At 59.5% G+C, this 115,343-nt stretch carries 105 protein-coding genes; 20 read left to right on the top strand and 85 right to left on the bottom strand.

Annotation, left to right across the window (positions count from 1 at the left end; translation table 11 throughout):
• Nucleotides 1–540: 540 nt before the first annotated feature.
• The 12 genes from ASE98_RS25680 to mtnA form a co-directional block, all read right to left on the bottom strand.
• On the bottom strand, nt 541–1,590 hold the full coding sequence (locus tag ASE98_RS25680; RefSeq protein WP_082457505.1) for an LPS O-antigen chain length determinant protein WzzB: 1,050 nt from the start codon (nt 1,588–1,590) through the stop codon (nt 541–543).
• A 214-nt stretch (nt 1,591–1,804) separates the two neighbouring features.
• Nucleotides 1,805–2,050, bottom strand: a complete 246-nt coding sequence (locus ASE98_RS08240) for a lipopolysaccharide assembly protein LapA domain-containing protein (RefSeq protein WP_060540897.1) — start codon at nt 2,048–2,050, stop codon at nt 1,805–1,807.
• Complete coding sequence (ihfB, locus tag ASE98_RS08235; RefSeq protein WP_060540882.1) at nt 2,043–2,366, bottom strand: integration host factor subunit beta; 324 nt, start codon at nt 2,364–2,366, stop codon at nt 2,043–2,045. The genes ASE98_RS08240 and ihfB overlap by 8 nt, the downstream gene beginning before the upstream one ends.
• Nucleotides 2,367–2,517: 151 nt before the next feature.
• Complete coding sequence (locus ASE98_RS08230) at nt 2,518–2,796, bottom strand: hypothetical protein (protein WP_060540881.1); 279 nt, start codon at nt 2,794–2,796, stop codon at nt 2,518–2,520.
• Between the two features lie 200 nt (nt 2,797–2,996).
• Complete coding sequence (rpsA, locus tag ASE98_RS08225; protein ID WP_046031753.1) at nt 2,997–4,688, bottom strand: 30S ribosomal protein S1; 1,692 nt, start codon at nt 4,686–4,688, stop codon at nt 2,997–2,999.
• Nucleotides 4,689–4,807: 119 nt separating this feature from the next.
• Complete coding sequence (cmk, locus tag ASE98_RS08220) at nt 4,808–5,497, bottom strand: (d)CMP kinase (protein ID WP_060540880.1); 690 nt, start codon at nt 5,495–5,497, stop codon at nt 4,808–4,810.
• Nucleotides 5,494–7,701 (bottom strand): bifunctional prephenate dehydrogenase/3-phosphoshikimate 1-carboxyvinyltransferase, encoded by a 2,208-nt coding sequence (locus tag ASE98_RS08215; RefSeq protein ID WP_060540896.1) that lies wholly within the window; start codon nt 7,699–7,701, stop codon nt 5,494–5,496. The genes cmk and ASE98_RS08215 overlap by 4 nt, the downstream gene beginning before the upstream one ends.
• Before the next feature lie 28 nt (nt 7,702–7,729).
• On the bottom strand, nt 7,730–8,842 hold the full coding sequence (gene hisC / locus ASE98_RS08210) for a histidinol-phosphate transaminase (RefSeq protein WP_060540879.1): 1,113 nt from the start codon (nt 8,840–8,842) through the stop codon (nt 7,730–7,732).
• Nucleotides 8,843–8,855: 13 nt separating this feature from the next.
• Entirely contained in the window at nt 8,856–9,950 is a 1,095-nt protein-coding gene (pheA, locus tag ASE98_RS08205) for a prephenate dehydratase (protein ID WP_060540878.1), read from the bottom strand.
• Nucleotides 9,950–11,035, bottom strand: a complete 1,086-nt coding sequence (gene serC / locus ASE98_RS08200) for a 3-phosphoserine/phosphohydroxythreonine transaminase (protein ID WP_060540877.1) — start codon at nt 11,033–11,035, stop codon at nt 9,950–9,952. The genes pheA and serC overlap by 1 nt, the downstream gene beginning before the upstream one ends.
• Before the next feature lie 305 nt (nt 11,036–11,340).
• Nucleotides 11,341–13,995: a DNA gyrase subunit A gene (gyrA, locus tag ASE98_RS08195; protein WP_060540876.1), complete on the bottom strand. Its 2,655-nt coding sequence runs from the start codon at nt 13,993–13,995 to the stop codon at nt 11,341–11,343.
• A 427-nt stretch (nt 13,996–14,422) separates the two neighbouring features.
• The gene (gene mtnA / locus ASE98_RS08190; RefSeq protein ID WP_060540875.1) at nt 14,423–15,499 is read right to left on the bottom strand and encodes an S-methyl-5-thioribose-1-phosphate isomerase; all 1,077 of its coding nucleotides are present in this window, start codon (nt 15,497–15,499) and stop codon (nt 14,423–14,425) included.
• A gap of 108 nt (nt 15,500–15,607) precedes the next feature.
• Between mtnA and ASE98_RS08185 the strand changes: the two genes are divergently transcribed.
• The 5 genes from ASE98_RS08185 (at nt 15,608) to ASE98_RS08165 (ending at nt 20,603) form a co-directional block, all read left to right on the top strand.
• Nucleotides 15,608–16,942 carry a TRZ/ATZ family hydrolase gene (locus ASE98_RS08185; protein ID WP_060540874.1) on the top strand — a complete coding sequence of 445 codons (1,335 nt, stop codon included), beginning with the start codon at nt 15,608–15,610 and terminating at the stop codon, nt 16,940–16,942.
• Nucleotides 16,943–17,000: 58 nt separating this feature from the next.
• Nucleotides 17,001–17,699, top strand: coding sequence for a bifunctional 2-polyprenyl-6-hydroxyphenol methylase/3-demethylubiquinol 3-O-methyltransferase UbiG (ubiG, locus tag ASE98_RS08180; protein WP_008065228.1), 699 nt, complete (start codon nt 17,001–17,003; stop codon nt 17,697–17,699).
• Between the two features lie 4 nt (nt 17,700–17,703).
• A complete protein-coding gene (gene mupP, locus ASE98_RS08175) occupies nt 17,704–18,375 on the top strand; it encodes an N-acetylmuramic acid 6-phosphate phosphatase MupP (protein WP_060540873.1) in 672 nt (223 codons plus the stop codon).
• Between the two features lie 206 nt (nt 18,376–18,581).
• The gene (locus ASE98_RS08170; RefSeq protein WP_060540872.1) at nt 18,582–19,322 is read left to right on the top strand and encodes a YciK family oxidoreductase; all 741 of its coding nucleotides are present in this window, start codon (nt 18,582–18,584) and stop codon (nt 19,320–19,322) included.
• Between the two features lie 354 nt (nt 19,323–19,676).
• Nucleotides 19,677–20,603, top strand: a complete 927-nt coding sequence (locus tag ASE98_RS08165; RefSeq protein WP_060540871.1) for a GGDEF domain-containing protein — start codon at nt 19,677–19,679, stop codon at nt 20,601–20,603.
• A 172-nt stretch (nt 20,604–20,775) separates the two neighbouring features.
• Here the strand turns inward: ASE98_RS08165 and ASE98_RS08160 are convergent, their stop codons facing one another.
• The 7 genes from ASE98_RS08160 to ASE98_RS08130 form a co-directional block, all read right to left on the bottom strand.
• Complete coding sequence (locus ASE98_RS08160; protein ID WP_256352754.1) at nt 20,776–21,537, bottom strand: TenA family transcriptional regulator; 762 nt, start codon at nt 21,535–21,537, stop codon at nt 20,776–20,778.
• Between the two features lie 78 nt (nt 21,538–21,615).
• Nucleotides 21,616–24,075, bottom strand: coding sequence for an EAL domain-containing protein (locus tag ASE98_RS08155; protein ID WP_060540869.1), 2,460 nt, complete (start codon nt 24,073–24,075; stop codon nt 21,616–21,618).
• Between the two features lie 184 nt (nt 24,076–24,259).
• A complete protein-coding gene (locus tag ASE98_RS08150) occupies nt 24,260–26,077 on the bottom strand; it encodes an ABC transporter ATP-binding protein (protein ID WP_060540868.1) in 1,818 nt (605 codons plus the stop codon).
• Nucleotides 26,070–26,672, bottom strand: coding sequence for a DsbA family protein (locus tag ASE98_RS08145; protein ID WP_177336955.1), 603 nt, complete (start codon nt 26,670–26,672; stop codon nt 26,070–26,072). The genes ASE98_RS08150 and ASE98_RS08145 overlap by 8 nt, the downstream gene beginning before the upstream one ends.
• A 36-nt stretch (nt 26,673–26,708) precedes the next feature.
• A complete protein-coding gene (gene trhO / locus ASE98_RS08140) occupies nt 26,709–27,650 on the bottom strand; it encodes an oxygen-dependent tRNA uridine(34) hydroxylase TrhO (protein ID WP_060540866.1) in 942 nt (313 codons plus the stop codon).
• A gap of 285 nt (nt 27,651–27,935) precedes the next feature.
• The gene (locus ASE98_RS08135; RefSeq protein WP_060540865.1) at nt 27,936–28,235 is read right to left on the bottom strand and encodes a BolA family protein; all 300 of its coding nucleotides are present in this window, start codon (nt 28,233–28,235) and stop codon (nt 27,936–27,938) included.
• A gap of 12 nt (nt 28,236–28,247) precedes the next feature.
• Nucleotides 28,248–28,772 (bottom strand): DUF2059 domain-containing protein, encoded by a 525-nt coding sequence (locus ASE98_RS08130; protein WP_060540864.1) that lies wholly within the window; start codon nt 28,770–28,772, stop codon nt 28,248–28,250.
• A gap of 192 nt (nt 28,773–28,964) precedes the next feature.
• Between ASE98_RS08130 and ASE98_RS08125 the strand changes: the two genes are divergently transcribed.
• A complete protein-coding gene (locus ASE98_RS08125) occupies nt 28,965–30,359 on the top strand; it encodes a class II fumarate hydratase (RefSeq protein ID WP_060540863.1) in 1,395 nt (464 codons plus the stop codon).
• A 129-nt stretch (nt 30,360–30,488) separates the two neighbouring features.
• Here the strand turns inward: ASE98_RS08125 and ASE98_RS08120 are convergent, their stop codons facing one another.
• From ASE98_RS08120 to pap, 3 genes are all read right to left on the bottom strand, one after another.
• Nucleotides 30,489–31,451: a DMT family transporter gene (locus tag ASE98_RS08120; protein ID WP_060540862.1), complete on the bottom strand. Its 963-nt coding sequence runs from the start codon at nt 31,449–31,451 to the stop codon at nt 30,489–30,491.
• 258 nt (nt 31,452–31,709) lie between these two features.
• Nucleotides 31,710–32,894: a thiolase family protein gene (locus ASE98_RS08115; RefSeq protein WP_060540861.1), complete on the bottom strand. Its 1,185-nt coding sequence runs from the start codon at nt 32,892–32,894 to the stop codon at nt 31,710–31,712.
• A 102-nt stretch (nt 32,895–32,996) separates the two neighbouring features.
• Nucleotides 32,997–34,505, bottom strand: a complete 1,509-nt coding sequence (gene pap, locus ASE98_RS08110; protein WP_060540860.1) for a polyphosphate:AMP phosphotransferase — start codon at nt 34,503–34,505, stop codon at nt 32,997–32,999.
• 135 nt (nt 34,506–34,640) lie between these two features.
• Here pap and mnmC point away from each other — a divergent pair, with 135 nt between their 5' ends.
• On the top strand, nt 34,641–36,623 hold the full coding sequence (gene mnmC / locus ASE98_RS08105) for a bifunctional tRNA (5-methylaminomethyl-2-thiouridine)(34)-methyltransferase MnmD/FAD-dependent 5-carboxymethylaminomethyl-2-thiouridine(34) oxidoreductase MnmC (RefSeq protein ID WP_060540859.1): 1,983 nt from the start codon (nt 34,641–34,643) through the stop codon (nt 36,621–36,623).
• 4 nt (nt 36,624–36,627) lie between these two features.
• Here the strand turns inward: mnmC and ASE98_RS27150 are convergent, their stop codons facing one another.
• Together ASE98_RS27150 and ASE98_RS27145 are read right to left on the bottom strand one after the other, a co-directional pair.
• Nucleotides 36,628–38,829: an NEL-type E3 ubiquitin ligase domain-containing protein gene (locus ASE98_RS27150; RefSeq protein ID WP_236707788.1), complete on the bottom strand. Its 2,202-nt coding sequence runs from the start codon at nt 38,827–38,829 to the stop codon at nt 36,628–36,630.
• 5 nt (nt 38,830–38,834) lie between these two features.
• Nucleotides 38,835–41,486 carry a dermonecrotic toxin domain-containing protein gene (locus ASE98_RS27145; protein WP_236707787.1) on the bottom strand — a complete coding sequence of 884 codons (2,652 nt, stop codon included), beginning with the start codon at nt 41,484–41,486 and terminating at the stop codon, nt 38,835–38,837.
• Nucleotides 41,487–41,781: 295 nt separating this feature from the next.
• On the opposite strand from ASE98_RS27145, the gene ASE98_RS08095 reads away from it, so the two are divergent.
• From ASE98_RS08095 to ASE98_RS08080, 4 genes are all read left to right on the top strand, one after another.
• On the top strand, nt 41,782–43,554 hold the full coding sequence (locus tag ASE98_RS08095; protein WP_060540858.1) for an N-acetylglutaminylglutamine amidotransferase: 1,773 nt from the start codon (nt 41,782–41,784) through the stop codon (nt 43,552–43,554).
• Nucleotides 43,555–43,557: 3 nt separating this feature from the next.
• Entirely contained in the window at nt 43,558–45,306 is a 1,749-nt protein-coding gene (gene ngg, locus ASE98_RS08090; RefSeq protein ID WP_060540857.1) for an N-acetylglutaminylglutamine synthetase, read from the top strand.
• A 184-nt stretch (nt 45,307–45,490) separates the two neighbouring features.
• Nucleotides 45,491–46,681, top strand: a complete 1,191-nt coding sequence (locus ASE98_RS08085) for an osmoprotectant NAGGN system M42 family peptidase (protein ID WP_060540856.1) — start codon at nt 45,491–45,493, stop codon at nt 46,679–46,681.
• Between the two features lie 114 nt (nt 46,682–46,795).
• The gene (locus ASE98_RS08080) at nt 46,796–47,023 is read left to right on the top strand and encodes a YheU family protein (protein WP_003199186.1); all 228 of its coding nucleotides are present in this window, start codon (nt 46,796–46,798) and stop codon (nt 47,021–47,023) included.
• Nucleotides 47,024–47,028: 5 nt separating this feature from the next.
• Here the strand turns inward: ASE98_RS08080 and csrA are convergent, their stop codons facing one another.
• The 3 genes from csrA to ASE98_RS08065 all read right to left on the bottom strand — a co-directional run bounded on the left by csrA (nt 47,029) and on the right by ASE98_RS08065 (nt 48,565).
• The gene (csrA, locus tag ASE98_RS08075) at nt 47,029–47,214 is read right to left on the bottom strand and encodes a carbon storage regulator CsrA (protein ID WP_060540855.1); all 186 of its coding nucleotides are present in this window, start codon (nt 47,212–47,214) and stop codon (nt 47,029–47,031) included.
• 138 nt (nt 47,215–47,352) lie between these two features.
• Nucleotides 47,353–47,685 carry a YnfA family protein gene (locus ASE98_RS08070; protein WP_060540854.1) on the bottom strand — a complete coding sequence of 111 codons (333 nt, stop codon included), beginning with the start codon at nt 47,683–47,685 and terminating at the stop codon, nt 47,353–47,355.
• A gap of 64 nt (nt 47,686–47,749) precedes the next feature.
• Nucleotides 47,750–48,565 carry an SDR family oxidoreductase gene (locus ASE98_RS08065; protein WP_060540853.1) on the bottom strand — a complete coding sequence of 272 codons (816 nt, stop codon included), beginning with the start codon at nt 48,563–48,565 and terminating at the stop codon, nt 47,750–47,752.
• Nucleotides 48,566–48,865: 300 nt separating this feature from the next.
• On the opposite strand from ASE98_RS08065, the gene ASE98_RS25675 reads away from it, so the two are divergent.
• Entirely contained in the window at nt 48,866–49,024 is a 159-nt protein-coding gene (locus tag ASE98_RS25675; protein ID WP_170948722.1) for a DUF3309 family protein, read from the top strand.
• A gap of 89 nt (nt 49,025–49,113) precedes the next feature.
• Here the strand turns inward: ASE98_RS25675 and ASE98_RS26500 are convergent, their stop codons facing one another.
• The 11 genes from ASE98_RS26500 to ASE98_RS08015 all read right to left on the bottom strand — a co-directional run bounded on the left by ASE98_RS26500 (nt 49,114) and on the right by ASE98_RS08015 (nt 59,336).
• Complete coding sequence (locus ASE98_RS26500; protein ID WP_156465483.1) at nt 49,114–49,413, bottom strand: hypothetical protein; 300 nt, start codon at nt 49,411–49,413, stop codon at nt 49,114–49,116.
• 276 nt (nt 49,414–49,689) lie between these two features.
• The gene (locus ASE98_RS08060; protein WP_060540852.1) at nt 49,690–51,783 is read right to left on the bottom strand and encodes an LTA synthase family protein; all 2,094 of its coding nucleotides are present in this window, start codon (nt 51,781–51,783) and stop codon (nt 49,690–49,692) included.
• Nucleotides 51,784–52,114: 331 nt separating this feature from the next.
• Entirely contained in the window at nt 52,115–52,720 is a 606-nt protein-coding gene (locus ASE98_RS08055) for an START domain-containing protein (protein WP_060540851.1), read from the bottom strand.
• Between the two features lie 96 nt (nt 52,721–52,816).
• Nucleotides 52,817–53,071, bottom strand: a complete 255-nt coding sequence (locus ASE98_RS08050) for a YkgJ family cysteine cluster protein (RefSeq protein WP_060540850.1) — start codon at nt 53,069–53,071, stop codon at nt 52,817–52,819.
• Nucleotides 53,072–53,236: 165 nt separating this feature from the next.
• Nucleotides 53,237–53,719: a hypothetical protein gene (locus tag ASE98_RS08045; protein ID WP_060540849.1), complete on the bottom strand. Its 483-nt coding sequence runs from the start codon at nt 53,717–53,719 to the stop codon at nt 53,237–53,239.
• 84 nt (nt 53,720–53,803) lie between these two features.
• Entirely contained in the window at nt 53,804–55,243 is a 1,440-nt protein-coding gene (locus ASE98_RS08040; protein WP_060540848.1) for an aminotransferase-like domain-containing protein, read from the bottom strand.
• 200 nt (nt 55,244–55,443) lie between these two features.
• A complete protein-coding gene (locus ASE98_RS08035; protein ID WP_060540847.1) occupies nt 55,444–56,256 on the bottom strand; it encodes an OmpA family protein in 813 nt (270 codons plus the stop codon).
• A complete protein-coding gene (locus ASE98_RS08030) occupies nt 56,253–56,609 on the bottom strand; it encodes a DUF4398 domain-containing protein (protein ID WP_082457502.1) in 357 nt (118 codons plus the stop codon). Before ASE98_RS08030 ends, ASE98_RS08035 begins: the two co-directional genes overlap by 4 nt.
• A gap of 9 nt (nt 56,610–56,618) precedes the next feature.
• A complete protein-coding gene (locus tag ASE98_RS08025; RefSeq protein WP_060540845.1) occupies nt 56,619–57,455 on the bottom strand; it encodes a substrate-binding periplasmic protein in 837 nt (278 codons plus the stop codon).
• A 201-nt stretch (nt 57,456–57,656) separates the two neighbouring features.
• Nucleotides 57,657–58,586, bottom strand: a complete 930-nt coding sequence (locus ASE98_RS08020) for an electron transfer flavoprotein subunit alpha/FixB family protein (RefSeq protein ID WP_060540844.1) — start codon at nt 58,584–58,586, stop codon at nt 57,657–57,659.
• Entirely contained in the window at nt 58,587–59,336 is a 750-nt protein-coding gene (locus ASE98_RS08015) for an electron transfer flavoprotein subunit beta/FixA family protein (protein ID WP_060540843.1), read from the bottom strand. It abuts the gene before it with no gap.
• A 105-nt stretch (nt 59,337–59,441) separates the two neighbouring features.
• Here ASE98_RS08015 and ASE98_RS26495 point away from each other — a divergent pair, with 105 nt between their 5' ends.
• Nucleotides 59,442–59,861 (top strand): hypothetical protein, encoded by a 420-nt coding sequence (locus ASE98_RS26495; RefSeq protein WP_156465482.1) that lies wholly within the window; start codon nt 59,442–59,444, stop codon nt 59,859–59,861.
• Between the two features lie 21 nt (nt 59,862–59,882).
• Complete coding sequence (locus ASE98_RS08010; protein WP_060540842.1) at nt 59,883–61,547, top strand: electron transfer flavoprotein-ubiquinone oxidoreductase; 1,665 nt, start codon at nt 59,883–59,885, stop codon at nt 61,545–61,547.
• A 179-nt stretch (nt 61,548–61,726) separates the two neighbouring features.
• Here ASE98_RS08010 and ASE98_RS08005 read toward each other — a convergent pair whose 3' ends face one another.
• The 6 genes from ASE98_RS08005 to ASE98_RS07980 form a co-directional block, all read right to left on the bottom strand.
• Nucleotides 61,727–62,530 carry an IclR family transcriptional regulator gene (locus tag ASE98_RS08005; RefSeq protein ID WP_060540841.1) on the bottom strand — a complete coding sequence of 268 codons (804 nt, stop codon included), beginning with the start codon at nt 62,528–62,530 and terminating at the stop codon, nt 61,727–61,729.
• Nucleotides 62,531–62,590: 60 nt separating this feature from the next.
• Nucleotides 62,591–63,901, bottom strand: coding sequence for an MFS transporter (locus ASE98_RS08000; protein WP_060540840.1), 1,311 nt, complete (start codon nt 63,899–63,901; stop codon nt 62,591–62,593).
• Nucleotides 63,902–64,098: 197 nt separating this feature from the next.
• Nucleotides 64,099–65,247, bottom strand: a complete 1,149-nt coding sequence (gene dgoD, locus ASE98_RS07995; RefSeq protein ID WP_060540839.1) for a galactonate dehydratase — start codon at nt 65,245–65,247, stop codon at nt 64,099–64,101.
• 46 nt (nt 65,248–65,293) lie between these two features.
• Nucleotides 65,294–65,914, bottom strand: a complete 621-nt coding sequence (locus ASE98_RS07990; RefSeq protein ID WP_060540838.1) for a 2-dehydro-3-deoxy-6-phosphogalactonate aldolase — start codon at nt 65,912–65,914, stop codon at nt 65,294–65,296.
• Nucleotides 65,915–65,933: 19 nt separating this feature from the next.
• Nucleotides 65,934–66,935 carry a 2-dehydro-3-deoxygalactonokinase gene (locus tag ASE98_RS07985; RefSeq protein ID WP_060540837.1) on the bottom strand — a complete coding sequence of 334 codons (1,002 nt, stop codon included), beginning with the start codon at nt 66,933–66,935 and terminating at the stop codon, nt 65,934–65,936.
• A 276-nt stretch (nt 66,936–67,211) separates the two neighbouring features.
• Nucleotides 67,212–67,694 carry a GNAT family N-acetyltransferase gene (locus ASE98_RS07980; RefSeq protein ID WP_060540836.1) on the bottom strand — a complete coding sequence of 161 codons (483 nt, stop codon included), beginning with the start codon at nt 67,692–67,694 and terminating at the stop codon, nt 67,212–67,214.
• A gap of 338 nt (nt 67,695–68,032) precedes the next feature.
• On the opposite strand from ASE98_RS07980, the gene ASE98_RS07975 reads away from it, so the two are divergent.
• Complete coding sequence (locus ASE98_RS07975) at nt 68,033–68,359, top strand: hypothetical protein (RefSeq protein WP_060540835.1); 327 nt, start codon at nt 68,033–68,035, stop codon at nt 68,357–68,359.
• A gap of 84 nt (nt 68,360–68,443) precedes the next feature.
• Here ASE98_RS07975 and araH read toward each other — a convergent pair whose 3' ends face one another.
• The 22 genes from araH to ASE98_RS07865 all read right to left on the bottom strand — a co-directional run bounded on the left by araH (nt 68,444) and on the right by ASE98_RS07865 (nt 88,675).
• Nucleotides 68,444–69,412, bottom strand: coding sequence for an L-arabinose ABC transporter permease AraH (araH, locus tag ASE98_RS07970; RefSeq protein ID WP_060540895.1), 969 nt, complete (start codon nt 69,410–69,412; stop codon nt 68,444–68,446).
• Between the two features lie 12 nt (nt 69,413–69,424).
• Entirely contained in the window at nt 69,425–70,969 is a 1,545-nt protein-coding gene (gene araG, locus ASE98_RS07965) for an L-arabinose ABC transporter ATP-binding protein AraG (protein ID WP_060540834.1), read from the bottom strand.
• A 66-nt stretch (nt 70,970–71,035) separates the two neighbouring features.
• A complete protein-coding gene (locus ASE98_RS07960) occupies nt 71,036–72,040 on the bottom strand; it encodes a substrate-binding domain-containing protein (protein ID WP_060540833.1) in 1,005 nt (334 codons plus the stop codon).
• A gap of 122 nt (nt 72,041–72,162) precedes the next feature.
• On the bottom strand, nt 72,163–72,981 hold the full coding sequence (locus tag ASE98_RS07955) for an SDR family oxidoreductase (protein ID WP_060540832.1): 819 nt from the start codon (nt 72,979–72,981) through the stop codon (nt 72,163–72,165).
• A 272-nt stretch (nt 72,982–73,253) separates the two neighbouring features.
• Nucleotides 73,254–74,129, bottom strand: coding sequence for an SMP-30/gluconolactonase/LRE family protein (locus ASE98_RS07950; protein ID WP_060540831.1), 876 nt, complete (start codon nt 74,127–74,129; stop codon nt 73,254–73,256).
• 128 nt (nt 74,130–74,257) lie between these two features.
• Complete coding sequence (locus tag ASE98_RS07945; RefSeq protein WP_060540830.1) at nt 74,258–74,974, bottom strand: FadR/GntR family transcriptional regulator; 717 nt, start codon at nt 74,972–74,974, stop codon at nt 74,258–74,260.
• 190 nt (nt 74,975–75,164) lie between these two features.
• Nucleotides 75,165–75,725 carry a DUF1285 domain-containing protein gene (locus tag ASE98_RS07940; RefSeq protein WP_060540829.1) on the bottom strand — a complete coding sequence of 187 codons (561 nt, stop codon included), beginning with the start codon at nt 75,723–75,725 and terminating at the stop codon, nt 75,165–75,167.
• A gap of 16 nt (nt 75,726–75,741) precedes the next feature.
• Complete coding sequence (locus ASE98_RS07935; RefSeq protein ID WP_060540828.1) at nt 75,742–76,350, bottom strand: DUF4823 domain-containing protein; 609 nt, start codon at nt 76,348–76,350, stop codon at nt 75,742–75,744.
• 249 nt (nt 76,351–76,599) lie between these two features.
• Nucleotides 76,600–77,568, bottom strand: coding sequence for a GTP 3',8-cyclase MoaA (locus ASE98_RS07930; RefSeq protein ID WP_060540827.1), 969 nt, complete (start codon nt 77,566–77,568; stop codon nt 76,600–76,602).
• Between the two features lie 139 nt (nt 77,569–77,707).
• A complete protein-coding gene (locus ASE98_RS07925; RefSeq protein WP_008031613.1) occupies nt 77,708–78,346 on the bottom strand; it encodes a TetR/AcrR family transcriptional regulator in 639 nt (212 codons plus the stop codon).
• A gap of 394 nt (nt 78,347–78,740) precedes the next feature.
• Nucleotides 78,741–79,532 carry a TatD family hydrolase gene (locus ASE98_RS07920; protein WP_060540826.1) on the bottom strand — a complete coding sequence of 264 codons (792 nt, stop codon included), beginning with the start codon at nt 79,530–79,532 and terminating at the stop codon, nt 78,741–78,743.
• A 68-nt stretch (nt 79,533–79,600) separates the two neighbouring features.
• Entirely contained in the window at nt 79,601–80,587 is a 987-nt protein-coding gene (locus tag ASE98_RS07915; protein ID WP_060540825.1) for a DNA polymerase III subunit delta', read from the bottom strand.
• Nucleotides 80,580–81,212: a dTMP kinase gene (tmk, locus tag ASE98_RS07910; protein WP_060540894.1), complete on the bottom strand. Its 633-nt coding sequence runs from the start codon at nt 81,210–81,212 to the stop codon at nt 80,580–80,582. The genes ASE98_RS07915 and tmk overlap by 8 nt, the downstream gene beginning before the upstream one ends.
• Before the next feature lie 19 nt (nt 81,213–81,231).
• The gene (gene mltG / locus ASE98_RS07905) at nt 81,232–82,509 is read right to left on the bottom strand and encodes an endolytic transglycosylase MltG (RefSeq protein WP_060540824.1); all 1,278 of its coding nucleotides are present in this window, start codon (nt 82,507–82,509) and stop codon (nt 81,232–81,234) included.
• Nucleotides 82,510–82,512: 3 nt separating this feature from the next.
• The gene (gene pabC / locus ASE98_RS07900; RefSeq protein ID WP_060540823.1) at nt 82,513–83,328 is read right to left on the bottom strand and encodes an aminodeoxychorismate lyase; all 816 of its coding nucleotides are present in this window, start codon (nt 83,326–83,328) and stop codon (nt 82,513–82,515) included.
• The gene (gene fabF, locus ASE98_RS07895) at nt 83,328–84,572 is read right to left on the bottom strand and encodes a beta-ketoacyl-ACP synthase II (protein WP_060540822.1); all 1,245 of its coding nucleotides are present in this window, start codon (nt 84,570–84,572) and stop codon (nt 83,328–83,330) included. The genes pabC and fabF overlap by 1 nt, the downstream gene beginning before the upstream one ends.
• Before the next feature lie 109 nt (nt 84,573–84,681).
• On the bottom strand, nt 84,682–84,918 hold the full coding sequence (gene acpP, locus ASE98_RS07890; protein ID WP_007987170.1) for an acyl carrier protein: 237 nt from the start codon (nt 84,916–84,918) through the stop codon (nt 84,682–84,684).
• Nucleotides 84,919–85,114: 196 nt separating this feature from the next.
• Entirely contained in the window at nt 85,115–85,855 is a 741-nt protein-coding gene (gene fabG, locus ASE98_RS07885) for a 3-oxoacyl-ACP reductase FabG (protein WP_060540821.1), read from the bottom strand.
• Between the two features lie 16 nt (nt 85,856–85,871).
• Entirely contained in the window at nt 85,872–86,810 is a 939-nt protein-coding gene (gene fabD / locus ASE98_RS07880) for an ACP S-malonyltransferase (RefSeq protein ID WP_060540820.1), read from the bottom strand.
• Between the two features lie 126 nt (nt 86,811–86,936).
• Nucleotides 86,937–87,947, bottom strand: coding sequence for a phosphate acyltransferase PlsX (plsX, locus tag ASE98_RS07875; RefSeq protein ID WP_082457501.1), 1,011 nt, complete (start codon nt 87,945–87,947; stop codon nt 86,937–86,939).
• Nucleotides 87,948–87,951: 4 nt separating this feature from the next.
• Nucleotides 87,952–88,134 (bottom strand): 50S ribosomal protein L32, encoded by a 183-nt coding sequence (rpmF, locus tag ASE98_RS07870; RefSeq protein WP_003179396.1) that lies wholly within the window; start codon nt 88,132–88,134, stop codon nt 87,952–87,954.
• Between the two features lie 13 nt (nt 88,135–88,147).
• Entirely contained in the window at nt 88,148–88,675 is a 528-nt protein-coding gene (locus ASE98_RS07865) for a YceD family protein (protein ID WP_008050439.1), read from the bottom strand.
• Between the two features lie 106 nt (nt 88,676–88,781).
• Here ASE98_RS07865 and ASE98_RS07860 point away from each other — a divergent pair, with 106 nt between their 5' ends.
• Nucleotides 88,782–89,360, top strand: a complete 579-nt coding sequence (locus tag ASE98_RS07860) for a Maf family protein (RefSeq protein ID WP_060540818.1) — start codon at nt 88,782–88,784, stop codon at nt 89,358–89,360.
• Nucleotides 89,361–89,491: 131 nt separating this feature from the next.
• Here the strand turns inward: ASE98_RS07860 and ASE98_RS07855 are convergent, their stop codons facing one another.
• Genes ASE98_RS07855 through rluC form a run of 3 tightly spaced genes read right to left on the bottom strand, consistent with a single transcriptional unit; the run spans nt 89,492 to nt 92,117 of the window.
• Nucleotides 89,492–90,481: a S49 family peptidase gene (locus ASE98_RS07855; protein ID WP_060540817.1), complete on the bottom strand. Its 990-nt coding sequence runs from the start codon at nt 90,479–90,481 to the stop codon at nt 89,492–89,494.
• 24 nt (nt 90,482–90,505) lie between these two features.
• The gene (locus ASE98_RS07850; RefSeq protein ID WP_060540816.1) at nt 90,506–91,168 is read right to left on the bottom strand and encodes an HAD-IA family hydrolase; all 663 of its coding nucleotides are present in this window, start codon (nt 91,166–91,168) and stop codon (nt 90,506–90,508) included.
• Nucleotides 91,155–92,117 carry a 23S rRNA pseudouridine(955/2504/2580) synthase RluC gene (gene rluC / locus ASE98_RS07845; protein WP_060540815.1) on the bottom strand — a complete coding sequence of 321 codons (963 nt, stop codon included), beginning with the start codon at nt 92,115–92,117 and terminating at the stop codon, nt 91,155–91,157. The genes ASE98_RS07850 and rluC overlap by 14 nt, the downstream gene beginning before the upstream one ends.
• A 700-nt stretch (nt 92,118–92,817) precedes the next feature.
• On the opposite strand from rluC, the gene rne reads away from it, so the two are divergent.
• Nucleotides 92,818–96,072, top strand: a complete 3,255-nt coding sequence (gene rne, locus ASE98_RS07840) for a ribonuclease E (protein ID WP_060540814.1) — start codon at nt 92,818–92,820, stop codon at nt 96,070–96,072.
• Nucleotides 96,073–96,188: 116 nt separating this feature from the next.
• Here rne and ASE98_RS07835 read toward each other — a convergent pair whose 3' ends face one another.
• The 12 genes from ASE98_RS07835 to ASE98_RS07780 all read right to left on the bottom strand — a co-directional run bounded on the left by ASE98_RS07835 (nt 96,189) and on the right by ASE98_RS07780 (nt 107,645).
• Nucleotides 96,189–96,779, bottom strand: a complete 591-nt coding sequence (locus ASE98_RS07835; protein WP_060540813.1) for a nucleotidyltransferase family protein — start codon at nt 96,777–96,779, stop codon at nt 96,189–96,191.
• Entirely contained in the window at nt 96,776–97,759 is a 984-nt protein-coding gene (locus ASE98_RS07830) for an XdhC family protein (RefSeq protein ID WP_060540812.1), read from the bottom strand. Before ASE98_RS07830 ends, ASE98_RS07835 begins: the two co-directional genes overlap by 4 nt.
• The gene (locus ASE98_RS07825; RefSeq protein ID WP_060540811.1) at nt 97,759–100,080 is read right to left on the bottom strand and encodes a xanthine dehydrogenase family protein molybdopterin-binding subunit; all 2,322 of its coding nucleotides are present in this window, start codon (nt 100,078–100,080) and stop codon (nt 97,759–97,761) included. The genes ASE98_RS07830 and ASE98_RS07825 overlap by 1 nt, the downstream gene beginning before the upstream one ends.
• Nucleotides 100,077–100,547 (bottom strand): (2Fe-2S)-binding protein, encoded by a 471-nt coding sequence (locus ASE98_RS07820; RefSeq protein ID WP_060540810.1) that lies wholly within the window; start codon nt 100,545–100,547, stop codon nt 100,077–100,079. Before ASE98_RS07820 ends, ASE98_RS07825 begins: the two co-directional genes overlap by 4 nt.
• Before the next feature lie 242 nt (nt 100,548–100,789).
• On the bottom strand, nt 100,790–101,809 hold the full coding sequence (gene murB, locus ASE98_RS07815) for a UDP-N-acetylmuramate dehydrogenase (RefSeq protein ID WP_060540809.1): 1,020 nt from the start codon (nt 101,807–101,809) through the stop codon (nt 100,790–100,792).
• Nucleotides 101,806–102,270, bottom strand: coding sequence for a low molecular weight protein-tyrosine-phosphatase (locus tag ASE98_RS07810; RefSeq protein ID WP_060540808.1), 465 nt, complete (start codon nt 102,268–102,270; stop codon nt 101,806–101,808). The genes murB and ASE98_RS07810 overlap by 4 nt, the downstream gene beginning before the upstream one ends.
• Nucleotides 102,270–103,034, bottom strand: a complete 765-nt coding sequence (gene kdsB / locus ASE98_RS07805; protein ID WP_060540807.1) for a 3-deoxy-manno-octulosonate cytidylyltransferase — start codon at nt 103,032–103,034, stop codon at nt 102,270–102,272. The genes ASE98_RS07810 and kdsB overlap by 1 nt, the downstream gene beginning before the upstream one ends.
• Nucleotides 103,031–103,216, bottom strand: coding sequence for a Trm112 family protein (locus ASE98_RS07800; RefSeq protein WP_003179363.1), 186 nt, complete (start codon nt 103,214–103,216; stop codon nt 103,031–103,033). The genes kdsB and ASE98_RS07800 overlap by 4 nt, the downstream gene beginning before the upstream one ends.
• Before the next feature lie 25 nt (nt 103,217–103,241).
• Nucleotides 103,242–104,252, bottom strand: a complete 1,011-nt coding sequence (gene lpxK, locus ASE98_RS07795) for a tetraacyldisaccharide 4'-kinase (RefSeq protein ID WP_060540806.1) — start codon at nt 104,250–104,252, stop codon at nt 103,242–103,244.
• The gene (locus ASE98_RS07790; RefSeq protein ID WP_060540805.1) at nt 104,252–104,680 is read right to left on the bottom strand and encodes an ExbD/TolR family protein; all 429 of its coding nucleotides are present in this window, start codon (nt 104,678–104,680) and stop codon (nt 104,252–104,254) included. The genes lpxK and ASE98_RS07790 overlap by 1 nt, the downstream gene beginning before the upstream one ends.
• Nucleotides 104,677–105,312, bottom strand: coding sequence for a MotA/TolQ/ExbB proton channel family protein (locus tag ASE98_RS07785; protein WP_060540893.1), 636 nt, complete (start codon nt 105,310–105,312; stop codon nt 104,677–104,679). Before ASE98_RS07785 ends, ASE98_RS07790 begins: the two co-directional genes overlap by 4 nt.
• A 98-nt stretch (nt 105,313–105,410) precedes the next feature.
• Nucleotides 105,411–107,645 carry a DNA internalization-related competence protein ComEC/Rec2 gene (locus ASE98_RS07780; RefSeq protein ID WP_060540804.1) on the bottom strand — a complete coding sequence of 745 codons (2,235 nt, stop codon included), beginning with the start codon at nt 107,643–107,645 and terminating at the stop codon, nt 105,411–105,413.
• Between the two features lie 135 nt (nt 107,646–107,780).
• Between ASE98_RS07780 and ASE98_RS07775 the strand changes: the two genes are divergently transcribed.
• Entirely contained in the window at nt 107,781–108,296 is a 516-nt protein-coding gene (locus ASE98_RS07775) for a DUF2062 domain-containing protein (RefSeq protein ID WP_060540803.1), read from the top strand.
• 530 nt (nt 108,297–108,826) lie between these two features.
• Here the strand turns inward: ASE98_RS07775 and ASE98_RS07770 are convergent.
• The 4 genes from ASE98_RS07770 to ASE98_RS07755 all read right to left on the bottom strand — a co-directional run bounded on the left by ASE98_RS07770 (nt 108,827) and on the right by ASE98_RS07755 (nt 111,995).
• The gene (locus ASE98_RS07770; protein ID WP_060540802.1) at nt 108,827–109,606 is read right to left on the bottom strand and encodes an ABC transporter permease; all 780 of its coding nucleotides are present in this window, start codon (nt 109,604–109,606) and stop codon (nt 108,827–108,829) included.
• Nucleotides 109,603–110,535 (bottom strand): ABC transporter ATP-binding protein, encoded by a 933-nt coding sequence (locus ASE98_RS07765; protein ID WP_060540801.1) that lies wholly within the window; start codon nt 110,533–110,535, stop codon nt 109,603–109,605. The genes ASE98_RS07770 and ASE98_RS07765 overlap by 4 nt, the downstream gene beginning before the upstream one ends.
• A gap of 133 nt (nt 110,536–110,668) precedes the next feature.
• Complete coding sequence (locus tag ASE98_RS07760; RefSeq protein ID WP_060540800.1) at nt 110,669–111,292, bottom strand: glutathione S-transferase family protein; 624 nt, start codon at nt 111,290–111,292, stop codon at nt 110,669–110,671.
• Between the two features lie 43 nt (nt 111,293–111,335).
• Entirely contained in the window at nt 111,336–111,995 is a 660-nt protein-coding gene (locus tag ASE98_RS07755) for a transglutaminase-like domain-containing protein (protein WP_060540799.1), read from the bottom strand.
• Nucleotides 111,996–112,244: 249 nt separating this feature from the next.
• On the opposite strand from ASE98_RS07755, the gene ASE98_RS07750 reads away from it, so the two are divergent.
• Nucleotides 112,245–114,692, top strand: coding sequence for an acyl-CoA dehydrogenase (locus tag ASE98_RS07750; RefSeq protein ID WP_060540798.1), 2,448 nt, complete (start codon nt 112,245–112,247; stop codon nt 114,690–114,692).
• Between the two features lie 83 nt (nt 114,693–114,775).
• Complete coding sequence (locus tag ASE98_RS07745) at nt 114,776–115,183, top strand: PA2817 family protein (protein WP_060540797.1); 408 nt, start codon at nt 114,776–114,778, stop codon at nt 115,181–115,183.
• Nucleotides 115,184–115,343: the final 160 nt, after the last annotated feature.

Below are 115,343 nucleotides of genomic sequence, written 5' to 3'. Positions count from 1 at the left end.
AGAAGGCTAACTTCCTTTCCCCTCCGAAGCTGTATTTTACAAATACATCGCCAATATCCAACCGGTCAACACTGCCCTCACGAGATCGAAAAAAATAGTCTTCAGAAGACTAAAATACTCGATGCAGCCAATAGAAAAACCAGACAATTAAGAACACCTAAATTAACAAAACAGCCAGGGGAGTAATTAATCATCTCTCCCTTTAACAGCGCCGATAAATCGCACCAAAAAAAACACGTGAGCCATGAAATATAATTTACACACATCCGTCTAGAACCCAAAGTAAAAACTCTAATGAAATAGCATATGAATATGACATATGTAGAGTTTACGCCAGAAAGCATGTGACACATACCATCTGGATCTTACCCATCTAACTTTTCGGATACTTAGCTCCAACCAACTGTTAGACACCAATAAAGTTTTCAACAACGAAACATCAGTCCAAAAAAAACATCAATGCACACATTACAAAATCGATATTGAGAGCTTTCAGACTACAAAAGAATCCCAATACCGAGTCCTGTAATAAAAAATTCATTACGACGCGCGAGGAGAAGGTTTGCTCCGTCTCGATTTCAGGATAAAAACTCGTCCCAACGCAATAGCAGTACCCAATAATCCGCCTAAAATAACACCCAATATCACCACAAGAGCTTTTTTAGGTTTAATTGGAGTCGTAGGTTGATCGACGATGCCATCCTGTCGATACACCGTGACGTTATACTCCCCAGTCTCCAAGCCTTTATAAAAATCATACGAATTTTGCATGCTTCTCAACGTTGGAATAAATGGGTCATTCGACTCCCTACTTTCGAGATTTTTCAATTCGGCCTCAAGCACCTTGCTACCACGCAGATAGGCATCATTACCCACCATATTACCGGCCAGCCCAGCCGAGCCTTCACCAGTAAAGACAAGAGATTTTTCCAATCCGCTAGCTCTTGCAACTGCCAAAGCTTCCCGTACCTGGCGGATCGTATCCTCTCGAACTTTTTTGGCTGACTCGCGAATAGAATCTATCTGCAACTGTTGGTTACGAGCTAAAACTGAAGCTTCTTTAGTTGCGCTGCTAATCACTTCACGCTGTGCACGCTGTCCTGCCTGCTCAACATACTGGCTCACCCAATTAGCTACTGTCGCAGGGTCTTTTCCTCGAATTGAAACCACCCAACGCGCGCCTATATCTTTATCCACAGGCGAAATCACGACATCCCTGGAAAATCTCTCGTACTGTTCAACGTTTCGACTAGAGGCAGGCTCAAAATTATTTTCAAAAAAAGTTCGACGCAACGATTCAGACTGAAGATTTCGCAGGAACACTTTGTATACGTCATCAACTGTAAATGGACTTAAAGCAGAACTTCGATCGCGCCCATAATTTAAGTTAGCTATATTCTCAAGAGTCGGTGGAGATATGTAATATTTAGCCTCGTATATCGACGGCGAGAAAAAGGCATACACCCCGGCAACAAAAGTAGCAATTAGTGTTACGGCTAAAATAATTATTTTCTGCCGCCAGAGATCATTGAAAAATTCCAGAAAGTCAAAATCTTCTGGAAAAATAACAGCGTTATTATTGCTTTGCATATTGCTATTTGCCCTTCAGTTAAACCATCGCCATCAATCGCCATCGATCCGTTTTGTATCAGCCCCCAGCCCTCTAATTCACTGACGAGTCGAACAAGCACACTACTAAACACAACAACGTTGACCTCGAAGATATTCGCTAAATGATGTCTCCCCGCCTCGAATAAAATTCGGAGATTCCAAAAACCGGTTCGATATCAGTAGATATTTACTTCTAGCTGGCATTGGTACGACGACGCCTATGATGACGTTGCCATACAACCAACATGCCCATCGCCGGCCCGACAATCAGGCCAAGCAGCAAGGCCCCCAGCAACAACACCGAAATTGGTAATTGGGGAAGTATATAGCCCAGAAACACCAATGCAACAACCTGCTGGTTTTCCAGAATGAATAGCAGGATGAAGGCCACCAGGGCCAACAGCAACAGAGCCAGCAGCAGGCGACTGAATCTACGCACGCCCTTCACCTCGATGTTCTCCTTCAAACTCGTCCTCTTCCTCATTCACCCGATCCCGCAATTCTTTTCCCGGCTTGAAATGTGGAACAAACTTGCCGTCAAGGCTAACCGACTGTCCAGTTTTCGGATTGCGACCGACACGTGGCGCTCTGTAGTGCAAGGAGAAGCTGCCAAAGCCACGAATCTCGATACGATCCCCGGTGGCCAGACACTGGGACATTTGCTCAAGCATGGTCTTGATGGCCAACTCCACATCCTTGGATGAGAGCAGCCCTTGATGGGTGACAATTCGTTCGATCAACTCCGACTTCGTCATATTTTTCCCTTCTTTTTCAAGCAGCTAGATCAGCGCTCCCAAGGTTTTAGCACGCCAGAATGAATTTGAACAGCCCGACTTTTACCTTGCCGACACCTGAACTGGAATGCGCGATTCTAAGGCAGCACTGGACGTATCGGACGTCATGCATTCATCGACAGATCACCAGCATCGTGCGCGTAGAATATCCCGCGGGATTGAATCCAAAGGGGAATTCATCCTCTTCCTTGGCGTCATCGGACCTTGCAACAACCTTGTAGCCTGCCCTAGGGCACTCCTTTGTCGCACGCTTGTAGCACCGCTCCCACTTCGAGCCGAGCCCCGAACAATCGACTTCGATGCCGCTGACACCACGCACGGCGTGAGTCTTGGCATTAGTAGTGCAACCCGCCAGTGTCAGTACAGCCATTACGACAATGAGCTTGTTCATTCACTTCCTTATGCCAGGCAACATGCCCGACGTCACCCTCTTCTGCTACAGACTAGCTGCAAATAAGAGCTTGATCCGCCTAAAGAAAGAGACACCTGTGCGCGCCCTTGGTTTCATCTCCCGCATTGGCCTCCAATCACACCAAATTCCAGACACAAAAAAGGGCGACCGAAGTCGCCCTTTTTACAGAAAATCAGAACTTAGTTCTGTTTTTCCATTTGTGCACGCAACAGGTCGCCCAGAGTGGTAGGACCAGCAGCGACGTCAGCAGCAGGCTTGTCTTTCAAGCTCTGGATTGCTTCTTTCTCGTCTTCAACGTCTTTCGACTTGATCGACAGCTGGATTACACGGCTCTTACGGTCAACGCTGATGATCTTGGCTTCTACTTCTTCGCCTTCTTTCAGAACGTTGCGCGCGTCCTCAACGCGGTCACGGCTGATTTCGGAGGCTTTCAGAGTCGCTTCGATATCGTCGGCCAGAGTGATGATGGCGCCTTTGGCGTCAACTTCTTTCACGATGCCTTTAACGATTGCGCCTTTGTCGTTCTCTTGAACGTACTCGGAGAACGGATCGCTTTCCAGTTGCTTGATACCCAGGGAGATGCGCTCGCGCTCTGGGTCAACCGACAGGATAACGGTGTCCAGCTCGTCGCCCTTCTTGAAGCGGCGAACGGCTTCTTCGCCCACTTCGTTCCAGGAGATGTCGGACAGGTGAACCAGACCGTCGATGCCGCCGTCCAGACCAATGAAGATACCGAAATCGGTGATCGACTTGATGGTGCCGGAGATTTTATCGCCCTTGTTGAACTGGCCAGAGAAGTCTTCCCATGGGTTGGACTTGCACTGCTTGATGCCGAGGGAGATACGACGACGCTCTTCGTCGATGTCCAGAACCATGACTTCCACTTCGTCGCCGACTTGTACGACTTTCGAAGGGTGGATGTTCTTGTTGGTCCAGTCCATTTCGGAAACGTGTACCAGACCTTCAACGCCTTCTTCCAGCTCAGCGAAGCAGCCGTAGTCGGTCAGGTTGGTTACACGAGCGGTAACGCGAGTGCTTTCTGGGTAACGGGCTTTGATAGCAACCCATGGATCTTCGCCCAGTTGCTTCAGGCCCAGGGAAACACGATTGCGTTCGCGATCGTACTTCAGAACCTTGACATCGATCTCGTCGCCAACGTTGACGATTTCGGAAGGATGCTTGATACGCTTCCAGGCCATGTCGGTAATGTGCAGCAGGCCATCGACGCCACCCAGATCGACGAATGCGCCGTAATCGGTGAGGTTCTTGACGATACCTTTGACTTGCTGGCCTTCCTGCAGGGATTCCAGCAGAGCTTCGCGCTCGGCGGAGTTCTCGGCTTCCAGGACGCTACGACGGGAAACGACAACGTTGTTGCGCTTCTGGTCCAGCTTGATGACCTTGAATTCCAGCTCTTTGCCTTCCAGGTGCGTGGTGTCGCGCACTGGACGAACGTCAACCAGGGAACCTGGCAGGAACGCACGGATGCCGTTAACGTCGACAGTGAAGCCGCCTTTAACCTTACCGTTGATAACGCCCTTGACCACTTCCTCAGCTGCGAAGGCTGCTTCCAGAACAATCCAGCATTCAGCGCGCTTGGCTTTTTCACGGGACAGCTTGGTTTCACCGAAGCCGTCTTCAACCGAGTCCAGAGCAACGTGAACTTCGTCACCGACGTTGATGTTCAGTTCGCCAGCGTCGTTGTAGAACTGCTCAAGCGGGATGAGTGCTTCAGACTTCAGGCCAGCGTGAACGGTTACCCAGCGAGCCTGGTAATCGATATCAACGATAACACCGGTGATGATGGAGCCTGCCTGAAGGTTCAGGGTTTTTAGGCTTTCTTCAAAGAGTTCCGCAAAGCTTTCGCTCATTTTAATTCCTGTTGATGAGGGCGAAGAATACGCCCATCTCCACACCCCAGACGGTGTGGGTTAGTTTCAAATAAAAGAAGCGCCGCAGGACTATGACTGGTCCCCCGCGACCCTCTTGGTCACCCGGCGATATCGCGAATGGCGATCTCGCTCATGATGCGTGCAAGCACCTGATCGATGGATAATTCCGTGGAATCCAGCTGTATGGCGTCAGCCGCCGGCTTGAGCGGGGCTACCGCTCGCTGGGTGTCGCGCTCATCGCGCGCACGTATCTCATCTAGCAGACTCGACAGACTAACACCCTCGACCTTGCCCTTCAACTGCAAATATCGACGACGGGCCCGTTCCTCGGCACTGGCCGTCAGGAAAATCTTCAGCGGTGCGCCAGGAAAAACCACGGTGCCCATGTCGCGACCATCGGCCACCAGGCCTGGCGCTTCCTGGAATGCGCGCTGGCGTTGCAGCAGCGCCTCACGCACAGCCGGCAGCGCAGCCACCTGGGAAGCACCGGAGCCGACACTTTCGGTGCGGATGACATCACTGACTTCATCGCCTTCCAGGATGATGCGCTGCAGCTGACCGTCGGTCGCCGCAATGAATTGCACATCCAGATGAGCGGCGAGTTTCTTCAGCAGCTCTTCATTGGTCAGGTCGACACCATGGTTATGCGCAGCGAACGCCAGCAGTCGGTACAAGGCACCGGAATCCAGCAGGTTCCAGCCCAGGCGCTTGGCCAGTATCCCGGCTACCGTGCCCTTGCCCGAGCCGCTTGGCCCATCAATGGTGATGACCGGTGCAATGTTGTTCACGACTCAGCCTCTTGGGCAACACGGATACCAACCTGGGCACACAGCGCCAGGAAGTTGGGGAACGACGTCGCGACGTTGGCGCAATCATGGATGCGAATCGGTGCACTTGCGCGCAGCGAAGCGACGCTGAATGCCATGGCGATGCGGTGGTCGCCGTGACCGTGCACTTCGCCACCGCCAATCTGGCCGCCGTCGATGATGATGCCATCCGGAGTCGGCTCGCACTTGACGCCCAACGCCAGCAGGCCGTCCGCCATGACCTGAATGCGGTCGGATTCTTTCACCCGCAACTCTTCGGCGCCGGTCAGCACGGTACGCCCTTGCGCACAGGCGGCAGCGACGAACAGCACCGGGAACTCATCGATAGCCAGTGGGACCAGCTCTTCAGGAATCTCGATACCTTTGAGTTTAGCTGCACGTACGCGCAGGTCAGCTACTGGCTCGCCACCCACTTCACGCTGGTTTTCCAGAGTGATGTCGGCGCCCATCAGACGCAGAATGTCGATGACACCGGTACGGGTCGGGTTGATGCCGACGTGCTCGAGCACCAGTTCCGAACCTTCGGCGATCGATGCCGCCACCAGGAAGAACGCCGACGACGAGATATCGCCCGGCACTTCAATGTGGGTCGCCGTCAGCTTGTTGCCGGACTCGACCGAAGCGGTTGCGCCATCAATGCTGACCGGGTAGCCGAAACCGCGCAGCATGCGCTCGGTATGGTCACGGGTCGGAGCCGGCTCGGTAACGGTAGTCTTGCCCTCGGCATACAGACCCGCCAGCAGCAGGCAGGACTTCACCTGAGCGCTGGCCATCGGCATGGTGTAGGTCAGGCCCTTGAGCTTGTTGCCACCGCGAATGATCATCGGCGGACGGCCTTCAGCGGCGGTCTCGATCACCGCACCCATTTCCCGCAGCGGGTTGGCCACGCGATTCATCGGGCGCTTGGACAACGACGCGTCACCGGTCAGGGTGCTGTCGAAGTCCTGCGCAGCCAGCAAGCCGGACAGCAGGCGCATGGAAGTACCGGAGTTACCCAGGTAGATCGGGCCCGGCGCAGGCTTGAGGCCATGCAGGCCGACGCCATGGATGGTCACGCGACCATGGTGCGGGCCTTCAATGACCACGCCCATGTCGCGGAACGCCTGGAGGGTCGCCAGGGCATCTTCACCCTCAAGGAAGCCTTCGACCTCGGTGACGCCTTCGGCCAGGGAGCCGAGCATGATCGAGCGGTGGGAAATCGATTTGTCACCTGGTACGCGAATCCGACCGGACAGGCGGCCACCAGGTTGAGCCAGGAAAATCAGATCGTTGGAATTCATAGCGTCCACATAGGCCCTGCGGGCCAGGATTTTACTGAAATGCTCGCGGGCAACCCGGGCGCGAGTGAAAACGCCCAACAATTGGTGCCCATCCCCTGCATCGACCGCGTCGCGCAAGGCGTCGAGGTCGCTGCGAAATGTATCGAGTGTGCGCAGGACAGCTTCGCGGTTGGCGAGAAAGATGTCGTGCCACATCACCGGGTCGCTTCCGGCGATTCTTGTGAAATCACGGAAGCCGCCCGCAGCGTAACGGAAGATCTCAAGGTTTTCATTGCGCTTGGCCAGCGAATCGACCAGCCCGAACGCCAACAGATGCGGCAGGTGGCTGGTCGCCGCCAACACTTCATCATGACGCTCGACCTGCATGTGCTCGACATCGGCGCCCAATTCACGCCACAAACGGTCGACCACGCTCAAGGCGGCAGGTTCGGTCTGATCCAGCGGCGTCAGGATAACTTTATGGCGGCGGAACAACTCGGAATTCGAGGCTTCCACCCCACTCTGCTCGGACCCGGCAATCGGATGCCCCGGCACGAAACGCGGCGGCATGCCACCGAACGCTTCGGCAGCGGCGCGCACCACATTGCCCTTGGCACTACCAACGTCGGTCAGAATCGCCTGCCCCAAATCCATGGCGGCCAAGCGACCAAGGAGCTTTTCCATGGCCAGGATCGGGACGGCCAGTTGAATCACGTCAGCGCCCTGGCATGCAGCAGCCAGATCCTCTTCACAGCGATCCACCACCCCCAACTCGACCGCAAGCTTGCGCGATTGCGGGTCGAGATCGACCCCGACCACTTCACGGCACAGACCGCTTTCGCGCAAACCCTTGGCAAACGAACCGCCGATCAACCCGAGACCGACCACCACCAGGCGACCGATCACAGGTTCAGCAGATTGCAGCGCAGTAACATCAACCACGAGCCAGAACCTTGCTCAGCGCTTCCAGGAAGCGGCTGTTCTCTGCCGGCAGGCCAATGGTGACGCGCAGGTGGTTCGGCATGCCGTAGTTGGCCACCGGACGCACAATCACGCCTTCGCGCAGCAAGCCCTGGAACACCGGCGCCGCGACCTGACCGAGATCGACGCAAATGAAGTTGCCTTTGGACGGGATCCAGCTCAACCCCAGCTCACGAAAACCGGCTTCCAGTTGCTGCATGCCGGACTCGTTCAGCTGGCGGCTTTGCGCCAGATACTCTTGATCCTTCAGCGCCGCACAAGCCGCAGCCAACGCCAGGCTGTTGACGTTGAACGGCTGACGCACGCGGTTCAGCACATCCGCCACGACCGCGGTGGAAAGACCATAGCCGACACGCAGCGCCGCCAGGCCATAGGCCTTGGAAAAGGTGCGCGAAACCAGCAGGTTCGGATAGGCCGCGAGGAAGTCCAGGCCGTCCGGAAGATCGCTGCCTTCGGCGTACTCTATGTAGGCCTCGTCCAGCACTACCAATACGTGCTCCGGCACGTCCTGCAGAAATTCGTCCAGTGCTTCGGTATCGAACCAGGTCCCGGTCGGGTTATTAGGATTGGCGATGAACACTACGCGGGTGTTGGCATCGATGGCGGCGAGCATCGCCGGCAGGTCATGCCCCCATTCCTTGGCCGGAACGACCTTGGCTTGAGCGCCGACCGCCTGAGTGGCGATCGGATACACCGCAAACGCATGCTCGCTGAAGACCGCATTCAGACCCGGCGCCAGGTACGCGCGCGCGACCAGTTCCAGAATGTCGTTGGAGCCGTTGCCCAGGGTCACCTGGTTCAGCTCGACACGGCACTGCTCGGCCAACAGGGACTTGAGCGCGAAACCGTTGCCGTCCGGATAGCGGGTCAGCTCGGCCAACGCGTCACGGATCGCCGCCAGCGCCTTGGGGCTGGCACCCAGCGGGTTTTCGTTGCTCGCCAGCTTGACGATGCTGGCTGGATCGAGATCCAGCTCACGGGCCAGTTCGTCCACGGGCTTGCCCGGAACGTAAGGCGAAAGTTGTTGCACGCCCGGCTGTGCCAGAGCGAGGAAGTTGCCACTCATTTGCTACCGCCCCTTAGAGAACTGCTTTCGGGTAGGAACCCAGCACCTTGAGTGCCACTGCTTCCTGACTGATTTTTTCCAGCACACCCTTGATCAACGGATCGCGGTGGTGACCGACGAAGTCGATGAAGAACACGTAGGTCCATTTACCACTGCGCGAAGGACGGGTTTCGATCCGCGTCAGGTCGATGCCATTGTCGTGGAACGGCACCAGCAACTCGTGAAGCGCGCCCGGCTTGTTGCTCATCGAGACGATGATCGACGTCTTGTCGTCGCCGGTCGGCGGTACTTCCTGATTGCCGATCATCAGGAAACGCGTGGAGTTATCCGGACGATCCTCGATTTTTTCGGCCAATCGCGTCAGCCCATACAGGCTGGCCGCCATATCGCCAGCGATCGCTGCCGAGTTCCACTCGCCCTTGACCCGCTTGGCCGCTTCAGCGTTGCTTGACACCGCCACGCGCTCGACATTCGGGTAATGCGCGTCCAGCCACTTGCGGCACTGGGCCAGGGACTGGGCATGGGAGTAGATACGGCTGATGCTGTCGGTCTTGGTGTTTTCACCGACCAGCAGGTGATGGTGAATGCGCAACTCGACTTCGCCGCAGATCACCATGTCGTGCTCAAGGAAACTGTCGAGGGTGTGGTTGACCGCGCCTTCGGTGGAGTTTTCCACCGGGACCACGCCAAAGTTCACCGCACCGGCCGCCACTTCACGGAACACTTCGTCGATCGCCGCCATCGGCTTGCTGATCACCGCGTGGCCAAAGTGCTTCATGGCCGCCGCCTGGGTGAAGGTGCCTTCAGGGCCGAGATAAGCCACTTTCAGCGGCTGCTCCAGCGCCAGGCAAGAAGACATGATTTCACGGAACAGCCGCGCCATCTCTTCGTTGCCCAGGGGCCCCTGGTTACGCTCCATGACTCGCTTGAGCACCTGAGCTTCACGCTCAGGTCGATAGAACACCGGCACTTCGCCTTCGGCCAGCGAGGCCATCTTTACCCGCGCGACTTCCTGGGCGCAACGCGCACGCTCACTGATCAGCTCCAGGACTTTGGTGTCCAGGGCATCAATGCGAACGCGCAGTGCCTTGAGTTCTTGCTCAGACATTAGCCATGTTCCTTCTCGAACTCTGCCATGTAGCCCACCAGCGCATTGACCGCGTTGAGGTCGACGGCGTTATAGATGGAAGCGCGCATGCCACCCACGGAACGGTGACCCTTGAGGTTCAGCAAGCCACGCTCGTCGGCGCCAGCCAGGAACGGCTTGTCGAGACGGTCATCAGCCAGACGAAACGGTACGTTCATCCACGAGCGGTCCGACTTGTTGATCGGATTACTGTACAGGCCGCTGGCGTCGATGAAGCCGTACAGCGTGCGCTGTTTCACTTCATTGAGCTTGCCGATGGCCTCGACGCCGCCCTGCTCCTTGAGCCATTCGAACACCAGGCCGGACAAGTACCAGGCGAGAGTCGGCGGGGTGTTGTACATCGAGCCGTTGTCGGCCGCGACCTTGTAGTCGAGCATGGTCGGGCACAGGGAGCGAGCGTTACCCAGCAGGTCTTCGCGAACGATGTTAACCACGATGCCGCTCGGGCCGATGTTCTTCTGCGCGCCGGCGTAGATCATGCCAAAGCGCGAAACATCCACCGGACGCGAGAGGATGTCAGAAGACATGTCGGCCACCAGCGGCACATCACCTGTTTCCGGGATCCACTGGAATTCCAGGCCGCCGATGGTTTCGTTCGGCGCGTAGTGCACGTAGGCCGCGTCTTTGGACAACTGCCACTCGTTCTGACCTGGAATGGCGAAATAATCATACGGCTTGGCGGTGGCGGCAACGTTGACGCGACCATAGCGCGAAGCTTCTTCAATGGCTTTCTGCGACCAGATACCGGTGTCGATATAGTCGGCAGTACCGCTTTCCGGCAACAGGTTCAGCGGGATCTGAGCGAATTGCTGACTAGCGCCGCCTTGCAGGAACAGCACTTTATAGTTCGACGGGATATTCAGCAGATCACGCAGGTCCTGCTCGGCCTTGGTGGCGATGGACACGAACTCATCACTTCGATGGCTCATTTCCATGACCGACAGGCCCTTGCCGTGCCAGTCGAGAAGTTCACCCTGGGCGCGCTGCAGGACAGCTTCAGGAAGCGCCGCAGGACCGGCACAGAAGTTATAGGCTCTCTTGCTCACATCCAATCTCGCTCTGATTTGGTGGTATCACGCATTACATCATCAGCCGACACGAATCGAATGCGGGAGCGGACTTGCCTGTGGCGAGGGGGCTTGCCCCCGTTGGGGTGCGAAGCGCCCCGGGAAACCAGTCACCGCAGCCTCGCATGAGACGACAGTGATCGGCTTACGATTGCTGCGCAATCGAACGGGGGCAAACCCCCTCGCCACAAAAGCCCGGCACCCACAAGGGATCATAGGCGTCGACATTTCATACCGGACAAACAACAAGGGGGCGAATTTTCATCCGCCCCCTGCTTTCCTGCTTATTCCTGCGGTTCTTCGTCAGCAGCGGCGTCGAGTTGCTGGTCCTGGGCAACATCGTCGATCACGACCTCACCGCCGAACACTGCACCCTCTTCACCTTCAAGCTCTTCACCCTCGACTTCCGACGGCTCCTGGACCCGCTCCAGACCGACCAGCGTCTCGTCGTTGGCCAGTTTGATCAGGGTCACGCCCTGGGTATTACGACCCAGACTCGACACTTCGTCGACACGGGTACGCACCAGGGTGCCCTGGTCGGAAATCAGCATGATCTCCTCGCCATCGAGCACCTGGACAGCGCCGACCAGACGGCCGTTACGCTCGTTGCTGACCATGGCGATAACGCCCTGGCCGCCACGCTTGTACTCAGGGAACTCGGTGATCGCCGTACGCTTGCCGTAACCACGGGCCGAAGCCGTGAGGATCTGGCTGCCTTCTTCCGGAATCAGCATCGAAATCAGCTTCTGCCCTTCCGGCAGACGCATGCCGCGAACACCGCGGGCGGTACGGCCCATGGCACGGACGTCGGATTCCTTGAAGCGCGTTACCTTGCCGCCGTCGGAGAACAGCATGACTTCACGCTCGCCATCGGTGATGGCAGCAGAAATCAGCACGTCGCCTTCGTCCAGCTCCAGCGCGATCAGACCGACGCTGCGTTGACGACTGAAGGATTCCAGCGGGGTCTTCTTGACGGTGCCGTTGGCGGTGGCCATGAAGATGAAATGACCTTCGGTGTATTCCTCGACCGGCAGCATGGTGGTGATGTATTCACCGTCATCCAGCGGCAGCAGGTTGACCAGCGGACGACCACGGGCAGCGCGGGACGCTTCAGGGATTTCATAGGTTTTGAGCCAGTACACCTTGCCCTTGCTGGAGAACAGCAGCAGCGTGGTGTGGCTGTTGGCTACCAGCAGGTGAGCGATGTAGTCCTCGTCCTTGACGCCGGTCGCCGACTTGCCTTTACCGCCACGACGCTGGGCCTGGTACGCAGCCAATGGCTGGGTCTTGGCGTAGCCACCGTGGGAAATGGTCACGACGCGCTCTTCTTCCGGGATCATGTCACCCAGGGTCAGGTCGAGACGGGCATCAAGGATTTCGGTGCGGCGCACGTCGCCGTATTCGGCGCGGATCACTTCCAGCTCTTCGCGGATCACTTCCATCAGGCGCGTGGCGCTGTTGAGGATGCGAATCAGCTCGCCGATCTGGTTGAGGATCTCTTGATACTCGGCCAGCAGCTTTTCGTGTTCCAGGCCGGTCAGGCGGTGCAGACGCAATTCCAGAATGGCTTGCGCCTGCTCCGGCGACAGGAAGTACTTGCCTTCGCGCAGGCCGTACTGCGGATCGAGGTTTTCCGGACGGCACGAATCGGCGCCGGCGCGCTCCACCATCGCCACCACGGCCGAGGATTCCCAAGGGGTGCTGACCAGCGCTTCCTTGGCTTCCGAAGGGGTTGGCGATGCCTTGATCAGGGCGATGACCGGGTCGATGTTCGACAGGGCTACTGCTTGACCTTCAAGAATGTGACCACGCTCGCGCGCCTTGCGCAGTTCGAACACGGTACGACGGGTAACCACTTCGCGACGGTGACGCACGAAGGCTTCCAGCAGGTCCTTGAGGTTCAGGATGCGTGGACGGCCATCGATCAGCGCAACGATGTTGATACCGAATACCGCTTGCAGCTGGGTCTGGGCGTAGAGGTTGTTGAGGATGACCTCAGGCACTTCGCCGCGACGCAGCTCGATCACGACGCGCATACCGTCCTTGTCGGACTCGTCACGCAATTCGGTGATGCCTTCGAGTTTCTTCTCTTTCACCAGCTCGGCGATCTTTTCGATCAGACGCGCCTTGTTGAGCTGGTAAGGGAGCTCGGTGATGACGATCTGCTGGCGACCACCGACCTTGTCGATGTCTTCGATCATCGAGCGGGCGCGCATGTAAATGCGTCCGCGACCGGTGCGGTAGGCTTCGATGATGCCGGCGCGACCGTTGATGATCGCAGCGGTCGGGAAGTCCGGACCGGGAATGTATTGCATCAGCTCGTCGACAGTCAGCTCAGGGTTGTCGATGAGTGCCAGGCAACCATCGATGACTTCACCGAGGTTGTGTGGCGGGATGTTGGTCGCCATGCCCACGGCGATACCGCTGGAGCCGTTGACCAGCAGGTTGGGAATACGGGTCGGCATGACCGCCGGGATCATTTCGGTGCCGTCGTAGTTCGGCACCCAGTCCACGGTTTCTTTATGCAGGTCGGCCAGCAGTTCGTGCGCCAGCTTGGTCATGCGCACTTCGGTGTATCGCATGGCTGCGGCGTTGTCGCCGTCCACGGAACCGAAGTTGCCCTGACCGTCTACCAGCAGGTAGCGCAGGGAAAATGGCTGCGCCATCCGAACGATGGTGTCGTACACCGCGGTATCACCGTGCGGGTGATACTTACCGATCACGTCGCCGACAACACGGGCAGATTTCTTGTACGGCTTGTTGAAGTCGTTGCCCAGCTCGCTCATCGCGAACAGCACGCGCCGGTGCACGGGCTTCAAGCCATCGCGCGCATCCGGCAGTGCCCGCCCGACGATTACGCTCATCGCGTAGTCGAGATAGGACTGCTTCAGCTCGTCTTCGATATTGACCGGGAGGATTTCTTTGGCCAGTTCGCCCATGAGAAGCCTGATTCCTTTTTCTGGTGAAACTTCGTCACATCCATATGGGACGAACGAAGCTCGCCGATGCAGGCTAAGTGCCATGCACCGACTTACGACAAATCAACGAGTTATGCCAAGGATCTGCGCAGTAAAGGTTGCCCCATAGGACAACCCTGGAAACCGCCGGATGTTATCACAAGAGCCGCCACGCACCTATCCCCCAGATGCGCATGGAGCATAGTAAGTTGACCGGTGACAGGCTTGACGGGGATCAGAGGGGCTTAGAGCTGCTGCGAATGCCGAATTCGGAGCAGAATTACGGATGTTTATTGACTTTCAGCCCCTGATAGCCAGCAGCCTGGCTCCCACATTTGATCCGCGGTGACCACAAACCCTGTGGGAGCCAGCCTGCTGGCGATGGCGTCCTTTCGAACGCCACGGCCAATCAATGCAGACGCTTGCGGCACATCAACTGCGCCATCTTCGCCGTATCCGGACGCTCGACTATGCCTTTCTCCGTAACGATGGCATCGATCAAGTCCGCCGGAGTCACGTCAAATACCGGATTGAACGCATCGACATCAGCACCGACACGCTTGCCGCCGACTTCCAGCAGCTCGCGCCCGTCTCGCTCTTCGATCGGAATGTCGTCACCGCTGGCCAGGTTCATGTCGATGGTCGAACTTGGTGCCACCACCATGAAACGCACACCATGGTGCATGGCATTGACGGCCAGCTGATAGGTGCCGATCTTGTTGGCCACATCGCCATTGGCGGTTATCCGGTCAGCGCCGACGATGACCCAGGTGATGCCCTTGGTCTTCATGATGTGCGCTGCGGCGGAGTCGGCATTGAGGGTCACGGGAATGCCTTCGTTAGCCAATTCCCACGCCGTCAATCGCGAACCTTGCAGCCAGGGACGGGTTTCGTCGGCATAAACGCGCTCGACCATGCCCTCGATGAACGCACCGCGTATCACTCCGAGTGCCGTGCCGAAACCACCGGTGGCCAGCGCGCCGGTATTGCAATGGGTCAGGAATGCCTGGGCATTGCCCTGATGCTTGCGGATCAAGTCCACGCCCAACTGCGCCATGGTCAGGTTGGCTTCGCGATCACTTTCGTGAATGGCGACGGCCTCCGCCTCAAGCGCCGCCAGCGGATCTGCATCCTCCTTCAGGCGATCCAGGCGGTCGCGCATGCGACTCAAGGCCCAGAAAAGGTTCACAGCCGTTGGACGGGAGTCGGCCAGCAATGCGTAATCCTCTTCCCACGCAGCCTGCCAGTCACCGCCCTCGGCAATCCGCGCGCGAGCCGACAGCACCATGGCATACGCGGCACTGATGCCAATGGCCGGCGCACCGCGCACCACCATCGAGCGAATGGCCTCGGCCACACCGGCTGCGTCGGTGTAGGCAATCCAGGTTTCCTCGAAAGGCAAAATACGCTGATCCAGCAGATAAAGAGCGCCGTCACGCCAATCGATGGCCTTCACTTTCTCTGCAGCCAACAGTCGATCGCGCATCCCTCACCCCGTACTCAGTAACAAAAGCCGCCGATTATAGCGATCCCCCCGCGAAGACGCTCGGGTATACTTCGCCATCCTTTACAAAAGCACTGGAACCAACCCTCGATGCCGAACACTGCCGCTGCGCTCGACTTGTTATTGCTGCCGACCTGGCTGGTACCCGTCGAACCCGCTGGTGTCGTCCTCAAGGAACATGGCGTAGGCATCCGTGATGGGCGCGTTGTGTTTATCGGACCACGTTCCGCTGCACTGAAGCTCAATGCAACCGAAATCCGCGAACTTCCCGATATGTTGCTCAGCCCCGGCCTGATCAATGCCCACGGGCATGCCGCGATGACGCTGTTCCGTGGCCTGGCCGATGACCTGCCGCTGATGACCTGGCTGGAGAACCACATCTGGCCGGCGGAAGCCAAATGGGTCGACGAGGCATTTGTGCGTGATGGCACGGACCTGGCCATCGCCGAACAGATAAAAGGTGGCATCACCTGCTTCTCTGACATGTACTTTTTCCCGAAAGTTGCCAGCGAACGCGTGCATAACAGCGGCATCCGCGCGCAAATCGCCATTCCGATCCTCGATTTCCCGATACCGGGAGCCAGCACGGCGGACGACGCCATTCGTCAGGGCGTCGAGCTGTTCGGCGATCTCAAGCACCACGAACGCATCAAAGTGACTTTCGGGCCTCACGCACCGTACACCGTAGGGGATGAGAACCTGGAAAAAATCCGGGTAATTGCCGAGGAACTGGATGCGTCGATCCACATGCACGTGCATGAAACCGCCTTTGAGGTGCAACAGTCAGTCGAACAGCGCGGCGAGCGCCCATTGGCCCGACTTGCCCGCCTCGGTTTGCTGGGGCCGCGCTTTCAGGCGGTTCACATGACCCAGATCAGCGAGGAAGACCTGACGCTGCTGGTCGAAAGCAACACCAATGTGATTCATTGCCCGGAGTCGAACCTGAAGCTGGCCAGTGGTTTCTGCCCGGTCGAACGTTTGTGGCAAGCCGGGGTAAACGTGGCTGTCGGCACCGACGGCGCGGCCAGCAACAACGATCTGGACCTGCTCGGCGAAACCCGCACCGCCGCCTTGCTGGCCAAAGCTGTCGCCGGCTCCGCCACTGCGCTGGATGCCCACCGCGCCTTGCGCATGGCCACCCTCAACGGCGCCCGCGCACTGGGCATGGAAGCCGAGGTCGGCTCGCTGGAGATCGGTAAAGCTGCCGACATGGTGGCATTCGACCTTTCCGGCCTGGCCCAGCAACCAGTCTATGACCCGGTTTCGCAGCTTATATATGCCTCTGGCCGGGACTGCGTGAAACACCTTTGGGTCGCTGGCAAGCAATTGCTCGACGACCGTCGCCTGACGCGGCTTGATGAAGAACAGCTCTGCGCCACCGCCAAGAGCTGGGGCCAGCGCATCAGCGGTCGTACCGAATCGTAAGCACCCGACCTCAACATCGGGGCAACAGGATTTTTCAAGTTTTTCGAGGATTTAAACCATGAGCAACGTCGACTACGCCGAAATCGCCAAATTCGAGGCCCTGGCTCATCGCTGGTGGGACCGTGAAAGCGAATTCAAACCACTGCACGACATCAACCCGCTGCGGGTGAACTGGATTGACGAGCGGGTCAACCTGGCCGGCAAGAAAGTTCTCGACGTCGGTTGCGGTGGCGGCATTCTCAGCGAAGCCATGGCCCAGCGCGGCGCAACGGTAACCGGCATCGACATGGGCGAAGCACCCCTGGCGGTCGCGCAACTGCATCAGCTGGAGTCGGGCGTCAACGTCGAGTACAGGCAGATCACCGCCGAAGCCCTGGCCGAAGAAATGCCCGAGCAGTTCGACGTGGTCACCTGCCTGGAAATGCTCGAGCACGTACCGGACCCGTCCTCGGTCATTCGTGCCTGCTTCCGCATGGTCAAGCCCGGCGGCCAGGTGTTCTTCTCCACCATCAACCGCAACCCGAAAGCGTATCTGTTCGCCATTGTCGGCGCCGAATACATCATGAAGCTGCTGCCACGCGGCACCCACGACTTCAAGAAATTCATTCGTCCTTCCGAGCTCGGCGCCTGGAGTCGCATGGCCGGCCTGACTGTCAAGGACATCATCGGCCTGACTTACAACCCGCTGACCAAGCACTACAAACTGGCATCCGACGTGGACGTCAATTACATGATCCAGACCCTGCGCGAGGAGTAAGCCGATGCGAATCAGAGCAGTTCTTTTCGACATGGACGGCACCCTGCTCGACACCGCGCCGGACTTCATTGCGATCTGTCAGGCGATGCGTTCCGACCGCGGCTTGCCGCCGATCAACGACAAGCACATCCGCGACGAGATTTCGGGCGGCGCCAGGGCAATGGTCGCGGCGACCTTCTCCATGGACCCGGAATCGCCGGGGTTCGAGGAACTGCGCCTGGAGTTTCTGGAGCGCTACCTCGTCGGTTGTGCCGTCCACAGCAAGTTGTTCGACGGCATGGGGGAATTGCTCGCCGACATCGAGAAGGCCAATCTGATCTGGGGCGTGGTCACCAACAAGCCGCTGCGTTTCGCCGAACCAATCATGCAGCAGCTGGGATTGGCCGAGCGCTCGGCGCTGCTGATCTGTCCGGATCATGTGAAGAACAGCAAACCGGATCCGGAGCCGCTGATCCTGGCCTGCAAGATGCTCGACCTGGACCCGGCCAGCGTGCTGTTCGTCGGCGATGACCTGCGCGATATCGAGTCGGGGCGTGATGCGGGTACCAGGACCGCCGCCGTGACCTTCGGCTATATACACCCGGACGATAACCCGCGGCATTGGGGCGCGGATGTGGTGGTCGATCATCCGCTCGAGTTGCGCAAGGTGCTTGATAGCGCGCTTTGTGGTTGCTGAGCGTACTGATTGCAGGGTGCTTTTTGGCGAGGGGGCTTGCCCCCCGCTGGACTACGCAGTAGTCCCAGTTTTTTGGGGCCGCTTCGCAGCCCAACGGGGGCAAGCCCCCTCGCCACAGCAAGCCCCCTCGCCGCAAGCCACCTTGCCACAGGAACTTCCTCGCCATGAGCGCGTTGCCTGCCTACTGAATTGTTGTGAGGTTTTTTATGTTTGATTACTCCGCTCACCCCGAATTGCTCAAGGACCGGGTCATCCTGGTCACGGGCGCTGGTCGCGGCATTGGCGCGGCCGCTGCGAAAACCTATGCAGCCCACGGCGCTACAGTGCTGTTGCTGGGCAAGACCGAAGCCAACCTGACCCAGATCTACGACGAAATCGAAGCCGCCGGCCATCCACAACCGGCGGTCATTCCGTTTAACCTCGAAACCGCCCTGCCCCATCAATACGATGAGCTGGCAGCGATGATCGAAAGTGAATTCGGACATCTCGACGGCTTGCTGCACAACGCATCGATCATCGGCCCGCGCACGCCGATCGAACAGCTCTCCGGCGAAAACTTCATGCGAGTCATGCAAGTCAACGTCAACGCCATGTTCATGCTCACCAGCACCCTGCTGCCGTTGTTGAAGCTGTCTCAGGATGCTTCGGTGGTGTTCACTTCCAGCAGCGTCGGTCGCAAGGGGCGTGCGTACTGGGGCGCTTATGGCGTCTCCAAATTCGCCACTGAAGGTCTGATGCAGACCCTGGCTGACGAAGTCGATACCGTGGCGCCAGTGCGTTCCAACAGCATCAACCCGGGAGCCACCCGCACCAGCATGCGTGCCCAGGCTTACCCAGGGGAAAACCCGCTGAACAACCCGACGCCCGAAGAGATCATGCCCGTGTACCTGTACCTGATGGGACCAGACAGCACAGGCATCAACGGCCAGGCTTTCAACGCACAGTAGATATGCGTATTGCGTTGAGTGTCGCGCCGGCCTGCCCTCGCGACACTCAACGCAAGTTCAATCAAGTACTCCCCCTGCCAGCCCAATCGTCAAAGTTAATAACTCTTTAATAGATTGATTAATAACGACTTTTATTAAACTGAACTGAATGACACGCCTTTCGCTCTAAAATTGCTCAACATGCAACGTGAAAGCAGGTGGGCGTCGTTTACGTCGATAGTTACTCATGTTCGACAAAGCAGATTAAACTTGTACGAAATGTCCTACGGGACTGATGGACCAGTACGACGCGCAGCCCATAGCCGCTCTCACCCAGCTTGTAAGACTGTCTTACCGCTTAGGGGCGCACGCCTTATGAAAACACCTTCCCAGACCAATGCAATTGACTTCGATAGCGCCAAATTGCAACGCCTGGGCTTTGGTCAGCAATCTCCCCTTCTGGAAAGGCCCCTCAGCCTTGCGCAGTTGCGTCAACAATTGAGCATGCAACTGCAAACCAGTCTCGAGCCGCAACGCATTCTCGGAATTTTCTATCGGGAAATTCAGCGAATGGTGCCCCTCGACGCTCTGAGTTATCAGCACAATAGCTGCGACCTGCGCCTGGAGTTCGGCGAGCGCGGCCACCACTCGGTCAGCTACAGCTTGAGCCATGAGGGCGAGCATCTGGGCGAGCTGGTCTTTCGTCGCAATCGGCGTTTCGATGAGCAGGAACAGGGAAACCTTGAGTCCTTGCTGGCGGCGTTGCTGTATCCGATGCGCAATGCCTTGCTCTACCGTACCGCCACCCAAAGTGCCTTGCGCGATCCACTGACGGACATTGGCAACCGCATCGCCATGGATCAGACGCTGCTACGGGAAACCGAGCTTTCACGGCGCCACCTGCAACCGCTCTCACTGTTGATGCTCGATATCGATCACTTCAAGAGAATCAACGACAGCTATGGCCACGGCGTTGGCGATGACATGCTCAAGGCGGTTGCTGCCTCGATCAAGCACCAGTTGCGTAACGTGGACATGGTGTTCCGCTACGGCGGCGAGGAGTTTCTGATTCTTCTGTCCAACACCACCCGGGAGTCAGCGGCCATGGTCGGCGAACGCCTGCGGTTTGCCATTGAGGCCGAGCATTATCTGGCCGAAGGCAACTCGATCGAACTGACCGTCAGCCTCGGCTGCTCGACCCTGCAGCCCGGTGAGTCTGCCGACAGCCTGCTGCGAAGAGCCGATAGCGCGCTGTATGTGGCAAAGCGCGAGGGGCGCAACCGGTTGGCGATGGCTGGGTGATCGATTAGTCCAGCAAATAATCAATGTGTGGCGAGGGGGCTTGCCCCCGTTGGACTACGCAGTAGCCCCCAGGAACAGTGTTTTGGGGCCGCTTCGCGGCCCGACGGGGGCAAGCCCCCTCGCCACACATGCCCCCTCGCCACAGTTTCTCCTACATCAACCAGCCATTGAATCAGCCTTCGGCCAGTGCCATGCGCTCACGAGCGAGCGGCGTTCGCTCCGAGTGCTCCAACTGCATGCAACGCTCAAGAAACAGGTACATGTAGTCGTAGCTCTTGCACACGGCCTGACGCAATTGCGCCTGCAGGGATTTGCTCGGGTTCATGCCAGCTAACGTACAGATGATTTCCAGCGCCTCCCAGGGATGGGCATCATCGTACTGGGCATGCATTTTCAGCCATTTCATCGCGCGCTTGCGATCTTCCTCAGGGAAGGAAGCCGCATAGACGCCGTTGGAACAGACCACCGCCGACCACTCACCGGTGGCCCCTTCGATGGCATAGTTGGTGGCGGCAATGGCAACGATCAGCGAATCGGCCGAACTGGTATGCCAGCACCAATGGCTCAGGGCGTGAAGCTCCGGGGCCACCTGTTGCGCCTGCAGTTCTTCCAGACTGACACCGTGGGCACGACTCCAGTGCACCCAGTAATCGGCGTGATTCAATTCGACGCGAATGTTGCGCATCAGCCAGCGCCGCGCCATGTCCTCACCGGGATGACGGGCAAAGCGGGTCTTGGTCAGGTTTTGTGCCATATACAACGCGAACTGTTCTACCACCGGCCAGCCACCGATCAGGTACTGGCGCATGGTCCTCGCACTGAGCTTGTTGTCTCGCATGCGCTGATACAGTTCGTGTTCGACTACCCGGCGTTTGCTCTCGCTGCAATCCTGTATCAGGCGCTGGGCCCAGGCGGGATAACTTGCAGCTTCCATGAGGGGTCCGGTTCTGTTGAATGTGTCGATCACTGTCGAGCTCCTTTTGATTGTGATTGTTCAGATCGACAAGAGACTTCAACGGAACGTGCCAGGGGCCTTGAACAACAAAGGCTGGGGCCTGGCAGGACGACTTAGCAAGCTATCGCAGGTAAACCGATGCGGGCGTTCAATGACATACCCTTGAGCATAATCCACCCCGATTTCCAGCAATGCCTGCTCGATTTGAGGCGTTTCGACAAACTCTGCAATCGTACGCTTACCCATGACATGACCGATGTGATTGATCACTTCGACCATGGCGCGGTTAATCGGGTCGTCCAGCATATCCTTTACGAAACTCCCGTCGATCTTCAGGAAGTCTACAGGCAAATGTTTCAGGTACGCGAACGAGGACATTCCGGCACAAAAGTCGTCGAGCGAAAAATGGCAGCCTAAGCTTTTGAGTTCATTAATAAATCTGATAGCGCTGCCAAGATTTGAAATTGCACTGGTTTCAGTAATTTCAAAACAAATCATTTCAGGGGGAATCGAGTACGTAACAAACCGTTCACGGAGGAAGTCCAGAAAAGCCTCATCACCAATGGTCGTGCCTGACAGATTGATCGCACACATGGCCAGCGCCGCCGCGCTCTGCTCGGCCTGACACTGGGCAATGATCTTGAACACGTTCTCTACCACCCAACGGTCAAGGGAACTCATCAGACCATAGCGCTCGGCCGCTGGAATGAAACTGTCGGGCAGGATCATGCGCCCGGCTTCATCATGCAGGCGCAGCAGGATTTCGATATGTCCACTGCCGTGTTCGGTATGGCCCAAGGGTGCGATTTCCTGGGCGTACAGGCAGAACCGGTCCTCTTCCAGCGCAATGTGCAAGCGCTGTACCCAGGCCATTTCGCCAAAACGCAGGGACAACTCCGAATCGTCCGGGTAATAGACCTGAACGCGGTTACGCCCCTTTTCCTTGGCCATATAGCAGGCCATGTCGGCAGCACGCAGTGAAGCTTCGAGCGTTGTCGGGATCTGCGTAACATGCACCAGCCCGACACTGACGGTGGTGACGAATGGACGCCCCTTCCACACGAAATGCAGGTTCTGCACAGTCTGGCGCAGGCTCTCGGCAATCTTTTCCGCGGCCTCTGGCGCACAGTTTTCCAGGAGGATACCAAACTCGTCGCCGCCCAACCGGGCCAGGGTATCGCCTTCACGCAGACCCGATTGCAACAGCGCGCAGATATGTCGCAGCAACTCATCACCCGCCGCGTGACCGCAGGTATCGTTGACCAGCTTGAATTGATCCAGATCCAGGAACATCAGCGAATGGCGTCCGGCGTGCCGTGTCAGGTTGTGCAGCGCCTGCTCCAGGCGGTACTCGAATTCGCGACGGTTGGCGAGCCCGGTCAAGGCGTCGTGGGTCGCCTGCCAGGACAGATTGGCGATGTACTGCCGCTCCTGAGTCATGTCGTGCAGCACCAGCACAGTGCCGCTGACTTTACCCGCGTTAAGGATCGGCGCCCCCACCAGGGTAACCGCCACCGTGCTGCCGTCCAGGCGCTGGATCAGCCGGGAATGGTCACTGCCACCGCTCAACTGACCGCTCAAGATATGTTCGATCAGGGTAAAGCCATCCGTCTGGGCATTTTCGTCCAGCAGATTGAACAGCGCCGCCAGCGGCAACCCTGTGGCTTGCTCGGCTTTCCAGTGGGTCAACGCTTCGGCGGCCGGGTTCATGTAGGCGATAGCGCCTGAAACATCCGTGGTGATCACCCCATCGCCAATCGACTGCAAAGTGATTTGTGCGCGGTCTTTCTCCAACTGCAGGGCATCGGCGAAAGCATGGCGTTGCTTGAGCAGTTTACGGGTGCGCAACAAGGCCAATACGATCAGGCCCAGCGCTGTGGCCAGGTTCGTGACCAGCAGCAGACGCAGAATCATCCGCGAGCCTTCGCCCAGGGCGTCACTGAAGGCTTTCTCCGCTGGAGTCACGCCATCGTTAATAACGAAAATCTGCTCCTTCCAGCGCCGGATATCAGCCTCGGATGCCTGATCGGCGCTGATGCCGAGATGCATTTGCTGTGCAACTTCTTCGAGCCGGACCAGATAGGTATCACCGACCATCCACCGCTCGATAGCTTTTTCCAGATAACTGAAATGACGAAAATTGAGGTAAAGCCAGATCACGCTGGAGACGTCGTCCGGGTGGTTGCCACCCTTGAGGATTGCCAGTCGCGCAACCTCGATGTCCGGGGGTTGCTGGTCCAGCGCCAAGCGCAACTCATGACCACTCTGGGGCACCGCGATGGCGTTCTGATATTTGCGGAAAATTGCCTCATCGCGACTGTCAGCGTAGAGGTTGAGGTAATAGATGGCGTCTTTCTGTCCCTTGGACCACAGGCTTTCACCAGCAACGTAGCCACGGACCGCCGACAGCACATAAAGGCTGACCCCACCCAGCAGGGCCTGAAATAGCACAACGGCAATGAATGGCCAGACGATGCCCAACAACCGTGGCGTTCCGAGAGTCCGCGTTTGATTCATGAGGTCCCTTGTCTTAGCACTGCTCAATCGCCATCCGGACGATAATTGCTATCGCTAGACTAGGTGGCGAATCCATTCCCGGCAAGCTTCAGCTCTTGCCCGGACGATTCGCCATGGTGGTGAACTTCGGGTGCGCAACGGCTTGCTGTATTCAAACGGAGATCGATAAACCCTGCCGGCTGCGCTACAACTGCTGCAAATGCCCATACAGCTTTGCGTACAAGCCACCATCGGCAATCAGCTGCTGGTGGTCGCCATCTTCGGCGATTTGACCGCCATCAAACACCAGTACCCGGTCCGCCTGTTTTACCGCAGAAAGTCGATGGGCAATGATCAGCGTGGTGCGATTGCTCAGGAAACGCGCCAGGGCCTGGTGCAGGTTGTACTCGGTGGCGGCGTCCAGCGCGGAGGTGGCCTCGTCGAGGATCACCACTTTAGGCTCGGCCAGCACCATCCGCGCGATGGCCAGGCGTTGCCGCTGACCGCCGGACAAACGGACGCCGGAGCGCCCGACGATGCTGTCCAGGCCATTGGGCAATTGTCGGACTGTAATGTGCAGTTGTGCGATTTCCAGTGCCTGCCAGCAGGCTTCGTCACTGCGCTCGCGGCCCATGGTCAGGTTGGCGCGGATGGTGTCGTTGAACAGAGCCGGATGCTGCAGGACCACGGCGACATTTTCCCGCACGGTTTCCAGGCCGATCTCTTGTTGAGTCGAACCGCCGAAGCGAATGGTACCGGCCAATGGCGTGTACAAACCCAACAGCAGCTGCACCAGGGTGCTCTTGCCGCCGCCACTCGCGCCGACGATCGCGACCTTTTCACCGGGGGCAATGGACAGGTTCATCTGGTTCAGGACCAGTTCCTCACCGTAGCCGAAGCTCAACCCCTGGACCTCGATCCCGACGGTTTCGCGACCGTGAAACGGGTCGACTCCGCCCGGGTATTCGGGCTCGTCGGCACGGGACAGCAGCTCATTGATCCGTGACAGCGCTCCGCCGGCGGCATAGTAGGCGTATTGCAGGTTCAGCAATTGTTCCACCGGACCGATCATGAACCACAGGTAGCTGAACACGGCGAGCATCTGGCCGATGGACAGGTCGGAGAACAATACGGTGAGCATGGCGGCAGCACGAAAAATATCGATGCCGAACTGGAACAGCAAGCCGCTGGCCCGGTTCGACGCATCGGTCTTCCACTGCGAATTGACCGCATAATCGCGCACATCCCGGGCGCGCTGCCCCAGGCGACCAAGGAAGAACCCCTGGCGGTTGCCGGCACGTACTTCCTGAATCGCATCGAGGGTTTCGGTCAAGGCCTGCGTGAAGCGCGAGGTGCTGTCGTTCTCGAGCTTCTTAAGGTGTTTGACGCGCTTGCCCAACTGCACCGTGGCGTAGATCACCAGCGGGTTGAACAGCAGAATCAGCAGCGCCAGCTTCCAGTGCATCCACATCAGGATGCCGGAGGTACCGACCAGGGTCAGCATGGCCACGAGGAAACGACTGAGGGTTTCGCCGATGAATTTGTCCAGGGTATCCAGATCGGTGACCAGATGGGTCGTGACCGTGCCGCTGCCCAGGCTTTCGTATTCGCCCAGCGAGATACGCTTGAGCCGTTCGATCAGGCGTATGCGGATACGATAGACGATGTCCTTGGCCAGCCCAGCGAACAATTTCGCCTGCACCACGTTGAACAACAAGGCGCTGCAACGCAGGATCAAGGTCACCAGCAGCATCAGGCCGATGTAGCCCGCCGCTTTCTGCCAGGCGTCGGGCAAGGCGTGGTTCATGACCTTCAACGCCGCGTCACCGTGGCCCAGCAACACCTCGTCTACCAGCAACGGCAGGAGCAACGGAATCGGCACGCTGCACAAGGTTGCCAGCACGGCCACGCCGTTGGCGATCCACAGGGATTTCTTGTGATGCAGGGCCAGGCGGCGGATTTCCGCCCAGCTCAGGCGGTCGACACGTTTTGCTGCAGGGCTATCGTCGGGCAAATCAGGCACAGGCAGCACGCTCCAGCCAGCGGCCGAGCAGCGGGGACAGCTCACTGAGCGGTTGATAGCCATTGGTCAACAATGCCAACTGACCGTTACGCTCAGCCAGCAGGGTTGGGAAACCGGCTATGCCCAAGTCCTGCACCCAGCTGAAATCCGCATTGGTTGCAGCGTGCATATCGGCACGATCGAAGGCTGCAGCAAATTCGATCCGAGGTACGCCGGCCTGCTCGGCCAACTCCACCAGCACACTGGCACGGGTGACGTCGCGACCTTCGGCATAAAACGCCTGCTGAATCAGCCCCAACAGTGTCCACGCGCAATCCGGCGCCAGGCCGCGCGCCGTCACCAGCGCCCGGCAGGCAGGTTCGGTGTCGTAGACAAAGCCGTCAGGCAACGCACCTTCGAATTTGAACGGTTGGCCGGTGGCTTCGGTGACCGCCTGCCAATGTTCAAGGATATAACGCCGGGTGCCTGGCTCCAGCGCTGCGCCGTTGCCGGTACGCAGCCCGCCCACGATCAGGTGGACGTCAACGCCAGCAGCTTGCGCCTGCTCCACCAGTGCGTTGGCTACCGGGGCAAAGCCCCAGCACCAGGAACACATCGGGTCCATCACATAGAGCAGGCGCGCGGACATGGTTCAGGCCTCGGAGGTTACTTGCTTGTAGTTGTAGCCGATCGGGTGAGGCTGGTTACGAGCCTTGGCCAGTTCGATCTGCTTTTGCCGGTCGATGGCACCGCGACGGGTCTTTTCACTCAGCTTATCCCAGCAATGCGGGCAACTGATGCCGGCCACGTAATGCTCGGACGCACGGTCTTCCACGCTGACCGGTGTACGGCAGGCATGGCACTGATCGTAGTCACCTTCGCTCAAGTCGTGGCGCACGGTCACGCGGTTATCGAACACGAAGCAGTCGCCCTGCCACTTGGTCTGTTCCTGCGGTACCTCTTCGAGGTACTTCAGAATGCCGCCCTTGAGGTGGTAGACCTCATCGAAGCCCTCGCTGAGCATAAAGCTCGACGCCTTCTCGCAGCGGATACCACCGGTGCAGAACATCGCGACCTTCTTGTGTACGGCCGGGTCGAAGTTGGCTTTGATGTAGTCGGGAAACTCGCGAAAACTGGTGGTTTTCGGGTCGATGGCGCCTTCGAAGGTACCAATCGAGACTTCGTAATCGTTACGGGTATCGATCAACAGAACTTCAGGGTCGCTGATCAGCGCATTCCAGTCCTGCGGATCGACGTAGGTGCCGACCTTTTTGTTCGGGTCCACGCCTTCGACGCCGAGGGTGACGATCTCTTTCTTGAGCTTGACCTTGGTGCGATAGAACGGCTGCTCGTCGCAATACGATTCTTTGTGGTCGATGTCGTCCATGCGCGGGTCGTTCTTGAGCCAGGCCATGAGCCCGTCGATACCTTCGCGGCTGCCCGACACCGTGCCGTTGATGCCTTCTTCGGCAATCAGCAGGGTGCCCTTGATGCCGTTGTCGACCATTGCTTGCAGCAGCGGCTCGCGCAGGGCGACGTAATCTTGCAGGGTGACGAACTTATACAGTGCCGCCACGACAATCTGTTGTGTCATGGGTAAATCTCCAGGTGGCTACCCTCGCAAAGGGTGAACCGGATATGAAAAAAAACGCGCCGGGTTAGCGGCGCGCTGCTTAGTCTAACAAAAATACTGAGGCATTTGGACTGTGGCGAGGGGGCTTGCCCCCGTTGGGCCGCGGAGCGGCCCCCCACCATCAGTTCAGACCAATCGAGATATCCGGATTTACGACTGCTGCGCAGCCGAACGGGGGCAAGCCCCCCTCACCACAACAGCCCTGCAATCATCAGCCCTCAGCCCTCAGACCTCCAGCCCTTGACATCAATGCTTGCTGCCACCGGCACAGGTCGGCGACGCCGGAGCCGCATCGATCTGTGCCCATTCCTCCGGCGTGTAGGTATGCAGCGCCAACGCATGGAACTCGTCCATCAGCTCGCCAAGCGTGCCGTAGACTTTCTGGTGGCGCTTGACCCGGCTCAGGCCTTCGAACTGCGCGCTGACAACCACAGCCTTGAAGTGGGACGAAAGCCCACGACTGTGCATGTGGCTCTCATCCAGCACTTGCAGATGCTCGGGCTGCAGCAGGCCCAGCGTCGATTCGATGCGTTGTTGCATGGTCATACCGAACTCCGCTTAAGGCTTTTTCTTGGCTGGCGCGGCTGCGTCTTTTGGCGTCAGCTCAGTGGTCATGTCCGCCAGCAGCTTGTTGACCACAGGCACCGCGCTTTCCAGCTTGGCCTGGGTCATCTGGGCCGATTGCTGGGTCAGTTGCGGCATTTTCTCCAGGACTTTCTTGCCCAGTGGCGACTTGTAGAAGGCAACCAGATCCTTGAGTTCGGATTCACTGAAGTTGCTGGTGTAGAGCTTGACCATGTCCGGTTTCAGCTTGTTCCAGCCAATGGCCTGGTCCAGAGCGGCGTTGGCCTTGGCCTGGTAGGTTTCCAGTACGGCTTTTTTCGATTCAGGGGCTTTGGTCTGTGCGAAACGCTGAGCAAACATCTGCTGAACTTGCATGTACACCGGAGTGCCCAGTTTGTCAGCGTGCGCCATGGTCAGAAAAGCCTCGGCACTGGCGTTGTGGCTGGCGGTATCGGCAAAAACCTGGCCGCTGGCGCAAACCAGTGCAACCGCGGTACAGATGGCACGTAGACGAGTCATCGAGTTTCCTTTTCTAGCAGGCGAGGTAAAACCCCAAGGGCGTCCATTCTGCGCCTAAAAAAGTGTGTCGCTCAACCCCAAGCCTTGTCGCGCCTGAATTAGAGGGGTTGAATGGATCAAATCGACATTGATGGAACCCCGGCCGTCCAGCACGGCCTAAACTGCGCAATCGGACCTACAGGAGTGAGCAAGATGAGCCGTATCGAAACCGACAGCCTTGGCCAGGTGGAAGTCCCCGATGAAGCCTATTGGGGCGCTCAGACACAACGCTCGCTGATAAATTTTGCCATCGGCACCGAACGTATGCCGCTGGCGGTACTGCATGCCCTGGCACTGATCAAGAAAGCCGCGGCACGGGTCAATGATCGCAATGGGGATGTGCCGGCCGATATTGCCCGGCTGATCGAACAGGCCGCCGACGAAGTGCTCGCCGGCGAGCACGACGACCAGTTCCCGCTGGTGGTCTGGCAAACCGGCAGCGGCACCCAGAGCAACATGAACGTCAACGAAGTGATCGCCGGTCGCGCCAATGAACTGGCGGGCAACCCCCGCGGCGGCAAGTCTCCGGTACACCCCAACGATCACGTCAATCGCTCCCAGAGTTCCAACGACTGCTTCCCCACGGCCATGCACATCGCCGCAGCCCAGGCCGTGCAGCAGCATCTGTTACCGGCAATCAGCGAACTGTCCGGTGGTCTGGCGGAGCTATCCGCCCGTCATATGAAACTGGTCAAGACCGGTCGCACCCACATGATGGACGCGACCCCCATCAGCTTTGGCCAGGAAGTATCGGCATTCATCGCGCAACTGGATTACGCCGAACGGGCGATCCGCAGCGCATTACCCGCTGTGTGTGAACTGGCCCAGGGTGGCACTGCGGTCGGCACCGGGCTGAATTCGCCCCACGGCTTCGGCGAAGCCATCGCCGCCGAACTGGCAGCCCTTTCCGGTTTGCCGTTCGTTACCGCGCCGAACAAGTTTGCCGCCCTGGCCGGGCATGAGCCGCTGACCACGCTGTCCGGCGCGCTGAAAACCCTCGCCGTGACCCTGATGAAAATCGCCAACGACCTGCGCCTGCTCGGTTCCGGCCCGCGCGCAGGTTTCGCCGAGGTTCGACTGCCGGCCAACGAGCCGGGCAGCTCGATCATGCCGGGCAAGGTCAACCCGACCCAGTGTGAAGCGCTGTCGATGCTGGCCTGCCAGGTGATGGGCAACGACGTTGCCATCGGCTTTGCCGCCAGTCAGGGTCACCTGCAACTGAACGTGTTCAAACCGGTGATCATCCATAACCTGCTGCAGTCGATCCGTCTGTTGGGCGATGGCTGCAGCAACTTTCAGCAGCATTGCATCGCCGGCCTGGAACCGGATGCAGAGAAAATGGCTGAGCACCTGGAGCGTGGCTTGATGCTGGTGACTGCCCTCAACCCGCACATTGGCTATGACAAATCAGCGGAAATTGCCAAGAAGGCCTACAGCGAAGGGTTGACCTTGCGTGAAGCGGCACTGCAGCTGGGGTATCTGACCGATGAACAGTTCGATGCCTGGGTAAGGCCGGAGAATATGCTCGAGGCTGGGGCCAAGGGCTGAGTCTTGTAGCGCCTGCTAGTCCGTCTTCGCGAGCAAGCCCGCTCACACAGGGTCTTGTGTCGTTCACAAAAACTGTGATCAACACAACCTTGTGGGAGCTGGCTTGCCAGCGATGAACGATAACGCGGTCTACCGTCCCACCGCCATGCGCACACGCCGCGCCTTGAGCCCGGCAATCAACGACGGCCCCAACGCCACCAGCGCCGACCCCAGCACCACCAGCACCGCGCCGCCATACCCCAGACCATTGATCGCCTCGGCGTGCACATAGTCCGGCCATAACCACGCAGCCATCGCGACGGCCGCGAAGGTCACCAACGGCGTGATCGCCAATGTCGCACTCACCCGTGAAGCTTCCCAGTGGGCCAACGCCTCGGCGAACGCACCATAGGCGATCAGGGTGTTCATGCAGCACGCCAGCAACAGCCAGCCTTGCAGCGGGCTCAGTTGCAGCGCTTCGAGCGGATGCACCCAGGGCGTCAGCAACAGCGCGCAAAACAGGTAGATCACCATCATCACCTGCAATGAATTCCACACCGACAGCAACTGCTTCTGCCCCAGGGCATAAAAGGTCCAGACGGTGGACGCCAGCAGCACCAGCAGGACGCCGGCGGTGTAATCAGTCAGCGAACTCAACAGCTCGCTCAAGCGTTGGTTGAAGAACAGCACGAAGCCAATCAGCAACACCAGCAAGCCAATGCCCTGCCCCAGGCTGAACCTCTCCTTGAACACAAACAGGCTGGCGATCAGCAGCATGATCGGCCCCATCTGCACCACCAGTTGTGCCGTGCCGGGGCTGAGCAGGTTCAGGCCCATCAAATACAACACGTAGTTACCGACCAGGCCGAGCACCGCCATCAGCACCAGCCAGCCACCGCGCGGGCCAAGGGCTTTGCGGCTAGGCAGGCGCCTGGTCGCCGCCAGATAGATGAACAGGCAACCACCGGAGACCAGCAGGCGAAACCAGGTCACGGTCACCGGGTCCATCACCAGCAGCACTTGCTTGAGCTTGATCGGCAGGATTCCCCACAGCAGGGCGGTCAACAAGGCCAGGAACAGACCGTACACCCAGCGACCCGAAGAAATGTGCATGCGAACCCCAAAAGCCCAAGTGGCAAGAGTGGTCATTCTAAGGGCAGAGGCGTTTGGCACACAGGGACAGTTGGGTGCTCGCCGCGAATGAAACTGTGCGGGTCGTAAAGTAAAAGACCGCGGCGCCTGCCTTCGCGAGCAAGCCCGCTCCCACAGTGAATCTGCCGCGCGCACAAAATCTGCGTACGGCCACAAATTCCCTGTAGGAGCTGGCCTGCCAGCGATGGCTATCTAACTGACAACGAGGAACATCCAGGCTTAACGCACCGCCTCAAACAACCCGGTAGCCCCCATCCCGCCACCTACACACATTGTGACGATGCCGTAACGCAGATTACGTCGCTGCAACTCGCGAACCAGGTGCCCGACCTGGCGCGAACCGGTCATGCCGAATGGATGGCCGATGGAAATCGAACCGCCATTGACGTTGTACCGGTCATTGTCGATCTCCAGCCGGTTACGGCTGTACAGGCACTGCGAAGCGAATGCTTCGTTGAGTTCCCACAGATCGATGTCGGCAACCTGCAAGCCTTTGGCCTTGAGCAGTTTCGGCACCGAAAACACCGGGCCAATACCCATCTCGTCCGGTTCGCATCCAGCCACGGTAAACCCACGGAAGAACGCTTTGGGCTTGAGCCCCAGTTCCAGGGCTTTTTCCAGGCTCATCACCAGCGTCATGGAAGCGCCGTCCGACAGTTGTGAAGAGTTGCCGGCCGTCACCGACCCATCTTCGGCGAACACCGGTTTCAACCCGGCCAGACTCTCCAGGGTAGTGTCAGGACGGTTGCAGTCATCACGATCGACAATGCCCTCAAGGATCTGCACCTGGCCGCTGGCCTTGTCTTCGACGCGGTACTTCACCGCCATCGGCACGATCTCATCATCGAACAGCCCGGCGGCCTGCGCCCGGGCCGTGCGTTGCTGGCTCTGCAGGGCGTACAAGTCCTGCTCCTGGCGACTGACGTCATAGCGTCGGGCGACGACTTCAGCGGTCTGCCCCATCGGGAAGTAGATGCCCGGCACCTGTTCCTTGAGCAGCGGATTGATCAGGTTGTCGGTGTTGACGCTTTTCATGGTCAGGCTGATGGACTCGACGCCGCCAGCGACGATGATGTCGCTGCAACCCGAGGCGATCTGGTTGGCGGCGATGGCGATCGCCTGCAAGCCCGACGAGCAGAAGCGGTTGAGGGTCATGCCGGCAGTGCCGATGCCCAGGCGCGACAGCACCGCGACATTGCGACCGATGTTGAAGCCCTGGGCACCTTCGTTGGAACCGGCGCCGACGATGCAGTCCTCGACAATCGCCGGGTCGATACCGGAGCGCACCAGCAAGGCGTCTACACAATGCGCCGCCATGTCGTCCGGGCGGGTCATGTTGAATTTGCCGCGAAAGGATTTGGCCAGCCCGGTCCGCACGCTGTCGACGATCACCACTTCACGCATGGCATACCTCATTGTTGTTGTCGGTTGAGAGTGGACCGAGCATAAGTCCAGCCCTTCACCGACTGCGACAATCATTCACCCCGCGTATGCGTAACCATCGGCTCACTTGCGGCCTTTGTGCTTGTCGGATTTTTCGAAGGCCTCTTCCAGCGCCTGGTTGATGGTGTGCAGAACCTTGACCCGCGCCCAGCGCTTGTCATTTGCCTCGATCAGCGTCCACGGCGAGATTTCCGTGCTGGTGCGATCGACCATGTCACCGACCGCTGCGCGGTAGTCGTCCCATTTGTCGCGGTTGCGCCAGTCGTCTTCGGTGATCTTGAAGCGCTTGAAGGGAATTTCCTCGCGTTCCTGAAAACGTTCCAGTTGGGTCTGTTTGTCGATGGCCAGCCAGAACTTCACGACGATTACCCCGGCCTCCTCCAGCTGTTCTTCGAAATCGTTGATTTCACTGTAGGCACGCAACCAGTCCGCCGCGCTGCAAAAACCTTCGATACGTTCCACCAGCACCCGGCCATACCAGGAGCGGTCGAACACGGTGAACTTGCTCCGCGCCGGAATGTGCCGCCAGAAACGCCACAGATACGGCTGCGCGCGCTCTTCTTCAGTGGGCGCGGCGATCGGCACGATACTGTACTGACGTGGGTCCAGTGCCGCCGCCACCCGGCGAATCGCCCCACCCTTGCCTGCGGCGTCGTTGCCTTCGAACACGGCCATCAGCGCGTGGCGGCGCATGCGCTTGTCACGCATCAACCTGGAAAGCCGCGCCTGCTCGGTGATCAACTGTTGCTCGTAATCCTGCTTTTCCAGGCGCAGGGTCAGGTCCAGGCTGTCGAGCAGGTTCACTTGATCGACACTGGGAACTACCGGGGCGGCGCTGACTTTCTCCGGGTGAACCCGGGGCCGTTTCAGTGCTTGCTGCAGGCCCTCGAGCAGTATCCTGCCCACCGCCAGGCTTCGATAGTGCGCATCCATCCCGGCGATCACATGCCAGGGTGCGTAGTCACGGCTGGTACGGCGCAAGACACGCTCGCCGTATTTCACGAACTTGTCGTAAGTTTGCGATTGTTGCCAGTCCAGCGGGCTGATGCGCCAGCTGTGCAACGGGTCGTCGGCCAAGGCCTTGAGACGCGCCTTCATTTGCTTCTTCGAGAGGTGGAACCAGAATTTGAAGATCAGCGCGCCTTCGTCACACAACATCTTCTCCAGGCGCTCGGCGGCGTTGATGGCCTGATCGAGCCGCGGGTCCTTGAACTCGCCATGCACCCGCCCCTGCAACATCTGGCTGTACCAGTTGCCGAAGAAAATCCCCATGCGGCCCTTGGCCGGCAACATCCGCCAGTAGCGCCAGGCCGCTGGTCGCGCCAGTTCTTCATCGGTTTGCTGATCGAAGGTGCGGACCTCGATCAAGCGTGGGTCCATCCACTCATTGAGCAACTTGATCGTCTCACCCTTGCCGGCGCCTTCGATACCATTGATCAAAATGATCACCGGAAACCGCCGCTGCTGCTGCAACTCGAACTGCGCTTCGAGCAGCGCTTCGCGCAGCGCCGGTACTTCAGCGTCATAGGTTTCTTTGTCGATGGCGTGATCGATTTCGGCAGACTCAAACATGGGTAACTCCCTTCCAGATGTGAGCAAGACTAGCGGAGATAAAGAGTCACGGTTGAGCAAAAAGGTCAAAAGATCGCGACCTTGGGCAGCACGCCGATCAGCTAGAATGGCGCTCTTGCCGTTGCCGAGCCTGTCATGAAACCTGTACTGCCCCACGCCCAGCTCGACTGGGACGACCAAGGTCGCCCGTATTCGCGAGTGTTCGACGATGTCTATTTCTCCGATAAGTCGGGGCTGGACGAAACACGCTACGTGTTCATCGAGCAGAATCGCCTGGCGGAACGCTTCGCCGCCCTGACGCAGGGCGGGCGCCTGGTCATCGGCGAAACGGGTTTCGGCACGGGGCTGAATTTCCTGTGTGCCTGGCAGGTTTTCGAGCAACACGCAGCGCCCGGTGCGCGACTGCACTTTGTCAGCGTCGAGAAATACCCGCTGAGCCCCGCCGACCTGCAACGCGCCCTGGCGCTGTGGCCGGAACTCAAGGTGTTTGCCGATCAATTGCTCGCGCAGTACGTAGCGATCCATCAGGGCTTTCAGCGTCTGACCCTGGCCAACGGCCGCGTCACCCTGACCCTGCTGATCGGCGATGCCCTTGAACAACTGCCGCAACTGGACGCACGAATCGACGCCTGGTTCCTCGACGGCTTCGCCCCGGCGAAAAACCCGGACATGTGGACCGCCGAACTGTTTGCCGAACTGGCACGTCTCGCCGCCCCAGGCTCGACCATCAGCACCTTTACCAGCACCGGTTGGGTACGCCGCTTGCTCAACGCTGCCGGTTTCAAGATGAAACGCACGCCGGGTATCGGCCACAAATGGGAAATCCTGCGCGGCGAGTTCCTCGGTTGGCCGCTGGATGTAGCGTCACCGGCACAGGCCAAACCCTGGTTCGCCCGCCCCGCCCCCTTGGCCGGTGAGCGCCGAGCACTGGTGATAGGTGGTGGCCTGGCCGGATGCGCCAGCGCCGCCAGTTTCGCCGCGCGGGGCTGGCAGGTCAGTCTGCTGGAGCGTCACGACGCCCTCGCCCGGGAAGCGTCGGGCAATCCGCAGGGTGTTTTGTATCTCAAGCTGTCCGCCCACGGCACGGCCTTGTCGCAATTGATCGTCAGCGGCTTCGGCTACACCCGTCGTCTGCTGGAGTCCCTGCAACGCGGGGTCGACTGGGACGCTTGCGGTGTTTTGCAACTGGCTTTCAATGCCAAGGAAGCCGAGCGTCAGGCGCAATTGGCGGCGGCGTTTCCCGACGATCTGCTGCAGGTGCTCGATCGGGAACACGCCGAAATCCGCGCCGGCGTCCATTTGCAATCGGGAGGGCTGTTCTATCCCGAAGGCGGTTGGGTGCATCCCCCCGCGTTGTGCCAATGGCAAGCCGCACACCCGAACATCCAGCTATTGACCCACCACGATGTACTCGAGTTGCGCCAGACAAACGGAAAATGGCAGGCCTGGGAGGGAGACAGGCTCCTCGCCGAGGCCCCGGTGGTGGTGCTGGCCGGTGCCGCCGAGATCAAGCGGTTTTCCTTCAGTCGCGATCTGCCACTCAAACGCATTCGCGGACAGATCACCCGCTTGTCCCAGACCTCTGCCAGCCAGAGCCTGAGCACCGTAGTCTGCGCCGAGGGCTATGTCGCCCCGGCACGGCTGGGCGAACACACCTTGGGTGCAAGTTTTGATTTCAACAATGACGACCTGACACCGACTGCCGCCGAACACGAAGGCAATCTGAAGATGCTCGAGGAAATTTCCCTCGACCTGCTCCAACGCCTTGGTGCCGCGAACCTGCAACCCGAAGCGCTCGAAGGCCGTGCAGCGTTTCGCTGTACCAGCCCCGATTACCTGCCGATTGTCGGTCCGTTGGCAGACAGCTCGGAATTTGCAGACGTCTATAAAGCCCTGAGCAAGGATGCCCGGCAAACCCCGGACACCCCTTGCCCGTGGCTCAATGGCCTGTACGTCAACAGCGGTCACGGCTCGCGAGGGTTGATTACCGCGCCATTATCCGGCGAACTGCTGGCTGCGTGGCTTGATGATGAGCCTCTGCCACTGCCAAGGGCCGTGGCAGAGGCCTGTCACCCCAACCGTTTTGCCTTGCGACGCTTGATCCGCGGCAAGTCCTGAAGGCTCAATCCAGGGCGAAGCAGGTCTTCAAGTCCTCGGCCTTGATAGCCTCCCGGGTCAATTTTTGCAGCAACTGTGATTCAGCTTTTTGCATCTCTGCCATGATGCCGTCGACCTTCTTGCGATAATTTTCTCCAAGCGTTTCCTGATTTTCGAAGGCCGTTTGCACACGGGGGTGGAAGGGTGTGGCGGCATCGGTGAATTGCCTGGGGTGGTGTTCACGCAAAAAGTCGCTCCAGAACGGGCGCTTGCTCAGGAACTCCACCAGCCCTGGCGCGAGCTCCGCGCTGACGACCCGGTTATACGCCGCATCGAGTTTCGCCGGGGTGACACCGGCAAGCGATGCATACCTCATATGTTTGGGCTGACCGATCAGGTCGAGCCTTTCGGCCAGACCGGTAAGATAAGCCAGCTCCACCTCAACCGGATCAAGCTTGGGATCGGCCGTGAACTCCTCCTTGGCTATTTTGGAGAGATAGTCCTGGCGAAACAGGCGTCTACCCAGTTGCAACAAGCGAGCCGCCCTGTCGTGAGCGTTGACGGCCTGGCGAACCACCTTGTCGACTTCGACGGCCACTTCAAGTTTACTGAAAATGATGGCCGCCGAATCGGAGCAGTTGGCCCTCATGGCCATCGGCAGCAATTGCTCGCGTAGAGCCGAATCGGCCTGAGCGGCGTCGATCACAGTCCATACCCGGCGAGTCATGTCTTCGCGTACATGGCGGGTATCCGCCGTGCCTGCGACCTGTGCCAGCAGTCGAAAGAACTCACCGGCAGCGGGTTCATTTTTCAGCGCGAGCCACGTGCGGTTACGACTGGCATAAAGTTCTTCGGTCGATTTTGGTATCCACAAGTCTCTGGCCCTTTGTTCATTGATCATTGCCTCATCATTAGCGATGAACCCCATCCCCTGGCCCGTGGCGTCTCTATGGGTGGTCAGACTCGCTCGACTTGCGGTGGACAATGGGTTCAGACGAAGGTTGATGGCCTGGGCGACTCGATCCGGGAGTTGAAACACCCACTGCGGCAGTTCCCGAATCTCGTTGCCACGCAAGTCCACCATGTCCAGATTGGGCAGACTACCTATCCCCAAGAGAAACTCCGTGGCATAGGTATCGTTCAGGTACAGCGCCTGCAAATTGAACATTTTACCAACATCGAGCGTGGCCCCCAGACGGTTGCCGGTAAGCCTCAAGGTACGCAGCTCGCGCATATCGGCCAGCTTGCGCAGCGTGTGCTCGGTCAGTGCCACCTGATTGCCATCCAGACTCAAGTGCTGCAGCGCCGGCATGTGCGAGAGCGCTTCGGGCAATCGCGTGAGCTTGTTGCGGTCCAGATCCAGTCGGGTCAGGTTTTTGAAAGGCTTGAGGAAGTACGCCAGTTCATCGCCCGCTTGCATATCCTTGATGGAAAGGATGCGCACATGGGCGACATCCTGCTCGGTCAGTGTCGGCAGTTGCCCTACCGGTTCGCCCTCAAGCTTGAGCGTGGTCAGCGCCGGGTCTTGCGGCCAGCGCGGCGGCGTTACACGGCGCCAGCAATTTTCGATGGCATTGGCCACATGGCGTCGGCCGACCCGAATATCATTGAGCTGCCCCGGCAATTTGGCCATTTGCACCTCATCGTCGCGCCACGCGTACAGCCCCTTGAGGAAGGCCTTGAGCTGCTGCTTGAGCTCCTTGAGCCGGGTTACCCGTGACGTCATATCGCTGCCCGCCTCATCGAGAAAGGCGGACACCTGGGCATCAGTGAACGTGGGGTATAGTTTTCTGACTTTGCGAACCAGTGCTCTTGCGTAAGAACCCGCAGCGGGCGGATCCGCCTGGGTACACCCGGTAAGGTGTTGCGCGACCTCACTGCGCTCATTGCGCAGCAGCTTGCCGGTACGCTGAGGGTCACGAGCGGCGGCCGCAAACAATCGTGAGCGCAGCGTGTGGATATCCACGGTGTCGACGCCCGTGAAGGACATGCGCGTGCGCTGGCTTTGCGGCAATGCATGGTAGATCGACTCAACCAGGTGCCTGGAAGTTTTGCTGTGCGACGAAGCACCATCGATTGAGGTGACCTGGTAGCCGCCGGAGGTTTTGACGATGATCTTGCGCTGTGACGCCCCTTCTTTGCCCACGCTGTCCAGCAGCGTGCCACTTTCCGAGTCCTGGCGTACTTCCAGGCGCAAATCGTCATCCCAGCCCTGCAACTGATCCATCAATCTCAGGGCCAGATTGTCAGTGTCGGCATTTGCCAATTGTGGCTGGTGCAATCCGGCAAGTGCTCGATCCTGCCTGATTGCGAACTGGGTCTCCCGGGCCTGTTGCGCCAGGTCCAACCCGATCCTGCGTTCTTTGAGAAAGGTGCGATCTCGGGCAGAGGCATTATCGAGCAACTCCTGACTGACCCGGTTGGGAAGGTCAGGGAACTGTTCGCGTAGCGTAGCGACGTGGCGGTGCCGTCATGGGCGCTATAGAGCCAATCGAGCAATGGCTGGCGATCACTTTTGAGGTGCGCAGCGATTTTCCCGGCCAACAGTTGCGATTTCGTGGCGGTCTGCGCTGAGCCGATCAGCGCTTCGACGTCATTCTCGTGCAGGTCACTGATGACCCTATCGAGCAACCGACCCGAGTCAAGTTCCGCCTGGGTAACCTCCAGGCAGTTAACCTTATCAACCGCTGACGCGGTTTGCGGAAAGCGTGAGACATTCCCTTTCGCCTCTCCTTCTCCTTCTCCTTCTCCTTCTCCTTCTCCTTCTCCTTCTCCTTCTCCGAGCACTTCAATGAAGCGCTCCGCTGGCCAGCCAGGCAACCTTGGCAAGGTCTGCAATTGCTCCTGCACATAGTCCGTGTTCGCGGTCTCGCCCTGCTCCATGGCACTGATTACCGCGTTGACTCTGCGGTTCAGCCTGAAACGCTCGACGCAATCATTGAACCGCTGCGGCAGATTGAGGTTGCTTTCGTGCAAACGGTGCAAGCTGGCGGGTGACATTCCAGTGATGTCGGCAATCGCCGTCAGATCGTCACCCAGATCGCTCAGGCGCGGAGCCGTACGTCGCAGCGCGTAAGCGCCGTCAGGCCATTCATGGGCATGCTCGTAGGCATGCCGCCAGCCGCCTTCCACGGTTCTTTCGATGGCTGGCTGGAATCTGTCCGAGTGCCCGGGATGGTTGATCTGCCATGACTGCTGCGCAGCATTGCGGGAAACGCGGTAGCTGGCCCCATCCAGGCTGATCGATGTGAGCTCGCCATCGCGGTAGATGCCCTGCGAATCCGCCTGCAAGTCCGCGGCCTGCGTCGAGGCTTGCCGATAGGGCTCAAGGTCCGGCTTCCAAAGCCTCGCTTTACCATCAGCGCGGGTCACTGCCTCGAAGCCGTCGAAGAATGCCGCCTGTTCTTTCACGCCTTTGCTGATGGCTGCCGAAACGATCTTGCCGCCTGCCGCAAAGGCAGCCATTTGCGCGAGGCTTTCCACCACATTGAGCAGATGCGACAGCGCTTGATGATGCTCGCCGTGCGACCAGTCCTGCACACCTTCATAGACTTCACTGACGATTTCGACCACCGCCGCCGTCAACATCACCTGACCAATCACCGGCACAAAAAACGCGGCGGCATTGAGCAGTAACAGGCCTGCATCCAGCAATGCCTGGATATTTTTTTCCCGTTGCTGCTCATCGACATCCGCCGTCGGTACGGCAAGGTTGCGCGCGTCCTTCTGGGTTTTGCTGAGAAACGCACTGAACAAAAAGTCTGCCACGTCAGTATCGACAGGCATGGCGACGAGCGTGCCTAACTTGCGATCTTTGTTGAAATGAGTGAAGAAATCGCTCTTGTCCGGACCAGGAAGGTAATGCTCGACAAAGTGTTTTTTGTAACTCTTGCTTTGCAAGTGGAGCTCGAGATAGTCCTTGAAATCCTTCAGAGAGGGGTACTCATACAAGGGGCGCCGGGGTTCGTTCGGCATATACACAACACACTTGGCCAAGGGGGCGGTATCGATCGACGCCCTGCTGAATATCAGCGCGCTACAAATGCAGCAGTCGTGAACCGTCAAGCCTTGCCAGATCACCGCAGCGCCATCAAAGCGCGCCTCTGTGCATTGCGCCGCCGGGAGATTCTGTTCGATCACACTCAACAGCATGGTGTACGCATCTTTGCTGATGTGCTTTTTCAGGTAGGCGATATGAACAGCAACTTGCATGTCCAGCAGCTTCAGTTGCCGGATATCGCTGGTGGACGCGCGAACATCGACGGGGGCATCTGCGACAGGTTTGGCCGGCAGTTTCAGAACGTCATTGATGTGAGTCTGGTAGCGGGTACCGAGATCAAGCTCACGGCAAAGCGTGGCGAAATTGCCCGGGGTGATTTGCGAGCCTGACTGGGGCTGATTGTTGATTTTTATCAACGACTGCGTGGGGATGCCTCCAGTCCTGGTTTCCGCGGATGTGAAGTTCTCCATTGCAGCCTGAAGCAGACTGCGGGATGTGGTGGTGGTCCCTTCCAGGAAACCGATAGGAGCCAGCCCTGTCGAGTTAAACTTCGATTTGATGATCTCCAGGGTGTCACGCTCGACGTCGACCTCGGTGCTCCACTTTTCCTTGAGCTTACTCGTCAGTTCCTGCTTGCAGAACTCATCCAGCGGTTTGAGTCTTGCGAGTACTTGCGTGGCCTTGGTGTAGCAAGGCTGACTCTGTTCCAGCGCGGTCTTCAGGCCCTGCACCACGCTCAGGTCGGCCGCGATCAGCCATTGGGGAATGGATTGCTGTAGAGCTTGGGCTTTGTCCAGGTCAGCCGTATGGAGCAGTAAAGCCTCAAGGCGTTGTTCGGAAGTGACTGTAACGACAGCGGGTGCCGTGATTGCGGTAGGCAGCATGTGCAATGTCCTTATTGCGTCCAGAATCTGTCAGCCTAATGCTTGCGAACGCCGAAGAATAATTCGAATACCGGGTCCGATTCGCGCGCATCCAAGCAACTATTCCCATGCATCGCAGCATTATTTACCGCCACTTCAACACTCGTTTGAGCATTGCCTGCCATTCGTCCGTCACACCTGCTTATAACCGATCGATATAAAACTCCGAGCAATCAGCCGGGTCAGTTTCTGAGTGCCCGCCGTTTTGGCGTGGCAGCGATTGACCCTCCCCAACGGAAAAACCGGTAAGGAATTTATGTGCGGATTAGCTGGCGAGTTACGTTTTGATCATCAACCTGCCGACCTCGCGGCAGTTGAACGAATCACCCATCACCTGGCCCCTCGTGGCCCCGACGCCTGGGGCTTTCACAGCCAGGGACCGATCGCCCTGGGCCACCGGCGCCTGAAAATCATGGACCTGTCGGACGGCTCGGCGCAGCCGATGATCGACAACCAACTGGGCTTGTCCCTGGCCTTCAACGGGGCGATCTACAACTTCCCGGAACTGCGCGCCGAGCTTGAAGCGCTCGGTTATGCCTTCTATTCCGGTGGTGACACCGAAGTGTTGCTAAAGGGTTATCACGCCTGGGGCGAAGCGTTGCTGCCCAGACTCAATGGCATGTTTGCCTTTGCCATCTGGGAGCGCGATGCCCAGCGCCTGTTCATCGCCCGCGACCGGCTCGGCGTCAAGCCGCTGTACCTGTCACGCACCGGCCAGCGCTTGCGCTTTGCCTCGGCGCTGCCGGCGCTGCTCAAGGGCGGCGATATCAACCCGATCCTTGATCCGGTGGCCCTCAATCATTATCTGAATTTCCACGCGGTGGTTCCGGCACCACGCACCCTGCTGGCAGGTATCGAAAAGCTGCCGCCAGCCACCTGGATGCGCATTGAAGCCGACGGCCGCACCGAACAGAAAACCTGGTGGACCCTGCCCTACGGCCCACATGCCGACGAGATGAATCTGACCCTCGAAGACTGGCGCGACCGCGTGCTCGACAGCACCCGCAACGCGGTAGCCATCCGCCAACGGGCGGCGGTGGATGTCGGCGTACTGTTGTCGGGCGGCGTCGACTCCAGCTTGCTCGTGGGCCTGTTGCGCGAAGTCGGCGTGGACAACCTGTCGACCTTTTCCATCGGCTTCCAGGATGCCGGTGGCGAGCGCGGTGACGAGTTCCAGTATTCGGACCTGATCGCCAGACATTACGGCACCCGGCATCACCAACTGCGCATCGACGAAAAGGAAATCATCGAGCAATTGCCTGCGGCGTTCCGCGCCATGAGCGAACCGATGGTCAGCCATGACTGCATCGCCTTCTACCTGTTGTCCCGGGAAGTGGCCAAACACTGCAAGGTGGTGCAAAGCGGCCAAGGTGCGGACGAGCTATTCGCCGGTTACCACTGGTATCCCCAGGTGGACGGTGCCAGCGATCCGTACACGGCGTACCGCGAAGCGTTTTTCGACCGCAGTTACGACGAATACGCCGCCACCGTGCAGCCGAAATGGCTGATGGCCAATGACGCCGCTGGCGACTTCGTCAAAGAGCATTTCGCCCAACCCGGTGCCGACGCTGCGGTAGACAAGGCCTTGCGTCTGGACAGCACGGTGATGCTGGTGGATGACCCGGTCAAACGCGTCGACAACATGACCATGGCCTGGGGACTGGAAGCGCGCACGCCGTTTCTCGATTACCGGCTGGTGGAGTTGTCGGCGCGGGTGCCGGGCAAATTCAAGCTGCCGGACGGTGGCAAGCAAGTTCTGAAGGAAGCCGCTCGCCTGGTGATTCCGAGTGAAGTCATCGACCGCAAAAAAGGTTACTTCCCGGTGCCGGGTCTCAAGCATCTGCAAGGCGACACCCTGGATTGGGTACGTGAACTCCTGCTCGATCCGAGCCAGGATCGCGGCCTGTTCAAGCCGGCCATGCTCGACCGTCTGCTGACCGATCCGCAAGGTCAATTGACGCCGTTGCGTGGCTCGAAGCTGTGGCAACTGGCGGCCCTCAATCTGTGGCTCAGTGAACAAGGAATCTGATCAATGAAACCTCACGCCACGGCTATCAACCAACGCCTGTTGCGCGGCCAGACACCCTCCTACGAGCGCCTGCAGGCGCGCCTGGCCGAAGACGGCAGTGAACTCGGCGCGGCGCCGATTGCCGTGCATTGCGGTTGGGGCCGGCTGCTGATTGGCCATACCTTCGCAGACGCGGCGAGCCTGGCCCTGGAACTGCTCAACGAACAGCCCGGCGAACGCGACATTGCCTTGTATGTCGCCGCGCCGCAGCAAGTGCTGGGGCTGGAGCCGGCCCAACTGTTCCTCGACCCGTCCGACACCTTGCGCCTGTGGTTCACTGATTACCGTCAGGCGACCCGGGTGTTTCGCGGGTTCCGCATTCGCCGTGCACAAAGCGAAGCAGACTGGCAGGCGGTCAATCATCTATACCAGGCGCGCGGCATGCTACCTATCGATGCCACCCTGCTCACCCCGCGACACGCGGGCGGCCCGGTGTACTGGCTGGCCGAAGACGAAGACAGCGGCGCGGTCATCGGCAGCGTCATGGGGCTCAATCATCACAAAGCGTTCAACGATCCGGAAAACGGCAGTAGCCTGTGGTGCCTGGCGGTCGACCCGCAGTGTGCTCGGCCGGGTGTCGGTGAAGTGCTGGTGCGGCATTTGATCGAGCATTTCATGAGTCGCGGCCTGGCCTATCTAGACCTCTCCGTACTGCACGACAACCGCCAGGCGAAAAGCCTGTACGCCAAGCTTGGTTTTCGCAACCTGTCGACCTTCGCCATCAAGCGCAAGAACGGCATCAACCAGCCACTGTTTCTGGGGCCGGGCCCTGAAGCGGAGTTCAATCCCTATGCGCGGATCATCGTCGAGGAAGCCCATCGGCGCGGTATCGATGTGCAGGTCGATGACGCCGAAGCCGGAATGTTTACCCTCAGCCATGGCGGGCGCCGGGTGCGCTGCCGCGAATCCCTCAGCGATCTGACCAGCGCCATCAGCATGAGCCTGTGCCAGGACAAGAGCCTGACCCACAAGGTGCTCAAGGCCGCGGGCCTGAACCTGCCAAGCCAGCAACTGGCAGGTAACGCCGACGATAACCTGGCGTTCCTTGACGAGCACCAGCGCGTGGTCGTCAAGCCGCTGGATGGCGAACAGGGACAAGGGGTGGCGGTGGATCTGCAAACCATCGAGGAGGTCCAGCAAGCCATCGACGTTGCCCAAGGGTTCGACAGCCATGTGCTGCTGGAAAGCTTCCACGAAGGCCTCGACCTGCGGATTGTGGTGATCGGCTTTGAAGTGGTCGCCGCAGCGATTCGTCGACCGGCCGAAGTGATCGGCGATGGCCAACACACCATCGGCGCCCTGATTGAAGCCCAGAGCCGGCGGCGCCAGGCGGCTACCGGCGGCGAAAGCACAATCGCGCTGGATCATGAAACCCAGCGCACCTTGCATGCGGCCGGGTACGACTACAGCAGCATCCTGGCGGCCGGTGAGCATCTGTTCGTAAGGCGTACAGCCAATCTGCATACCGGGGGGATTCTTGAGGACGTGACGGCGATCCTCCATCCGGCCCTGGCGGACGCGGCGATACGCGCAGCGCGGGCGCTGGACATTCCCATGGTGGGTCTCGACCTGCTGGTGCCAGCCGCCGATCAGCCGGAGTATGTGTTTATCGAAGCCAACGAGCGCGCCGGGCTGGCCAACCACGAACCGCAGCCGACGGCGGAGCGGTTTGTGGATTTGTTGTTTCCCCATAGCCAGCCGGCGGTTTTGTAGCTGTGTGGTGTCCGGATTGGCCCCTTCGCAGGCAAGCCCGCTCCCACAGTGATCGGCGCCGCGCACAAATTTTGTGTCCACCGCTGAAACCTGTGAGGGCGGGCTTGCCCGCGAAGGGCCAGTCCGGACGACAAAGATTCACCTCATCGAAACCATCGGTGGCCTCAACTCATCAGGAGTTTCCATGACCCATAATATTCCCGAACCCGATCTTGCCTACCTGCAAAAAGTCCTGCTGGAAATGCTCGCCATCCCCAGCCCGACCGGGTTCACCGACACCATCGTGCGCTACGTCGCCGAACGCCTGGAAGAGCTGGGCATTCCTTTTGAAATGACCCGTCGCGGCACCATCCGCGCCACGCTCAAGGGCAAGAAAAACAGCCCCGATCGCGCCGTTTCCGCCCACCTCGACACCATCGGCGCGGCGGTACGCGCGGTCAAGGACAACGGGCGCCTGACACTCGCCCCGGTCGGTTGCTGGTCGAGCCGCTTTGCCGAGGGCAGTCGCGTCAGTCTGTTTACCGATAATGGCGTGATCCGTGGCAGCGTGTTGCCGCTGATGGCTTCCGGGCATGCGTTCAATACCGCCGTCGATGAAATGCCGATCAGTTGGGATCACATCGAGCTGCGCCTGGACGCCTATTGCGCCACCCGCGCCGATTGCGATTCCCTGGGCATCAGTGTCGGCGATTTCGTCGCCTTTGATCCTTTGCCGGAGTTCACCGAAAGCGGTCATATCAGCGCCCGTCACCTGGACGACAAAGCCGGTGTGGCAGCGCTGCTGGCGGCGCTCAAGGCCATCGTCGACAGCGGTGAAGAGCTGATGATCGACTGTCACCCACTGTTCACCATCACCGAGGAAACCGGCAGTGGCGCAGCGGCTGCGCTGCCTTGGGACGTCAGCGAGTTCGTCGGCATCGACATCGCGCCGGTCGCGCCCGGCCAACACTCCAGTGAACACGCGGTGAGCGTTGCCATGCAGGATTCCGGCGGCCCCTATGACTATCACTTGTCGCGGCACCTGCTGCGCCTGGCCAGTGACAACGAATTGCCCGCGCGTCGCGACCTGTTCCGCTATTACTTCAGCGATGCGCACTCGGCAGTCACCGCCGGCCATGACATACGCACCGCCCTGCTCGCCTTCGGCTGCGACGCCACCCATGGCTACGAGCGCACCCACATCGACAGTCTCGCAGCCCTGAGCCGCCTGCTCGGCGCCTACATTCTCAGCCCGCCGGTGTTCGCCAGCGATGCACAACCGGCCAAGGGATCACTGGATCGGTTCAGTCATCAGCTCGAACATGACACGCAGATGGAAAGCGACACGCGGGTGCCGCCCGTGGACAGCCTGGTAGGGCAGCGGTCAGATAACTGAATGACCCAACCGCTGACTGAATAAACACAACACCTGTGCAGGTGCTTGGGGAATCTTGGGTAGCCGTCATGGGGCTTTCGCCGTAGCATCGCGCGATTGTTTAGCGAGGTGCCTATGCTGATCCCCCACGACCAACTTGAAGTCGACACCCTGACCCGCCTGATCGAGGACTTCGTGACCCGTGACGGCACCGACAATGGTGATGACACACCACTGGAAACCCGCGTGCTACGCGTGCGCCAGGCGTTGACCAAAGGCCAGGCACTGATTGTTTTCGACCCGGAAAGCGAGCAGTGCCAGCTGATGCTCAAGCATGATGTGCCCAAGCACCTGTTCGACTGACAATCTCAGCCCTCCTTGGTTTTCGCCAGCTTGGCCTGGATGCGATCGTAAATCTCGGAGCGGTGCACACTGACGTCTCGAGGCGCTTCGACGCCAAAACGGATGCTATTGCCGTTTACAGCGAGAACGCGCAAGGAAATGTTGTCACCGATGGAAATCACTTCGCCTACAACGCGGGTGAGTACGAGCATTGTCTGTGTCCTTCAGGGGTTACCGGCCCTTGAAGATGCCCCGTGTGCGGCGTCCCTACAATGCAACGGCAGCAAATCAGTCCTTCCCTACAACGATGACTCGCCCCTCTGAAGGAAAGATCTGACACGAAGGTTGAGTCAGGACGCAGAGAACCGCGGTCCGAACAGGATGATGCCTGCCCCGATCACACACAGCGCCATGCCGAGCCAGTCCGAACCCAGCGGACGAATGCGTTCGACCAGCGCCAGCCAGCCGATCGAAGCGATGATGTAGATGCCACCGTAAGCGGCATAGGCCCGACCGGCATAGGTCGCCTCGACACGAGTCAGCAACAGCGCGAACAAGGTCAGGCTGAACAGCGCCGGCAGCACCCACCACACACTTTTACCCTGACGCAGCCACATCCAGAAGGCGAAGCAACCGGCAATTTCGAACAGCGCCGCGAGAAAGAACCACAGATAGTTGAGCATGCAAGCGCCTCGCGAGGATGACCGATGACGGCCACCCTAACGACAGCGCTGCCGGCGGGCAAGATCAGCTCGCGGTCTGCTTGGCCTTGGCGCGCATTTTGTCGGCCATGACGGTCATTTCGTTGTACAGCAATTGCGGGTTTTTCTGCTTGATCGCCCAGGCCATGCGTCCCTGTTCGTGCGGCAGGATCATGAACTCGCCGGCGGCTACCTGCTGATAGATGTAGTCGGCAATATCGGCAGCGCTGATGGGTGAACTTTCCAGCAATTTGCCGACTTGAGCCTTCATGGCCGGCGTCGGGCCGCGGAAGGAATCCAGCAGATTTGTCTGGAAGAACGATGGGCAAACCACATGCACGCCTATTTCCTGATGTGCCAGCTCGATCAGCAGGCTTTCCGACAGCGCCACCACACCGGCCTTGGCCACGTTGTAGTTACTCATTGCCGGCCCCTGCATCAGAGCGGCCATCGACGCGATGTTAATGATCTTGCCCTGGCTTTTTTCCAACAGTGGCAAGAACGCCTTGCACCCCTTGACCACGCCCATCAGGTTGATCGCGATCTGCCAGTCCCAGTCCTCCAGGGACAGTTCGCTGAAGAACCCGCCCGAGGCCACGCCGGCATTGTTGACGATGACATCGATACCGCCGAGCTTGATTTCACAGGCCTGGGCGAACGCTGTCAGCTGGCTGTAATCACGTACATCACAGCGCTGGACAAAGCCGTCGCCGCCGGCTTCGCGAACCAGTTTCAGCGTCTCCTGCAAACCGGGTTCGCTGACATCCGACAAGGCCAGCTGCCAGCCTTCACGTGCCCAGCGCAGCGCGATTTCGCGCCCCAGGCCCGAGCCCGCACCAGTGATCATCATGCGATTTTGCATAGCAAACAGCCTTGTTGTTCCGGGGAAGATGTGTCGAGTGTAGCGAAGGATATTGCCGGACCCACGCTCCATCAGATTGCTGAATGGCCCAGGCAAACTGCGCGATAGCCACAGCCCCCCTGAATGGGAAAGAGCGCCGTTCAAATTGCCAAAAGGAAATAATGTGTTTTTCGAAAAACAGTAAAAAAACATGGAATTTTCTTGGCTTCGCACCAGTCGGAATTTTTAGGCAGCGCGAATTTTATTCATTCCTGCTGACAGTAAAAGGCGAAAACTTTCCCGAACACTTTCAACAAGGAAATAGACATGGGCACAATTCTTCTGATCATTCTGATCCTGTTACTGATCGGCGGTTTACCGGTCTTTCCGCACTCCAGAAGTTGGGGTTATGGCCCGTCCGGTATTATCGGCGTGGTATTGGTGGTGATACTGATCCTGTTACTGCTCGGCAAGATATGAAGATGTAAAAGACCCACTCAAGCGCGCAAGACTCAATGCCAGTCAGATAACCTGACTGGCATTTTTTTTGAAGTTTTTTGTCACTGGGATCATTTCAGGCATCTTTGCCGGCTTGCCAGAAGTGGCTCGCTGGTTATGCGCCGACACCACTGCCAACTGTCAGGATATTGCGCCGGATCGTATTCATCGCTCCAGCACTCCATTGGCGGGTCGGAGCGCTCTGCTTGTTGCACCTGGTCATAGACCTTGCCTGATTCATGGGCAGGCGCCGGACACCAGGGAGGCTGCACCGGTGATACTTCCGACATGGAGGAAACCAACAGGACGATATTTGCGCCCAGCGCCACCACGAGCCATAGCGCACGCCCCATCCCGACAGACTTATTCATGACGCAAGCCTCACTCATCCTTGCTACGCGGCCCGCTCTAACGTCACTCTTGCAAACGCTGAATCAGGCACCCGGCTGCGTCATAAAACGCACTTTGCACAAAGCTGTCTACTGTCAAACCTGACAGGTAGGTCCCTCGATTACGCCCTTGAGCACCCGCGACGCATAAAAAAAATCCGATGCCTGTGGCATCGGATTCTGTTTTTTGCTGCCCGGGATCCGCAGCGAGGCTTGAAGGGCAGGTATCAGCCCATTTGCTCCTCGCTGCCGGAACGCTTAGTCGGGCGTGCCGTCAACCACACCGGCGGTGTTGTCCAGCAAGCTCTTGGTCGCCGTTTGCAGGAACGCTTCGAGTTTGAGTTTCAACTCGGCTGTGCGCGCAGGATCGGCAATGACCTCGGTGCGCGGCGTGGCGCCCAACTCGTACTGATACAACTTGGGTGCCATGTCCTTGTCCTTGGGCAGCACAAGAATCTGGTCCGCCGTGAGAATGGCCGTGGTCTGCTCGCTGCCGGACGGTTTGATCACACCGAAACCGACATCGCCTTCAGGCAGGTTGAGCAGGTCGCGGCCCCAGCATTGATGACGAACTTCACCACCAATGCGCCCCATGATGGTCGGCACGATGTCGATCTGGGTGCCCACGGTATGATCACGTTGACCGAACTTTTCCTGAACGCCCGGGGCGATCAACAGCATCGGCACGTTGAAGCGGCCCAGGTCCATTTCGGTGATCTGGCGCTCGTTGCCAAAACCGTGGTCACCGACGATGACGAACAGGGTTTCCTTGAAGTACGGTTCCTTGCGCGCCTTCTCGAAGAACTGGCCCAGCGCCCAGTCGGAGTAGCGCATGGCGGTAAGGTGTTCATTCAGGCTGCCACGATCGGTCACGCGCTCGACCGGCAATGGCGTCGGCAAGGCGTATGGCGTGTGGTTGGACAGGGTTTGCAGCAAGGCATAGAACGGCTTGCCACCTTCACGCTTCTTCAGCTCCACCAGGCCACGGTCAAACATGTCCTGGTCGGACACACCCCAGGTAGGATCGGAGAACACCGGGTTGACGAAATCGTTACGCCCGATGAAGTTGGTCATGCCCTGGTTGCTGAAGAAACCCGACTGGTTGTCCCAGGCGAAATCGCCGTTATAGACATACACATCGTCGAAATCACGGGCGCTGAGCAACTGAGGCAGGCCGGACAGCTTGTGGCTGCCTTCCGGGGTCTGCATCAGGTATTCGAAGCCCGGCAGGTTCGGGAAGCAGGCCATGGTCGCGAACATACCCTGGTGGGTATGGGTACCGTTGGAGAAGAAGCGGTCGAACAGCAGGCCTTCCTTGGACAACTGGTCGAGGTACGGCGTGATGTTGCCCGGCCCGCCGAGTGCGCCCACCGAGTGACCGGCCATGCTTTCCATCAGGATCACGACGACGTTCTTGATCGGCAGGGTCTTGTCGGCCGGCGGCGTGTAGTCACGGCGAACTGCTGCGGTCTGGGCATCCACCAGCTTGTCGTCCGGCATCACCAGCAGGTCGCGCACCACTTGCTGGGCTTGCGGCTGCGGCAGGGTGGCCTTCCAGATATTGTCGCGATCTTCGGACATCCGGCTCTTGGCCGCGGCAACCAGCGACAGTGTGCCGTTGAGGCCCAACTGGTTGGCGAAGTTCGAATCGGTGGTGTAGACATCACCCCAGCGCAGTGGCGGGCCTTGACGCAGGGTGCCACGGGCGGCGACCACGCAGATCAGCAGGCAAACCACGAACACGCCGATGCGCGCATACCACGGGGCAACCTGGCGTGTGCTGATGCTGCCGCCACTGAACGGGCCGCGGGGACGGGTCGCACGGTCGGCACCCTTGAATGCCATGCTCAGCAGCCAGGTGCCTACGACCCAGGCCAGCAGATAGCGGACCACCGGGAAACCGTACCAGAGCATGCTCATCACGGTTTTCGGATCTTCCTTGACGTACTGGAAGACCAGGCCGTTGAGGCGCTGGTGGAACTCGCGGTAGAAGTCCATCTCCATCAGGCCCAGGAACAGCGCGATGCTGGAGACGACCGTCAGCCAGAAGCGGAAAAAACCGCGCGCTGCCATGGCCCGGACGCTGAACAGCGACAACAGCAACGGGATACTGAGGTAGACCACCAGACGCAGGTCGAAACGCAAGCCGTTGGCGAACGCTTCGAAAAAGGTCGAGGCCGGTGTGTCGAGGATCATTTCGCGGTTGTAGACCAGCAGCGCGACGCGCAGCAGGCTGAACATGACCATCATGACCAGGGCACACAACAGCGTGTAGGCCAGATGTGATTTGACGGTCGGTTGCAGCAGGCGATTAGAAGCTCGCTGCTGATTCAGGGCGTCCGGGATTGCCATGTCGTTTTAGGACCCATTGGAAGTTGAAGTTTCAAAAATACAGCTGCGCCTTACCCTCTTTTGGCCATTACCTGGCTGCGGGGTTTGCGCGGAGCACAAATGTTGCACGATCAACGGCAGCATTGCCATTGATTACTCCCTCCCCTGCCGTTCTTTCATCCAGGTCACTGGAATGCACGGCAGATTGCAGGAGCGCGGGGAATTGTCCTGGAGGGCTGGTGAAAATTCTGTGCAACGAATAATTCGGAAACAAAATAAAAGCGCAGTCCTGTATGCAAAACGCCCCGAAACATTCGGGGCATCCGCTCAAGCCTGTTCAAAAAACCCGCCGTTACTTCTCGGCGCGTTCCTTGAGGGCTTTCAAGGTATTGAATGGCGCATCCACCACGAACTTGTTGGCCACCATCGACGGCACGCTGCCGCCAGGCTCGGTGTGCACCTGATAGGTCACTTCAATCTGATCGCCCTTGGGTACGAACTTCCAGAAACCTTCGACCTTGGCCACGCGGACAAACCCTTTTTCCTCAGGCTGGTACTTGGGTACACCTTCGAGCTTGCGGGTCAGGCTGCCGTCGGCGCCTTCGACGGTGGTGATGTGCATCACCGAATCGCGGGGAGTGACGGGCCACGGGGTATTGAACTGGGTGTAGGTCCAGCTCTGATCACCTTCGTGCTTGAGCAGCTTCTGGGTTTTACATTCGTGAATCCAGGCGCAGGCTCCCGACACATCCTCTTGCAACGCGCGCAGCTTGGCCATGGTGGTCTTCATCAACGTCACGCCCTGGTAGGCCTTGTAATCGGACCCGGCCACTTCACTCAGGGAGATCTTGATGCCGTCTTCGTTCTTGGCGACTTTCCAGTCTTCGGCCTGGGCGACCGAGGTGGCCAGCACAGCCGTCAAGCCACACAACAGAGCAATACGATGCAGCGAACCCATAGTGTTATTCCTTATTGTTGAAGTTCCGTTCGTTGGGCTTGCACCGGCGAACACCTTCAGGTGTTTCGCAGGTGATCGCAGGTGCAAGCCCACACATCACGCCGCCGTCATTTGCTCCCACCAGCCAATCAGCCTGATGGCTTCTTCACTGCTGCTCCCACAGACCTCGGGGTCGGCGTCGAACGCCGAACACACCGTCGGCCGTTCCGGCTGGCCAAAAATATTGCACAGGTTTTCGGCCGACAACTGCAGGCAGCGCTCTCCAGCCGCCTTGCCGTTGGGCATGCCGGGAATCGGTGAACTGATGGAAGGGGCAATGCAACAGGCGCCACAGCCCTCACGGCATTTCATGACGACAAGCTCCTCGCGACGAGCAATGTGTTAATAGACGTGACACAGAGTACCCGCTAAAACAGTTGTTTTAAATTACCCGCTGGCGGGTTTTTCAGCACAAAGGTGTGTGACCGGCCAGTCTCCGACAAAGCGTCTACCTTGCGGGTCGCGAATCGGGATGGATTACTGTTTGAATTCGAAATCCAGCGCCGCGCCCTCAACGTCCCGGCGTTCTTCATTGCGCAATTGCAGCTGCATTTCGTTGCTGAGCAATCGTCCATTGAGCTGGAAAGGACTGTCGCTGCTCTTGTCACCGAACATCGGTGGCAACAAGGGTTCGCGCTTGGGCAATGGCACGGTGCCGACCGGCGTCAACTCGTCGACCATGCCCTTGGGCAGGCGCAGATCCAGGTGGGCTGACGGGATCTCGGTTTTCACGACCTCACTGGCCGGTTTCGATTTGGCGGCAATGGGCGGGCGCTTTTTCACCGGCGCAGGTGTTTTTTTCACCTCGGTGGCTTTTTGCCCCGACGGATCTTTTTTCGGCACGGCCTGGGGACTGCCGCTGGCAGGTTTTTCCTGCGCAGAAGCGGCAATGACGGTTGCCGACTGGACACTGACAAACAGGCAGGCCAATAGCCAGGCGACAGGAAAAAACTGTTTCATGGACCCAACGGTACAAACGGCAGAGACGTATATGCTCACCCTTTGCCGACAACAAGACAAGCGCGGGAAACATCCCCATACCCATTACAACCCGGCTGCCACCTCCTGGCAGAGCTGCGTGGCCAGCATGCCCAGGGTCATCAATGCACGTTCGGCTTCACGGTTCCATGGAATGCCACAATTGAGCCGGATACAGTGATTGAACTGTTCGGTATTACTGAAAATCAGCCCCGGCGCAATGCTGATGCCCTGCTGCAATGCGCGCACGTGCAGTTCCTGAGTATTGACCCGCCCGGGCAAACTGACCCACAGAATGAAACCGCCAGTGGGCCGGGTCATCTGCGTGCCTTCCGGGAAGTGCTGCTGCACCGCCAGCTGGAAGGCGCTGAGATTTTTCCGGTATTCCTGGCGAATAAAGCGCAAATGCCTGTCGTACCCGCCATTTTCCAGATAGGCCGCGATGCCCATCTGGGTCACGCTGCACGCAGAATGAGTACTGAAGGTCTGCAGGCGCTGGATTTCCTGTTGGTATTTGCCGGCAATCATCCAGCCGATCCGTACCCCTGGCGACAGGGTTTTGGAGAAGCTGGAGCAATAAATCACCCGATCCAGCCGGTCATAGGCCTTGAGCGACTTGGTACGCCCCTGTTCGAACATCAGCTCGCCGTAAATATCGTCCTCGACGATCTGGATGTCGAAATCCGACGCCAGGCGCAGCAACTGTTTCTGCCGCTCCTCGGGCATGGTACCGCCCAAGGGATTACTCAGGCGCGTGGTCAGCACCAACGCCTTGATCGACCATTGGTTAGCGGCCAGCTGCAAGGCTTCCAGACTCATGCCGGTGGCAGGATCGCTGGGGATCTCGATGACCTTCAGGCCCAGCAGATCGGCCAGTTGCAGCAAGCCGTAATAGGTCGGTGATTCGGCTGCGATCAGATCGCCCGGTCGGGTCAGAACGCGCAATGACATTTGCAGGGCATCGACACAGCCGTGGGTAATCACCACCTCCGACGGGTCGACCACCACACCGGCGTCGCGCATGCGGATCGCCACTTGCCGACGCAAAGGCTCGAAACCCGGGCTGAACATGTAGCTGAACGCCCGCGGGCTATGGAAGCGCGTGACTTTGGCCAATTGCTGATGCAAGGCGCGCACCGGCAGATAATCGACACTCGGCACTGCCGCGCCCAAAGGGAAGACACCCTCGCGACGGGATTCGACCAGTACTTGTTGAATAATGCTGCTGCGGGTCACCAGCCCCGGGCGCTCGACCCGGGCGATGTCGGGCGTCGGCGCGGTCAGGGCCGGCGTCTGGTGTACGTAGTAACCCGACTGCGGCCGGGCACGGATCAGCCCCTGGTCCTCAAGGTTGGCATACGCCTGCAATACCGTGGCATGGCTGACATTCAGCTGCGAACTCATCTTGCGCACCGAAGGCACGCGCTCGCCCGGCTGATAGACCCCACGGCGGATGTCTTCGGCCAGTTGCTGAGCAATACGTTGGTAGAGCAAAAGATTGGTCATGACGCAGCACTCGGTTTCACGGGCATTTTATTCTTGTATAAACAATACCGGAACAGTTTAGAAGTGTACTGGGACAGTTACCACAATAGTCGACCATACAGTGCAGTGTCAGCAAGATCTGTACTGTTTTGCGAAACATTTACCAGGCACAAAAAAACCCGGCGCTGCATGACAGGCCGGGTTTTCCAGTGACGCAACTCTTAGCGAGCAGCGCCTAGCTGGCCTTGTTCGTCGGAAAACACAATTTCCACCCGACGGTTCTGTGCACGGCCCCTTTCAGTGGCATTGGCATCCACCGGGTATTCATCGCCATAACCTTCAACCTGGATTCGCTTGTCATCAATACCCAGATCCATCAACACGTCCGCCACCGATTGCGCCCGGGCCTTGGACAACTTGAGGTTCTCCTGCTTGCCCCCGGTGCTGTCGGTATAGCCTTCGATGCGCACTACACGCTTGGGATTGAGCTGCAGGAACTGCACGATCTTCAACACCACCCGATTGGCCGAACTCTTCAGTTCCGCCTCACCGGTATCGAACAACATATCGCCCAGGGTCATCACCAGGCCGCGATCAGTCTGGGCAGTGGTCAAGGCGAGAATCTGTTCTTCGAGCCATTTTCCTTGCTGCTGCACGCTGGCCAGCTTGGATTCGCGCAAGGCCAGTTGCAGGCGCTGGCGTTCCAGTTCTAGCTTCGCCGCGCGCTCTTCGTTGAGCACCTGGTTGGTGTGCTCGCGTGCAATCTCGCTGTAGCGCTGGCTGAGGTAGGCGTAGTGCACCACGTCCGAACCGCTGCCCCAATAGCTGGACAGACGATCGGCACGGGCCAGGGATTCACCGGCGCGAATCACGTCTTTAGGCGCGATACGCAGCACATTGGAATCTTCCTTGACCGTCTGGAATTCGGCACCGGCCTGCTGCAAGGCGGTCTCGCTGCGCTGCCCGGCGCAGCCATAAAGGCTGGCGCAACCTGCCACAATCAAACCGCCGAGGGCTTTGCTCCTTAGGCTCATTGGGCATCTCCCACTTGCTTGCGCAGTCGGGTGATGCGGGTGTTGAGCAGAGTCAACTGCTCTTCACTCTTGAGCGTGAGCACCTTGGCTTCAGCCAGGCGGGCATCCAGCTCGGCCTGCTCGGAGCGCATGCGCGCGTTCTTGAAGGACTGATCGTTCATGTTGCCTTGGGCACGTTTGAACTTGTCTTCGGCCAGTTTCATTTCCGGCACATCGTCTACGGTGGCGCCCACGGCCCTGGCTTGTTCGAGTGCCTGTTCGGTCAGGCGCATCTGTTCATTGGGCGCCGGATCGCTTGCACAACCCGCCAGGGCCAGAACGGCCATGGCAGCGAAAAGAGGTCGAATACTCACTAAAAATCCCTACTGTTTTGGGGTACTGGCGGGCAGCTGCCGAGGCGTCTGTTGTTGCGCTTTCCACAGCTCGATGTTGCGTTGCAACACGGCTTCCGTCAGTCCGGACGCGGGCAATTCTGTCATCTTTTTGGCCAACTGTCCGCGCAACCACGGATCGTTGCAGGCCGAGTCATGGGAAATCGCCAGGAACAGGCCCGGCCGGTCGACCGGTTGAGGATGGGCAACAAGGTCGTTGGCCATGCCCAGTGTCTGTGCAGTCGCCATGCCGGAGTATCGCCCGGCCAGGACAAATTCCACTTCGCCCAAGAGCAATTTCTGAAAGGCCTGGGTAAGGTTTGGCGTACGTGCGAGGGTCAATTGCTGCTCGGCGAAAGTGCCAAATTGCGAGGTCAATCGAGACTTATCCGACAGCGCGCCGGGGTGACCGTGCAGGTCCTGGGCGTCGCTGTAGACCAGTGACGAGTCTTTGCGAGTCCAGACCAGATAATCGTTTTCCAGCAACGGTGGATGAATATAGTCCAGCGATTCCAGTGCGCTGACCGTCAATGGCGCGTCGGCCAGCATGTCCATGCGTCCGCTGCGCACTTCGTCCAGGGCCTGGGAGCGTTTGCCGGCATACAACATCTGGACCTTGATCCCCAACTCCCCCGCCACCTGCTGCAACAGATCGGCGCTGGCACCGATCAGGTGCCTGGGATTCTGCGGGTCTTGCCACAGGTACGGTGGCGCATCGGGGCTGCCGGTGACCACCAGGCGTTCGCACTTGCCTGCTGCACCGGACAGTGCTGGAAATATCGTCAAACCCAGGAGTAATGACCAGCCAAATACACGACGCAAATCCATAGCAACACGCTCCCGTTCAGACCGTTTATATCCCCTGTAGGCGCGAGCCGGCTCGCGATGGTGTCAAATGCACCGCGTTTATCCAGGTTCCCCGCGTCATCGTTGACGTCCATCGCGAGCCTGCTCGCTCCTACAGGGTAAAAAAAACAAAAAAAAAACCCGACCAGACGGTCGGGCTCTTTTATAAGTGAAGCAGCCGGTTTAAACCAGCTTCTCCAGCTCAGGGATGGCTTCGAACAGGTCCGCCACCAGGCCGTAATCGGCCACCTGGAAGATCGGCGCTTCTTCGTCCTTGTTGATCGCGACGATCACCTTGGAGTCTTTCATGCCGGCCAGGTGCTGGATCGCGCCGGAGATACCGACGGCGATGTACAGCTGTGGAGCAACGATCTTGCCGGTCTGACCGACCTGCATGTCGTTAGGTACGAAACCTGCGTCGACCGCGGCGCGCGAAGCACCCACGGCAGCGCCCAGCTTGTCGGCCAGAGCGTACAGGTGTTTGAAGTTGTCACCGTTCTGCATGCCGCGACCGCCCGAAACGACGATCTTGGCAGCGGTCAGTTCCGGACGATCGGACTTGGCCAGTTCCTCGCCGACGAAGCTGGAGATACCAGCGTCGTGGGCAGCGCCAACGGCTTCAATAGCCGCCGAACCACCGGTAGCGGCAACCGGATCGAAACCGGTGGCACGCACGGTGATCACTTTCACTGCAGCGTTCGATTGAACGGTAGCGATGGCGTTACCCGCGTAGATCGGGCGCTTGAAGGTGTCAGCGCTTTCTACCGAGATGATCTCGGAGATCTGGTCAACGTCCAGTGCAGCGGCAACGCGCGGCAGGATGTTTTTGCCGTTGGAAGTGGCGGCAGCCAGGATGTGGCTGTAGCCATTGCCCAACTCTGCGACCAGAGGAGCGACGTTTTCCGGCAGTTGGTGAGCGTAGGCAGCGTTATCAGCGACCAATACTTTGCTCACGCCAGCCACTTGCGCAGCGGCTTCAGCCACGGCGCCAGCGCCCTGGCCTGCAACCAGAACGTGGATGTCACCGCCAATCTTGGCAGCGGCAGCAACGGTGTTCAGTGTGGCCGGGGCCAGCACTTTGTTGTCGTGTTCAGCAATAACCAAGATAGTCATTTAGATTACCTTCGCTTCGTTTTTCAGTTTCTCGACCAGTTCAGCCACCGACTTGACCTTGATACCCGCGCTGCGTGCAGCAGGCGCTTCGACTTTCAGGGTCTTGTTGGTGGAGGCGGTGGAAACGCCCAAAGCGTCCGGAGTCAGCGTCTCGAGAGGCTTCTTCTTGGCTTTCATGATGTTTGGCAGAGACGCATAGCGCGGCTCGTTCAAACGCAGGTCGGTGGTGACGATGGCCGGCAGTTTCAGGGAAACCGTCTGCGCGCCGCCGTCGATTTCGCGAGTCACAGCAACGCTGTCGCCGCTGATTTCGACTTTCGAAGCGAAGGTGCCCTGACCGTAGCCGCTCAGTGCAGCCAGCATCTGGCCAGTCTGGTTGTTGTCGCTGTCGATCGCTTGTTTGCCAAGGATCACCAGCTGAGGCTGTTCCTTGTCGACTACAGCTTTCAACAGTTTGGCAACGGCCAGGGAGGTCAGGTCTTCGGCGGACTCGACGAGGATGGCGCGGTCAGCACCCAGAGCCAGCGCGGTGCGCAGTTGCTCTTGAGCGGTGGACGGGCCGACGGAGACGACGACGATTTCAGTCGCAACACCCTTCTCTTTCAGGCGTACAGCTTCTTCAACGGCGATCTCGCAGAACGGGTTCATCGACATCTTGACGTTGGCAAGATCGACGCCGGAATTGTCCGCCTTGACGCGAACTTTCACGTTGTAATCCACAACGCGTTTGACAGCTACAAGAACCTTCATGGATTCCTCGTTACTCTCCGGTGAAAAGAAAGTCGCCTAGGCGAACCTGGCGGTTGATACTCATCGGGCGCAAGGGCACCTCCAAAAACGCCGGCACAGTGTCAAGTGACCATCGCGCATGACGTTGATGACCGTTCGTCAGTGGTGACTATCGAGTCATTCCTTATCGCGGCGTGTAAACTGCGAGTCCAAGCTGCACTGCGCATCACTTCTACTGCCATCGCCCTGTCTTTAGAGGTGCTCTTGAAACCAACAGTCAGCCTACGGCGAGCGCAAAACCGCCCGTATCTTGACCGGAACGCCTATTCCGGTCAATACGCCAAAATAGCCGTTCATACGGCGCGTGACTTTGATTTCTCTGGCCTTGAGGCAATTCAAACAAACGTTTGTATTGGACGCTGGGAGTGGTGTAGATATAATGCGCCACCCAAAGAGAAAGGTGGTCACTCGATTGTCCTCTCCCGACGTTACATCGGGATTCAAGGATGCGACACCGAAACTCCAAAATTAGAAAAAAACTGTTGAGCCTTGAGTAGGAGATAGCCTGTGGAACGCGAATACATGGAATTCGACGTGGTCATCGTCGGTGCCGGCCCCGCTGGCCTTTCCGCTGCCTGCCGCCTGAAACAGAAAGCCGCGCAAGCCGGTAAGGAAATCAGCGTCTGCGTGGTCGAAAAAGGCTCCGAAGTCGGCGCTCACATCCTTTCTGGTGCCGTGTTCGAACCACGGGCCCTGAACGAACTGTTCCCGGACTGGAAAGAACTCGGCGCTCCGCTGAACACGCCGGTCACCCGCGATGACATTTTCGTGCTGAAAAACGCCGAAAGCGCGCAGAAAATTCCTGACTTCTTTGTGCCCAAGACCATGCACAACGAAGGCAACTACATCATCTCCCTGGGCAATCTGTGCCGCTGGCTGGCCCAGCAGGCCGAGAACCTGGGCGTGGAAATCTACCCGGGCTTCGCCGCTCAGGAAGCGCTGATCGACGAAAACGGCGTGGTGCGCGGGATCATCACCGGCGACCTGGGCGTTGACCGCGAAGGTCATCCGAAAGAAGGCCTGTACACCCCGGGCATGGAACTGCGTGGCAAGTACACACTGTTCGCCGAAGGCTGCCGTGGCCACATCGGCAAGCAACTGATCCAGCGCTTCAACCTCGCCAGCGATGCCGACGCCCAGCATTACGGCATCGGCCTGAAAGAAATCTGGGAAATCGACCCGGCCAAGCACCAGCCAGGCCTGGTAGTGCACACCGCCGGTTGGCCGATGGACATCATGGGCACCGAGAACACCGGCGGCTCGTTCCTCTATCACCTGGAAAACAACCAGGTTGTAGTGGGCCTGATCGTCGACCTGTCCTACAGCAACACTTACCTGTCGCCGTTCGACGAGTTCCAGCGCCTCAAGCATCACCCGGTACTCAAGCAGTACCTGGAAGGCGGCAAGCGCATCAGCTACGGCGCCCGTGCCATCTGCAAGGGCGGCCTGAACTCGCTGCCGAAGATGGTCTTCAAGGGCGGCGCGCTGATCGGTTGCGACCTCGGCACCCTGAACTTCGCCAAGATCAAAGGCAGCCACACCGCGATGAAGTCCGGCATGCTCGCCGCTGAATCGGTAGCCGACGCGCTGTTCGCCGAGAAGGACGGTACCGAAGAGCTGACCTCCTACGTCGACGCCTTCAAGAACAGCTGGCTGCACGAAGAACTGTTCGCCAGCCGCAACTTCGGCCCGGCGATCCACAAGTTCGGCGCGATCGTCGGTGGCGGTTTCAACTGGCTGGACCAGAACATCTTCGGCGGCAAACTGCCGTTCACCCTGCACGACACCAAGCCGGATTACGCGTGCCTCAAGCTCGCCGCCGACTGCAAGAAGATCGACTATCCGAAACCGGACGGCAAGATCAGCTTCGACAAACTCAGCTCGGTGTTCATCTCCGGTACCAACCACGAAGAAGAACAGCCTTGCCACCTGAAGCTGACCGACCCGAGCATCCCGATCAGCAAGAACCTGCCAATGTACGATGAACCAGCCCAGCGCTACTGCCCGGCCGGTGTATACGAAGTGATCACCAAGGAAGACGGCGAGAAGCGCTTCCAGATCAACGCCCAGAACTGCGTTCACTGCAAGACCTGCGACATCAAGGACCCTGCACAGAACATCACCTGGGTGACGCCGGAAGGCGCTGGCGGCCCGACTTACCCGAACATGTAAGCCGAACGCCGAAACATCGAAAAGGCTCCCGAATGGGGGCCTTTTTGTTGCCCGCAATTCGGGGCACAACACGGCCGATGTGGGAGCGGGCTTGCTCGCGAATGCGATGTATAAGTCGACATCAGTGTTGAATGACGTACCGCATTCGCGAGCAAGCCCGCTCCCACATTGGGTTGTGTTTAAAGCTTGAGACCCAGTTCTGCCGATAGACGCGCCGTAGTGCCCTTTATCAACGGAATCAGCTCGGCCATTTTTTCCAGCGGCATGTACGGCACGGTACTGGCGATACTGATGGCGGCCACGATGCGCTTGCTCGCGTCACGAATCGGCGCCGCCACGCAGCGGATCGACGGTTCGTTGTCTTCCAGGTCGAAGGCGTAGCCGCCGGCCACATACTCGACCATGCGCTGCTGGAACTGCTCCCAGGATTGCTCCGGGTGCTGCGGCCAGAACAGATTTTTCCCACCCACCGGCAGGCTGATTTCGTACAGCCGCTGCCACTCCTGCGGCGAATCATCGAGCATCAGTGCCTTGCCGATACCGGTGCGCGCCAACGGCATGCGATGGCCAACCCGCGAACGCATTTCCGGGCCATTGCGCCCCGGATTCTTGTGCAGGTACAGCACCTCGTCGCCCTCGCGAATCGCCAGGTGGATAGTGTCGCCAGTCAACGCCGACAGCTCATCCAGATAAGGCCCGGCCAGGGTCACCAACGGCAGCTCTTCGCGTGCCTGGAAACCCAGTTCGATCAGCTTGGGCCCCAACAAGTAACCCACCTGCGGCACCACCCGCAGGTAACGCTCCTCCACCAGGCAACTGGCCAGGCGATGGGTAGTGCTGCGCGTGGTTCCGATCAACCGGGCGATCTCCTTGAGATCGCGGGCGCCACTGGCCACGGCCTGGACCACACCCAAACCGCGAAGCAGGGTCTGGGTACCGGTCGGCGCGGCGTCCTTGGCGATTTTTGGGGCGTCTTCCTGCATATCCAGCCTTTACCGTTGAGCGAGTGAACGGGCGGCATTATGGTCGCCCGCGTGCCACGACTACAACTTGATACGCTCGACCTTGCCCACCAGCAAGATGTAGGAAAGCGCACCGATCAACGCCAGCACCGAGATATAGGTGATCGCCGGGGCAAAAGAATCACCGCTGGCGAGGAAACCGATGACGATAGGCGTAGCGATGGCCGACAGGTTGCCGATGAAGTTGAACACGCCACCGGTCAGTCCCAGCAAACGTGCCGGGGCGAGCGTCGATACCAGCGACCAGGTGATGGAAGCCAGGCCGTTGCCGAAGAACGCCAGCGCGAGAAAGGCGATCACCAGCGGCGTCGACTCGACAAAGTTGGCGCCGATGATCGAGATGGAAATCAGCAGGCCACTGATGATCGGTAATTTGCGGGCGAACCCTACTGTATAGCCGCGGCGGATCAGCAAGTCCGAAAAGAACCCGGAACACAGCACGCCAACGAACGCCGCGAGAAACGGCAGTGACGCCAACAAGCCGGACTTGATGAAGTCCATGCCGCGGTATTTCACCAGGTAGGTCGGGAACCAGGTCAGGAAGAACCACAGGGTCGAGTTGAGGCAGAACTGGCCGAGGTAGATACCCCAGAGCTTGCGCTTGGTCAGGACAATGCCCAGGTCGGTCCAACTGAATTTGGCTTTGACTTTGGCTTGCTCGGCCTGAATATCCACCAGCCCGCCGCCTTCGCGGATCAGGTCGATTTCTGCCTCGTTGGCACCTTTGAAATCCCGTGGCTCGCGATACACCGCGTACCAGATCACCGCCCAGAGAATGCCCACCGCGCCGGTGGCGACAAACACCATGTGCCAGCCGAATTCGTGTTGCAGCCAGGCCAGAACCGGTGTCAGGAAAGCCAGACCAACGAACTGCCCGGAGGTGTAGAAACCGATGGCCGTGGCGCGCTCGCGCTCGGGGAACCAGGTGGTGACGACGCGGCTGTTGATCGGATAAGCCGGCGCTTCCAGAGCACCCACCGCCATGCGCAGCACGAACAGCGCGATAAAGCTGGCGGCAAAACCGAGCATCACCGTGGCAATCGACCAGAGCAGCAGCGCAGCGGTGTAAAGGATGCGCGGCGGCACTCGGTCCACCAGCCAGCCGCCAGGAATCTGCATGGCGGCGTAGGTCCAGCCGAACGCGGAAAAGATCAGGCCGACATGAATCGGGTCGATCCCCAGGTCGCTGGTCAGCGCCGGGGCGGCAATCGACAGGTTGCTGCGGTCCAGGTAGTTGATCACCACGGTGATGAAAAGCAGCACCATGATGAAAAAACGCTTGCGGCTGGGCGCCACCAACGACGCCTGCCCGGTGAGGGTTTGCGGTTGCATGAGGAGTGCCTCTTTTTATGTTTATTGAGGTCGTTAAAATTGAAGAGAGCGCAGTTCTCCCGGTCGAGGAAGTTCAAATGTGGGAGCGGGCTTGCTCGCGAAAGCGGTACTTCTTTCAACATTCATGTCGACTGATACTCCGCTTTCGCGAGCAAGCCCGCTCCCACAGAGGAGATCAATGGTGGATCAGGGAGAACTCACCACTCGGCAAAACTGCCATCGGCATGGCGCCAGATCGGGTTGCGCCAGCGGTGGCCGACGGCGGCGCGTTCGATCACATATTCCTCGTTGATCTCGATACCCAGGCCCGGGCCATTCGGGATCTTCACGAAGCCCTGGTCATAGTCGAACACCCGCGGGTCCTTGACGTAGTCGAGCAGGTCGTTGCTTTCGTTGTAATGGATGCCCAGGCTCTGTTCCTGGATGAAGGCGTTGTAGCAGGCGGCGTCCAGTTGCAGACAGGCCGCCAGGGCGATCGGGCCCAGCGGGCAATGCAGCGCCAGCGCGACGTCGTAGGCTTCGGCCATGTTGGCGATCTTGCGGGTCTCGGTGATACCGCCGGCGTGGGACGCATCGGGCTGGATGATGTCGACGTAACCTTCACTGAGCACGCGCTTGAAATCCCAACGGGAAAACAAGCGCTCACCGAGTGCAATCGGCGTGCTGGTCAGTGGTGCCAGTTCTTTCAACGCTTCATAGTTTTCGCTGAGTACGGGCTCTTCAATAAACATCAGTTTGTACGGATCGAGCTCCTTCATCAGCACCTTGGCCATGGGCTTGTGCACCCGGCCATGGAAGTCCACGCCAATGCCCACGTTCGGCCCCACCGCATCACGCACGGCGGCGACGTTGGCCAGGGCCAGGTCTACTTTTTCGAAGGAGTCGAGGAACTGCAGCTCTTCGGTGCCGTTCATTTTCACCGCAGTGAAACCACGCTCTACCGCTTCCTTCGCAGCCCGCGCCGTGTCCGCCGGGCGGTCGCCACCGATCCATGAATACACACGAATCTTGTCGCGCACCTGACCACCGAGCAGATCACTGACCGACACCCCCAACGCCTTGCCCTTGATGTCCCACAAAGCCTGATCGATACCGGCCAGGGCACTCATGTGAATCGCGCCACCCCGGTAGAAGCCGCCGCGGTACAGCACCGTCCAGATATCTTCGATATTGCGTGGGTCTTTGCCGATCAGGTAGTCGGACAATTCTTCAACGGCCGCTGCGACGGTATGAGCGCGGCCTTCGACCACGGGCTCGCCCCAACCGGTCACGCCCTCATCGGTTTCGACCTTGAGGAAGCACCAGCGCGGCGGAACGATGAAGGTGGTCAGTTTAGTGATTTTCATCTTTGGCTCTCTTATTGGATGCAGCGCGCTCGGCGCCGAAAAAGTCTTAACGCAGAGCGTTCCATGCAGCGACGTAGGCCTTGGCATTGGCCGCCACTTGCTCCGGCGTCATTCCCGGCTTGAACAGGCCGGATCCGAGACCGAAACCCTTGACGCCTGCTTCGATAAAGACCTGCATGTTGTCCGGGGTGATGCCGCCGACCGGCACCAGAGTCGTCCCGGCGGGCAACACCGCGAGCCAGGCTTTTACGACTGCCGGCCCCATCTGCTCGGCCGGAAACATCTTCAGCACATCGGCGCCCAGCGCCAGTGCGGCGAAGGCTTCGGTCGGCGTGGCGACACCCGGCGACAGGTACAGTCCGGCGGCCTTCGCCGCGCGCAATACTTGCGGATCGCTGTGTGGCATGACGATCACCTGACCGCCCGCCGCTTTCACTTGCCCGACCTGCTCCGGCGTCAGCACCGTGCCGGCGCCAATCAGGCAATCGGCGGGCAAGGTGCTACGCAGGATGCGAATACTTTCGTACGGCTCAGGGGAATTGAGCGGCACCTCGATGACGCGAAATCCGGCGCCGTACAGGACTTCGCCGATGGCCGCCGCTTCCTGTGGGCGCAGGCCGCGCAAGATCGCGATCAGACCGTTTTGCGCCAGGGCTTGTTTGAGCATGTCAGACCTCCAGTCAGGATTAACGGGACAGGGTGAGCGTGATCAGACCGGCGGCGAGCGCCAGTTGCCACAATCCGTGTTCGGTGGCCTGCTCGGCCAGGGTCACCCGGGCAAAGCCACAAGCGTCGAGCGCGCGGCTGTAGCGGGCGCAGAGTTGGGCGTTACCGATGAGGATGATCGAAGGCAGGTGCACGCTGTTGCGCCGGCGCCGTTGAGCACAGGCCAGGGCCGACAACTCATGGCCGATCAACAGGCCGGACAGGTAGTCGGCTTGCGCCGTGGCACTCAGTTCGCCGGTCAGGCCCAGGCTGCGGGCGCTGAACAGGGTCGACAGCGGACCGATTTCACCGTCCGCCGATAACGCCACCTGTACACCGCGATCAAAAGCGTCGCCATCGAAGGTCGCGCTACGCTGCTGGGTGCGCCCCAGAATGCTGTGCTCGCTGAGCACGGCGAAGATTTCGCCGGTCATGAAGGTATCGAAATGGACGATGCAGCCGTCGGCCACTTCCACCCATTTCGAATGACTGCCCGGCAGGCCGATCAACAGATCCCCGCCCGCCTCGCCCGCCTCGCCCGGCAGATTTTGCAGCACGCCGAGCACCTGGGTTTCTTCGCCACGCATCACATTCGGCAGACGCGAACGTTGAATCACCCCCGGCACGATGTGCACATCGATTCCACGAATACTGCGAACGGTTTGCAGGGACGTACCAAGCGTGGCGACGTTCGCCGGTGTATCGCGGTAGGCCGCTTCGCGCCAGCCCTGGGCGCTGCCGACCATGCCACAGGCAATCACCGGCAAGCCGGGTTGCGCGTCGAGCCAGTCGCTGCATGCCTCATCGAAGGCCAGTTCGAAACCGTCGGTGCATTCCCGACCGGCAATGATTCGCGGCACCTTGGGCAGTTGCATGATTCCCGACGACAGCGAACGCTGTTCGAGCACCTTGCCACCTTCGGCCAGTTTGTAAGCACGTAATGAGGTTGTCCCCCAATCCAGCGCGATCAATTGCGCCCGCATCGCTTCACCTGTTTTGGTTTTTGGCAGTGAGTGAGCCGGACTATAAACCCTGATGCGCCGAAATCTCAATATATAAATATCACTCCCACATATTGGGATTAATAGATTTCAGGCAAAAAAAATCGCAGACGTCGATTTCTGCGATATTCAAAGCGTACATTGCCCTGCAGGAGCCGACGTGCTGGCGATTCAATCTCAAGGGCTGCATTGCTCTTGAGCCCGCCATCGCTGGCAAGCTAGCTCCTACGGAATGGGTTTACAGCGAAATATCACGGTTCAATTTCCGTCTGCGAACTCGCGAAGGACCTTGCCATCCATGCGATAGCGAACCCACTCTTCCTGCGGCTGCGCGCCCAGGGATTTGTAGAAGTCGATGGCCGGGGTATTCCACTCCAGCACGCTCCACTCAAAGCGCCCGCAATCATTGGCGCAGGCGATTTTCGCCAGATGCCGCAGCAAGGTCTTGCCCGCCCCGCCACCGCGCTGATCAGGGGTGATGTAGAGGTCTTCAAGGTACAGGCAGTTGCTCCCCAGCCAGGTGGAGTAACTGAAGAAGAACACCGCGAACCCGATCGGCACACCGTCGCGCAGGCAGATCAGGCCATGGGCAGTAGCGCCTTCACTGAACAGACTGCGCTCGATGTCGGCGACGCTGGCGATGACTTCATGACGGGCACGTTCGTAGTCGGCCAGTTCAGTGATGAACGCGAGAATTTGCGGCGCGTCACTGGGGGTCGCCGGGCGGATTTCGATCGTCATGGACGTGCCTTGTCAAAATTGAAAACGCCATACTAAGTCGGCACGGGATTTGTGGCGAGGGGGCTTGCTGTGGCGAGGGGGCTTGCCCCCGTCGGGTTGCGCAGCAACCCCCAATATCTGGATGGCGCCGATCATGGAAGGGGACTGCTGCGCAGTCCAGCGGGGGCAAGCCCCCTCGCCACAGTGAGCCCCCTCGCCACAGTGAGCTCCTCGCCATAGAGGACCTCCGCCGCAGAGCCACACAAGCCTGATACCAAGCCGTTCGTCGCACGTCTGGCACCCATGCAATTCGGGGGCGGACTAATCAACTAAGCACTCTACTCGCTGGAGACGACACCATGATCCTGTCCAGGTTGACCGCCCTCGCCCTCACCGCCTTGTTGGCCTCCGGTGCCTACGCCGGGAACATTGGCTCCAGCACCGGCCCCACCAATCCAGTGGAAAACCCCAAAGCTCCGGCTATCCAGAGCGCCCCCGTGACCCATACCGGTTCAGGCCTCGACAGCGGCCTGCCACCGTCCACCGGCAACGACCCACGGGATCAGGGCAATGATCCTGGTCGCCAGGGCGGCATGAATCTACCGGACACTAAAACACCCACCCAAGGCGGACTCGGTTCGACCACTACCGACAGTTCGGGCAAAGAAGGCGGGATCAGCCAATAGAATGCAGGTCGGCACCGAAGCTGATTCAAGTGCCGGCTTAGCGAGCCTTTTCGAAAGCAAGCTCGCTCCTGCGGGCAATAATTGTCAGCGCTGCTTGAGACGGTCAATCACCACCGCCAGCAACAGGATCGAACCGCGAATCACGTACTGATAAAACGTGTCGATGTTCTTCAGGTTCATCGCATTCTCGATGATCGCCAGAATCAACACACCGGCAATCACATGGCGGATCATGCCGATCCCGCCGCTCAGCGACACCCCGCCCAGCACGCAGGCCGAGATCACTGTGAGTTCGAAACCCTGGCCGATCATCGGCTGGCCGGACGTCATGCGCGAGGCCAGGATCACCCCGGCCAGCGCGCCGATCACGCCGTGCACGGCAAAGATAATGATCTTGGTCCGGTCCACGTTGACCCCGGCCAGCAGCGCCGCTTCCTGGTTGCCGCCGATGGCCATGGTGTTGCGCCCGTAGGTGGTGTAGTTGAGCAGCCAGCCGAAAAACAGGAAGCAGACGATGGTAATCAGGATCGGCACCGGCACGCCAAACAACTGGCCATTACCGAAGACGAAAAACGATTCCTGTGACACCCCCACCGCTTTGCCGTTAGCGAAAATGTAAGCCAGACCACGCACGATCTGCATGGTCGCCAGTGTGGTGATCAACGCATTGACCCGCAGCTTGGCAATCACGATGCCGTTGATCAGTCCCACGATCAGGCCCATCACCAGGGCTGCACTGACACCGAGAAACACACTGTCGGTGTCGCGCATGACCACGGCTGCAACGACCCCGGCACAGGCGATCACCGAGCCCACCGACAGGTCGAAATGCCCGGATGCCAGGCAATACAGCATGGTGCAGGCGGCGATGCCGGTGGTGGAAATCGCCAGGCCCAGGCCACGCATGTTCAGCGGCGAAAGAAAGTTGTCGATCAGCAAGGTGCAGGCGACGAAGATCCCGACCGCGGCCAGCAGCATTACCCAGTCATCGAGAAAACGCCGCAGGTCCAGAGGTTTGCGAGTCGCCGGCAATGTGTTGTTTTGGATTGTCATCATAGTCACCCCTCAGTTCGCCACGCCGTCAGCGCGTTGGCGCGGCAAAGCCATTTGCAGCAGGTTGGATTCATTGGCCTGGTCGCGGCTCAGTTCGCCACGCAACGCGCCTTCGCACAGCACCAGGATGCGGTCGGAAATGCCCATGACTTCCATCAGGTCACTGGACACCACGATCACCGCGATGCCGCTGGCGGCCAGGTTATGGATGATCTGGTAGATCTCGGCCTTGGCGCCGATGTCGATGCCACGGGTGGGTTCGTCGAGCAGCAGGACTTTCATCGGCATCGACAGCCAGCGGCCGAGAATGGCCTTCTGCTGATTGCCGCCGGACAGGTACATGATTTTCTGCGCCGCATTGGGCGTCTTCACTTTCAGAGCCTTGATCTGCTGATCGGCGTTGTCCTTCTCCCACAGGCCGCGCAGCAGGCAGCCGAAGCTGGAATGGGCACCGCGTGCGCTGATGTTGATGTTCTCGGCGACGCTCGCCAGGGGCAGGATGCCCTCTTTCTTGCGGTCTTCGGGACACAACAGAATGCCGGCGGCAATCGCATCCCGGGGTGAGCGCAGTTTCAGTTCATGGCCGCGCAGTTCAAGACGTCCGGCACTATTGCGTTCCAGCCCGCTGAGCATGCGCAACAGCTCGGTGCGGCCGGCGCCGACCAAACCGAACAGCCCGAGAATTTCGCCTTTGTGCACCTGGAAGCTCACCGGCTCACGCAAGCCCGGCCCTTGCAGGCCATCGACCTTGAGTGCCACGGCGCCCCGCTGGCGAGGCCGATAGTCGTAGATGTCCTGGATGTCGCGCCCGACCATGCAAGTGACCAGTTGATCATGGGTCAGCTGGCTCATGTCCTCGAACGTGCGCACGAAGCGGCCGTCCTTGAACACCGTCACCGCGTTGCAGATGCGGAACACTTCTTCCATGCGATGGGAGACGTACAGCACCACTTTGCCTTCGTCGCGCAGTCGGCCGATGATCGCCATCAAGCGCTCGATCTCCCGCGCCGACAGGCTGCTGGTCGGTTCGTCGAAGGCAATCACATGGGCGCCTCGGGACAATGCCTTGGCAATTTCCACCAGTTGCCGCTGGCCGAGGGACAGGCGCCCGACTTTTTCCTGGGGATCGATTTCCTCGGCCAGGCCCTTGAGACAAGCCAGGGCTTGCTGACGCAGGACACCTCGATTGATCAGGCCGAAACGGGCCGGCAGGTGCCCCAGGAACAGGTTCTCCGCCACGGTCATTTCCGGCACCAGATGTAACTCCTGGTGGATCACCGCGACGCCGCTGCCGATGCTGTCGGCGGTGGACTTGAAGTCCATCGTGTGTTCGCCGATCTGCAGCGCACCGCTACTCGGTGTATAGGCACCGCCGAGGATTTTCAGCAGCGTCGATTTGCCTGCGCCGTTCTCGCCCATCAGGGCGTGAACCTGCCCCGGATGGGCGACGAAGCTGATGCCGTCGAGCGCCTTGACCCCGGGAAAGGTCTTGCCGATCCCGTTGAAGCGCAAGCTGCCACTGCAGTTGTGATGTTGTGTTTTTGATTGCGCGTGCATAACCCCACCTCTTTTCGCAGATCAGGCAGCCCCGTCGCCGAGGCCGCCGCTGAAATCAACCGTCCCTCAGTTCCACAGGCCGATCTTTTCCAGTTCCTGCTTGAAGTTGTCGCGGGTGATCAGCGTCACGTCATCCATGGCGGTGTATTTCGCCGGCTCCGTACCCTTGGTGACCCACTCGTACATCATGCTTGCGGTGTTATAACCCTCGATATGCGGACTTGGCAGCATCGAGCCGAAGAAGCCGCTATCGGGTTTCTTCAACTCGCCGATGGCGTCAGTGCCGTTGATGCCGATACCGATCACGTTCTTCGCCGCGAAACCGGCGCTTTCGGTGGCGCGCACCCCACCCAGCACAGTGTTGTCGTTCATCCCGCCGATGATCAGGTTCTTCGCCGCGCTCGGCAGTTTCACCAACGCCGAGTTGGTGGCGTCCATGCTGCCCGGAACGTCGAGGGTTTTGAGGGCCGAGAACAGGATGTGGTCCTTGGGCATGCCGGCGTCTTCGAGGGCTTTGACCGAACCGTCGGTGCGTTTCTTGCCAGTGTCGAGTTCGTTATAGGTGTTGATCACGGCGTAAGTGTCTTTCCAGTCCCAGCCGCGCTTTTTCGCTTCGGTGGCCATGGCGGCACCCTGTTTCTGGCCGACTTCGAAGGCGGCCATGCCGAGGTACGGCACGTCTTCCATGAATTTACCGCTGGCGTCGACAAAGCGATCATCCACGGCGATCACTTTCAACCCGTTGAGCTTGGCCTTGGCCATGATCGCCGGGCCCAGGGACACATCGGGCGGGCAGATCACAAAGCCCTTGGCACCGTTGGCCGCCAGGCTGTCGATGGCCGAGAGGGTCTTCTCGCCGTCGGGCACTGCGATTTTGATCAGGGTGAAGCCTTTTTCCTTACCGGCCTTTTCGGCGAATGCCCATTCAGTCTGGAACCAAGGCTCTTCCGCCTGCTTGACCAGAAAACCGATTTTCACTTCTTCGGCCGCCAGCAGTGTGCTGCTCAGGCTGACCGCAGTGACCGCCAGGGCGGCACAGCACAGGGAACGGATGGCACGACGACGATTCATAAGCTGACTCCTTTGTTATTTTTTTAGAGCGTTATTTGAAAAGCGTTCACAAACTGCAGGCAATAGTCATATCGTATGATGATTGGATTTCAGGCGTAGAAACACACCTCAAAGCCTGGTGTTCAGTCGTGGTACATCACCGAGCGCCCACCGTCGATAGTGATGCACGAGGCGTTGATAAAGGGTGCTTCGTCACTGGCCAGGAACACTGCCGTCATCGCCACTTCAATGGGCTGACCGATGCGCCTTGGCGGGTGCAGATCGAAGGCGCGCTGACGCTCGGCGTGGGGGTCGGCAAAACCGTTCCAGTAATCGACGTTCAGCTGGGTTTCGATATAGCCCGGTGCGATGGCGTTGACGCGAACGCCCTTTGGCGCGTATTCGATGCCCAAGGCGCGGGTCAGGCCGAGCAAGCCGTGCTTGGCTACCGGGTAAGGGAAGCAACCCGGGATGATGTGAGTGGAATGGGTGGAGGCGATGTTGATGATGCTGCCGATGCCCTGTTCAATCATTTGTGGCAGAACCGCCTTGCAGCCGTACCAGGCGCCGTCCAGATCGATCGCGAAACAACGACGCCAGTCTTCTTCGGTCATTTCCAGCGGGTCGCGGAACACGTTGACCCCGGCGCAGTTGACCAGTACGTCGATCCGCCCGTGAAGGTCGATCGCCAACCTGGCCATGGCGTGCAGGTCCTGTTGCCGGGACACGTCAGCCTTGATCGCCTGCACGTCAAAGCCTTTGCCCCGCCACTGCGCCGCGACGATTTCGACTTTTTCGGCCTGGATATCGCTGATGACCAGCCTGGCCTGCTGGGACGCAAAGGCCGCGACAATCGCTTCACCGATGCCCTGGGCAGCGCCGGTCAGCAATACCACCTTGTTTTTCAGGCGCTCGCCCTTGGGCGGCTCGGGCACGGGAGGTAAGGAAAGGGGTTCAGCCATGAATCAGGACTCCTGTTCGACAGCACGACGAAAACCGGGCATCTATCGATGTCCGGCGAAAAGACGTTGAGGGAAAAACAGGCAGGCGCGTACAGGTTTCAGCTCGCAAAAGGCTGAAGCACTGACTGCACAATGGAGTGCGGGGGAATATCGCTGCATCACTTCACCTGTTTTGTTTTTTTAAGTGTGAGTGCGTGAAACCGGTGGAGCCGACTATAAACCCGGCTCGCGATAAATCTCAATATATATATTCTCATCCCATATTTTGGGATTCAGCCAGAAAAACGTGTACATAGTGTCCCGGGAACATCCAGGGCAATGGCTAACACTGCACCATCCAACGGATGCTTGAGCGGGCTCGCTGCACTGGTGATGTACAGGGTTTTCAGGTCTTTGCCGCCAAACACACAACTGGTGGGGCGACTGATTGGCAACTCGATCACCCGGTCGACGCTGCCATCCGGAGCCAGCCTGAGCAGGCAACTGCCATCCCAGCGTGCGTTCCACAGGTAGCCTTGGGCATCCATCGCCGAACCGTCAGGGCCACCGCGTCGGTGGGGGCCGAACCAGGCCTGGGCCGGTTCAAGGCCACCATCGGTGCGAATGAAATGCCGGTACAAGGTGCCGTCCAGGCTGTCGCCAAAGTACAAGCGGGTGGAGTCAGCACTCCACAGCAGCGTATTGGGAATGCCCAGGCCCCGCAGTAGCGGCGTGACACGGCCATCGCCGTCAATGCGAAACAGGCCACCGGAACGCCGCTCGATGGGCAGGTCTTCGCCCTGGGCACCTATGTTGTTTTGCATGGTGCCGAGCCAGAGTCGGCCCTGGGCATCGCAGCGGGCTTCATTGGCGCGGTTGCCCGGTTGCGGGTCGGCGACGCAAAGCAGTGTCAGGCGCGGTTCGAGTCCAGGCGAATCAAGGTCGAGCCTGTATACCCCGGAACTCAGCGTAACCAGCGCGTCGCCGCTTTCGCAGGGGATAAAGGCTGATACGTGTTCCGGCATCTGCCAGATCTGCACGTTGGCACCGATCAGGCGCAGCGCTTGTCGACCGGCGATGTCCACCCAGTACAGCGCCTGGGTCGGCGCATCCCAGAACGGGCCTTCGCCCAACTGCGCACGGTGACCGGTTACTGCAGTCCACGTCATGAAACCTCCTGCTTTGTTCTTGTTTTTGTTTTTTTTGTAGGAGCGAACCTGCTCGCGATGGCGTGTCCGCTGCAACAATCTCGACTGACACAAAATCGCCAGCAGGCTGGCTTTTACATAGGGGCTTTTCAGCCGGCTTTTTTGTCGGCCATGACTTGCGGGTAATAGCGCTTGATCGCCAGGTCGGCATTGTCGATCAGGGTCATGCAGGCCCAGACACCTCGCGCACTGTCCCGGGCGGCGATGGCTTCGGCCATGTCCTTGTGGATCGGCAAGGTGCGGCGCAGTTCGTCGGGGTCAGCGGCCGATGCCTCGAAGCACACGGCCAGCAAAGCGCCAAGGGCCGGGACCATCTGCTCGATGAATTGATTGTGGCTGGCGGCAAGGATGCACTCGTGGAACAAACGGTCGGCACGGTTGTAATCGATACCATTGTCCACCGCCCTCTCCAGCGCGTTGAAGGCCAGCAGGATCGCTTCGACCTGTTCCACCGTCGCTCGCTCGCAGGCCCAGCGCACGGCCATCGGCTCGATAGTGCGGCGCAGGTCGAGCAAGTCGTCGACGAAGTTTTCCGGCAGGCCACTGCGCGAGAGCCAGCCGACGACTTGTGGATCGAAAAGATTCCAGCGTCGCACCGGCAGCACCCGGGTGCCGACCTTCGGTCCGACTTCGAGCATGCCTTTGGCGACCAGGGTCTTGATAGCTTCGCGGATGACCGTACGACTGACCCCCAACTGCTCGCCCAGATCAGCTTCGACCTTGAGGGTCTCACCCGGGCTGACCTGCCCCGTGGCGATCCGGCAACCCAGCCAGTCGACGGTTGCGGCGTGAAAACTGCTGGACATGGGACACCTCAAAGCCGATCGCGATGGGTGCCCACGCTAATCATCATATGATTGGGTGTCAATTCGATTTTTTAGTGATGCAACTATTCACTTTGGGAGCGGGCTTGCTCGCGAATGCGGTGTGTCAGTCATCATGAAGGTGAATGACACACCGCATTCGCGAGCAAGCCCGCTCCCACAGAGTGTTATGTCAGGGTTCAAGACCGATGCGGAAGAACTCCCCGCTGCTCCACACACCCAACCAACGCTGCCCGTCGATTTCACGGCTGACCGCCAACTCGACCAATTGATAGAACACGTTGCGGTGGATCAACGCTTCGAGATTGGTTCGCACATGGACGTAAGGCGCCGGCTCTTGCGTCACCGGGTCGATCACCACACGAATCGGATGCTCGACGCCCGCCTCGGTGGTTTCATCGACATTGGTGGTAAAGCGCAAGACCTGCGTCTCACCCTCGCCTTCCACTTCCACGGCAATCGCCACGAACGGCGCATCGTCGACCTTGATCCCGACCTTTTCCACCGGGGTAATCAGGAAGTAATCATCGCCGTCGCGGCGGATGATGGTGGAGAACAGTTTGACCATCGGCTTGCGCCCGATCGGTGTACCCAGGTAATACCAGGTGCCGTCGCGGGCGATGCGCATGTCGATGTCACCGCAGAAATCAGGGTTCCACAGGTGCACCGGCGGCAAGCCTTTGGTCTTGGGGATTTGCCCCAACAGGTCGTTGGCTTTTTGCGGGTCACTCACGGCGATCTCCTTTGAATTACTGGTCGCTGAGCCCGAGCAGGCTGCGAGCATATTGCTTGAGCGGCGGGCCCATCAGGTCTTCCGGTTTTTTGTCATGGAACGTCAGCAAACCGCCACGACTCTTGATACTCGCAGTATCAATCAAATACTGGGTGCTGGTCTCGATCAACATGATTTGAATCACGCCGCTGTCGATACCGAGTCGATCCAGCGCCTCCTGATCCAGCCACTCGTCGGAGTTGCCGATGCGATCGTCGGACTTGGCGAAACGGGTGTAGAGCAGATAGTGGGCGCCGGCGTCACGCGCCTCGACCATGGCCTGGTCGAGTCCCTCCGGCACACGGGCGCGACGGACCATCGGAAAATAATCGACAAAACCATCGAAGGCGACTTCGGCAATCACGTTGGGCCGTGGGTACACGTCGCTGCCCGGCGGCATGAAGGCACCCTGGGCAATGTAGACAAATGAGTCGGGCTGTATGCGCAGGTTGTTCACCCGGCGGCTGTCGCTATGGTCGAGCAACCCTGCATCGCTCATATGGTATCGAGTCCCTTCGGCCATATCGCTGACGTTCATGCAGCCACCAAGCGCCAAAACGGCCAGCAGCAAAACCAGGCTACGCATCCTTACCCTCCAGAGGCCGGTGACGGAAAACCGGCGAATGGCCGTGGGATGCAGATTTTGCGCCAGACCTTACCTGCTCCACACCTCAAACTTGAGAATGAGCACATGTGGAGAGGGGGCTTGCCCTCGTTGGGCTGCGCAGCAGTCGTAATACCGACGCATGCGGTTATATCCAGATAATAATGCGCAGGATGGGTTTGGGGCCGCTTCGCGATCCAACGGGGGCAAGCCCCTCGCCAAAAGGCCGGTTCAGCCGCCAATAATCTTCATGACTGTCGCACCACCGGAAAACGCCACTTCCTGCTTGTCACCCAAGGCCTTCACCAGCAACCGCTGCAGCGCCGGCAATGCCTGGTGACGCGGCTTGTCCAGCAGATCGCCGACGTAATGGCGATTGCTCGACGACAGGCAACCATGCAGCCATCCCGTGGAGGACAGACGCAGCCGCGAACAAGTACGGCAGAATGGCACGCTTTCGTTGGCAATCACGCCGAAATGGCCCTGCCCCGGAATTTCGTAGCGCACCGCGGTCGCATCCACCGGCGCATCGGCTTGCAGATACTCGTAGCGCTCGCCGATCAGGCTCAGCAACTGTTGGAGGCTGACGAACTGTTGCAGGAAGGTGTTGGAGTCACTGGCCAGGTGGCCCATGCGCATCAGCTCGATAAAACGCAGTTCATAACCACGCTCCAGGCAGTAGTCGAGCAGCGGCATGACCTGATCGAGGTTCTGCCCGCGCAGAGGCACCATGTTGACCTTGATCTTCATGCCTGCGGCGCTGGCTGCGTTCATGCCATCCAGCACAGTTGCCAGATCACCGCCACGGGCAATGCTGCGGAATGCACTGGCGTCGAGGGTATCGAGGGAAACGTTGAGGCGTCGAATACCGGCATCCACCAGCAGTGGCAGCTTCTTGGCCAGCAACTGGCCGTTGGTGGTCAGGCTGATGTCTTGCAAACCCATCTGCCCGACCGCGGTCATGAACGCCTCGAGTTTCGGGCTGACCAGCGGTTCGCCGCCGGTGATGCGCAAACGCTCGATGCCCGCCGCTTCGATCAGATAGGCTACACCGCGTGCCATGGCCTCGGCCGACAACTCATCCTGCGCAGCCACCAGCCGCTTGCCGTTGGGCACGCAGTAGGTACAAGCGTAATTGCAGGCTGAGGTCAGGCTGATGCGCAAATTGCGAAAACGCCTGCCTTGACGGTCAACGATCATGATCACTCCGGCGGAAGAAATTTCGGGCCGCTAAAACTTGACTCACAAATCAAGTTTTAGCAAGTCCCATGCCTGAGTATATTCCTGCTGCACGGCGCCATGGTGTGAATATCATGGCGCCATAAGGCAACTGAATGACTCAGCTGCTCGGAGTGTCGGTATCGCGTTTGCGCTTGTTGCCCATGCGTACGCCGATATCCATCAGGAACTGGAAGAAACCTTCCTGATCTTCCAGCACATTGCTCCAGAACGGCGAGTGATACAGCGCCACCGCACCGTGCACCAGCGCCCAGGAAGCGCAGTAGTGGAAGTAAGGTGGTACGTCTTCGAGCTTGCCTTCACTGATGCGACCCTTGATCAGCAGGGTCAGGCGCTCGAAGTTGGAGGCGCGAATCTTGTGCAGTTCCTCGATCATCTCCGGTACCTGATTGCCCTTGACCACCTTTTCTTCCAGGCGATCGAACAGTCGATAACGTTGCGGATCGCGCATACGAAATTCGAAGTAGGCGCGCGACAGCGCTTCCTTGTCCTTGTCGACGTCGGCCGAATGCAGCAGCTCGTTCAAATCGCGCTCGTAATCGAGCATCAGGCGCAGATAGATCTCGGCCTTGGATTTGAAGTGCTTGTAGATGGTGCCTTTGCCAATACCGACGGCATCAGCAATCATCTCGACGGTGACACTGTCTTCACCCTGATCGAGGAACAGCTTGAGCGCGGTATCGAGAATTTCCTGCTCGCGGCGGCGAAACTCACGGACCTTACGAGGTTCTTTATGCATAAGAAAAGGTCTGTCGGGGTCAAAATTCGAAGCCGCGTATTATGCCTAACTTGCGCAAAAATGCACGGATCATCCGAGCATATATGTGTTTCATGAGCATTTCGCGCAGGCTGGCGAGTTGATGAGAACTCTTCCGAAGCGCCCGTATTCCAAATTTGTTTAAAAACCGCGACCGACGAACTGGACTCGGCGCAATACTGATCAATACTTCAACTGTCGGTGGGGCATCTCCCCCAAGTGTCACGCCGATAAAGGTACCAACGGACCGCGTGCCTTTGTTTTACTCCTAATGGTCTTAACCCGGATTCACCCCCCAGAACCCGGGTTTTTTTTGCCTGCGATTTAACCCAAAGCCCCTGCAGGAGCTGGCGCAGCCTGCGATCTTCTTACAACCTCAAGCCAACGCCTTCACATGCGCCAATGGAAACAGCCGTCTGAAATTCGCCGTGGTCTGCTCGGCAAATCGCTCATACGGTTCACCACGCAACATTGCCAGAAATTCCGCTACTTCACGCACGTACTGCGGCAGGTTCGGTTTGCCGCGATAGGGTATCGGCGCCAGGTAGGGCGAGTCGGTTTCGACCAGCAAACGGTCGGCTGGCACCTTGCTTGCCACATCGCGCAACGCGTCGGCATTGCGGAAAGTGACAATACCGGACAGGGAAATGTAATAACCCATATCCAGCGCGGCCTTGGCCATCTCCCAGTCTTCGGTGAAACAATGCAGCACGCCCGCCTGGGGCAGCGCCGCCTCACGCAGCAGACCCAAGGTGTCCGCGCGGGCGCCACGGGTATGGATGATCACTGGCTTGCCGGTCTGCTGCGCGGCCTCCAGGTGCAGGCGAAAGGACTCCTGCTGCAGCTGCGCCGCTTCCGGTTCGTAGTGATAATCCAGGCCGGTTTCGCCGATCGCCACCACTCGCGGGTGATTGAGCTCCTGCAACAGCCAATCCAGCGCGGGCGCGGCACCCGGCTGCACATCCAGCGGATGGACGCCGACCGAACAGTCGACATCGTCGTAACGCTCGGCCAGCGCTTTAACGTCGGCGGCGTTGTCGGCGCTGACGCCGATACACAGGAAGTGCCCTACCCCGCGCTGGCGAGCCGCATCCAGCGCGGCATCCAGGGAGCCGTTGTGGGCGGCCAGGTCGAGACGATCAAGGTGGCAATGGGAGTCTACGAGCATAAGGGTCTGCAACTTGCATCGAATGAGTGGGACGGGTGATCTGTTACCTGGAGTCTACGCGCAGTCGATCATCTCTGGGCCGGCAAGGACGCCCATTGCACCAGCAGGGCTTCGAGCAACAGCACGCGGTTGAGGTTGGCCTTGCTCAAGACTTTCTGGCGCTGGGCAAGAATCCAGTCCTGGATATTCAGCACTTTGTCCTGGGCGGTTTTCTGCGCCAGGTACTGGAGCACCTTGCGCATGTCCGCCAGTCCCAGGCCATCTTCATCCTGGGTCAGCTGATAACGCAGAATCAGGCTCGACCAATCGCAGAACCAGTCGAACAGCAGCAGCAAGGGAATCGCATTCCAGCCTTCGGCCAGTTGCGTTGGCGATTGCTGCTGCTTGAGCAGTTTCTTCACGCCCTCGACCACCTGCGCCCGCTGCTCGCGTACGCCCTGAGCCTGCAGATTGACCGCGGCCAATGGCGAACCCGCCGCCAGGGTCAGTAATTCAACGCGTTCTTCTGCAGAACAGTCCGGCAATGCCCTGCCAAGCCAGGCCTGGCTCATGGCCTGGCTTGGCAGGGGGCAGGCCTGTTGCACACAGCGACTCTTGATGGTCGCCAGCAAGCGGCTCGGCTGGTGACTGACCAGCAGCAACACGGTATCGCCGGAGGGTTCTTCAAGGCTTTTGAGCAAGGCGTTGGCGGCGTTGATGTTCATCGACTCGACCGGCTCGATCAACACTACCTTGCGTCCGCCCAACTGCGCGGTCTGCACCACGAAGCTGACCAGGTCGCGAACCTGGTCGACCTTGATCGCCTTGTCCGTTTCTTCCGGTTCCAGGATGTAGTTATCAGGGTGACTGCCGGCCTTCAACAGCAGGCAGGATTTGCATTCGCCACAGGCGTCCAGCGCAGTCGGACGCTGGCACAGCAGGCTGGCCATCAGGCGCTCGGCCAACGCCCGCTTGCCAATCCCGGCCGGGCCATGCAGCAGGTAAGCGTGCGCGTGCTGGGTCCGGCCAGCCAGTTGCTGCCAGAGCGTGTCCTGCCACGGATAGGCCTCAGCCACGGGTCAACTCCAACAAGCGTGGCAGCAAGGTATCCAGCGATCGCTGAACCTGCGTCAGCGGTTGCGCGGCATCGACCAGCACATAGCGCGCCGGGTCCGCCTCGGCACGCTTGAGAAAGGCACCGCGTACCGCATCGAAAAAGCTCCGGCCTTCGAGCTCGAAGCGATCCAGGCTACCACGGGCGCTCGCGCGGGCCAGTCCCACTTCCACGGGCAGATCGAAAATCAGCGTCAGGTCCGGGCGCAGATCACCCTGCACGAAAGTCTCCAGGGTGGCGATGCGCTCGAGCGACAAGCCACGACCGCCACCCTGGTAGGCATAGGTCGAATCGGTGAACCTGTCACACAGGACCACGGCGCCGCGGGCCAGCGCCGGGCGAATCACTTGCGCCAGGTGTTGGGCACGGGCGGCGAACACCAGCAGCAACTCGGTGTCCGGGTTCATCACCTCATCGACCGGGGCCAACAGGACCTCGCGAATGCGCTCGGCCAATGGGGTGCCACCCGGTTCACGGGTCAGCACCACCTCGATACCGGCGGCGCGCAAACGCTCGGCCAGGTATTCGCGATTGGTGCTTTTGCCGGCGCCTTCCGGCCCTTCCAGAGTAATAAACAAGCCAGTCACAGGCAGTCCTTGATCAGAGTCATTGCGGGCTTTGCGGCGCGGTTGCATCGGCCGGGGCTGCATCGGGTGCAGAGGCCTCAGGTGCGGGCGCGGGTTCTTGCGGCGGCACTGGCGGCACGTCCTGCACAGCGGGGTTCGGTGAAGCGGCCGGAATCGGCATTTCAGCTTGCGGCGTCTCTGCTTGCGCAGCCTCGGGCTGCGCAGCCGTGGCCTCCCGGGTTGCATCTGGCGCAGGCGGTTCAGCCGGCGTCTCGGGTACGGAAATCGGCGCAGGGCTGGAGCGGTAATCGGCGCGGCGCTTGAGCTGGTATTCGCGCACTGCGTTGTTGTGCGCGTCCAGATCATCGGAGAACACGTGGCTGCCATCACCGCGCGCCACAAAGTAAAGGCTGGTGCCATCCACCGGATTTAGCGCCGCGTGGATCGCTTCACGACCGACCATGGCGATCGGGGTCGGCGGCAGACCGGCAATCATGTAGGTGTTGTACGGCGTGGACTCCCTGAGGTGAGCCCGGGTCAACCGGCCATTGTAGCGGTCGCCGAGGCCGTAGATCACCGTCGGGTCAGTCTGCAGCAGCATGCCCAGGGCCATGCGCCGCACAAACACCCCGGCAATCTGCCCGCGCTCCTGCGGCACGCCGGTCTCCTTCTCAACCAGCGAGGCCATGATCAAGGCCTGATAGGGTTCGGTGTACGGCACGTCTGCCGAGCGCTGCGCCCACTCCTTGGCGAGCACGTCATCGAGTCGCTCGTAGGCAAGTTTCAACAACTCGACGTCGGACATGCCGCGCACGAATCGATAGGTATCAGGGAAGAAGCGTCCCTCCGGGAAAATTCCGGCATGGCCGATCTTGTCCATGACCTGGCTATCGCTCAAACCATTGAGGGTCTGCTCGATCTTTGCTTCCCTGGCCAATGCCGCGCGTACCTGATGGAAATTCCAGCCTTCGACCAAAGTCAGGCTGTACTGAACCATTTCTCCGCGCTTCCACAACTCGATCAGCCCTTCGACGGTCATGCCGGGTTGCATGCGGTACTCGCCGCTGTGCAGCGGCTGCCTGGCGAGGTTGAAGCGCCAATAAACGCGCAGCCAGAATGCGTCCTTGATGACGCCATTGGCTTCGAGTCGATAGAGGGTACGGGTTGGCGTGGTGCCCTTGGGCACGTCCAGCAATTGTTCATGAGCAATGTTCAGCGGCTGTACCAGCGCCGAATGAATTTTCCAGGCACAAGTGCCCAGCAGCAGCCCCGCCAGAACCACTCCGGTTTCCAGCAGCAGCAAGAGTTTACGTCTCACGTATCAAGCATCCAGTAGCGCACGGGCAATGGTTTGGAGTTTACGGGTGAGCGGCCCAACCGGCCAGTGAAGAGCAGCATAGGCGCGTACCGGCCAAATACCATAAACGCTGTTGCAGACAAAGACTTCGTCAGCCCATTGCAGCTGTTCAAGGGGGATATCGGTGATTTGCACCGGGATTGCCGACGACTCGGTTTGAAACAAAATTTCTGCCCGCATCACCCCCGCCACGCCGCAGCGCTTGAGGTCGGGTGTAATCAATACGCCATCGCGCACTATGAACAGATTGCTGAATACGCCTTCGATCACCCGCCCGGCCTGATCGAGCATCAAGCCTTCGGCATGCTCGGTGTCCTGCCATTCGGAACGGGCGATAACTTGCTCCAGACGATTCAGGTGCTTGAGGCCGGCGAGCAGCGGTTGTCTGGAGAGTCGCGTGGTGCAGGGGAACAAACGAACGCCCTGCTCCCCATGTGCAGCAGGATAGGCAGCCGCAGGACCGCCCAACAGAATGCGCCGGGCCTGGGCCGAAGGATCAGGGGCGTAACCGCGAAGGCTGTCGCCGCGGGTAACAATGAGCTTGAGTACCCCATCGCCCAATGCCGCGGCGTAGGCCAGCAGTTCGCTGCGGATCAGCTCCTGATCAGTGGCAATCGCCAGACGCGAACAGCCATCGGCCAGGCGCGCCAGGTGACGGTCCAGCAACAATGGCTGCCCGCCGCGCACAGCGACGGTCTCGAACAGACCATCGCCATAAGCCAGGCCGCGATCCTTCAGCGACAAAGCGTCAGCCGGCTGACCGTCGACCCAGCTGTCCATCAGCCTGCGAACCGGCGGAACACCAGCGAGCCGTTAGTGCCGCCAAAACCGAAGGAGTTGGACACCACCACATCGATATCCATGTTGCGCGCCGTGTGCGGCACGAAATCAAGGTCACAGCCTTCGTCAGGCTCATCGAGGTTGATGGTCGGCGGAGCTACCTGGCCATTGATCGCCAGCACGCTGAAGATCGCTTCGACCGCGCCCGCCGCACCCAGCAGGTGACCGGTCATGGACTTGGTGGAGCTGACGGCCAGCTTGTAGGCGTGATCACCGAATACCGACTTGATCGCACTGGCTTCGGCCAGATCGCCGGCCGGGGTCGAGGTGCCATGGGCGTTGATGTACTGGACCTGATCGCTATTGATCCTGGCATCGCGCAACGCGTTGGTGATGCAGCGGGCAGCCCCTGCGCCATCGGCCGGTGGCGAAGTCATGTGGAACGCATCGCCGCTGGTGCCAAAACCGATCAGCTCGGCATAGATGGTCGCGCCGCGAGCCTTGGCGTGTTCGAGCTCTTCCAGAACCAGCGCCCCGGCACCGTCGGACAGCACGAAGCCGTCACGGCCCTTGTCCCAGGGACGGCTGGCGCGGGTTGGTTCGTCATTGCGTGTCGACAACGCACGCGAGGCGCCGAAGCCGCCCATGCCCAGGCCGCAAGCCGCCATCTCGGAACCGCCGGCGATCATCACGTCGGCTTCGTCGTACATGATGTTACGGGCAGCCATGCCGATGCAGTGCGTGCCGGTGGTACAAGCGGTGGCGATCGCGTAGTTAGGCCCCTGTGCACCCAGGTGGATGGACAGGAAACCGGAAATCATATTGATGATCGAGCCTGGCACGAAGAACGGAGAAATCCGCCGTGGGCCAGTTTCATGCAGGGTGCGGCTGGTTTCTTCGATATTGGTCAGACCGCCAATACCCGAGCCCATGGCTACACCGATACGCTCGCGGTTGGCGTCGGTGACTTCCAGACCGGAGTTACGTACCGCCTGAAAACCTGCCGCCAGACCATACTGAATGAACAGGTCGAGCTTGCGGGCTTCCTTGACCGACAGGTATTCCTCGACATTGAAGCCCTTTACCGAGCCGCCAAAACGGGTGGAATAGGCAGAAAGGTCGGTGTGTTCGATCAGACCAATGCCACTGCGGCCAGCCAGAATGCCCTGCCAACTGCTCGGCACATCCGTGCCCAGTGGCGACAACATACCCATACCGGTGACTACGACGCGTCTACGCGACACAGCACTCTCCTTTTTTCAAATGACGACTTTGCATCAGGCCTAAAGAAAAAACCGCACGCCATGATGGCAGTGCGGTTTTTCCATGACAGCGAGCAACGATTACAAACTATTACGCCTGGTGGGCAGTAACGTAGTCGATTGCAGCTTGTACAGTAGTGATCTTCTCAGCTTCTTCGTCAGGGATTTCGGTCTCGAATTCCTCTTCCAGAGCCATCACCAGCTCAACGGTGTCAAGGGAGTCGGCACCCAGGTCTTCAACGAAGGAAGCAGTGTTGACCACTTCTTCTTCTTTAACGCCCAGTTGCTCAGCAACGATTTTCTTGACGCGCTCTTCGATGGTGCTCATACCTTGTTTTCACTCCTAATGGACAAATTCAGGCAGCTGGCCAGTGGGTAAGTGTATAGAAAGACTTTTCAGCTTTTCAACTGAAAGCTTCACTCCTCGAACCCTGCGACCCTCTGCCTATAAATAGATTGCAGCTTTATAACGGATTTTAGACAGCTCGTATGACATTTTTTTGAAGCAATCCGTCACATTTGAATTACATATACATCCCGCCGTTCACCGGGATTGTAGCCCCAGTCACGTAAGCCGCACCGTCGGAAGCAAGAAAAGCGACCACGGACGCGATCTCTTGAGCTTGTCCCAGACGGCCCAGCGGAATCTGCGCTGTCAGGCTTTCACGCTGCGCTTCAGGCAGTTCACGGGTCATATCGGTGTCGATGAACCCTGGAGTCACCGAGTTGACCGTAATCGAACGCGAACCGACTTCACGCGCCAGCGCACGGCTGAAACCTTCCAGACCGGCCTTGGCGGCAGCGTAGTTTACTTGGCCTGCGTTGCCCATGGCACCCACTACCGAGCCAATACTGATAATTCGGCCCCAACGCGCCTTGGTCATACCGCGCAAAACGCCCTTGGACAGGCGGAACAGACTGTTCAGGTTGGTATCGACAACGTCATGCCACTCGTCGTCTTTCATGCGCATCATCAGGTTATCACGGGTGATACCGGCGTTATTGACCAGGATCGCCGGCGCACCGAACTGCTCCTGGATGCTCGCCAGGACAGCCGCCACGGACTCGTCGCTGGTGACATTGAGTTCCAGGCCAGTGCCCTGGATGCCATTTTCCTTCAGGGTTGCGGCGATGCGCTCGGCACCCGCCGCAGACGTCGCAGTACCCACGACGATGGCGCCCTGACGACCCAGTTCCAGCGCGATAGCCTGGCCGATACCGCGGCTTGCACCGGTGACCAGTGCAACTTTACCTTGCAGACTCATGCAAGCTTCTCCTGATTCAGGCCAGCGCTGCACGAGCGGCAGCGAAGGCGTCTGGGGTATTGAGGTTGGATGTCGATACGCCCTCGGCGCAGCGTTTGTTCAGACCGGCGAGCACCTTGCCCGGGCCACACTCGACCAGATTGGTCGCGCCCTTGGCGGCCAGCGCCTGGACGGATTCGACCCAGCGCACGGGCTTGTACAACTGCTCAAGCAGGTCGCGCTTGAGGGTTTCCAGATCGGCCGGCACCGCGGCGCTGACGTTCTGGACCACGGGAATCTGTGGCGCCTGCCAATCGACCGCTGCGATCGACTCGGCGAAACGTTCGGCAGCGGGACGCATCAGCTCGCAATGGGACGGCACGCTGACCGGCAGCGGCATGGCGCGCTTGGCACCACGGGCCTTGCAACCCTCGATGGCACGCTCGACAGCAGCCTTGGCACCGGCGATAACCACCTGGCCCGGGGAGTTGAAGTTGACCGCGCTGACCACTTCGCCTTGCGCCGCTTCGGCGCAGGCTGCCAATACGTCAGCGTCTTCCAGACCGAGGATAGCGGCCATGCCGCCCTGCCCGGCAGGAACAGCTTCCTGCATCAGTTGACCGCGACGCTCGACCAGCTTCACCGCGTCACCCAGGCTCAGACTGCCTGCGGCAACCAGCGCGCTGTATTCGCCCAGGCTGTGACCGGCGACATAAGCCGGGCGCGCCCCGCCTTGTGCCAGCCACAGACGCCACAGGGCGATCGAGGCGGTCAGAATGGCCGGCTGGGTTTTATCGGTTTGATTGAGTTGCTCTTCCGGACCTTGCTGGGTCAGTGCCCACAGGTCGTAACCCAGAGCATCGGAAGCTTCTTTGAATGTTTCGAGGACTACCGGATGTTGTGCGCCCAGCTCGGCGAGCATGCCGAGGGACTGCGAACCCTGTCCTGGAAAGACGAATGCGAGGGAAGCAGACATGTAACAAGCCCCTAATGATCTTGTCGTCGGAGAAATGACGTCCGCCTTGAGGGGACGCAAGAAACTGACAGTTGGATGGCCCGATCAGTCGAGCGGTCACATTTAAGCATTGTCCGACAAAAACGCCTAAGACAACAAATCCTCCAGACGACCGTGAAGCCGCTCCGGAAGGTTCTCCTGAATTTCAATCAGCGCGCGCTGGATGGCACTTTGAAATCCCTGGACGCCGGCAGCACCGTGACTCTTCACCACGATCCCTTGCAAGCCGAGGAAACTGGCGCCGTTGTGTCGCGCAGGCGCCAGTTCGGCCTGCAAGCGCTTCATCAGCGGCAAGGCCAGCGCCCCCACCATGCGCGATGCGAGGTTTTGCCTGAACAAGGCTTCGATGCGCCCGGCAATCATGGTCGCCAGGCCCTCGCTGGATTTGAGCAGGATGTTACCGACGAAACCGTCACACACCACCACATCCGCTTCGCCCCGGTAGACGCCGTCACCTTCGACAAAACCGATGTAATTGATGCCCTTGGCATTCTGTAACAACGTTGCCGCCAGCTTGACCTGCTGATTGCCCTTGATGTCTTCGGTACCAATGTTCAGCAACGCCACCCGCGGGCTAGCGATACCCAGGGTCTGCGCCGCTACCGACCCCATCACCGCAAATTGCAGCAGATGCTCGGCAGTGCAATCGACATTGGCGCCCAGGTCGAGCAACTGGCAGAAGCCTTTCTCTGTCGGAATCGCCGCAACCATGGCCGGCCGGTCGATGCCCGGCAAAGTCTTGAGCACGAACCGCGACAGCGCCATCAGCGCCCCGGTATTACCAGCACTGACACAGGCCTGAGCTTTGCCATCACGCAGCAACTCGAGTGCCACGCGCATCGACGAATCAGGCTTGCCACGCAAGGCCTGGGCAGGCTTTTCGTCCATGCCTATGACTTCACTCGCGGGGGCAATCGACAGGCGTGCGCGATCCACAGCCGAATGGCCTGCGATCAATTCTTCAAGGAGGGAGGGTTGACCGACGAGGGTCAGGTGCAGCGAGGGGGTAGCAGACAGGCAAGCAAGGCTGGCCTGAACAATGCTGCGGGGACCGAAGTCCCCGCCCATTGCGTCAATCGCGATGACTTGAGCGGACAAGTGATTACTCGTCAGCGCCCTTGTCGATCACTTTACGGCCACGGTATACGCCTTCTGGCGATACGTGGTGACGCAGGTGAACTTCACCGGTGGTTTTTTCTACAGACAGGGTGCTAGCCTCGAGAGCGTCGTGCGAACGGCGCATGTCACGGGCGGAGCGGGATTTTTTGTTCTGCTGAACAGCCATAATTGATTAACTCCTAAACGTTTGGGTCACGCTTTAACTGCGCCAATACACTGAACGGGTTGGACCGCGTTACCTCGTCCTCGCTCGGTTCGGGCTCATCGAGACCCGCCGGCTGCTGGCATTCTTCCGGATGATGAGCAGGCACAATGGGCAAGGCGAGCAGAAGCTCCTCCTCGATCAGTGACTGCAGATCCAATGGATCTTCGCCCAGTTCCAGCACGTCATAACCTTTCGGCAACGACTGGGTATTCGCACCCTCCTTCACCACAGCGTAACTGCATTCGCTATGGATCGGCAGGGTGACCAGCTCAAGACAACGCTGGCAAACCATTTTGACTTCAGTGTCGATAAAACTGTGGATGACCACAGATTTACGTTCATCTCGTTCAAAAACGAATTTCGCCTGCACCGTACCGACATTGTCGGAAAGCGGGTCGCAGAGTCTCTCCAAATCGGCCAGCAGCATTTCACCTTGAAGGGTGGTGCCACGATCAGCCAATTTGCGCGGGTCAACGTGAGGTGGAATCGGGTCATTCAACATAGGCGCAGCATTATAGGGATGCCCCCGCCCATGTCAAAGGAAATTCAGCCCTGTCCGTCACTTGCAAGCCCCGCTAGAATTCGCGCCTGCCTTATGGAGACGTGCAATGCTGCCTTTATTACTTGCTTCCAGCTCGGCGTACCGCCGGGAATTACTGGCCCGCTTGCAGCTGCCATTCACTTGCAGCTCGCCTGACATCGATGAAAGCCATCGACCTGACGAGCCTGCCATCGACCTGGTCAAACGCCTCGCCGAGCAGAAAGCACGGGCACTGGCCGACAGCCATACCGCTCATCTGATTATCGGCTCCGATCAGGTCGCGGTACTGGGCAACTGCATCATCGGCAAGCCCCACACCTTCGAAAAAGCCCGGGAACAACTGTTGGCCAGCAGCGGCACCAGCGTGACCTTCCTCACCGGTTTGGCGCTGCTGAACAGCCAGACCGGCCACTGCCAGGTCGACTGCATTCCATTCACGGTACACATGCGCACGCTCGACGCGGCGCGCATCGAGCGCTATCTGCACGCAGAACAGCCCTACGACTGCGCTGGCAGCTTCAAGGCCGAAGGATTGGGCGTGAGCCTGTTTCAGAGCACCGAAGGGCCTGATGCCACCAGCCTGATCGGCCTGCCGCTGATTCGCTTGATCGACATGCTGCTCGCAGAGGGCGTGCAAATCCCCTGATCACCCCACCTTGCAGGCAAGCTTGCTGGCGATCCTACTTGTAGCCTGATCGCCGGCAAGCCAGCTCCCGCAGGGTTACGTGAGATGACAAAAAAACCGGCAATGGCCGGTTTTTTTGTACATTCGAAAAATCAGCGCAGCGACGGACCGTTAAACCCCATCCACATTGCCAGATGCTCAGCCACGCTGGCCCCGAGTTTTTTCGAGAAGCGATCGAAAGGCGACTCCTGGACAGTGAAGTCCACCAATTCCTTCTCGCCGATCACATCCCGCGCAACCGAACTGGCATTGCCCATGCCATCGATCAGCCCCAGCGGCAGCGCCTGCTCCCCCGACCAGACCAGGCCGGAGAACAGCTCCGGATGCTCCTTGTCCTTCAGGCGATCGCCACGCCCCACCTTGACGCTGTTGATGAACTGTTTATGGGTGGTGTCGAGCACGCCCTGCCAGAATGCGGTCTCTTCAGGCTTTTGCGGCTGGAAGGGATCAAGGAACGACTTGTGCTCGCCAGAGGTGTAGGTGCGGCGCTCGACGCCAAGCTTCTCCATGGTTCCGACAAAACCATAACCGGCCGCCGTCACGCCAATGGAGCCGACCAGGCTCGCCTTGTCGGCGTAGATCTGATCTGCCGCACTGGCGATGTAGTAAGCGCCGGAAGCCCCCAGATCGGAAATCACCGCGTACAGCTTGATGTCCGGATGCAGGGCGCGCAGACGGCGGATCTCGTCGTAGACATAACCCGACTGCACCGGACTGCCACCCGGGCTGTTGATGCGCAGGATGACACCCTTGACCTTTTCATCCTCGAAGGCCGCTCGCAGGCTGCCGACGACATTGTCAGCACTGGCCGGTTCCTTGTCGGCGATCACGCCGGTGATATCGATCAACGCCGTGTAGTTGGTACTGCGCGTCGCGGCTTTTTCCATGTCCATCAACGGCGTGAACAGCAGCAGCGCGCCAAACAGGTACACGAAGGTCAACAACTTGAAGAAAATCCCCCAGCGCCGAGACCTGCGCTGCTCCTGCACACTGGCCAGCAGCGTCTTTTCCAGCAGCTTCCAGCTTTTCTCGTCACCGCTCTCTGCGCTCGCCTCGGCGGGCGCCTTCCATTCGTCGGCCATGCCATCTACCCCTGCAAAAACGTATTAAGCCCGCTGACTCAGCCAGGCATGCAATTGTGAAAAACGGTCAATGGCCAGACGCGGCTCGAACAGCTTCAGCGCCTCGATCGATTGAGCGCCATAGCTGACCGCCACCGAATCCATGCCGGCATTACGCGCCATCTGCAAATCGAACGATGAATCGCCGACCATCAACGCCTGCTCCGGGCGAACCTCGCAATGGGCGAGGATCTGCTCAAGCATCAACGGATGGGGCTTGCTGGCGGTTTCGTCCGCCGCGCGGGTGATATCGAAATAATTTTCCCAGCCATGGGATTTCAGCACCCGATCCAGACCACGACGAGCCTTGCCCGTCGCCACTGCCAAATGATACCCCTCCTCCCTGAACGCCTCGAGCGACTCGACCACTCCTTCAAACAAAGGCGAAGGCACCGCCTCCGAGGCGATGTAGTGGTCGGCATAGTGCTGGCGGAACGCTACAAGCTCGGTATCGCCGATTTCGGGATACAACGTGCGGATGGCTTCCGGCAGACCCAGGCCGATGATGCCCTTGACGGCAAAATCATCGCGCAACTCAAACCCCGAACGCTCGGATGCCACGTGCATCGCCTCGACAATCCGACCAATGGAATCAGCCAGGGTGCCATCCCAATCAAAAATCAGCAGCTTGTAGTCAGATGGGCGCACTCAATCGCTCCACGGTCTTGGCCCACATCTCGTCGACTGGCGCCGAAAGCTTCAGTTCGCCACCATCCGGCAACGGCACGGTCAGCATGTAGGCGTGCAGGAACAAGCGCTTGCCGCCCAGATCGCGGATCTCCTTGCTGAAACCCTCTTCGCCGTATTTGGTATCGCCAGCGATGCAATGCCCGGCGTGCAAGGTATGCACACGGATCTGGTGAGTCCGACCGGTAATCGGCTTGGCTTCGATCAAGGTGGCAAAGTCGCCGAAGCGACGCAGGACCTTGAACACGGTCACGGACTCCTTGCCCTCCTCTTCGTCGACCTCGACCATGCGCTCGCCGGAGCGCAGATTGCTCTTGCCCAGCGCTGCACGGACTTGCTTGATCGAGCTTGCCCAATTGCCACGGACCAGTGCCATGTAGCGCTTGTCGACGCCATCACCGCGCAACGCGGTGTGCAAGTGGCGCAACATGCTGCGCTTCTTGGCGATCATCAGCAGGCCGGACGTGTCACGGTCGAGACGGTGTACCAGTTCGAGTTCCTTGCAATCAGGGCGCAACTGACGGAAAGCTTCGATGACACCGAACGTCAGGCCGCTACCGCCATGGACAGCGATGCCGGCAGGCTTGTTGATCACGATCAGCGCCTTGTCTTCGTAGACAATCGAGGCCTCGAGGCGCTGCAGCAGGCCTTGTGCCAGCGGCACCGGCTCGTCTCGCTCAGGCACGCGAACCGGCGGCACGCGCACGATGTCGCCGGCCTGAAGCTTGTACTCGGGCTTGATCCGCCCCTTGTTCACGCGCACTTCGCCTTTACGCAAAATGCGGTAAATCAAGGTCTTGGGCACGCCTTTGAGCCGGGCGAGAAGGAAGTTATCAATGCGTTGGCCGGCATATTCCGGCGAGACCTCAAGCAGTTGTACGCCTGGAGTCGGGGGGGTAGTCGTCGTCATGCCGCGAATGATAACAATTTTTTATGGAATTGAAGCACTTAATCATTGCTGCTATAGTCGCGAACGCCGCCAAAAGCGGCCTGGACAGTGGTACAACGGTCAAAAACCGACCCTGACCAACGCAATTCACCAGGACGCGAGGCCGTCCTACGGGGCTTTTGCTACGTAACGGTGGAGTTTGCAGGTGTAACGAGCGCAGGTGACATGAGGCCTGAATCAAGCCGTAAAGCAGAGTTTCCACTCCCTTGCGAGCCAATATTCACGGCCAGTTCACAAAGTGCAGTCAGCTGCTGATGACCCCGAGCGAATGCTTCGGAAACAACGCCTAAATTAGCCATGATGCGTGACCTCCCCTTTCGGAGCTCACGGTAAATGCCAACCCGCTGCGGATTCTGCGCGCGGCAGCACCCGAATTATCAGGGATACGTGTAGGGTGGAGATGCACAACCGCTGGACTGTGTAGCAATAGGCTTTATCAAGACGCTTCATCTCGTCCACAGCCGCCGGTTGATTCCTCCTCCTGACTGAGTGCTTAAGTAGCCACAGCAAGCAGGACGCGTACGTCGCGATGAAGGCCCACATTGGCCGGACTTCGCTGGACACGGGAATGGCCAACCACTCCCGACGCACCTGACACCGACCATGAGAAGTCGTGTGTGCCGAACGCCGTTTCCGGCAGCCCGGAAACCGACGGTACTACATGAAAAGAATGCTGATTAACGCAACTCAACCCGAAGAGTTGCGTGTTGCACTGGTAGACGGCCAGCGCCTCTACGACCTGGACATCGAATCCGGTGCACGCGAGCAGAAGAAGGCCAACATCTATAAAGGCCGGATTACTCGCATCGAACCAAGCCTTGAGGCTGCCTTTGTCGATTTCGGCTCCGAGCGCCACGGCTTCCTGCCCCTCAAAGAAATCTCCCGCGAATACTTCAAGAAAGCCCCTGAAGGCCGCGTCAACATCAAGGACGTCCTGAGCGAAGGCCAGGAAGTCATCGTTCAGGTGGAAAAAGAGGAACGTGGCAACAAGGGCGCAGCCCTGACCACTTTCATCAGTCTGGCCGGTCGTTACCTGGTGCTGATGCCGAACAACCCGCGTGCCGGCGGTATCTCCCGTCGCATCGAAGGCGAAGAGCGCAATGAACTGCGCGAAGCGCTGAACGGCCTGGTTGCCCCGGCCGACATGGGTCTGATCGTGCGCACTGCCGGCCTTGGCCGCAGCAGCGAAGAAATGCAGTGGGACCTCGACTACCTGCTGCAACTGTGGACCGCCATCAAAGAAGCGTCGCTGGATCGCTCCGCGCCATTCCTGATCTATCAGGAAAGCAACGTGATCATCCGCGCCATCCGCGATTACCTGCGCCAGGACATCGGCGAAGTGCTGATCGACAGCGTTGAAGCCCAGGACGAAGCCCTGACCTTCATCCGCCAGGTGATGCCGCAGTACGCCAGCAAGATCAAGCTGTACGAAGACAGCGTGCCGCTGTTCAACCGTTTCCAGATCGAAAGCCAGATCGAGACCGCTTTCCAGCGCGTCGTCGAGCTGCCTTCCGGCGGTTCCATCGTCATCGATCCGACCGAAGCCCTGGTGTCCATCGACATCAACTCGGCGCGCGCCACCAAAGGCAGCGACATCGAAGAGACCGCACTGCAGACCAACCTTGAAGCCGCCGAAGAAATCGCCCGTCAGTTGCGCCTGCGCGACATCGGCGGCCTGATCGTCATCGACTTCATCGACATGACCCCTGCCAAGAACCAGCGCGCCGTGGAAGAGAAAGTCCGCGAATGCCTGGAAGCCGACCGCGCTCGCGTGCAAGTCGGTCGCATCTCGCGCTTCGGCCTGCTGGAAATGTCCCGTCAGCGCCTGCGTCCATCGCTTGGCGAAAGCAGCGGCATCGTTTGCCCGCGTTGCAACGGCACCGGCATCATTCGTGACGTTGAATCGCTGTCCCTGGCGATCCTGCGCCTGATCGAAGAAGAAGCCCTGAAAGACCGCACCGCCGAAGTTCGCGCCCAGGTGCCGATCCCGGTCGCTGCGTTCCTGCTCAACGAAAAACGCAACTCGATCACCAAGATCGAACTGCGCACCCGTGCCCGTATCGTCATCCTGCCGAACGATCACCTGGAAACGCCGCACTTCGAAGTTCAGCGCCTGCGTGACGACAGCCCGGAAGCTGCCACCAACCAGTCCAGCTACGAAATCGCCGCTGCCGCTGCCGAAGTCGAAGAAGTCCAGCCAGCTGCCGCGACCCGTACCCTGGTTCGCCAGGAAGCCGCGGTCAAGACCGCGCCGGCCCGCGCCAACGCTCCTGTTCCGACTGAAGTCGTTGCTGCCCCGGTTGCTGCACCAGCCACCGTGCCGGAGCCAAGCCTGTTCAAAGGCCTGGTGAAGTCCCTGGTCAGCCTGTTCGCCACCAAGGAAGAGCCTGCGGCTCCAGTTGTGGTTGAAAAACCGGCGAGCGAGCGTCCGGCCCGCAACGAAGAGCGTCGCAACGGTCGCCAGCAAAGCCGCAACCGTAACGGTCGCCGCGACGAAGAGCGCAAGCCTCGCGAAGAACGTGCACCGCGTGAAGAACGCGCACCACGTGAGCCACGCGAAGAGCGTCAGCCACGGGAAGTTCGCGAGCCTCGCGAGACCCGTGAAGAGACTCCGGCAGTAGCCCGTGAAGAACGCGCACCACGCGCTCCGCGTGAAGAGCGTGCTCCGCGTGCCCCGCGTGAAGACCGCAAGCCACGTGGCGAGCGTGAAGAGCGCGTGCGCGAACTGCGCGAGCCTCTGGATGCCGCTCCGGCCGTTGTTGCTGCTGCCGCCGCTGTTGTCGCTGAAGAGCGTCCAGCCCGTCAGCCACGTGAAGAACGTGCTCCACGCCCACCGCGTGAAGAGCGTCAGCCACGTGCCGAACAAGCCGCTGCTGCCGTCGCCGAAGAAGAACTGACCACAAGCGAAGAGCAACTGCAGGAAGACGGTCAGGACAGCGCCGAAGGCGATCGTCCACGCCGCCGCTCCCGTGGCCAGCGTCGTCGCAGCAACCGTCGCGAGCGTCAACGTGATGCCAATGGCAACGTGATTGAGGGTTCGGAAGAATCCGAGTCCGGCGAAGCCAGCGAAACCGCCGCCACCAGCGAAGCGCCAAGCACTGCCGATCTGGCCGCCGGCCTGGCTGTTACCGCCGCTGTTGCCAGCAGCGTGATCAGCGCGCCAGCCGAAGCCCAGGCTAACGAGCAAGCCGAACGCGCCACTGCTTCTACCCAGGAAACCGCTCCGGTCGAAGCGCCAGTCGTTGAAGCGACTACGCCGGTAGAAGTGACCGCATCGCCGGAAATCGAAGTCGCCCCTGCACCTCAGGCACAACCTGTGTTCGAGGCCGCCGCCGAGCCAGCTCCAGTGGTTGAAGCACCTGCCGTGGTTGCAGAACCGGTTGTCGAGACCGTGACTGAAACCGTGACCGAGACTGTGCGTGAAGTTCGCGAAGAGCAGACCGCGTTCAACTGGGTGGCGGAGCCTTCCGTAGCCGAAACGCCAGCGCCTGCGCCGGTTGCAGAGGCCGAAGTAGCTCAAGCCATGGTCTCCGAGCCTGTGGTTGCTGCTGCAGAGCCGGCTCCAGCACCAGAACCAGCGATTGAAGCGCCAGTCGTCGAAGCGCCGGTTGTTGCCGAAGCTCCAGCACCTGTGGCCGAAGCAGCCCCTGCCAGCGCCCTGACGCCAAGCGGCCGTGCACCTAACGATCCGCGTGAAGTGCGTCGCCGCAAGCGTGAAGCCGAACGCCTGCAGAAGGAAGCCGAACTGGCTGGCGCTGCAGCTCCGGTTGCCGAAGTGGTCGAGGCAGCACCTGCCCCGGTTGCAGAAGCCGCTGTTGAGTCGGTGATCGACGAAGCACCTCGCTCCGTTCAGGAAGCCGTAGAGCAACAGGAACAAGCCCTGGAAAAAGAACACGAGCCTAAACCTCTCGTCTGATTCCATCGGCCACTAAAAAGCCCCGCCTGGTGACCCAGGCGGGGCTTTTTTATGATGCAATTCGTCCACACATTCACCGCGAATCCCCCCTGCTCGCTCCTACAGGGAATCGGTGTTTACAGGAAGGTCAGCTTTTCCGGGACATCCACGTCCCATAGCACTCCCGGGTCATCCACTGCCACCTCTACCACCCGCCCCTGCGCAAACAGCGGTTTGGCGCCACGATCTCCCGACAGCGCCATCAATCCTGCGGCAAAGTCGCGCCCGAACCCGACCGGATGCCCGTACTCACCATTCTGTACCGGCACGCTGATACTGTCGTGGCTAATCCCCACCAGCACTTGCTCGACGCTGGACGGCAGAATAAATGGCATATCCCCCAGCACCATCAACCAGCCATCGAGTTGCGCGCACTCAGCGACGCCCGCAGCAATGCTGTCGCCCATGCCGGACGATTCGATCAACACAATCTCGCAGCCATAGGCCTGGGCCATGCGAATGACCTGAGGGCGGTCAGCAGTGGTTACCAGCACACGCTTGTCGAGAGCGGGTGGCAGATTCCTCAGAACGTGCTCGATGACAGATCGAACTGCACCGTCGCGACCGGGGCAATCGGCCAGTAATTTGTCCTTGTCGGCTCCGGCAACCTGACGAAAGCGACTGCCCTGCCCCGCTGCCAACACAATGACGCCGATGGATTCGGTCATACACGCTCCTGCAACGGTTTCTTCTGTTTCAGTTCGACACCATTTTTGATCGCCACGATTTCCGCCATTAGCGACAGGGCGATTTCCGCCGGGTTATGGCTGCCGATGTGCAAACCGATCGGCCCATGCAAACGATCAATGGCCTGTGGCGACAAGCCCAGTTGAGCCAGATTTTCCCGGCGCTTCTGGCTGTTGACCCGCGAACCCAATGCGCCGACGTAGAACGCCCTGGAGTCGAGCGCCGTGAGCAACGCCATATCATCCAGGCGCGGGTCGTGAGTCAGTGCCACGATGGCCGTGCGCTCATCGGCCAGGATATTCAGCACCGCCTCGTCGGGCATGCCCGAGACAAAACGACCGTGCTGTTCTTCCCAGCCGTAGACAAACTCGGTGCGCGGATCGCAGATCAGCACCTCGAAATCGAGTAATCGCGCCATTTCGGCGACGTATCGGGACAACTGCCCCGCACCGATCAGCAACAGACGCCAGCGCGGACCGTAGATTGCACGCAAGGTCTGGCCGTCAAAGGTCAACAGGTCGGTTTTGCCAGCGGGCTGCAATACCACTTCGCCCGTCGCCAGGTTCAGCTCACGGGCAACAATTTCATGGGCCTCGCAACGGGCCAGCAATTGCTCGACCCAATCGGCCTCGCCGATACGCTCCTCGGTCAGGCGCAAGGTGCCACCGCAAGGCAGACCGAATCGAGCGGCCTCCTCGCGGGTCACGCCGTAGGTGATCAGCTCCACCGGCGGCCCATCCGGGGTAATTCGCCCGTCGTGCAGGCGGGCGATCAGGTCATCCTCGACACAACCGCCGGAGACCGACCCGATCACCACACCGTCTTCACGCAAGGCCAGCATCGCCCCCGGCGCCCGGGGCGCGGTGCCCCAGGTTTCGACCACGCTGTACAGCATCACGCGCTGCCCGGCACGGCGCCATTGCAGCACGCTGCGCAGGACATTCAGGTCGGCGCTGTCCATCAAGCCTGCGCCTTTTGCCAGCCCGACAGCTGATAACGCACCGGCAGATCACGGATGCGTTTGCCGGTGGCGGCAAAAATGGCATTGCACAGTGCCGGCGCAATCGGCGGCACACCCGGCTCACCGACGCCCCCCAACGGCACGTCGCCCGGCGGCGTCACCAGATGCACGGCAACCTCTTTTGGCGCCAGGGACATACGCGCCACTTCATACATATGGAAGTTGTCCTGTTGGACCTTGCCATCCTTGAAGCTGATTTCCCCCAGCACCGCATTGCCCAGGCCCATGACACAGGCACCCTCGAATTGCGCGCGAATGCGCTCGGGATTGATTTGCGGCCCGCAATCGACGGCGATGTCCGCCTTGTGCACGATCAAGGTACCGTCGTCCTTGACTTCGACTTCGATCACCGCCGCCACATAGGTGACGAAACTGTAATGCACCGCCAGGCCCAAGCCTCGACCTTTGGGCAGTTCGCGCCCCCAACCGGCGGCTTTGGCCGCGGTTTCCAACACCGTGCGCAGGCGAGCAGTATCGATCGGGTAACGCTCGGGAGACTCGCCGTAGTTCCACTCCTCGCTCAAGGTACGTGGATCAATCTTACGGTCCGGGCCGAGCAGTCTGATCTGGTACTTGAGCGGATCTTCCCCGGCCTTGTGCGCCAGTTCATCGATGAAGCTCTGAATCGCGAAGCCGTGGGGAATGTTCGACACCGAGCGATACCAGCCGACCCGCGTGTGCACCGTCGCTTCAGGGTTTTCCAGGCGAATGTTGGGAATCGCATACGCCATGTTGGTAAAGCCCATGCCCAGCTCGAAAGCGGCCTCGTGGTTCATGCCCGGCGCGAACAGCGCGGTGATGCTCGGCGCCACCGTACGGTGCAACCAGCCGGATGGCAGGCCATCCTTGTTCAGGCTGGCCTTGAGGTATTCGGCCGACACTGTATGGAAGTAGGAACAGTGGATGTCGTCTTCACGGGTCCATTGCACCCGCACCGCCTTACCGGGGAACTCCTTGGCAAGAATGGCCGCTTCAATGATGAAATCGGGTTTGGACTTGCGCCCGAAACCGCCGCCCAGCAGCGTGACATTGAGCGTTACGTTATCAAATGGGATACCCAGTCGTTCGCCAATGCGCGTGCGGCTGACCTGCGGCGCCTGACTGGGACCCCAGGCCTCACAAACCCCGTCCTTGTACCGCGCGATGGCGACCATCGGTTCCATCGGCGATTGCGACAGGTGTGGCAGATAGTAGGACGCCTCCAACGTACTGGCCGCGCTGGTCATGGCCTCGTCGATATTGCCGGTGTTGCGCACCACTTTGCCGGGCTTGAGCGAGGCGGCTTCAAGCTCCTTGCGGTAGGCAATCGAGTCGTAACTGGCATTGGGACCGTCATCCCATTCGATCTTCAGTGCCTCGCGACCCTTGATCGCCGCCCAGGTGTTGCTAGCCACCACGGCAACACCACCCAGGGGCTGAAACTCCGATGGCAGTGGCCGACTTTCAATCTGCAGCACCTTGACCACACCTGGGACTTTCATCGCCGCACTGGCATCGAAGGTCTTGACCTTGCCGCCATACACCGCAGGCCGGGCAATGGTGGCAAACAACATGCCGTCGAAATGCACATCGGCGCCGTACACCGCGCGGCCGTTGACGATGTCCTCGCCGTCGATGGCTTTGGTGCCTTCCTTGCCGATGTAGCGAAACTCCGAGGCTTGCTTGAGTTTCAAGCTGTCGCGGGGCGGTACGGCCAAGGCGCCGGCAGCGGCGGCCAAAACACCGTAATCGAGTTCACGACCGCTCGGTTTGTGAATGACTTTATGCAGTTGCGCATGGCACTCACCGACAGGCACTTTCCACTGATCGGCAGCGGCCTGCTCCAGCATGGTTCGCGCAGCGGCACCGCAGCGGCGCATCGGCTCGTACCAGTGGCGCATGCTGCGCGAGCCGTCAGTGTCCTGGTTGCCGAAGCGTACCTCGTCGCCCGGTGCCTGTTGCACTTTGACCCGCGCCCAATCGGCTTCCAGCTCATCGGCCACCACCATGGTCAGGCTGGTGCGCACGCCCTGACCCATTTCCGAACGGTTGCAGACCACCGTCACCGTGCCATCGGCGGCGATGCTGACGTAGACCTTGGGATCATCGACCCAGCCATGGGGCATACCTTCGGCGCCGAACTTCTTGTCTTTTTCTTCGGCAAACGCATCCTGCCAACCCCAACTTGCGGCGATGACCAGCGCACTGGTAGCGCCCACGCCTTTGAGGAAACCGCGACGACTGAGATTGCTCAGGGCGAAATCATTTGGCAACCGATTCATGCCTTGGCCTCCTTCAGGTGGGTGGAGGCCTGACGGATAGCCGTCTTGATGCGGTTGTAAGTGCCGCAGCGACAGATGTTGCCAACCATCGCCTCTTCTATCTGTGCGTCGCTGGGGTCCGGGTTGGTTTTGAGCAGTGCAGTGGCCGACATGATTTGCCCGCCCTGGCAGAAACCGCATTGGGCAACCGCCGTGTCGAGCCAGGCTTGCTGTACGACTTTACCGACCGGATCGGCGTTCAGGTTTTCGATGGTGGTGACGTTCTGCCCCACTACCGAGCCGATCGGCGTGATGCAACTGCGCGCCGGAGCGCCTTCGATATGAATGGTACAGGCGCCGCACAGACCAAGACCGCAGCCGAACTTGGTGCCGTTGTAACCGGCCACGTCGCGGATTGCCCAGAGCAGCGGCATGTCTTCGGTGACGTCGAGCGAATGGTCTTGACCGTTGAGTTTCAGGGTAATCATGGGCACGCCCGCATAGTATGAGGTTATGGGGTCGAGCAATCTGCCGCTTTTGCCAAGCGGTTCGGGTATCGCAGATCGACTCAGGCTGATGGGCTCTCTTGTACGGACGAACTCGTCCGGACCGGGCCTTTGGTAGAGCAAATGCTTGATCGTCAGGTCGCCGGATTAACCCGGTATTAACAAAAAAGCCCTGCACAATTGAGTTTGTGCAGGGCTTTTGGATCAGTCTTGAGAGCTTAGCCTCAATACCGATTAGGCTCCATTTCCAATTCGACCTGGAAACGATCTGCAACGTCTTTCTGTATGCGCTGCGCAAGGTCCAGCAACTGCAGACCGGTCGCATCGCCATAGTTGACCAGCACCAGCGCCTGCAACTTGTGTACGCCTGCGTCGGCTTCGCGGAAGCCTTTCCACCCGGCCCGTTCGATCAGCCAGCCAGCGGCCAGTTTCATCTGCCCGTCGGCTTGGGCATAGGCCACCAGGTCGGGGTATTCACCCTTCAGACGTGCGGCCAGTTCGCCGGACACCAGGGGGTTCTTGAAGAAGCTGCCGGCATTGCCAAGCACGGCCGGGTCTGGAAGCTTTTCGCTGCGAATGCTGCAGATCGCCTGGCTGACATCGCTGGCGGTGGGATGCTCGATGCCTTGCTCGGTCAGGCGCTGACGCACCGGGCCGTATTCCAGGTGCAAATGTGCAGCGCGGTCGAGGGTGAAACGCACACGCAGGATCAACCAGCGTCCCGGGTCCTGTTTGAACAGGCTGTCGCGGTAGGCGAAGTTACACTCCTCCAGGCTGAAGTCGCGAAGCTCGCCGCTATGGCGATCCAGAGCAGTAAGGCCGGCGAACACATCCTTGATCTCGACGCCATAGGCACCGATGTTCTGCATCGGTGCCGCGCCAACAGTACCCGGGATCAGGCTTAGATTCTCCAGGCCGGACAACCCCTGTGCCAGGGTGTGCTGGACGAACGGATGCCAAGGCTCGCCCGCCTGCGCTTCAATCACCACCTTGCTGCCGTCATCGCTCAATACGCGAATCCCGCGCGTGGCCATGCGCAACACCAGCGCCTCGATATCGGCGGTCAGCAACAAGTTGCTGCCGCCACCGATGACCAGCACCGGCACCTTGTGTTCCAGCCCGTAGGCCAGGGCTTCGCGCACATCCGCGTCGCTATGGGCCTCGGCAAACCAGCGCGCCTGGACGTCCACGCCAAAGCTGTTGAACGGCTTGAGCGAAACCTGTGACCGAACCTGCAAACTCATAACCGTCCCTTCAATTCGATCACCAACAGATCGCTGGCGCGCTCGATCAAGTCGAGCACCTGCTCAAAACCCTGGTCGCCGTCATAGTACGGGTCCGGGACTTCATCGATTGGCGACTGATAACGGCGCAGGAACAAATCCAGCTCAGCCTTGCCCTTGGGCGGCTGCAAGGCCTTGAGGTTGCGCAGGTTGCTGTTATCCATCGCCAGGATCAGGTCGTACGTGGCGAAATCGGCGCGGCTCACTTGCCGGGCACGCTGGGCAGACAAATCGTAGCCACGCAGCTTTGCCGCCGCCTGGCTGCGCCTGTCCGGTGCCTTGCCGACGTGCCAGTCGCCGGTGCCGGCGGAAGCGACTTCGACCTGCGTGGCCAGCCCCGCTTCGCGCAGCTTATGCCGCAGCACCCCTTCGGCCGTGGGAGAACGGCAGATGTTGCCCAGGCAGACAAACAGAACCCGCATCAGGCCTCCAGCAGGCGACGAACGCGCTCGAGGTCTTCAACGGTATCAACGCCGGTTGGCGGCGCGATCAATGCATCGGCGACGTGAATCCGCACACCGTGCCACAGGGCACGCAGCTGCTCCAGCGATTCGGTGTTTTCCAGCCAGCACGGGCCCCAGCTGACAAAGTCATGCAGGAAACCGGCGCGGTAGGCATAGATGCCGATATGGCGGCGATACGGCACGCCTTCCGGCAGCTGCTCGCGGCTTTTCGCGAAGGCATCCCGCGCCCAGGGCAAGGTAGCGCGACTGAACGTCAGTGCCAGCCCGTTGAGGTCGCTGACGACCTTGACCACGTTGGGATTGAACAGGGTTTCCACGTCTTCGATCGGCTCGGCCAACGTGGCCATGCGCGCCTCGGTGTGGGCAGCCAGGTTGGCGGCCACCTGATCGATCACGCTCGGCGGAATCAGCGGCTCGTCGCCCTGAACGTTGACCACGATGGCATCGGCGGCCAGTCCCAGCTTCGACGCCACTTCAGCCAGGCGATCGGTACCGGAATTGTGATCTTCTCGGGTCAGCACCACTTCGGCGCCGAAACCTTTGCAGGCCTCGACTATTCGCGCATCGTCCGTGGCCACGACCACACGCTCGGCACTGCTTTTGCTCGCCTGCTCCCAGACGTGCTGGATCATCGGCTTGCCGGCAATCAGCAGCAGCGGCTTGCCCGGCAGACGGGTAGAGGCATAACGCGACGGAATGACGACGGTAAAGGCGGTGGTCATTTATCCAGACGCTCATCGGTGGTCAGGGTGCGCGCTTCGGATTCGAGCATCACCGGGATGCCGTCACGAATCGGGTAGGCCAGGCCGGCGCCCTTGCTGATCAGCTCGGTCTTGTCGGCGCTGAGTTTGAGCGGGCCTTTGCAGACCGGGCAAGCGAGGATGTCGAGCAATTTGGTGTCCATGAGCATTCCCTGGATAAAAACGGATTTAAGGCAAAAGACGATTCGGCAACAGGCGCATCAGCTGCGTATCGAACCAGGCCACAAAGGCCGGTGATGGCACAGCATCGACCGCCAGGTACCACCAATCGGCGGCGGCGAAGGCACGGCACTTCACCGCGTCCTTTTCCGTCATCACCAACGGCAATGACGGCGTGAAATTCAAGGCCTGCACACTGTATTCAGCGTGGTCGGCAAATGCGTGGGGTACAGGCTGCCAGTGTAGCGTTTCGAGGGTGTTGAAGAAACGTTGCGGATTGCCGATCCCGGCCACCGCATGCACGGCTTGTCCCGCCGGGAAATGGTCAAGTGGGCGGCGTTCGCCACTGTTCAGGTTGACCAGCGCGGTGGGTTGCAGCTGGAAGGCAAAGCCATCGTTGCGGTCAGCGTTGGCTCCGTTGTAGAGCACCGCGTCTACGCTTTGCAGGCGCTCGACCGGCTCGCGCAAGGGCCCGGCCGGCAGGCAGCGGCGGTTGCCCAGGCCACGGGCGGCGTCGATCAAGACCAGTTCCAGGTCGCGGGCCAGGCGGTAATGCTGCATGCCGTCGTCGGACAGAATCAGGTCCAGCGGTTCACTGGCCAGCAGCGCTTTGACGGCGTTGCTGCGATTGGGATCAATCATTAACGGCACACCGGTACGCTGGACAATCAGCAGCGGTTCATCGCCGGCAACGTCGGCGCCCTGCTGGGCCTCGACCCGCCACGGCAACTGCGGCGGTTTGGCGCCGTAGCCCCGACTGACCACCCCCACCCGCAGGCCACTGCGCTGGCAATGCTGGATCATCCACAAGATCAGCGGCGTCTTGCCGGTGCCACCCACGGTGATATTGCCGACCACGATCAACGGCACGGGTGGCTGATAGATCTCGCCCTCACCGGCCAGGAAGCGCTTGCGCTTGTTGATGACCACGCGCCGGTACAACCACTCCAGAGGCTGCAACAGTTTCAGGGCCGGATGACCTGCGTACCAGGCGGCGAGCAATCGATCGGACATGGCCATCAGGGCGCGGGCGGCGCCGCCTCGACAGTGGTCATGCGCAAATGGCTGAAACCGAGCTTGCCGGCGGCATCCATGGCGGTGATGACGGACTGATGCTGGGTCTTGCCGTCAGCGCTGATGGACAGCGGCCGGCTGGTATCGCCATTGGCCTCTTTTTGCAGCGCATCCATCAGCGAAGCGAGGTCGCTTTTCGGCAGGATCTGGTTGTTCACCGAGAACACGCCGTCCGCGCTGATGGTGATGTCCACCGGCTTGCTCTGGTCTTCGGCCGGTGAGCCGGTGACCGCTTCCGGAAGATCGACGCGCAGCTGGGTTTCACGGGTAAAGGTGGTGGTCACGACAAAAAACAGCAGCAGGATAAACACCACGTCGATCAGCGACGCGAGATTGATGTCCACCGTTTCCCGAGGTTTGCGGCGGAATTTCACGCTTTGCTCCCGGCCAGGTCCACATCACGGTCGCCCTGCACGACTTCGACCAGCTTGATCGCTTCCTGCTCCATCCCGACCACCAGCTCGTCGATCCGGCGTTGCAGGAAACGGTGGAAGAACACCGCTGGAATACCCACCATCAGGCCGGCGGCCGTGGTGATCAGCGCCTTGGAGATACCACCGGCCAGCACCGAGGCGTTGGTGGTCATGCCGGAACCTGTGAATGCGCTGAAAATGTCGATCATGCCCAGCACCGTGCCCAGCAGGCCCAGCAATGGCGCCATGGCGGCAATAGTGCCAAGGGCGTTGACGTAACGTTCCAGCTCATGGATGACCCGTCCGGCGGCCTCCTCGATGCACTCTTTCATGATCTCGCGACCATGCCTGGAGTTGGCCAGGCCGGCGGCCAGAATTTCGCCCAAGGGCGAGTTGGCGCGCAGTTCCTTGAGTTTGTCCTTATTGAGTTGCTTGTCCTTGATCCAGACCCAGACCTGCCCGAGCAAATGCTCCGGGGTCACGCGACTGGCCCGCAGCGTCCATAGACGCTCGGCGACGATTGCCATGGCCGCGATGGAGCTCAAAATGATCGGCAGCATCATCCAGCCGCCGGATTTGACCAATTCCCACACAGTGACAGTCCCCTCGAAAAAGTTCGCCACTCTAACATAGGGGGTCGGCGCACCGAAGACCGGCATGTCGCATACGGTCGGGCATCGATATTACCGGGTCATGGACTTGAAGGCGGCGGATTGCGCCAGAAGCGCCGTTCCTGGCGCATTGTCCACGGCGCTTCGAAACGCCCCAGTTGCAGATGAATGGCACCCTGCTCGGCGCTGTCATAGATCTGCACACCACGCCTGCGATAGCGCTCCAGCACCGTAGGGTGCGGGTGGCCGAATGAATTGCCCTGCCCCCGGGAAATCAGGACTGCCTTGGGTTGCAATCGCCCGAGCAGGGCCATCGACGACGAACTGCGACTACCGTGATGCGGGGCCTGTAACCAGTCGGTGGGAACGCCAAGGGGGCTGTCGAGCAAAGCCCGCTCAGCCGCGGCGTCGATGTCCCCGCCCAGCAACATTCCCTCGCCACCGGCTTCAATGTGCAGCACGCAGGAGTGTTGATTACTGTCGCCGGCCGACGCCCATTGCCAGAGCTGGAAGTTCACCCCGTCCCACGCCCATTGTCGAGCGCTGTCACAGCCCTCGGCATTCAATCCAGCCGGCAGTCCCTCAGGCTCGCCAGCCATTACCCGCTTGACCCGCAGCCCCCGGGCCACCGCCGGCGCACCGCCAGCATGATCAGCGTGGGCGTGACTGATCAGCATCAGGTCCAACTCGTCCACCCCCAGCTTGCGCAAGGTCGGTAGTACGACTCGCTCGCCCAGATCTGAATCCCCCATACGCGGGCCGGCGTCATATAAAAGCGCGTGGTTGCGGGTTCGCACCAGGATAGCCAGGCCTTGTCCGACATCCAGTTGCCATATTTCAGCGATGCCTGGCGGCAACAGTGGTCGGGGCGGAAAAACCAACAGCAGCAACATCGGCCAGCCCAGCCAGCGCAGCGGCACGCCTTTGGGCATCAGCAGCAGAACGGCGCCCAGCGCACCAATCACCCATGCCCACAGCGGGACTGCGGGCGGGACCCATGCAGGAAGGTGTCCGGCCATCAGACCCAGACCGGTGAACAGCCAGTCGATCAGCCCACCGGCCAGCCACAGCAAGCTCTCCCCTAGCACCGGAATGGGCAACAACAGCGTGCCCAGCAGCGCCGGTGGCAGCACCACCATACTGATCCAGGGCACCGCCAGCAAATTGACCAGCGGCCCACTGAGGCTGATCGGCAGTCCGAGAATCAACAGCAGCGGGCACAGACCGATCGCGATCAACCACTGGGCGCGAGTCCAGGACTGCCACCACCGCCAAGGGCCCAGCCGCCCGCCAAAAATGAAAATCAACACCGCCACTGCAGCGAACGATAACCAGAAACCCGGCTGCAGGCTGGCCAGCGGATCCATCAGCAAGACGCCGTTGAGTGCCAGCAACAGTGGCCACCAGGCGCCGACATGGCGAAAACGCAGGCGCCAAAGCAGCACCAGGCCGATCATCACGCAGGCGCGCCGCACAGGCACGTCAAAGCCAGCCAACAGCCCGTAACCCAGTGCGGCGGCGAATGCCAGTGCACATGCCCAGGGCAACCAGGGCAAACGACCCGGCCACAGCCCATAACGCGCCAGCCCGGCGATCAGCAGGTACACCAACCCGGCCAGCAAACCGATGTGTTGTCCGGAAATCACCAGCAGATGGACAGTGCCGGTGTCTTGCAGCACTTGCCAGTCTTCGCGGCTCAGGCCGGCGCCATCCCCCAGTACCAGCGCAATCAATGCACCGGTACGCCCCTGGGCATCCACAGCCTGCAGGCGCTGGCGGATACCGTCGCGCCAGGCCCATCGGGCTTCGCTCAGTCGATTGCCATCCTTGACCGATCCAGTGGCACCGATACGTTGCGCCAGCAGCCAGGCGTCGTAATCGAAGGCATGGGGATTGAGCAGCCCGGCGGGACGTTTCAATTTGACCGCCAGCCGCCAGCGCTCGCCGGCCATGACCGGCGGCCCGCCATACCAGGCCAGGCGCATGCGTCGCGGTAATGCCGCACGCCGCGACTGGCTGTCGCTCAGTTCGAATCGCACCACTGCGCCGGCATTCTGCGGCAACCCGGTAACCCGCCCTTCAAGCCAGAGTGTTTCACCGTCCAGCCGCGCCATCAGGCGATCATCCAGCGCCCATTGGGCATTGGCGCACGCCCAACTCAAGCCGAACAGGAAAAACGCCACCGGATAGGTCCTGAACGGCAATAGCATCAAAGCCATCACCGGTAGCAACAGCAACAACCAGACCGGCGGTAATACCGGCAAAAAACGCAAGGTCAGCAGACCCAACGCCAGCGCCATCACCCCTGTGCGCATAAGCTCGTCCTTGAGAGTCCCCTCCAAGGCTTAGCCGGTTCGTCGCACGTCTGCCGTTAACAATTGTCACAAAGTCTGAATAGTCAGGTCATGGAATCCAGACATACTTGCCGCCTTCACCGATCGAGAAGCCTTATGCCCCGGCGCTTATTCAAACGTTACATGCCAGATCCGGCCAGCATCAGGGAACACAAATCCTTACGCTTTCTTGGCTCCCTGCTGCATGACCCGAACCTCTGGCACCTCAACCGCCACTCGGTCGCCCGCGCCATGGCGGTGGGCCTGTTCGCGGCGTTCCTGCCGATCCCGATGCAAATGCTGCTGGCCGCCTTTCTCTCGATCATGGTGCGCGGCAACATTCCGATTGCCGTCAGCCTGGTCTGGCTGACCAATCCGATCACGATGCCGGCGGTGTTCTATTGCACCTACCAGACCGGCGCCTGGCTGATGGACGTCCCCGCCCGGAGCTTGCCGGATGAGTTGAGCTGGGAATGGGTCAGGGGCGAACTCTCGACCTTGTGGCAGCCGTTTCTACTGGGGTCAGTAGTGACCGGCGTGGTCCTTGGGGCGTTGGCGTATTTTCTGGTGATGATGTATTGGCGATGGTGGGTGGCGCGGCAATGGCGGCGGCGTAAGCAGCGTCGGATGTGAGGGGGCGCCTCCCGCAAAAGCAAAGCGATTCTAGCTGTAGCTCGGCCTGTTTGGATGGGTGTACACCCGACAGCTTTTCTGTGGGAGCGAGCCTGCTCGCGATGGCGGTGGGTCAGGCCACATTGATGCTGGACGTGCCGGCCTAATCGCTGGCAAGCCAGCTCCTACAGTTTTTGCGTAAGCATTCGAACCCAGTTAGAAAAGCTTTTGCTTTTGCTTTTGCTTTGGCTTGGCATTTGATTTTGATCTGCCTGCCCCGTTTCCAGAGGCCGAACGCAGGCGTTGCGCAGGGGGCACCGCGGCATGGATGCCGCGGTAGCCGCCCTCGGCCATGGATGGCCGATGGCGGCGGGCCCCCGGAGCAATGCCGGAGTGAGGGAATGCCGAGCCTAGGCGAGGCACCGAATGGTGGGGCAAGACCTTTTGGTTACTTTTGGGGCGTTTGCCAAAAGTGACCCGCTGTAAGAGCGGAACCATAAGCGGCCGTTACCGCAGCAACGGATATGTACTCGGTCAAAAACAACCGAAACTCAAGTCCGCATCCCCCGCCCACTCACCAACAACCGCGCACACCCCACATACAACACCACAGTCGCCACCAGCATAAAGGTGATAGCAATACTGATCCGAATATCCGAAACCCCAAGAATCCCATACCGAAACGCATTGACCATATGCAAGACCGGATTGGCCATAGACACCGTCTGCCAGAACGGCGGCAGCAACGAGATCGAATAAAACACCCCGCCAAGGTAAGTCAAAGGCGTCAGCACAAAGGTCGGAATAATCGAAATATCATCAAAGTTACGCGCAAACACCGCGTTGATGAACCCCAGCAGCGAAAAGATCGTCGCGGTCAGCACCACCACCAGAATGGTCACGCCCAGGTGATGCACCTGCAGATCGGTAAAGAACAGCGACAGCAGCGTCACGATGATCCCTACCATCAACCCGCGCAACACGCCGCCCAGGGTGTAGCCGATCAGAATCGTGTGCGGTGACAAAGGCGACACCATCAATTCTTCGATGGAGCGCTGAAACTTGCTGCCGAAGAAACTCGATACCACGTTGCCATAGGAGTTAGTGATCACTGACATCATGATCAGCCCCGGCACGATGTACTCCATGTAGGTAAAGCCACCCATGTCGCCGATCTGCCGACCGATCAGATTACCGAAGATCACGAAGTACAAAACCATGGTGATCGCCGGCGGCAGCAGGGTCTGCGGCCAGATCCGGGTAAAACGCCGGACCTCACGGTAGACGATGGTATTGAGGGCGACGAGATTGGGGCGCAGCTCGGAACTCATACCGCCACCTTAGACAGATTTTTCTCCACCAGGGACACGAACAACTCCTCGAGGCGATTGGTTTTGTTACGCAGGCTCAGAACTTCGATGTTCTGCTGCGCGAGCTGAGTGAACAGCGCAGTGATACCCATGGACTTGTCCACCTGGACTTCCAGGGTATGGCTATCAAGCAGCCTTGACGGGTAACCGAGCAGTTGCGGCGCGGCAGCCAGATTGCCTTTGAGGTCCAGCAGGAAGGTTTCGACATGCAGTTGGCTGAGCAACTGACGCATGCTGGTGTTCTCGACAATGGTGCCGTGGTCGATGATGCCGATGTTGCGGCACAACTGTTCAGCCTCTTCCAGGTAGTGAGTGGTAAGGATGATGGTGATGCCTTTCTGGTTCAGCTCGGTGAGGAAGCTCCACATCGAGCGACGCAGTTCGATGTCCACCCCGGCAGTCGGTTCGTCGAGGATCAGCAGGCGCGGTTCATGAACCAGCGCACGCGCGATCATCAGTCGCCGCTTCATGCCGCCGGACAGCGAACGCGACGGCACATCGCGCTTGTCCCACAGGCCGAGCTGGGTCAGGTACTGCTCGGCCCGCTGCTTGGCGATTTTTGCCGGGATGCCGTAGTAACCCGCCTGGGTCACGACGATGTCGAAGGTCTTTTCAAACTGGTTGAAGTTGAATTCCTGGGGCACTACGCCGATCGAGCGCTTGAGCGCCGCAGGATTCTTGTCCAGGTCATGGCCAAAGATATTCACTGTTCCGCTGGTCTTGTTCACCAGGGTCGAGAGAATGCCGATGGTCGTGGATTTGCCGGCGCCGTTCGGGCCGAGCAAGGCGAAAAAGTCACCTTCGGCCACTTCCAGATCGATACCACTCAGGGCCTGGAAACCGTTGCCGTAGGTTTTGGTTAGCTGCCGGATGGACAGAGCGGAACTCATATCGGATTTACGCACCAGGAAGGAGGGAATGGGCCAGATAAGGGCGGGCGGCGAGCATTGCAACCACGTCGCATACACACAATGGTGCTTGTCGCCGCCACACAAGTACAGTCAAGTGTGTCGATAGTGATTATTAAGTCAACGCGGTCATAACCGCCTTCTGATAGGCCGGACGCTGCTTGAGCCGTTCGTACCAGGCCTCCAGATGAGGCTGTGGTGCACGCTCGATCGGCATCTCGAACCAGGCATAAATAAAACTGCCGAGGGGAATGTCACCCATGCCAATCTCGTCACCAGACAGCCAGGGTTTGACCGCCAGCGCCTGGTCGGCCATAGCCAGCAGCGTGTCGCACTCTTTGATCGCCGCCTTGATCGCCGGCCAGTCCTGCTGCTCGGCCGGGGTGCGCAACACGCCCCAGAACACCGTGCGGAACGGGCCGGCAATGCTGAAGGAGGTCCAGTCCATCCACTTGTCGGCATTGGCCCGGCCTTGCGGGTCCGCCGGATACCAGGACGTGCCGTGGGCGTGGCGAGCCATCAGGTAGCGCACGATGGCATTGGATTCCCACATGACAAAGCCGTCATCTTCAATCATCGGCACCCGGCCGTTGGGGTTCATCGCGCGGTACTCGGGCGTATCGACGACACCAAAGGCACCACCCGCATCGATGGCTTCATAGGCAAGCCCCAGTTCCTCGGCGGCCCACAACGGCTTTTTGACATTCGATGAGTTTTTCCGACCCCAGATCTTCAGCATGACCGCCTCTTTTTCGATAAGTGGGCAGGCAGCATACGCCGGATCAGGCGCGACTCAAATCGCTCTGCATGTCCCCCAGCAGTGGTTGCTGGTGCTCACCGAACAGATGCGGGTAGCACTTTTTCAAGTGCTCGAAAAAGAACGCTTGCGGCACGTCGGTGAACTGGCCGTGATCGGCAACGTACTCCATCAGCTTCGCGCCATCGCGATTGAAGGGATGAAAGACACTGTCATTGACCCCGTCGAATTCCAGCGGCGCCACATTGAACAGGTCACAGAGCTTCTGGTTGAACGCCGGAGTCGCCTTGACCCAGCGATCCTGCAAGTAAAACTCGGTATATCCATGCATCGCGAACACGTCGCTCTTGAGCAATTCGAGCAGGCGTGGCGTCGACAAATGATTGCGCACATCCGCCAGGCCGATCCGCGCGGGAATGCCGCAATGCCGGGCGCAACCTGCCAGCAGCGTGGCCTTGGGCACGCAGTAACTTTCCCCCGCCGCCAGCGCATGACTACCGCACAAGGTCTGTGGATCAAGGCTGAAGGTATAAGGGTTGTAGCGCACCGCCTCGCGCACGGCGTAGTAGAGATTGATCGCCTGCCCAAGCGGATCGCGACTGACGCCACGGTGTTTTTCGGCGAACTCCACCACACATGGGTGGTCACTATCGATGAAGCGGCCGGGACTCAGATACTCGTGCATGAGAACAATCTCCTGGGGAAGCCCCGAGTCTAGCGAGAGGTTCAGCACAGAGATAACGACATTTCGGCCAAACATGGGCGCTTTGCCGCTCGCTCAACCAACGCTTTTCCCACGCCTGCTGCCATGCGGGCCTACGAAAACCATCCAGGGTTTCCTACGATTTCAATCACATCGCTCTGACCACCCCGTTCTGTGGATGCCGTCTAAGCTCTGAGGGCTGGTCTGCCCTGGTTTCACGGAGGATTAAATATGCTGCTGTTGTGGATTCTGGTACTGCTAGTCGGGGTTGCTTATCTGGCTCACCGCCGAATTGACCCGCTGCCTGCCCTGGGCATCGTTGCCATTTACGTCGTGGCGATGGGTGCGTTCAGCCGCGCACCGGGCTGGCTGCTGCTGGTTTTCTGGGTGCTGATCGCCGCCGTTGCCGCGCCATTGCTGCTGCCGGACCTGCGGCGCAAATTCTTCAGCGCACCGCTGTTCAACTGGTTCCAGAAAACCCTGCCGCCGATGTCGCAAACCGAACGCGATGCCATCGACGCCGGCACGGTATGGTGGGATGGCGAACTGTTCAGCGGTCGCCCGGACTGGAACAAGTTGCTTGCCTACCCGAAAGTGCAATTGAGCGAAGAGGAACAGGCGTTCATCGATGGACCGACCGAGCAACTCTGCGCCATGGTCAGCGAATGGCAGATCGGTCAGACCATGGACCTGCCTGCCGAAGCCTGGGCGTTCATCAAGGAAAACGGATTCTTTGCCCTGATCATTCCCAAGGAGTTTGGCGGCAAGGGTTTCTCGGCCTATGCCCACTCGCAGGTGGCAATGAAACTGGCGAGCCACAGCGGCGACCTGGCGTCTACGGTGATGGTCCCCAACTCCCTCGGACCGGCCGAATTGTTGCTGCACTACGGCACCGACGAACAACGCAATCATTACCTGCCACGGCTGGCACGCGGTGATGAAATCCCCTGCTTTGCCCTCACAGGCCCACTGGCCGGCTCCGATGCCGGTGGCATGCCGGATTCCGGGGTGATCTGCAAAGGACAATGGGAAGGTAACGAAGTCCTCGGCCTGCGCCTGAACTGGGAAAAGCGCTACATCACCCTCGGCCCGGTGGCCACCCTCCTCGGCCTGGCGTTCAAAGCCTACGACCCCGATCACCTGTTGGGCGACCAGGAAGACCTGGGCATCAGCCTTGCGCTGATTCCGACCGACACCGCCGGCGTTGAAATCGGCCGCCGGCACCTGCCTTTGGGCGCAGCGTTCATGAACGGCCCGAACGCCGGCAAGGATGTGTTCGTACCGCTGGAGTTCCTCATCGGCGGCCAGGAAATGCTCGGCAAAGGCTGGATGATGCTGATGAATTGCCTGTCGGTCGGGCGTTCCATTTCCCTGCCGGCGGTGGGCACCGGCATGGCCAAGTTCACCAGTCTGGTGACCGGCCAATACGCGCAGATTCGCGAACAGTTCAACGTGCCAATTGCCGCCTTCGAAGGCATTCAGGAAGCCATGGCGCGTATCGGCGGCAACGCCTGGATGATGGACGCCGCACGGATGCTCACCGCCAACGCGGTGGATCTGGGCGAGAAACCGTCGGTGTTGTCGGCGATTCTCAAGTACCACCTCACCGAGCGCGGCCGCGACTGCATCAGCGACGCCATGGACGTGCACGGCGGCAAGGCGATCATCATGGGGCCGAACAATTACCTCGGTCGCAAATGGCACGGCGCGCCGATCTTCATCACCGTGGAAGGCGCCAACATTCTCTCGCGCAACCTGATGATCTTCGGCCAGGGCGCGATTCGCTGCCACCCCTTCGTGCTCAAGGAAATGGCGCTGGCCAGCCGTGAGGACAAGGATCAGGCACTGACCGAGTTCGATGGTCTTCTGCTCAAGCACATCGGTTTCGCCGTGAGCAACGCGGCCAGCACCCTGGTGCTGAACCTGGGCTTCGGCCATCTGGAATCAGCTCCGGGCGACAAACTCAGCCAGGGTTATTTCCGCGCCCTCAACCGTCAGGCCGCCGCCTTTGCCCTGCTCGCCGACCTCAGCATGATGCTGCTGGGCGGTGAACTGAAACGCCGCGAACGCCTGTCGGCGCGGCTCGGTGATGTGTTGAGCAACATGTACCTGGCCTCCGCCGCGCTCAAGCGTTACCACGACCTCGACTCACCGCAGTACATGACGCCACTGTTCACCTGGGCCATGGAAGAAAGCCTGGGGCAGGCCGAGCGAGCCATGGATGAACTGCTGAGCAACTTCCCGAACAAGGTACTGGGCTGTCTGCTGCGAGTGATCGTGTTTCCATTCGGCCGCCGCCACAAAGGGCCGTCGGACAAACTCGGTGCCGAAGTCGCTGCGCTCATTGGCCGCGCCAAGGGTGATCCGGCACTGGAAGAAATGCTGCTCGGTTGCTATCGCCCACAATCGGCCGATGATCCGGTCGGCGCCCTGCAACATGCCTGTGATCTGTTGAACGCGGCACAACCGCTGCAGAAAAAACTGCATGTAGCGCTCAAGAGCGGTCAGGTCAAACCGGTTGCGGGTGAACATGTGATCGATGCCGCGCTTGAGGCCGGCGTATTGCAGCCGGTGGAAGCGCAAACCTTGCGTGAAGCAGAAGCGGCCCGACGCAAAGTGATCGATGTCGATGACTTCGACAAACAGGACATCGCGCTGGCGGCGGGACAAGTCCGCTGATCCAGCACAACCTGTGCAATGTGTAAAAAAGGGCGCAGGAGCTTTATACTCCCGCGCCCGTTTTGCTCTTGAGGACTTATCTCGTGTCCAACATCGTTGCCGATCATCTCGTTTTACTCGACCACTTGCGCAGCATCCTGGTCGCCGTAGGTGAGGCCGAGCAGGTTCCCGACGAAAGTCATGCCTTGTTCCTCGAGCGCTTCGACGAACTGCTTGCACTACTGCCAGTCGATCCGATCGAAAGCCAGTATCTGGGCCAGGACATCCTGTGCCAGGTCATCACCCGCTACCCGCAAATCGCTCACCTGGTCCCGCGCGACCTGCTGTGGTACTTCGCCGGCGACTGCCTGCACTACATGCCCGATGATGAAATCGACCTGTATCAGGCACTGGAAGAACGTCGCTTCGAAGCCCAACAGAACGACGAACCTTTCGACTGGAACCAGGAAAAACAGCTGCTGGCTATGTCGAATCAGGACAGCAAGCACTGATCTACGACCCGCAATGCAAAAAGGCCCGCATGGATGAACATGCGGGCCTTTTTTTGGGTTCTGTCCCGTCCTGAATAAGGTTTACACCTTCTGACCTATTTTCAGGAGGGAGCAATGGATTCGGGGAAAAGGCGCAGTCAGCGCGATTACACGCTGGCTT

This window comes from Pseudomonas sp. Leaf48 (assembly GCF_001421885.1).
GTDB lineage: Bacteria > Pseudomonadota > Gammaproteobacteria > Pseudomonadales > Pseudomonadaceae > Aquipseudomonas.
This window is presented reverse-complemented; position numbering and strand designations above follow the sequence as displayed.

Coding starts and splice junctions, on each gene's coding strand:
- ASE98_RS25680 (WP_082457505.1), bottom strand. CDS start 1,590: ATGCAAAGCAATAATAACGCTGTTATTTTTCCAGAAGATTTTGACTTT.
- ihfB (WP_060540882.1), bottom strand. CDS start 2,366: ATGACGAAGTCGGAGTTGATCGAACGAATTGTCACCCATCAAGGGCTG.
- ASE98_RS08230 (WP_060540881.1), bottom strand. CDS start 2,796: ATGAACAAGCTCATTGTCGTAATGGCTGTACTGACACTGGCGGGTTGC.
- rpsA (WP_046031753.1), bottom strand. CDS start 4,688: ATGAGCGAAAGCTTTGCGGAACTCTTTGAAGAAAGCCTAAAAACCCTG.
- hisC (WP_060540879.1), bottom strand. CDS start 8,842: ATGAGTGGCAACTTCCTCGCTCTGGCACAGCCGGGCGTGCAACAACTT.
- pheA (WP_060540878.1), bottom strand. CDS start 9,950: ATGTCTGAGCAAGAACTCAAGGCACTGCGCGTTCGCATTGATGCCCTG.
- gyrA (WP_060540876.1), bottom strand. CDS start 13,995: ATGGGCGAACTGGCCAAAGAAATCCTCCCGGTCAATATCGAAGACGAG.
- mtnA (WP_060540875.1), bottom strand. CDS start 15,499: ATGCGCGATCGACTGTTGGCTGCAGAGAAAGTGAAGGCCATCGATTGG.
- ASE98_RS08185 (WP_060540874.1), top strand. CDS start 15,608: ATGCCGAACACTGCCGCTGCGCTCGACTTGTTATTGCTGCCGACCTGG.
- ubiG (WP_008065228.1), top strand. CDS start 17,001: ATGAGCAACGTCGACTACGCCGAAATCGCCAAATTCGAGGCCCTGGCT.
- mupP (WP_060540873.1), top strand. CDS start 17,704: ATGCGAATCAGAGCAGTTCTTTTCGACATGGACGGCACCCTGCTCGAC.
- ASE98_RS08170 (WP_060540872.1), top strand. CDS start 18,582: ATGTTTGATTACTCCGCTCACCCCGAATTGCTCAAGGACCGGGTCATC.
- ASE98_RS08165 (WP_060540871.1), top strand. CDS start 19,677: ATGAAAACACCTTCCCAGACCAATGCAATTGACTTCGATAGCGCCAAA.
- ASE98_RS08160 (WP_256352754.1), bottom strand. CDS start 21,537: ATGGAAGCTGCAAGTTATCCCGCCTGGGCCCAGCGCCTGATACAGGAT.
- ASE98_RS08155 (WP_060540869.1), bottom strand. CDS start 24,075: ATGAATCAAACGCGGACTCTCGGAACGCCACGGTTGTTGGGCATCGTC.
- ASE98_RS08145 (WP_177336955.1), bottom strand. CDS start 26,672: ATGTGTTCCTGGTGCTGGGGCTTTGCCCCGGTAGCCAACGCACTGGTG.
- trhO (WP_060540866.1), bottom strand. CDS start 27,650: ATGACACAACAGATTGTCGTGGCGGCACTGTATAAGTTCGTCACCCTG.
- ASE98_RS08135 (WP_060540865.1), bottom strand. CDS start 28,235: ATGACCATGCAACAACGCATCGAATCGACGCTGGGCCTGCTGCAGCCC.
- ASE98_RS08130 (WP_060540864.1), bottom strand. CDS start 28,772: ATGACTCGTCTACGTGCCATCTGTACCGCGGTTGCACTGGTTTGCGCC.
- ASE98_RS08125 (WP_060540863.1), top strand. CDS start 28,965: ATGAGCCGTATCGAAACCGACAGCCTTGGCCAGGTGGAAGTCCCCGAT.
- ASE98_RS08120 (WP_060540862.1), bottom strand. CDS start 31,451: ATGCACATTTCTTCGGGTCGCTGGGTGTACGGTCTGTTCCTGGCCTTG.
- ASE98_RS08115 (WP_060540861.1), bottom strand. CDS start 32,894: ATGCGTGAAGTGGTGATCGTCGACAGCGTGCGGACCGGGCTGGCCAAA.
- pap (WP_060540860.1), bottom strand. CDS start 34,505: ATGTTTGAGTCTGCCGAAATCGATCACGCCATCGACAAAGAAACCTAT.
- mnmC (WP_060540859.1), top strand. CDS start 34,641: ATGAAACCTGTACTGCCCCACGCCCAGCTCGACTGGGACGACCAAGGT.
- ASE98_RS27150 (WP_236707788.1), bottom strand. CDS start 38,829: ATGGATCAGTTGCAGGGCTGGGATGACGATTTGCGCCTGGAAGTACGC.
- ASE98_RS27145 (WP_236707787.1), bottom strand. CDS start 41,486: ATGCTGCCTACCGCAATCACGGCACCCGCTGTCGTTACAGTCACTTCC.
- ASE98_RS08095 (WP_060540858.1), top strand. CDS start 41,782: ATGTGCGGATTAGCTGGCGAGTTACGTTTTGATCATCAACCTGCCGAC.
- ngg (WP_060540857.1), top strand. CDS start 43,558: ATGAAACCTCACGCCACGGCTATCAACCAACGCCTGTTGCGCGGCCAG.
- ASE98_RS08085 (WP_060540856.1), top strand. CDS start 45,491: ATGACCCATAATATTCCCGAACCCGATCTTGCCTACCTGCAAAAAGTC.
- ASE98_RS08080 (WP_003199186.1), top strand. CDS start 46,796: ATGCTGATCCCCCACGACCAACTTGAAGTCGACACCCTGACCCGCCTG.
- csrA (WP_060540855.1), bottom strand. CDS start 47,214: ATGCTCGTACTCACCCGCGTTGTAGGCGAAGTGATTTCCATCGGTGAC.
- ASE98_RS08070 (WP_060540854.1), bottom strand. CDS start 47,685: ATGCTCAACTATCTGTGGTTCTTTCTCGCGGCGCTGTTCGAAATTGCC.
- ASE98_RS08065 (WP_060540853.1), bottom strand. CDS start 48,565: ATGCAAAATCGCATGATGATCACTGGTGCGGGCTCGGGCCTGGGGCGC.
- ASE98_RS26500 (WP_156465483.1), bottom strand. CDS start 49,413: ATGAATAAGTCTGTCGGGATGGGGCGTGCGCTATGGCTCGTGGTGGCG.
- ASE98_RS08060 (WP_060540852.1), bottom strand. CDS start 51,783: ATGGCAATCCCGGACGCCCTGAATCAGCAGCGAGCTTCTAATCGCCTG.
- ASE98_RS08055 (WP_060540851.1), bottom strand. CDS start 52,720: ATGGGTTCGCTGCATCGTATTGCTCTGTTGTGTGGCTTGACGGCTGTG.
- ASE98_RS08050 (WP_060540850.1), bottom strand. CDS start 53,071: ATGAAATGCCGTGAGGGCTGTGGCGCCTGTTGCATTGCCCCTTCCATC.
- ASE98_RS08045 (WP_060540849.1), bottom strand. CDS start 53,719: ATGAAACAGTTTTTTCCTGTCGCCTGGCTATTGGCCTGCCTGTTTGTC.
- ASE98_RS08040 (WP_060540848.1), bottom strand. CDS start 55,243: ATGACCAATCTTTTGCTCTACCAACGTATTGCTCAGCAACTGGCCGAA.
- ASE98_RS08035 (WP_060540847.1), bottom strand. CDS start 56,256: ATGAGCCTAAGGAGCAAAGCCCTCGGCGGTTTGATTGTGGCAGGTTGC.
- ASE98_RS08025 (WP_060540845.1), bottom strand. CDS start 57,455: ATGGATTTGCGTCGTGTATTTGGCTGGTCATTACTCCTGGGTTTGACG.
- ASE98_RS08020 (WP_060540844.1), bottom strand. CDS start 58,586: ATGACTATCTTGGTTATTGCTGAACACGACAACAAAGTGCTGGCCCCG.
- ASE98_RS08015 (WP_060540843.1), bottom strand. CDS start 59,336: ATGAAGGTTCTTGTAGCTGTCAAACGCGTTGTGGATTACAACGTGAAA.
- ASE98_RS08005 (WP_060540841.1), bottom strand. CDS start 62,530: ATGCAGGAAGACGCCCCAAAAATCGCCAAGGACGCCGCGCCGACCGGT.
- ASE98_RS08000 (WP_060540840.1), bottom strand. CDS start 63,901: ATGCAACCGCAAACCCTCACCGGGCAGGCGTCGTTGGTGGCGCCCAGC.
- dgoD (WP_060540839.1), bottom strand. CDS start 65,247: ATGAAAATCACTAAACTGACCACCTTCATCGTTCCGCCGCGCTGGTGC.
- ASE98_RS07990 (WP_060540838.1), bottom strand. CDS start 65,914: ATGCTCAAACAAGCCCTGGCGCAAAACGGTCTGATCGCGATCTTGCGC.
- ASE98_RS07985 (WP_060540837.1), bottom strand. CDS start 66,935: ATGCGGGCGCAATTGATCGCGCTGGATTGGGGGACAACCTCATTACGT.
- ASE98_RS07980 (WP_060540836.1), bottom strand. CDS start 67,694: ATGACGATCGAAATCCGCCCGGCGACCCCCAGTGACGCGCCGCAAATT.
- ASE98_RS07975 (WP_060540835.1), top strand. CDS start 68,033: ATGATCCTGTCCAGGTTGACCGCCCTCGCCCTCACCGCCTTGTTGGCC.
- araH (WP_060540895.1), bottom strand. CDS start 69,412: ATGACAATCCAAAACAACACATTGCCGGCGACTCGCAAACCTCTGGAC.
- araG (WP_060540834.1), bottom strand. CDS start 70,969: ATGCACGCGCAATCAAAAACACAACATCACAACTGCAGTGGCAGCTTG.
- ASE98_RS07960 (WP_060540833.1), bottom strand. CDS start 72,040: ATGAATCGTCGTCGTGCCATCCGTTCCCTGTGCTGTGCCGCCCTGGCG.
- ASE98_RS07955 (WP_060540832.1), bottom strand. CDS start 72,981: ATGGCTGAACCCCTTTCCTTACCTCCCGTGCCCGAGCCGCCCAAGGGC.
- ASE98_RS07950 (WP_060540831.1), bottom strand. CDS start 74,129: ATGACGTGGACTGCAGTAACCGGTCACCGTGCGCAGTTGGGCGAAGGC.
- ASE98_RS07945 (WP_060540830.1), bottom strand. CDS start 74,974: ATGTCCAGCAGTTTTCACGCCGCAACCGTCGACTGGCTGGGTTGCCGG.
- ASE98_RS07935 (WP_060540828.1), bottom strand. CDS start 76,350: ATGCGTAGCCTGGTTTTGCTGCTGGCCGTTTTGGCGCTTGGTGGCTGC.
- ASE98_RS07930 (WP_060540827.1), bottom strand. CDS start 77,568: ATGATCGTTGACCGTCAAGGCAGGCGTTTTCGCAATTTGCGCATCAGC.
- ASE98_RS07925 (WP_008031613.1), bottom strand. CDS start 78,346: ATGCATAAAGAACCTCGTAAGGTCCGTGAGTTTCGCCGCCGCGAGCAG.
- ASE98_RS07920 (WP_060540826.1), bottom strand. CDS start 79,532: ATGCTCGTAGACTCCCATTGCCACCTTGATCGTCTCGACCTGGCCGCC.
- pabC (WP_060540823.1), bottom strand. CDS start 83,328: ATGGACAGCTGGGTCGACGGTCAGCCGGCTGACGCTTTGTCGCTGAAG.
- acpP (WP_007987170.1), bottom strand. CDS start 84,918: ATGAGCACCATCGAAGAGCGCGTCAAGAAAATCGTTGCTGAGCAACTG.
- fabG (WP_060540821.1), bottom strand. CDS start 85,855: ATGAGTCTGCAAGGTAAAGTTGCACTGGTCACCGGTGCAAGCCGCGGT.
- fabD (WP_060540820.1), bottom strand. CDS start 86,810: ATGTCTGCTTCCCTCGCATTCGTCTTTCCAGGACAGGGTTCGCAGTCC.
- rpmF (WP_003179396.1), bottom strand. CDS start 88,134: ATGGCTGTTCAGCAGAACAAAAAATCCCGCTCCGCCCGTGACATGCGC.
- ASE98_RS07865 (WP_008050439.1), bottom strand. CDS start 88,675: ATGTTGAATGACCCGATTCCACCTCACGTTGACCCGCGCAAATTGGCT.
- ASE98_RS07860 (WP_060540818.1), top strand. CDS start 88,782: ATGCTGCCTTTATTACTTGCTTCCAGCTCGGCGTACCGCCGGGAATTA.
- ASE98_RS07855 (WP_060540817.1), bottom strand. CDS start 90,481: ATGGCCGACGAATGGAAGGCGCCCGCCGAGGCGAGCGCAGAGAGCGGT.
- rluC (WP_060540815.1), bottom strand. CDS start 92,117: ATGACGACGACTACCCCCCCGACTCCAGGCGTACAACTGCTTGAGGTC.
- rne (WP_060540814.1), top strand. CDS start 92,818: ATGAAAAGAATGCTGATTAACGCAACTCAACCCGAAGAGTTGCGTGTT.
- ASE98_RS07835 (WP_060540813.1), bottom strand. CDS start 96,779: ATGACCGAATCCATCGGCGTCATTGTGTTGGCAGCGGGGCAGGGCAGT.
- ASE98_RS07830 (WP_060540812.1), bottom strand. CDS start 97,759: ATGGACAGCGCCGACCTGAATGTCCTGCGCAGCGTGCTGCAATGGCGC.
- ASE98_RS07825 (WP_060540811.1), bottom strand. CDS start 100,080: ATGAATCGGTTGCCAAATGATTTCGCCCTGAGCAATCTCAGTCGTCGC.
- ASE98_RS07820 (WP_060540810.1), bottom strand. CDS start 100,547: ATGATTACCCTGAAACTCAACGGTCAAGACCATTCGCTCGACGTCACC.
- murB (WP_060540809.1), bottom strand. CDS start 101,809: ATGAGTTTGCAGGTTCGGTCACAGGTTTCGCTCAAGCCGTTCAACAGC.
- ASE98_RS07810 (WP_060540808.1), bottom strand. CDS start 102,270: ATGCGGGTTCTGTTTGTCTGCCTGGGCAACATCTGCCGTTCTCCCACG.
- kdsB (WP_060540807.1), bottom strand. CDS start 103,034: ATGACCACCGCCTTTACCGTCGTCATTCCGTCGCGTTATGCCTCTACC.
- ASE98_RS07800 (WP_003179363.1), bottom strand. CDS start 103,216: ATGGACACCAAATTGCTCGACATCCTCGCTTGCCCGGTCTGCAAAGGC.
- lpxK (WP_060540806.1), bottom strand. CDS start 104,252: ATGGCCATGTCCGATCGATTGCTCGCCGCCTGGTACGCAGGTCATCCG.
- ASE98_RS07780 (WP_060540804.1), bottom strand. CDS start 107,645: ATGCGCACAGGGGTGATGGCGCTGGCGTTGGGTCTGCTGACCTTGCGT.
- ASE98_RS07775 (WP_060540803.1), top strand. CDS start 107,781: ATGCCCCGGCGCTTATTCAAACGTTACATGCCAGATCCGGCCAGCATC.
- ASE98_RS07770 (WP_060540802.1), bottom strand. CDS start 109,606: ATGAGTTCCGAGCTGCGCCCCAATCTCGTCGCCCTCAATACCATCGTC.
- ASE98_RS07765 (WP_060540801.1), bottom strand. CDS start 110,535: ATGAGTTCCGCTCTGTCCATCCGGCAGCTAACCAAAACCTACGGCAAC.
- ASE98_RS07760 (WP_060540800.1), bottom strand. CDS start 111,292: ATGCTGAAGATCTGGGGTCGGAAAAACTCATCGAATGTCAAAAAGCCG.
- ASE98_RS07755 (WP_060540799.1), bottom strand. CDS start 111,995: ATGCACGAGTATCTGAGTCCCGGCCGCTTCATCGATAGTGACCACCCA.
- ASE98_RS07750 (WP_060540798.1), top strand. CDS start 112,245: ATGCTGCTGTTGTGGATTCTGGTACTGCTAGTCGGGGTTGCTTATCTG.